At 71.0% G+C, this 111,325-nt stretch carries 104 protein-coding genes, 3 tRNA genes, 1 other RNA gene, 2 pseudogenes and 1 riboswitch (1 of these 111 running past the window's edge); of the genes and pseudogenes, 39 read left to right on the top strand and 71 right to left on the bottom strand.

Going from position 1 to position 111,325, the window contains the following annotated elements:
* The 4 genes from J7E88_RS17390 to J7E88_RS17375 form a co-directional block, all read right to left on the bottom strand.
* A protein-coding gene (locus J7E88_RS17390) for a phospholipase (protein WP_215181998.1) crosses the window boundary here: on the bottom strand, positions 1 to 393 show its 5' portion. Its footprint begins 90 nt before the window's first position; the window shows 393 of its 483 coding nt (coding positions 1-393); it begins with the start codon at positions 391 to 393; its stop codon lies beyond the left edge, outside the window.
* A 494-nt stretch (positions 394 to 887) separates the two neighbouring features.
* On the bottom strand, positions 888 to 1,475 hold the full coding sequence (locus tag J7E88_RS17385; protein ID WP_215181996.1) for a lytic polysaccharide monooxygenase: 588 nt from the start codon (positions 1,473 to 1,475) through the stop codon (positions 888 to 890).
* A 120-nt stretch (positions 1,476 to 1,595) separates the two neighbouring features.
* A complete protein-coding gene (locus tag J7E88_RS17380; RefSeq protein ID WP_215181994.1) occupies positions 1,596 to 2,798 on the bottom strand; it encodes an SPFH domain-containing protein in 1,203 nt (400 codons plus the stop codon).
* 78 nt (positions 2,799 to 2,876) lie between these two features.
* Positions 2,877 to 4,169: a peptidoglycan-binding protein gene (locus tag J7E88_RS17375; protein ID WP_215182180.1), complete on the bottom strand. Its 1,293-nt coding sequence runs from the start codon at positions 4,167 to 4,169 to the stop codon at positions 2,877 to 2,879.
* A gap of 202 nt (positions 4,170 to 4,371) precedes the next feature.
* On the opposite strand from J7E88_RS17375, the gene J7E88_RS17370 reads away from it, so the two are divergent.
* The 3 genes from J7E88_RS17370 to J7E88_RS17360 all read left to right on the top strand — a co-directional run bounded on the left by J7E88_RS17370 (position 4,372) and on the right by J7E88_RS17360 (position 8,193).
* Positions 4,372 to 4,445: transfer RNA gene (locus tag J7E88_RS17370), tRNA-Lys, on the top strand.
* A gap of 299 nt (positions 4,446 to 4,744) precedes the next feature.
* Positions 4,745 to 7,627, top strand: a complete 2,883-nt coding sequence (locus J7E88_RS17365) for a DNRLRE domain-containing protein (RefSeq protein WP_215181992.1) — start codon at positions 4,745 to 4,747, stop codon at positions 7,625 to 7,627.
* 20 nt (positions 7,628 to 7,647) lie between these two features.
* Positions 7,648 to 8,193, top strand: coding sequence for a hypothetical protein (locus tag J7E88_RS17360; protein WP_215181990.1), 546 nt, complete (start codon positions 7,648 to 7,650; stop codon positions 8,191 to 8,193).
* A gap of 80 nt (positions 8,194 to 8,273) precedes the next feature.
* Here the strand turns inward: J7E88_RS17360 and J7E88_RS17355 are convergent, their stop codons facing one another.
* The 6 genes and pseudogenes from J7E88_RS17355 to J7E88_RS17335 all read right to left on the bottom strand — a co-directional run bounded on the left by J7E88_RS17355 (position 8,274) and on the right by J7E88_RS17335 (position 13,736).
* Entirely contained in the window at positions 8,274 to 9,005 is a 732-nt protein-coding gene (locus tag J7E88_RS17355) for a class F sortase (protein ID WP_215181988.1), read from the bottom strand.
* A gap of 1 nt (position 9,006) precedes the next feature.
* Complete coding sequence (locus J7E88_RS17350) at positions 9,007 to 9,582, bottom strand: hypothetical protein (protein WP_215181986.1); 576 nt, start codon at positions 9,580 to 9,582, stop codon at positions 9,007 to 9,009.
* A gap of 274 nt (positions 9,583 to 9,856) precedes the next feature.
* A complete protein-coding gene (locus J7E88_RS17345) occupies positions 9,857 to 10,636 on the bottom strand; it encodes an HAD-IIA family hydrolase (RefSeq protein ID WP_215181984.1) in 780 nt (259 codons plus the stop codon).
* Positions 10,637 to 10,822: 186 nt separating this feature from the next.
* Positions 10,823 to 11,040: pseudogene (locus J7E88_RS37440) on the bottom strand (GntR family transcriptional regulator); the annotation flags it as partial.
* Positions 11,037 to 12,386: a hypothetical protein gene (locus J7E88_RS35940; protein WP_251022763.1), complete on the bottom strand. Its 1,350-nt coding sequence runs from the start codon at positions 12,384 to 12,386 to the stop codon at positions 11,037 to 11,039. The pseudogene J7E88_RS37440 and the gene J7E88_RS35940, both read right to left, overlap by 4 nt.
* Positions 12,387 to 12,530: 144 nt before the next feature.
* Positions 12,531 to 13,736, bottom strand: a complete 1,206-nt coding sequence (locus J7E88_RS17335) for an ROK family transcriptional regulator (protein WP_215182176.1) — start codon at positions 13,734 to 13,736, stop codon at positions 12,531 to 12,533.
* Positions 13,737 to 13,812: 76 nt separating this feature from the next.
* Here J7E88_RS17335 and J7E88_RS17330 point away from each other — a divergent pair, with 76 nt between their 5' ends.
* Positions 13,813 to 14,901, top strand: coding sequence for a Gfo/Idh/MocA family oxidoreductase (locus tag J7E88_RS17330; RefSeq protein ID WP_215181982.1), 1,089 nt, complete (start codon positions 13,813 to 13,815; stop codon positions 14,899 to 14,901).
* Positions 14,898 to 15,416, top strand: a complete 519-nt coding sequence (locus J7E88_RS17325; RefSeq protein ID WP_215181980.1) for a heme-degrading domain-containing protein — start codon at positions 14,898 to 14,900, stop codon at positions 15,414 to 15,416. Before J7E88_RS17330 ends, J7E88_RS17325 begins: the two co-directional genes overlap by 4 nt.
* 54 nt (positions 15,417 to 15,470) lie before the next feature.
* Here the strand turns inward: J7E88_RS17325 and J7E88_RS17320 are convergent, their stop codons facing one another.
* The 3 genes from J7E88_RS17320 to J7E88_RS17310 form a co-directional block, all read right to left on the bottom strand.
* The gene (locus tag J7E88_RS17320) at positions 15,471 to 16,331 is read right to left on the bottom strand and encodes a fumarylacetoacetate hydrolase family protein (protein WP_215181978.1); all 861 of its coding nucleotides are present in this window, start codon (positions 16,329 to 16,331) and stop codon (positions 15,471 to 15,473) included.
* A gap of 190 nt (positions 16,332 to 16,521) precedes the next feature.
* Positions 16,522 to 17,280: a membrane protein insertase YidC gene (locus J7E88_RS17315; protein WP_215181976.1), complete on the bottom strand. Its 759-nt coding sequence runs from the start codon at positions 17,278 to 17,280 to the stop codon at positions 16,522 to 16,524.
* Positions 17,281 to 17,363: 83 nt separating this feature from the next.
* On the bottom strand, positions 17,364 to 17,696 hold the full coding sequence (locus tag J7E88_RS17310) for a DUF6412 domain-containing protein (RefSeq protein WP_308307523.1): 333 nt from the start codon (positions 17,694 to 17,696) through the stop codon (positions 17,364 to 17,366).
* A gap of 290 nt (positions 17,697 to 17,986) precedes the next feature.
* Between J7E88_RS17310 and J7E88_RS17305 the strand changes: the two genes are divergently transcribed.
* On the top strand, positions 17,987 to 19,075 hold the full coding sequence (locus J7E88_RS17305) for a sugar ABC transporter substrate-binding protein (RefSeq protein ID WP_215181974.1): 1,089 nt from the start codon (positions 17,987 to 17,989) through the stop codon (positions 19,073 to 19,075).
* A gap of 190 nt (positions 19,076 to 19,265) precedes the next feature.
* Here J7E88_RS17305 and J7E88_RS17300 read toward each other — a convergent pair whose 3' ends face one another.
* Positions 19,266 to 20,024, bottom strand: a complete 759-nt coding sequence (locus J7E88_RS17300; protein ID WP_215181972.1) for a class E sortase — start codon at positions 20,022 to 20,024, stop codon at positions 19,266 to 19,268.
* A 112-nt stretch (positions 20,025 to 20,136) separates the two neighbouring features.
* Here J7E88_RS17300 and J7E88_RS17295 point away from each other — a divergent pair, with 112 nt between their 5' ends.
* Positions 20,137 to 21,153: a YecA family protein gene (locus tag J7E88_RS17295; protein ID WP_215181970.1), complete on the top strand. Its 1,017-nt coding sequence runs from the start codon at positions 20,137 to 20,139 to the stop codon at positions 21,151 to 21,153.
* Between the two features lie 87 nt (positions 21,154 to 21,240).
* Here J7E88_RS17295 and J7E88_RS17290 read toward each other — a convergent pair whose 3' ends face one another.
* On the bottom strand, positions 21,241 to 22,344 hold the full coding sequence (locus J7E88_RS17290; RefSeq protein WP_215181968.1) for an MrcB family domain-containing protein: 1,104 nt from the start codon (positions 22,342 to 22,344) through the stop codon (positions 21,241 to 21,243).
* 72 nt (positions 22,345 to 22,416) lie between these two features.
* Complete coding sequence (locus J7E88_RS17285; RefSeq protein WP_215181966.1) at positions 22,417 to 23,058, bottom strand: ATP-binding protein; 642 nt, start codon at positions 23,056 to 23,058, stop codon at positions 22,417 to 22,419.
* A gap of 158 nt (positions 23,059 to 23,216) precedes the next feature.
* Here J7E88_RS17285 and J7E88_RS17280 point away from each other — a divergent pair, with 158 nt between their 5' ends.
* The 9 genes from J7E88_RS17280 to J7E88_RS17240 all read left to right on the top strand — a co-directional run bounded on the left by J7E88_RS17280 (position 23,217) and on the right by J7E88_RS17240 (position 29,478).
* Positions 23,217 to 24,065: a helix-turn-helix transcriptional regulator gene (locus tag J7E88_RS17280; RefSeq protein WP_215181964.1), complete on the top strand. Its 849-nt coding sequence runs from the start codon at positions 23,217 to 23,219 to the stop codon at positions 24,063 to 24,065.
* Positions 24,062 to 24,268, top strand: coding sequence for a DUF397 domain-containing protein (locus tag J7E88_RS17275; protein WP_215181962.1), 207 nt, complete (start codon positions 24,062 to 24,064; stop codon positions 24,266 to 24,268). Before J7E88_RS17280 ends, J7E88_RS17275 begins: the two co-directional genes overlap by 4 nt.
* A 312-nt stretch (positions 24,269 to 24,580) precedes the next feature.
* The gene (locus J7E88_RS37070) at positions 24,581 to 24,790 is read left to right on the top strand and encodes a hypothetical protein (RefSeq protein WP_215181960.1); all 210 of its coding nucleotides are present in this window, start codon (positions 24,581 to 24,583) and stop codon (positions 24,788 to 24,790) included.
* A gap of 5 nt (positions 24,791 to 24,795) precedes the next feature.
* Entirely contained in the window at positions 24,796 to 25,308 is a 513-nt protein-coding gene (locus tag J7E88_RS17265; protein ID WP_215181958.1) for a DUF6879 family protein, read from the top strand.
* 10 nt (positions 25,309 to 25,318) lie between these two features.
* Positions 25,319 to 26,161: a helix-turn-helix transcriptional regulator gene (locus J7E88_RS17260; protein ID WP_215181956.1), complete on the top strand. Its 843-nt coding sequence runs from the start codon at positions 25,319 to 25,321 to the stop codon at positions 26,159 to 26,161.
* A gap of 825 nt (positions 26,162 to 26,986) precedes the next feature.
* Entirely contained in the window at positions 26,987 to 27,430 is a 444-nt protein-coding gene (locus tag J7E88_RS17255) for a hypothetical protein (protein ID WP_251022762.1), read from the top strand.
* Positions 27,431 to 27,493: 63 nt separating this feature from the next.
* Positions 27,494 to 27,871 (top strand): hypothetical protein, encoded by a 378-nt coding sequence (locus J7E88_RS17250; RefSeq protein WP_215181954.1) that lies wholly within the window; start codon positions 27,494 to 27,496, stop codon positions 27,869 to 27,871.
* Positions 27,872 to 27,939: 68 nt separating this feature from the next.
* Positions 27,940 to 28,167 carry a hypothetical protein gene (locus J7E88_RS17245; RefSeq protein ID WP_251022761.1) on the top strand — a complete coding sequence of 76 codons (228 nt, stop codon included), beginning with the start codon at positions 27,940 to 27,942 and terminating at the stop codon, positions 28,165 to 28,167.
* 87 nt (positions 28,168 to 28,254) lie between these two features.
* Positions 28,255 to 29,478: an alpha/beta fold hydrolase gene (locus tag J7E88_RS17240; RefSeq protein WP_215181952.1), complete on the top strand. Its 1,224-nt coding sequence runs from the start codon at positions 28,255 to 28,257 to the stop codon at positions 29,476 to 29,478.
* Between the two features lie 18 nt (positions 29,479 to 29,496).
* Here the strand turns inward: J7E88_RS17240 and J7E88_RS17235 are convergent, their stop codons facing one another.
* A complete protein-coding gene (locus tag J7E88_RS17235) occupies positions 29,497 to 30,600 on the bottom strand; it encodes a pentapeptide repeat-containing protein (RefSeq protein ID WP_215181950.1) in 1,104 nt (367 codons plus the stop codon).
* Between the two features lie 274 nt (positions 30,601 to 30,874).
* On the opposite strand from J7E88_RS17235, the gene J7E88_RS17230 reads away from it, so the two are divergent.
* The gene (locus J7E88_RS17230) at positions 30,875 to 31,663 is read left to right on the top strand and encodes an excalibur calcium-binding domain-containing protein (protein ID WP_308307522.1); all 789 of its coding nucleotides are present in this window, start codon (positions 30,875 to 30,877) and stop codon (positions 31,661 to 31,663) included.
* A 35-nt stretch (positions 31,664 to 31,698) separates the two neighbouring features.
* Here the strand turns inward: J7E88_RS17230 and J7E88_RS17225 are convergent, their stop codons facing one another.
* A complete protein-coding gene (locus tag J7E88_RS17225; RefSeq protein WP_215181946.1) occupies positions 31,699 to 32,343 on the bottom strand; it encodes a hypothetical protein in 645 nt (214 codons plus the stop codon).
* A gap of 181 nt (positions 32,344 to 32,524) precedes the next feature.
* On the opposite strand from J7E88_RS17225, the gene J7E88_RS17220 reads away from it, so the two are divergent.
* Positions 32,525 to 33,514 (top strand): CHRD domain-containing protein, encoded by a 990-nt coding sequence (locus J7E88_RS17220; RefSeq protein ID WP_215181944.1) that lies wholly within the window; start codon positions 32,525 to 32,527, stop codon positions 33,512 to 33,514.
* Between the two features lie 184 nt (positions 33,515 to 33,698).
* The gene (locus J7E88_RS17215) at positions 33,699 to 34,001 is read left to right on the top strand and encodes a hypothetical protein (RefSeq protein WP_215181942.1); all 303 of its coding nucleotides are present in this window, start codon (positions 33,699 to 33,701) and stop codon (positions 33,999 to 34,001) included.
* 204 nt (positions 34,002 to 34,205) lie between these two features.
* Here J7E88_RS17215 and J7E88_RS17210 read toward each other — a convergent pair whose 3' ends face one another.
* A complete protein-coding gene (locus tag J7E88_RS17210; protein WP_215181940.1) occupies positions 34,206 to 35,693 on the bottom strand; it encodes a DUF445 domain-containing protein in 1,488 nt (495 codons plus the stop codon).
* A gap of 102 nt (positions 35,694 to 35,795) precedes the next feature.
* Between J7E88_RS17210 and J7E88_RS17205 the strand changes: the two genes are divergently transcribed.
* On the top strand, positions 35,796 to 37,040 hold the full coding sequence (locus J7E88_RS17205) for an SGNH/GDSL hydrolase family protein (RefSeq protein ID WP_215181938.1): 1,245 nt from the start codon (positions 35,796 to 35,798) through the stop codon (positions 37,038 to 37,040).
* Positions 37,041 to 37,317: 277 nt separating this feature from the next.
* Here J7E88_RS17205 and J7E88_RS17200 read toward each other — a convergent pair whose 3' ends face one another.
* Genes J7E88_RS17200 through J7E88_RS17185 form a run of 4 tightly spaced genes read right to left on the bottom strand, consistent with a single transcriptional unit; the run spans position 37,318 to position 40,622 of the window.
* On the bottom strand, positions 37,318 to 38,019 hold the full coding sequence (locus tag J7E88_RS17200) for a DUF1707 domain-containing protein (RefSeq protein ID WP_215182170.1): 702 nt from the start codon (positions 38,017 to 38,019) through the stop codon (positions 37,318 to 37,320).
* 34 nt (positions 38,020 to 38,053) lie between these two features.
* Entirely contained in the window at positions 38,054 to 39,010 is a 957-nt protein-coding gene (locus tag J7E88_RS17195) for an ATP-binding cassette domain-containing protein (RefSeq protein WP_215181936.1), read from the bottom strand.
* Positions 39,011 to 39,025: 15 nt separating this feature from the next.
* Entirely contained in the window at positions 39,026 to 39,829 is an 804-nt protein-coding gene (locus J7E88_RS17190) for an ABC transporter permease (protein ID WP_308307521.1), read from the bottom strand.
* Complete coding sequence (locus J7E88_RS17185) at positions 39,822 to 40,622, bottom strand: ABC-2 family transporter protein (RefSeq protein ID WP_215181934.1); 801 nt, start codon at positions 40,620 to 40,622, stop codon at positions 39,822 to 39,824. Before J7E88_RS17185 ends, J7E88_RS17190 begins: the two co-directional genes overlap by 8 nt.
* A 153-nt stretch (positions 40,623 to 40,775) precedes the next feature.
* On the opposite strand from J7E88_RS17185, the gene J7E88_RS17180 reads away from it, so the two are divergent.
* Positions 40,776 to 43,286, top strand: coding sequence for a transglycosylase domain-containing protein (locus J7E88_RS17180; protein WP_215181932.1), 2,511 nt, complete (start codon positions 40,776 to 40,778; stop codon positions 43,284 to 43,286).
* Positions 43,287 to 43,323: 37 nt separating this feature from the next.
* Here the strand turns inward: J7E88_RS17180 and J7E88_RS17175 are convergent, their stop codons facing one another.
* From J7E88_RS17175 to J7E88_RS17165, 3 genes are all read right to left on the bottom strand, one after another.
* The gene (locus tag J7E88_RS17175) at positions 43,324 to 43,644 is read right to left on the bottom strand and encodes a multidrug efflux SMR transporter (protein WP_215181930.1); all 321 of its coding nucleotides are present in this window, start codon (positions 43,642 to 43,644) and stop codon (positions 43,324 to 43,326) included.
* Positions 43,645 to 43,674: 30 nt separating this feature from the next.
* Positions 43,675 to 43,740, bottom strand: a riboswitch (guanidine-III (ykkC-III) riboswitch).
* A 76-nt stretch (positions 43,741 to 43,816) separates the two neighbouring features.
* Entirely contained in the window at positions 43,817 to 44,173 is a 357-nt protein-coding gene (locus tag J7E88_RS17170) for a co-chaperone GroES (protein WP_215181928.1), read from the bottom strand.
* 43 nt (positions 44,174 to 44,216) lie between these two features.
* Positions 44,217 to 44,537 carry a DUF3618 domain-containing protein gene (locus J7E88_RS17165; RefSeq protein ID WP_215181926.1) on the bottom strand — a complete coding sequence of 107 codons (321 nt, stop codon included), beginning with the start codon at positions 44,535 to 44,537 and terminating at the stop codon, positions 44,217 to 44,219.
* Between the two features lie 125 nt (positions 44,538 to 44,662).
* Between J7E88_RS17165 and bcp the strand changes: the two genes are divergently transcribed.
* Both bcp and J7E88_RS17155 read left to right on the top strand, forming a co-directional pair.
* On the top strand, positions 44,663 to 45,130 hold the full coding sequence (bcp, locus tag J7E88_RS17160) for a thioredoxin-dependent thiol peroxidase (protein ID WP_215181924.1): 468 nt from the start codon (positions 44,663 to 44,665) through the stop codon (positions 45,128 to 45,130).
* A gap of 36 nt (positions 45,131 to 45,166) precedes the next feature.
* A tRNA-Leu gene (locus tag J7E88_RS17155) sits at positions 45,167 to 45,253 on the top strand.
* A gap of 13 nt (positions 45,254 to 45,266) precedes the next feature.
* Here J7E88_RS17155 and rdgB read toward each other — a convergent pair.
* The 4 genes from rdgB to J7E88_RS17135 all read right to left on the bottom strand — a co-directional run bounded on the left by rdgB (position 45,267) and on the right by J7E88_RS17135 (position 47,592).
* Entirely contained in the window at positions 45,267 to 45,869 is a 603-nt protein-coding gene (gene rdgB / locus J7E88_RS17150) for an RdgB/HAM1 family non-canonical purine NTP pyrophosphatase (RefSeq protein WP_215181922.1), read from the bottom strand.
* Between the two features lie 11 nt (positions 45,870 to 45,880).
* Positions 45,881 to 46,264, bottom strand: coding sequence for a hypothetical protein (locus J7E88_RS17145; RefSeq protein ID WP_215181920.1), 384 nt, complete (start codon positions 46,262 to 46,264; stop codon positions 45,881 to 45,883).
* A gap of 129 nt (positions 46,265 to 46,393) precedes the next feature.
* On the bottom strand, positions 46,394 to 47,131 hold the full coding sequence (gene rph / locus J7E88_RS17140) for a ribonuclease PH (protein WP_215181918.1): 738 nt from the start codon (positions 47,129 to 47,131) through the stop codon (positions 46,394 to 46,396).
* A 227-nt stretch (positions 47,132 to 47,358) separates the two neighbouring features.
* Entirely contained in the window at positions 47,359 to 47,592 is a 234-nt protein-coding gene (locus J7E88_RS17135; protein ID WP_177152560.1) for a glucose PTS transporter subunit EIIB, read from the bottom strand.
* A 240-nt stretch (positions 47,593 to 47,832) separates the two neighbouring features.
* Between J7E88_RS17135 and J7E88_RS17130 the strand changes: the two are divergent.
* Both J7E88_RS17130 and J7E88_RS17125 read left to right on the top strand, forming a co-directional pair.
* Positions 47,833 to 49,127: pseudogene (locus tag J7E88_RS17130) on the top strand (PTS transporter subunit EIIC).
* Between the two features lie 264 nt (positions 49,128 to 49,391).
* Entirely contained in the window at positions 49,392 to 50,660 is a 1,269-nt protein-coding gene (locus J7E88_RS17125) for a PTS transporter subunit EIIC (protein WP_215181916.1), read from the top strand.
* A gap of 58 nt (positions 50,661 to 50,718) precedes the next feature.
* On the opposite strand, the gene J7E88_RS17120 is transcribed toward J7E88_RS17125, so the two are convergent.
* Positions 50,719 to 51,471, bottom strand: a complete 753-nt coding sequence (locus J7E88_RS17120; protein WP_215181914.1) for an MBL fold metallo-hydrolase — start codon at positions 51,469 to 51,471, stop codon at positions 50,719 to 50,721.
* A gap of 197 nt (positions 51,472 to 51,668) precedes the next feature.
* On the opposite strand from J7E88_RS17120, the gene J7E88_RS17115 reads away from it, so the two are divergent.
* Positions 51,669 to 52,136, top strand: a complete 468-nt coding sequence (locus tag J7E88_RS17115; RefSeq protein WP_215181912.1) for a type II toxin-antitoxin system PemK/MazF family toxin — start codon at positions 51,669 to 51,671, stop codon at positions 52,134 to 52,136.
* A gap of 241 nt (positions 52,137 to 52,377) precedes the next feature.
* Here J7E88_RS17115 and J7E88_RS17110 read toward each other — a convergent pair whose 3' ends face one another.
* The 7 genes from J7E88_RS17110 to clpS all read right to left on the bottom strand — a co-directional run bounded on the left by J7E88_RS17110 (position 52,378) and on the right by clpS (position 57,215).
* Positions 52,378 to 53,328 carry a PLP-dependent cysteine synthase family protein gene (locus J7E88_RS17110; protein ID WP_215181910.1) on the bottom strand — a complete coding sequence of 317 codons (951 nt, stop codon included), beginning with the start codon at positions 53,326 to 53,328 and terminating at the stop codon, positions 52,378 to 52,380.
* Positions 53,329 to 53,333: 5 nt separating this feature from the next.
* A complete protein-coding gene (locus J7E88_RS17105; RefSeq protein WP_215181908.1) occupies positions 53,334 to 53,612 on the bottom strand; it encodes a MoaD family protein in 279 nt (92 codons plus the stop codon).
* Between the two features lie 88 nt (positions 53,613 to 53,700).
* A complete protein-coding gene (locus tag J7E88_RS37435; RefSeq protein WP_374196289.1) occupies positions 53,701 to 53,817 on the bottom strand; it encodes a putative leader peptide in 117 nt (38 codons plus the stop codon).
* A 133-nt stretch (positions 53,818 to 53,950) separates the two neighbouring features.
* The gene (locus J7E88_RS17100) at positions 53,951 to 54,373 is read right to left on the bottom strand and encodes a Mov34/MPN/PAD-1 family protein (RefSeq protein WP_215181906.1); all 423 of its coding nucleotides are present in this window, start codon (positions 54,371 to 54,373) and stop codon (positions 53,951 to 53,953) included.
* Between the two features lie 82 nt (positions 54,374 to 54,455).
* Entirely contained in the window at positions 54,456 to 55,904 is a 1,449-nt protein-coding gene (locus J7E88_RS17095) for an amino acid permease (RefSeq protein ID WP_215181904.1), read from the bottom strand.
* A gap of 406 nt (positions 55,905 to 56,310) precedes the next feature.
* Positions 56,311 to 56,904, bottom strand: a complete 594-nt coding sequence (locus tag J7E88_RS17090; protein ID WP_215181901.1) for a DUF2017 domain-containing protein — start codon at positions 56,902 to 56,904, stop codon at positions 56,311 to 56,313.
* Positions 56,904 to 57,215 carry an ATP-dependent Clp protease adapter ClpS gene (clpS, locus tag J7E88_RS17085; protein WP_215181899.1) on the bottom strand — a complete coding sequence of 104 codons (312 nt, stop codon included), beginning with the start codon at positions 57,213 to 57,215 and terminating at the stop codon, positions 56,904 to 56,906. Before clpS ends, J7E88_RS17090 begins: the two co-directional genes overlap by 1 nt.
* 92 nt (positions 57,216 to 57,307) lie before the next feature.
* Here clpS and J7E88_RS17080 point away from each other — a divergent pair, with 92 nt between their 5' ends.
* Together J7E88_RS17080 and J7E88_RS17075 are read left to right on the top strand one after the other, a co-directional pair.
* Positions 57,308 to 58,735 (top strand): nicotinate phosphoribosyltransferase, encoded by a 1,428-nt coding sequence (locus J7E88_RS17080; protein WP_215181897.1) that lies wholly within the window; start codon positions 57,308 to 57,310, stop codon positions 58,733 to 58,735.
* A gap of 195 nt (positions 58,736 to 58,930) precedes the next feature.
* Positions 58,931 to 59,518, top strand: a complete 588-nt coding sequence (locus J7E88_RS17075) for an isochorismatase family protein (protein ID WP_215181895.1) — start codon at positions 58,931 to 58,933, stop codon at positions 59,516 to 59,518.
* A 73-nt stretch (positions 59,519 to 59,591) separates the two neighbouring features.
* Here J7E88_RS17075 and J7E88_RS17070 read toward each other — a convergent pair whose 3' ends face one another.
* Positions 59,592 to 59,906, bottom strand: a complete 315-nt coding sequence (locus tag J7E88_RS17070) for a hypothetical protein (protein WP_215181893.1) — start codon at positions 59,904 to 59,906, stop codon at positions 59,592 to 59,594.
* 121 nt (positions 59,907 to 60,027) lie between these two features.
* Positions 60,028 to 62,445 (bottom strand): immune inhibitor A domain-containing protein, encoded by a 2,418-nt coding sequence (locus J7E88_RS17065; protein ID WP_215181891.1) that lies wholly within the window; start codon positions 62,443 to 62,445, stop codon positions 60,028 to 60,030.
* Positions 62,446 to 62,823: 378 nt separating this feature from the next.
* Between J7E88_RS17065 and J7E88_RS17060 the strand changes: the two genes are divergently transcribed.
* The gene (locus J7E88_RS17060; RefSeq protein ID WP_215181889.1) at positions 62,824 to 63,156 is read left to right on the top strand and encodes a hypothetical protein; all 333 of its coding nucleotides are present in this window, start codon (positions 62,824 to 62,826) and stop codon (positions 63,154 to 63,156) included.
* Here the strand turns inward: J7E88_RS17060 and J7E88_RS17055 are convergent.
* Positions 63,145 to 63,936 carry an RDD family protein gene (locus tag J7E88_RS17055; protein ID WP_215181887.1) on the bottom strand — a complete coding sequence of 264 codons (792 nt, stop codon included), beginning with the start codon at positions 63,934 to 63,936 and terminating at the stop codon, positions 63,145 to 63,147. The two genes, J7E88_RS17060 and J7E88_RS17055, sit on opposite strands and share 12 nt — an antisense overlap.
* 85 nt (positions 63,937 to 64,021) lie before the next feature.
* On the bottom strand, positions 64,022 to 65,587 hold the full coding sequence (locus J7E88_RS17050) for an RDD family protein (protein WP_215181885.1): 1,566 nt from the start codon (positions 65,585 to 65,587) through the stop codon (positions 64,022 to 64,024).
* A 229-nt stretch (positions 65,588 to 65,816) separates the two neighbouring features.
* Between J7E88_RS17050 and J7E88_RS17045 the strand changes: the two genes are divergently transcribed.
* Positions 65,817 to 66,248, top strand: a complete 432-nt coding sequence (locus J7E88_RS17045; protein WP_215181883.1) for an SsgA family sporulation/cell division regulator — start codon at positions 65,817 to 65,819, stop codon at positions 66,246 to 66,248.
* Positions 66,249 to 66,266: 18 nt separating this feature from the next.
* On the opposite strand, the gene J7E88_RS17040 is transcribed toward J7E88_RS17045, so the two are convergent.
* A complete protein-coding gene (locus tag J7E88_RS17040) occupies positions 66,267 to 67,634 on the bottom strand; it encodes an FAD-binding oxidoreductase (RefSeq protein ID WP_215181881.1) in 1,368 nt (455 codons plus the stop codon).
* 108 nt (positions 67,635 to 67,742) lie between these two features.
* Between J7E88_RS17040 and J7E88_RS17035 the strand changes: the two genes are divergently transcribed.
* Positions 67,743 to 69,344 (top strand): lipopolysaccharide assembly protein LapB, encoded by a 1,602-nt coding sequence (locus J7E88_RS17035; protein WP_215181879.1) that lies wholly within the window; start codon positions 67,743 to 67,745, stop codon positions 69,342 to 69,344.
* 437 nt (positions 69,345 to 69,781) lie between these two features.
* Here the strand turns inward: J7E88_RS17035 and hppD are convergent, their stop codons facing one another.
* Positions 69,782 to 70,927, bottom strand: a complete 1,146-nt coding sequence (gene hppD, locus J7E88_RS17030) for a 4-hydroxyphenylpyruvate dioxygenase (protein ID WP_215181877.1) — start codon at positions 70,925 to 70,927, stop codon at positions 69,782 to 69,784.
* Between the two features lie 121 nt (positions 70,928 to 71,048).
* Between hppD and J7E88_RS17025 the strand changes: the two genes are divergently transcribed.
* The 4 genes from J7E88_RS17025 to J7E88_RS17010 all read left to right on the top strand — a co-directional run bounded on the left by J7E88_RS17025 (position 71,049) and on the right by J7E88_RS17010 (position 73,850).
* Positions 71,049 to 71,531 carry an Lrp/AsnC family transcriptional regulator gene (locus tag J7E88_RS17025; protein ID WP_215181875.1) on the top strand — a complete coding sequence of 161 codons (483 nt, stop codon included), beginning with the start codon at positions 71,049 to 71,051 and terminating at the stop codon, positions 71,529 to 71,531.
* 103 nt (positions 71,532 to 71,634) lie between these two features.
* The gene (locus tag J7E88_RS17020; RefSeq protein ID WP_215181873.1) at positions 71,635 to 72,219 is read left to right on the top strand and encodes a transcriptional regulator; all 585 of its coding nucleotides are present in this window, start codon (positions 71,635 to 71,637) and stop codon (positions 72,217 to 72,219) included.
* A gap of 12 nt (positions 72,220 to 72,231) precedes the next feature.
* Positions 72,232 to 72,417 carry a hypothetical protein gene (locus tag J7E88_RS17015; RefSeq protein WP_215181871.1) on the top strand — a complete coding sequence of 62 codons (186 nt, stop codon included), beginning with the start codon at positions 72,232 to 72,234 and terminating at the stop codon, positions 72,415 to 72,417.
* The gene (locus tag J7E88_RS17010; protein WP_215181869.1) at positions 72,414 to 73,850 is read left to right on the top strand and encodes an MFS transporter; all 1,437 of its coding nucleotides are present in this window, start codon (positions 72,414 to 72,416) and stop codon (positions 73,848 to 73,850) included. Before J7E88_RS17015 ends, J7E88_RS17010 begins: the two co-directional genes overlap by 4 nt.
* On the opposite strand, the gene J7E88_RS17005 is transcribed toward J7E88_RS17010, so the two are convergent.
* From J7E88_RS17005 to J7E88_RS16990, 4 genes are all read right to left on the bottom strand, one after another.
* Entirely contained in the window at positions 73,789 to 74,577 is a 789-nt protein-coding gene (locus J7E88_RS17005) for a S16 family serine protease (protein ID WP_215181867.1), read from the bottom strand. The two genes, J7E88_RS17010 and J7E88_RS17005, sit on opposite strands and share 62 nt — an antisense overlap.
* Positions 74,578 to 74,642: 65 nt before the next feature.
* Positions 74,643 to 75,284: an IclR family transcriptional regulator gene (locus J7E88_RS17000; protein WP_215181865.1), complete on the bottom strand. Its 642-nt coding sequence runs from the start codon at positions 75,282 to 75,284 to the stop codon at positions 74,643 to 74,645.
* A gap of 373 nt (positions 75,285 to 75,657) precedes the next feature.
* On the bottom strand, positions 75,658 to 77,442 hold the full coding sequence (locus J7E88_RS16995; protein ID WP_215181863.1) for a DEAD/DEAH box helicase: 1,785 nt from the start codon (positions 77,440 to 77,442) through the stop codon (positions 75,658 to 75,660).
* 281 nt (positions 77,443 to 77,723) lie between these two features.
* Positions 77,724 to 79,193: an MFS transporter gene (locus J7E88_RS16990; RefSeq protein WP_215181861.1), complete on the bottom strand. Its 1,470-nt coding sequence runs from the start codon at positions 79,191 to 79,193 to the stop codon at positions 77,724 to 77,726.
* Between the two features lie 213 nt (positions 79,194 to 79,406).
* Here J7E88_RS16990 and J7E88_RS16985 point away from each other — a divergent pair.
* Both J7E88_RS16985 and J7E88_RS16980 read left to right on the top strand, forming a co-directional pair.
* Positions 79,407 to 79,478 (top strand) — tRNA-Cys (locus J7E88_RS16985).
* Positions 79,479 to 79,626: 148 nt separating this feature from the next.
* Positions 79,627 to 80,169 carry a GNAT family protein gene (locus tag J7E88_RS16980; RefSeq protein WP_308307520.1) on the top strand — a complete coding sequence of 181 codons (543 nt, stop codon included), beginning with the start codon at positions 79,627 to 79,629 and terminating at the stop codon, positions 80,167 to 80,169.
* Positions 80,170 to 80,481: 312 nt separating this feature from the next.
* On the opposite strand, the gene J7E88_RS16975 is transcribed toward J7E88_RS16980, so the two are convergent.
* The 9 genes from J7E88_RS16975 to J7E88_RS16935 all read right to left on the bottom strand — a co-directional run bounded on the left by J7E88_RS16975 (position 80,482) and on the right by J7E88_RS16935 (position 91,918).
* Complete coding sequence (locus tag J7E88_RS16975; protein WP_215181859.1) at positions 80,482 to 82,797, bottom strand: xanthine dehydrogenase family protein molybdopterin-binding subunit; 2,316 nt, start codon at positions 82,795 to 82,797, stop codon at positions 80,482 to 80,484.
* Entirely contained in the window at positions 82,794 to 84,533 is a 1,740-nt protein-coding gene (locus tag J7E88_RS16970; RefSeq protein WP_308307519.1) for a 2Fe-2S iron-sulfur cluster-binding protein, read from the bottom strand. Before J7E88_RS16970 ends, J7E88_RS16975 begins: the two co-directional genes overlap by 4 nt.
* On the bottom strand, positions 84,530 to 85,426 hold the full coding sequence (locus J7E88_RS16965; protein WP_215181857.1) for a xanthine dehydrogenase family protein subunit M: 897 nt from the start codon (positions 85,424 to 85,426) through the stop codon (positions 84,530 to 84,532). The genes J7E88_RS16970 and J7E88_RS16965 overlap by 4 nt, the downstream gene beginning before the upstream one ends.
* Positions 85,427 to 85,758: 332 nt before the next feature.
* Positions 85,759 to 87,390, bottom strand: a complete 1,632-nt coding sequence (locus tag J7E88_RS16960; RefSeq protein WP_215181855.1) for a beta-N-acetylhexosaminidase — start codon at positions 87,388 to 87,390, stop codon at positions 85,759 to 85,761.
* Positions 87,391 to 87,482: 92 nt separating this feature from the next.
* Positions 87,483 to 88,346, bottom strand: a complete 864-nt coding sequence (locus tag J7E88_RS16955) for a carbohydrate ABC transporter permease (RefSeq protein ID WP_215181853.1) — start codon at positions 88,344 to 88,346, stop codon at positions 87,483 to 87,485.
* Complete coding sequence (locus J7E88_RS16950) at positions 88,343 to 89,431, bottom strand: carbohydrate ABC transporter permease (protein ID WP_251022758.1); 1,089 nt, start codon at positions 89,429 to 89,431, stop codon at positions 88,343 to 88,345. The genes J7E88_RS16955 and J7E88_RS16950 overlap by 4 nt, the downstream gene beginning before the upstream one ends.
* 5 nt (positions 89,432 to 89,436) lie before the next feature.
* Positions 89,437 to 90,741: an extracellular solute-binding protein gene (locus J7E88_RS16945; protein WP_215181851.1), complete on the bottom strand. Its 1,305-nt coding sequence runs from the start codon at positions 90,739 to 90,741 to the stop codon at positions 89,437 to 89,439.
* Positions 90,742 to 91,000: 259 nt separating this feature from the next.
* Positions 91,001 to 91,285, bottom strand: coding sequence for a DUF3039 domain-containing protein (locus tag J7E88_RS16940; RefSeq protein ID WP_215181849.1), 285 nt, complete (start codon positions 91,283 to 91,285; stop codon positions 91,001 to 91,003).
* Positions 91,286 to 91,357: 72 nt separating this feature from the next.
* Positions 91,358 to 91,918 (bottom strand): YqgE/AlgH family protein, encoded by a 561-nt coding sequence (locus J7E88_RS16935; protein ID WP_215181847.1) that lies wholly within the window; start codon positions 91,916 to 91,918, stop codon positions 91,358 to 91,360.
* Between the two features lie 289 nt (positions 91,919 to 92,207).
* On the opposite strand from J7E88_RS16935, the gene murA reads away from it, so the two are divergent.
* Positions 92,208 to 93,548 (top strand): UDP-N-acetylglucosamine 1-carboxyvinyltransferase, encoded by a 1,341-nt coding sequence (gene murA / locus J7E88_RS16930; RefSeq protein ID WP_215181845.1) that lies wholly within the window; start codon positions 92,208 to 92,210, stop codon positions 93,546 to 93,548.
* 245 nt (positions 93,549 to 93,793) lie between these two features.
* Here the strand turns inward: murA and J7E88_RS16925 are convergent, their stop codons facing one another.
* From J7E88_RS16925 to J7E88_RS16885, 9 genes are all read right to left on the bottom strand, one after another.
* A complete protein-coding gene (locus J7E88_RS16925) occupies positions 93,794 to 94,075 on the bottom strand; it encodes an HU family DNA-binding protein (protein WP_004571953.1) in 282 nt (93 codons plus the stop codon).
* A 353-nt stretch (positions 94,076 to 94,428) separates the two neighbouring features.
* Positions 94,429 to 95,862, bottom strand: a complete 1,434-nt coding sequence (locus J7E88_RS16920) for an NAD-dependent malic enzyme (RefSeq protein ID WP_215181843.1) — start codon at positions 95,860 to 95,862, stop codon at positions 94,429 to 94,431.
* A 373-nt stretch (positions 95,863 to 96,235) separates the two neighbouring features.
* Positions 96,236 to 98,584: a UvrD-helicase domain-containing protein gene (locus J7E88_RS16915; RefSeq protein WP_215181841.1), complete on the bottom strand. Its 2,349-nt coding sequence runs from the start codon at positions 98,582 to 98,584 to the stop codon at positions 96,236 to 96,238.
* A 218-nt stretch (positions 98,585 to 98,802) separates the two neighbouring features.
* The gene (locus J7E88_RS16910; protein ID WP_215181839.1) at positions 98,803 to 99,618 is read right to left on the bottom strand and encodes an anti-sigma factor; all 816 of its coding nucleotides are present in this window, start codon (positions 99,616 to 99,618) and stop codon (positions 98,803 to 98,805) included.
* Positions 99,615 to 100,202, bottom strand: a complete 588-nt coding sequence (locus tag J7E88_RS16905) for a sigma-70 family RNA polymerase sigma factor (RefSeq protein WP_215181837.1) — start codon at positions 100,200 to 100,202, stop codon at positions 99,615 to 99,617. Before J7E88_RS16905 ends, J7E88_RS16910 begins: the two co-directional genes overlap by 4 nt.
* A 133-nt stretch (positions 100,203 to 100,335) precedes the next feature.
* Positions 100,336 to 100,935 (bottom strand): ABATE domain-containing protein, encoded by a 600-nt coding sequence (locus J7E88_RS16900; protein ID WP_215181835.1) that lies wholly within the window; start codon positions 100,933 to 100,935, stop codon positions 100,336 to 100,338.
* Positions 100,936 to 102,019: 1,084 nt separating this feature from the next.
* On the bottom strand, positions 102,020 to 103,165 hold the full coding sequence (locus J7E88_RS16895) for a uroporphyrinogen-III synthase (protein ID WP_215181833.1): 1,146 nt from the start codon (positions 103,163 to 103,165) through the stop codon (positions 102,020 to 102,022).
* Between the two features lie 130 nt (positions 103,166 to 103,295).
* Complete coding sequence (locus tag J7E88_RS16890) at positions 103,296 to 104,648, bottom strand: NarK/NasA family nitrate transporter (protein ID WP_215181831.1); 1,353 nt, start codon at positions 104,646 to 104,648, stop codon at positions 103,296 to 103,298.
* A 212-nt stretch (positions 104,649 to 104,860) separates the two neighbouring features.
* A complete protein-coding gene (locus tag J7E88_RS16885) occupies positions 104,861 to 105,832 on the bottom strand; it encodes a LysR family transcriptional regulator (RefSeq protein ID WP_308307518.1) in 972 nt (323 codons plus the stop codon).
* A 94-nt stretch (positions 105,833 to 105,926) separates the two neighbouring features.
* Between J7E88_RS16885 and J7E88_RS16880 the strand changes: the two genes are divergently transcribed.
* Entirely contained in the window at positions 105,927 to 107,216 is a 1,290-nt protein-coding gene (locus J7E88_RS16880; protein ID WP_251022757.1) for an MFS transporter, read from the top strand.
* Between the two features lie 63 nt (positions 107,217 to 107,279).
* On the opposite strand, the gene ssrA is transcribed toward J7E88_RS16880, so the two are convergent.
* From ssrA to ftsE, 5 genes are all read right to left on the bottom strand, one after another.
* Positions 107,280 to 107,666, bottom strand: a transfer-messenger RNA (tmRNA) gene (gene ssrA, locus J7E88_RS16875).
* Positions 107,667 to 107,821: 155 nt separating this feature from the next.
* The gene (smpB, locus tag J7E88_RS16870) at positions 107,822 to 108,301 is read right to left on the bottom strand and encodes an SsrA-binding protein SmpB (RefSeq protein ID WP_215181827.1); all 480 of its coding nucleotides are present in this window, start codon (positions 108,299 to 108,301) and stop codon (positions 107,822 to 107,824) included.
* Positions 108,302 to 108,319: 18 nt separating this feature from the next.
* The gene (locus J7E88_RS16865) at positions 108,320 to 109,474 is read right to left on the bottom strand and encodes a S41 family peptidase (RefSeq protein ID WP_215181825.1); all 1,155 of its coding nucleotides are present in this window, start codon (positions 109,472 to 109,474) and stop codon (positions 108,320 to 108,322) included.
* Between the two features lie 67 nt (positions 109,475 to 109,541).
* Complete coding sequence (ftsX, locus tag J7E88_RS16860; RefSeq protein ID WP_215181823.1) at positions 109,542 to 110,459, bottom strand: permease-like cell division protein FtsX; 918 nt, start codon at positions 110,457 to 110,459, stop codon at positions 109,542 to 109,544.
* Between the two features lie 32 nt (positions 110,460 to 110,491).
* Complete coding sequence (ftsE, locus tag J7E88_RS16855) at positions 110,492 to 111,181, bottom strand: cell division ATP-binding protein FtsE (protein WP_147986701.1); 690 nt, start codon at positions 111,179 to 111,181, stop codon at positions 110,492 to 110,494.
* Positions 111,182 to 111,325 lie beyond the last annotated feature (144 nt).

The raw sequence follows: 111,325 nt of genomic DNA, 5'->3' as shown, positions 1-111,325 counted from the left end.
CATCCCGCGCGAGTACCGGGCGCACACCCGTTTCATGTCCTCGTGGAACGCCGAGTCCAACCGCGACTTGTTGGCGGCGAACGTGCCGGCCGCCTTGTAATTGCGGTAGCCGAAGTCGTGCCGGGCGCAGGGCATCTTGAACGGGAAGCCGAACGGATTGTCCGGGGACGAGGAGCAGTAGTCCGTGGACCAGTCGAATCCGTACGCACTCCAGGCACTCCGGTTGGTGCGGGCGGTCGCCCAGGCATGGTGACTGGTGGCGCCGGTCTGCGTCCAGGAGCTGAGGACCTGGGGCTTGTCGGCGGGCGCGGCCGACGCGACGCCGGCGAACACCAGGACGGCGGGCACCGCGAGAGTGGCGGCCGCGAGAGAGGGGGCAAGTCGGCGACGCATGCAGAACCTCCAGGCTTCGAGCGGGGAGTTGGTGCACGCACGTGGGCCTGTCCACGGCGGCTCCAGAATCCCGCTCGACGCGCGTCCCGCAGAGCGTTTGCGCGCCGATCGGAGGGTGAACTTTCCCCGACGGCCCGTCGTTCGAGGACTGTTCGACGGATGCGTGCCGACTGGGCCAAGGTCTCGGCGGAGATGCGCGAGCGCGGCGGGCACCCGGCGGTGGGTGTCCTCGGCCGAAGGCAGGTCGAGCTGAGCGAGGATGTTGCCGAGAGGCGGCCCGCCGGGGCCGTCCGCTTCCCCGGAAGCCCGGCCGGGCGAGGGCCTGCCAGGGGTTTCGCACGCCCTCCATGGCGCACACGGCAGGCGCGGCACCGGCCATGTGCCCACGGGTGTACGGGGGCAGGGCGGGCCCTACCCCCGTGAACGACCGCCGTTGTGGTCCCGGCCCGCGGCGGACGAGCCGGAGAGAACCGCGCCTGGGGGATCCGCGAACGTCAGAACTGGACGTCGGAGCAGGCGTAGAACGCGTTGGCCGTGTCGTGGACGGTCCACACCGCCAGGATCAGATGGCGTCCGGACCGCTGCGGCAGGTTGCCGGAGTGCGAGAGAGTCGCAGGCGGCTGCTGGCCGCCGTACGGGACGGTCAGGAAGGGCTGCGACTCCAGCGCGGCCCTGGTCAGCGGCTGGCTTGGGTTCCAACCAGCTCTGGTGATGAAGTACTTGAAGTCGGTGGTGCGGTGCCGGGCGGTGAACTGCCACCGGAAGGTGTAGTTCTGGCCGGAGCCGACCCTGGTCGTGGGCCAGGCGCCGCCTCGCGGGTCGTCGAGCTGGGCGAACTGCGACAGTCCTGCCGAGCAGATCCTGCCGTCCGCGGGACCGGCGGCGGGGAAGCCCTTGGGGCCCTCGACGCTCTGCGGTTCCCACTGGATGGGGCCGCAGTTGCTCACGGTGCCGTTGGCGCAGAGCTTCTGGCGGCTGATGGGCGAGTCGGTGTAGCCGTGGCTGCTGGCGCTGCCGGTGGCGAGCAGGGTGGCGCCCGTCACGGCGAGGCCGACCACGGCCGCACCTATCTTCTTTCGCATGCTGGCTCCAGGAAGAACGTGGGGGAGTTCCGTGGGATGTGCTGCACGCGTGCGGTAGTGCCTATTCCGGTCTAGACCAAGTTCCAATGTATTGACGCGAGTTCATCATGTCCAGACCAATCACGAGGAGCGGTTCCCCGTGTCCACGCCGCCGGCACGGCCCGTGTAGAACGCAACCGTCAGATCCTTCACCAGCGCCTTGCGCTCGTAGTCGTCCGGCTCGATCAGCCCACGGTCCGTCAGCCGGCTCACCGTGTCGTCCACCGCGTCGACCACGGAGGTGAGGACGCTGTCGCGATGGCGCGCGTCGATGGCCGCGATCCGCCGAAGCTGCATGGCCTCCGCCACCTCGGGCGCGTAGTCCAGTGCCGTCGGCTGGGCGGTGAAGATCTCGATGCCCGCCGCGGCGCACTCGGCGGCCAGCGTCTTCGTCAGCATGGCGCCGACCGTCTCGGTGTCGCGCAGCGTGGGGAGCGACTCCCCGACGGGGATCCCACCGTCGACGACGGAGGGAGCGTCGGCGGGCAGTTGAGAGAACACCCGGGCCGTGGCCGCCTCGACCTGCTCGCCCAGGTACGCCTCGTGGTCCTCGACACCGAGCACGGCCCGCGCGGTGTCCCTGACCCGCCACACCACGAGCACGACCACCCGCAGCGCCGTCCCCTCGGCGTCGTGGACGGGCATCGGCTTGCTGCGCCAGTGCCGCAGGCGTACGTCCACCCGGCGGCGCAGCACCAGCGGGCTCATCCACACCAGTCCCGTACGCCGCACGCTGCCGTGGTAGTCGCCGCACAGGGTGAGGACCCAGGCGTGGCCGACGGTTCCGCGGCCGAGTCCGCCGAGTCCGAACAGGGCGAGCAGGACGCCCAGCGCGAGCAGACACCACAGTCCGATGCCGATGCCGTGGTACGGCGGCGGGGTCACCCGGAACAGGGCCGCGACCATGTCCGGAACGGCCCCCGTCCCCCACACCAGGGCACCGATCCCGGCCAGCGAGCAGGACCCGGCGACGAGCCCGGTCCAGCCGGGGAGCACGGGCGCCGGACGTTCGAACAGATCGGGGTCGACGGGCGACGCCGGCCGCGCGGAGGCGGCGGGCGCCGGCGGCGCGGCGGAGGGGCCGATCCTCGGCTGCTCCCCCGTGCCCTGCCGCCGGGAGACGACGGTGGGCCGCAGGGCCGGGGGCGGCGCGAGCGGCCCGTTGTCGTCCCGGAAGAGCAGGTGCACCGGGATCTCGGCCGTCGTCTCGCTCGCGATCACGGCGTTGCGCCGCTGGGTGTCGGAGGGCCCGCTGCCCTCCGGCTCCGACATCGTGGTGTTCATGCCGCCTCGTCTTTCGCTCGTTGCTCGTGTCGGCTCGTACTCGTGACGCGATGCGGGGCGGGCCGCCGGCCCGCCCGGTCAGCGGGCGGCGAAGAGCCGCCGCCAGGTCTCGGGGCCCGGGTAGCCGTCCGCCGCGCGGCCCCGCCAGCCCTGTGCGCGCTGGAACGCCTGGACGGCCAGCCGGTCCTCCTCGCTCCAGCGCGCCGAAAGGGCCGAGCGGGCCGAGGTGTAGTACCTGCCGTAGCCGCGCTCGACCAGCTGCCTGCCGAGCCGGGTGATGTGGTCGCCGGCCCGGCCGGGGCGGAAATGGTCGCGCCCGGGGAAGCCGGGCGGCTGCGCCGTGGAACCGCCGGTCACCGCGGCCGGGATGTCCTTGCCCTTGCCCTTCACCAGCAGCTGCCAGGTGTCGGGCCCGGGCAGCCCGTCGGCCTCCGCGCTGCGCCAGCCCTGAGCCAGCTGGAAAGCCCTGGTGGCGCGCCGGTCGGCGTCGGACCAGCGCGGTCCGGCGCCCTTGGCGTAGAAGCGTTTGCCGCCGCGCGCCATCAGCAGCTCGCCTAGCCGGGTGACGTGCTTGTTGGCGGCTCCCGGCCCGAACAACGCGGTCCCCGGGTAGCGCGTGACGCTGCTCTCGCCGCGTCTGCCTGCCGAGGTGACGACGCCCTTGTAGCGGTAGGCGACATAGCGCGCGGAGTGGTTCCAGTAGGCCATGGGCGTGGCCTGCATGCGGGTGTGCGGCTTGGTCTGCTCGTACGCGACGTAGGAGGTGTGGGTGTAGTCGGTCCAGCCGCCGAAGATCGTGACGTGCGAGCCCTTGGTGGGGTCGGCGGGGTTGTGGAAGAGCAGGATGTCGCCGGGCCGCAGGTCCTCGCGGGGGATCCGGTCGCCGAACTCGGCGAGGCTGCCGGTCCACTCGTTGGTCGCCAGGTTCCACGCCATCGACACATAGCCGGAGCAGTCCTGCCGGTAGCCGTCGGTCCAGTACTTCGACATGCTGTACGGCACCTCCGCGCGGACCCACTTCTTCGCGCGCTTGATGATCTGCGCCCGGGTCGACCTCCGCAGGGCGGACTGGTCGATGTCGGGTTGCCCCGAGGGGCCGTGGAGCGGACCGGCGGCACCCTGCTCGGTCGACGGCTCGGGATCCAGGACCGGCGCGGCCCGTTCGGTCCCGGGCACGGAGCCGGCAGCCGCCGCCGTTCCCGCTCCGCCGCCGCCGAACATCACGCCGGCGGCGGTGACCAGCACCAGCGCCCGGCGGCAGCCGTGTGCGGACGGGTGAGGTCGGGCGGCGAGCCCTCGGCGCTGCTGCGCGCATCCGGCGCAGTCGCAGTCACCGGCGGGCTCGTACTCCTCGAAGACCGGCACGTCCATACGCGTCCCCTCCGCAGGACCACTCGGGAAGATCTTCTGACGCTGTTTCACGGGCGTCAGTTTCTCAACTGTCGGCACATTGCGCATTTTGACCGATCTGCAGGCAAAAACGATGATCTGGTGACCCTGGCGCGGCGGCGGACGAACACAGGCCCGGCACGGAGCACCCTCCCGGATCCGGTAAAGTTCTCCAGGTCAGCAGGCGCCGCTAGCTCAGTTGGTTAGAGCAGCTGACTCTTAATCAGCGGGTCCGGGGTTCGAGTCCCTGGCGGCGCACAGACACACGCGAGGCCCCTCGTCCGACGGACGAGGGGCCTCGCGCATTACACCCTTCCGGGCGCGCGGCACGGGCCCGCGACCCCGGGGCGCAGCCCGGCTCCGGCACACCATCGCCGACAAGTGCGATCCACTCTCAACTGCCGCACTCCCCTCCGGAGTTCCACATTCTGTCCATGATCACCATCACGTGCCCAACTCGTGAAAGATCTTGGACGCGGTGCGTTGTCGACTGTCACGATTCGCATGCCAGTTCTAAGGCAGTTCTCACGCAGCAACTGTTCTGGAGGCTGAACCACGTGCACAGATCGACCCACCTGCCCCACGGCAGATCAGGCCGGCGAGCGGGCTCGCCCTCGCGACGCGGACGGTTCGCCGTCCCGCTGTCCCTGCTCCTGGTCGCCGAGGCGGGGCTGATCGCCACGACCGTCTCTCCTGCCGGGGCCGCCGCACCCCGGACACCGTCCGCGGCCGCCACAGCCGCGGAGAAGAGCGCACGGATCACCGAAGAGGCCGCGGCACGGCTCACCGCGGCGGCCCAGGACCGCCGGACGGAGGTGATCGGCGCCCGCACCGAGAACACCACGCTGTGGGCCAACCCCGACGGCACCATGTCGCTGGAGACCCACTCCGGACCCGTCCGCTTCCGCAAGGAAGGCGCCTGGGTCGCGGTGGACACCACACTCGTCAGGAACGCCGACGGCTCGGTCGGCCCGAAGGCCCACCCGCGCGGGCTCCGGCTCGCGGGCGGCGCGGGCGCGAAGGGCGGCACCCTGATCACCCTCGGCGGCTCGGACCGCTCCGTCGCCCTCGGGTGGCAGGGCGCTCTCCCCCGCCCGGTGCTCAAGGGCAACAAGGCCACCTATGTCGACGCACTGCCCGGCACCGACCTCGTGGTCGAGGCCACGAGGACCGGGTTCGAGCAGTTCCTGGTGGTCAAGACCCGAGCGGCGGCCCAGCGCGCCGCGGACGTCAGCATGCCGCTTAGGGCCGAGGGCCTGAAGGCGGTGAAGGGCGCCGACACGACGGTCACCTTCACGGACACGGCCACGAACCGGACCGTGGGCAAGCTGCCGACGCCCGTGATGTGGGACGCCTCGCGCGACCCGCGCGGCCTGGCCGGCACCAACCGGGCGCCGGTCGGCCTCGACGTCACCGCGGACAAGGGCGGGTACACGCTCGACGTCTCCGCCGACCGCGGCTTCCTGGCCGACAAGGACACGAAGTACCCGGTCACCATCGACCCCGCGATCTACTTCGGCACGAACTTCGACACGACCGTCGTCAACGGCGGAACGGCCGACCTGTCGGGCGACGTCGGGCTGCGCGTCGGCCGTGAATGGCAGAAGAACGAGGCGCGCTCGTTCATCCAGTTCCCGCTCGACGCAGCGGTCACCGGCCAGGACGTCCTCAACGCGGAACTGAACCTCTACGCCACCTGGTCCGACTCCTGTGAGCCCCGCGCCTGGGAGGTCTGGGACACCGGGACCGTCTCCGCGGCGACCCGCTGGAGCAGCCAGCCCGCCTGGCGCACCAGGGCGGCGACCTCGACGGCGACGCACGGCCACACCGACTGCGGGCCGCGCTGGATCTCGCAGGACATCACCTCGATCGTCAAGCAGTGGGCCCAGGTGGACAGGGCGGTGGACACCGTCGGCCTGCGCGCCACGGACGAGGCCGACTACAAGGCGTTCAAGATCTTCGCCTCGGCCGACGACTCCGCCCACGCACCGTCGATCCTGGTCACGTACGAGACCCCGGCCGACCCGGTCAAGGACCACGTCGTGTACTGGAACGACGTCCTCCAACAGACCTTCCGGGAGGTCGGCGGCGCCCCCGGTCCGCTGGCCCGGGCCGGTGCCATGATGCACGGCGCGATCTACGACGCGGCCAACTCCGCCAAGTGCGCCGAGGGTGCGGTCAAGTGCCTCGGCGCCCCGTACCTGGTCAAGGCGACCGCGAGCAACGGCGCCGTACCCGACGTCAACAGCGCCATCGACCACGCGGCCTTCGACGTGCTGCGCAACGTCTTCCCCGGGGCGAACTTCGACGACGAGATCGCCACGGCACGCTCCACCATCCCCGCCGCGGTGACCGCGGAGCAGCGCGCGGCCGGCACGTCTGTCGGACAGCAGGCCGCCGCCGCCATGATCAGCGCCCGGCAGGGTGACGGGGCGGCGTCGACAACCCAGTACACCGGCAGCCAGACGCCCGGCTACTGGCGTCCGACGGACGGCAAGCCCGGGGCCACGCCCGACTGGGGCCTGGTGAAGCCGTTCGCCCTGACCTCGGGTACGCAGTTCCGCCCGGCCGGGCCTGCCGGGCACACCGTCATGGACAGCCTGCTGAAGAGCTCGGCGTACGCCACGCAGGTCAAGGACGTGAAGGACCTCGGCAAGAGCGACTCCACGGTCCGCACCACCGACCAGCGCGAGGCGGCGCTGTTCTGGGCCAACGACCTCGACGGCACCTACAAGCCGCCGGGCCAGCTCTTCGAACTGACCCAGATCCTCTCGCGGGACCAGCGTCTGACCGTGGGGGGCAACGCCAAGCTGTTCGCGCTCAGCGCCTTCGCGATGTCCGATGCCGGTGTCACCGCCTGGGACGCCAAGTACCGGACCGACATCGACCTGTGGCGGCCCGAGTCCGCGGTCAGGGTCGACGGGGACGGCAACGCGGCGACGACGGCCGACCCCAACTGGCAGCCCCTCTCCCAGGACCGCACCGGCACCCACTTCTCCCCCAACTTCCCGGCCTACGTCTCCGGTCACGCCACGTTCGGCGCCGCCTGGGCGAAGGCCATGGAGAAGTGGTTCGGCACGGACAGCATGACCTTCACCGCGACGACGGAGGACCCGCACGCCCTCGGTGTGACGCGTACCTTCACCAGCTTCTCCGCAGCCGCCGAGGAGAACGCGGTCGGCCGTGTCTGGCTCGGTGTCCACTACCGGTGGGACGGCACGGACGGCGTCAGTGCCGGCCGGCAGGTCGGCGAGCACGTCGCGGCGACGAAGCTCAAGCCCAACTCGGCCGGGGACTGGGTGAAGTTCGAGGAGCTGCACAACCTCGGCGGCTGTGACGCGGTCGGCAAGCGGCTCGTGGCCGAGCACCGCTGGAACGCGTACCAGTGTGTGGCGGTCTCGCCCGCCACCAGCCCCGACCACGTGCTCTACGTCAAGTAGCCGAGGAGGAGACGGAAGCGATGCGTCTGTTCAACACAGGGTCCGGTCTGCGGCCCACCCGGCTCGTCACGGCGGTCGTGGCGGCGCTGGCCGCCGCCGCGGTCGCGGCGCCCCTGTCGATGGCCGACCCGAACCCGGAGCCGCGGGCCACCACCGCGGCCGCCGAGGCCGGTACGCCCGACACCCTGCTGGGCACTCCCGACAACCCGCGCATATCCGACGGCCCGTACGCGGGCTTCCAGTTCTGCGGCGCGCCGCAGCCGCCGCTCGTCGCCTCTGGCTCCGCGACGCTCGCCGCGACGCTGGAGTCGGTGTCGCCGCCGGGGACCGTCGAGAAGCCCGGCCAGTCGGCCCCCGGCCGGAAGGTCGTCTTCGAGGTCGAGGAGGCAGGCGGAAAGCAGGTGCTGCGCAAGCAGACCGTCAGCGAGACCAGCCAGAACGCCGCCCTCCAGCTGCCCGAGAACCAGCTCGCCGACGGTGACTACCGCTGGCGGGTACGGGTCCAGGACGGTGCCGCGGTCTCGGAGTGGACGGCATGGTGCGACTTCACCGTCCGCACGGCGTGACCGCATGACCGCGTGAACGCGTGACCGAGTGACCGCATGACCGCAGGCCCCCGGCGTGTGCCGCCGGGGGCCTGTCGCGCTCAGGGAGTGACCGGCTTCGATCCGCCGGGCGCCCCCTGGTGCATGCCCGTCAGATACGCGGAGACGACGACGTTCGCCGTGTGGCTTCCGCTCGCCCGGTCGAAGGCTCCGCCGCAGGTGATCAGGCGCAGCTCGGCACGCCCATCCTCGCGGGGCCCGTAGACATCGCGCGCGTCGAACCGCTCGCGGCCGAAGACACGCACGTCGTCCACGGTGAACTCGGCGACCCTGCCGTCCGCCCCGGTCACCGTGATCCGCCGGCCGGGCCTGGCGGTGCTCAGGTCGTGGAAGACGGCGGGCCGCGTCTCGGTGTCCGCATGGCCGACGAGCAGCGCAACGCCCGGCTCGCCGGGCCGGGCGCCCCCGCCGTACCAGCCGACGGCGTCCGGCGTCTCGAAGGGGGGCGGGGCGACGGCGCCCCGCTCGTCGAGCCCGCGCACGACGACGGGAGCGGCCAGGCCCAGGCCGGCCATCTCGACACGGCGCGGTTCAGAGGCGTCGAACGGGGCGTGCGCGGCGGGCATCGGGACGCCGGGCGGACGGCCGACCGCCGCCATGTCGCCGGTGGTGAGCGCCGACCTGCCGGCCGCTCCGCCGGGAGCGCCGCCACCCCACAGCCACAGGACGATGACGAGGAACGCCCACAGCACGCCGACGACCGCACGGCCGGTGCCGGGGACGGGCGTGACGGGTCGTGTGCGCTGCCGGACGCGCTGTCGTATGCCGGGCATCTCAGTCGGAGCCGGCTCGGCGGCGGCGTGCGCTGCGGACGGCGACCGCGACGGCCGCGGCCCCGGCGAGCACCAGACCGACGACGGTCTGGGTGGTGCTGGGACCGGCGTCCGCGGGGTCGACGGCCGCGACGGGGGCGGCGATCGCCACCGTTCCGCCGCCGCCCGCGCGGACGGGCGCCAAGGGGGGCTCGAGTGCCGGGCCGGTGAGCCGGAGCTGATTCGGCTCGCGCACCACCTCGAGGTGGCCGGAGCGGGAGTGTTCCCGGCCGTCGCACCGGACGCGTACGTCGTACGTGCCGGGCAGGACGTCGGACCGCACGCTCGCCTCACCGGTCAGACCGCGGGAACCGCGCCGTGCCGTCAGCTCGGCGTCGGCCAGGAAGGCGTCGGATCTCGCGGTGGCGATCGAGGCCATGCAGCCGGTGGCGCTGATCCCGACATCGTCGCCGGGTGCGGCAGTGGAGGGGGCGAGGACCGCTTTGGCGGAGTCGTCCGCGGCAGCTGCCGTGGCGGGAGCCAGGATCAGTACGGCGGCCACTCCTGCGGAACGGAAAGCAATCGAACCTGCACGCATCGTGAACCTCCTGATACGCCAGAGTCACGCGCGTAGGCCGATTCCGCATCCGCAGAGGTGCCCGCCAAGGCCTCGAAGGGGCCGCTGAGCTGCCCGGAACCTTTCGTCGGGAATCAGGCCGGATCAGTGAGTCCCCCACGCCCGCAGGACGTCAAGGGGTCTGGTGACAGGGGCCCCGCCCGTGCCCGTCAGGACTACGGGGTGGGCCCCACACCGGACGCTGTGGGGAAGCGTGCCAGGGCACGCGAGTTCGGCCGGATCCGAACGAGAGATCTCAAATGCGTTCCACGAGATCGGCGATCGAGTCGACGACCGTGGACGGCCGGAACGGGTAGCGGTCGACGTCGGGCGGCGTGGTGAGACCGGTGAGCACCAAGAAGGTCTCCATACCGGCCTCCAGCCCCGCGAGCACGTCCGTGTCCATGCGGTCGCCGATCATGGCGCTGGTCTCGGAGTGGGCGCCGATCGCGTTCAGCCCGGTGCGCATCATCAGCGGGTTGGGCTTGCCCGCGAAGTACGGGTCCTTGCCGGTCGCCTTGGTGATCAGCGCGGCGACGGAGCCGGTCGCGGGCAGCGGGCCCTCGGCGGAGGGGCCGGTCTCGTCCGGATTGGTGCAGATGAACCGGGCGCCCGCGTTGATCAGCCGGATCGCCTTGGTCAGCGCCTCGAAGCTGTAGGTGCGCGTCTCGCCGAGCACGACGTAGTCCGGGGCGTGGTCGGTGAGCACATAGCCGATGTCGTGCAGCGCCGTCGTCAGACCGGCCTCGCCGATGACGTACGCGGTGCCGCCAGGCCGCTGGTCGTCGAGGAACTGCGCGGTCGCCAGCGCCGAGGTCCAGATGTTCTCCACCGGCACGTCGAGCCCCATACGGGCGAGACGGGCGTGCAGGTCGCGGGCCGTGTAGATGGAATTGTTGGTGAGCACCAGGAACGGCCGCCCGGTCTCCCGCAGCTTCTTGATGAAGGCGTCCGCGCCGGGGATCGGCACTCCCTCGTGGATGAGGACACCGTCCATGTCGGTGAGCCAGGATTCGATCGGCTTGCGCTCTGCCATGTGGCGGACTCCTGCCATGCATACGTGCGTGCTGGGGCGCCGCGACAGCACTGTGGCGACGCTCCAAGACTAATCAGGAAGCCTGGATCTCGACCCCGTCGATGCCCCAGTACCAGTTGCAGCGGACTCCGGCAGGGATGCCGGTCTCGTCGACCCTCTGCGAAAGCGAGGACCGGAGCGTGTCGTTGAGACCTCGTGGCGCACGGCGAGATCGCGTTCACCGGGCAGCAGCCCGCCCTCGCCCAACTCGTCCGTCGCCTGCGAGATGCGGGCCTTGACGGCGCGGTGCTTGGGATGCGGCCGTGGATGCGGCCGTGCTCCGGGATGCCGGAGCGTGCGGGGCGCCGGGCCTGGTCGTTCGGGTAGTCCGCCGGAGGTTGATTGCGGACGTGGGTGAACGTCAGCGTCTGCGGGCTCCAATACGGCGGGACATCAGCACCAGCAGCCCGGTCCCGACCGCGATCACTGCCCCCGCGGCGGCGAGGCGGGCCACGGTCCCGGTGCCGGTGGTGGCGAGTTGGTCGAGGGAACGGGCGATGACCGAGTCCTCAGGTGCCTCGGTGACCTCGAAGCGGTAGTCGCCGGACGCGCCGACCCAGTCGCCGTCGTTGCCCTTGCGCTGGACGACGGCGGCGTTGACGGTGACGGTGTTGGGCGCGGTCCCGGCGGCGAGCGCGAGCCGTACCTTGACGGTGACGGTCTTGCCGGCCGGTACGACGAAGCCGCGGAAGCCGTCGTCGAAGGCGCCGACGATCTCGTCCTCGCTGGTCCGCTCCAGCGAGACGGGCCGCCAGCGTCCGGCGTCCCCGTCGCGGAACTCGACGGTCACCTTGTCGGCGGCGAGCCCGGGGCGGCCGGTGAGGATGACCACGGGGTGGATGCGGTGGCACAACTCCTCGGTGGTGTTGGTGAGATCGAGACCGACGCTCTGGAAGCCGGCCCCGGGATGAACGGTGCGCGGCCCGCCGTGCATCCGGGTACGGATGGGAAAGTCGGGATCGGCGGCGTTGCCACAGGTCGGCTGCTGATCGGCCGGCACCTCCTCGACCCGCTCCTCGGGCCGATCGTCCACGCGGGGGGTGCTGCGCGCGAACGGGTCGCCGGGGACGCCGAGCACGGACTGACCTGCAACGCCGGGACCACCATGCGCGGACCGGTCGACCGCGCCGGGACCGCCGCGCGCTCCGGCGATGGGCGGGTTCCCGGCCGCGGCCCCCGGCGCGACCGACTGCACGGCGCCCGCACGGGGGACGCCGCCCGCGGACAGGGCGGACGGACCATGCGCCTGGGCGAGGGAAGGGGGGCCGTCCAGGGCCCACGGCGCCGCGGACCGCACGGCGTCACCGCCGGCGACGCCGCCCGCGGACGCGGCGGACGGACCATGCGCCGCGAGCAGCGGGGCGACGGAGCCCGGCGCGGCGAGCGGCGACTCGGCGAAGGCCGCCGCGCCGGGCGGCAGCGCGCCCAGTGCATCCGGTCCAAGCGGCCGCGCGGCAAAGGCTGGTGCGGCGAAAGCCGCCGGTTCCGCGAGGCCCGGAGCGGCAAGTGCGGCATGTGCGGCAGGTGCGGCAGGAGCAACGGCCGCCGCGGCACGGGGCCGCGCGGCAGAGACCTGCGCGGCGAAATCCGGCGCGGCCACGGCCGCCGCCGCCGCGAAGTCCGGCGCGGCGAGCGCCGCCGGGGTCATGGCAGGCGCGGTCGTCAGTGCCGCCGTCGTGGCTGTCAGGGCGAGGGCATTGCGCAGTCGCATGAGTGGCCTTTGCTTGCTCGCGTACCGCCGGAGGGACGCCCGGGCCGTGGCCGCGGGATCCTGTCATCGTTTCCCACGACGCCCGACGGCGTACGGTCGCGTACCGCCGAACAGCGGCGCACCACCCCTCCCGTCAGCGCGTTCTCATTCACCCCGGTCGGCGGCGAAGGCCGCCCGCGCACGGCCGAACAGCGGAGCCAGCACCAACTGCGCCGCCCCCTCGGCGACCGCGTGCGCCCCGCCCCCGGCCGTCGCCACCGGCACCCGGCTGCGCGCCGCGAGCACCGCCACCACTCCGCGTACGAAGTCCTCCTCCGCCGCAGCCACCACCCGCCCCCCGAGCAGGACGCGGTCGATGTCGAGCAGCTCGACCAGGTTGGCTGCGCCGACGCCGAGCACCCGGGCCGCGCCCGCGATGTCGCCGCGGGCGACGGCGGCCAGGCACAGCGCCTCGATGCAGCCGCGGTTCCCGCAGCCGCACACGGGCCCGTCGAGCTGGACGACCTGGTGCCCGAACTCCCCCGCCCCCGTGCGCGCGCCGCGGTAGAGCTCGCCGCCGAGGACGAGTCCGGCGCCGAGTCCCGTACCGAGGTGGAGGTAGGCGAAGGAGTCGCCGGGTCCGCGCAGCGCCAGGCCCAGTGCGGCGGCGTTGGTGTCCTTGTCGAGGACCACGGGAAGCCGCAGCCGCGCGGCGAGCGCATCGCGCAGCGGGTAGCCGTCCCATTCGGGGAATCCGGTGACGCGGTGCGGCACACCGGTGACGTGGTCGAGTGGCCCGGGCATGGCCACGCCGACGCCCAGTACCCGGGGTCCCGCGCCGTCGGCCCCGGCCACGGCCACGAGTTCCTGCACCTCCCCCGCCGCCCCCGCGAGCACCGCGTCAGCGCCTGCGCCGAGGTCCAGCGGGGCGGTACGGGTCGCGATGCGCGCGCCCGACAGATCGAGCAGGACCGCTGTCAGCTCGTCGCGGTCCAGGTGCAGGCCCACCGCGTGGCCCGCCGACGACAGGATCCGCAGCACGGTGCGCGGCTTGCCGCCCGTGGAGGCTCGCCGGCCGGCCTCCGCCGCGAGGCCCTCCTCGCGCAGCCGTCCGACGATCTTGCTGACGGCCTGCGGTGTCAGGCCAGTGCCCTCGGCGAGCTCGATACGGCTGATGCCGGCTTCCCCCGCCGTACGCAGCAGGTCGAGGACCAGCGCCGCGTTGTGGCTGCGCAGGGCGGGGAGGTTCGCACCGGCCGCGGCACCGGTGCCGGTCGCGGCACCGGCGGCGGAACCGACCCCGGCCCCGGCGCCGGTCGAGAGGCCGCCCCCGACTCCGGTCCCGCCCGTACCCGCGCCGCCCTGGTTCATGCCCGCCCTCACTGTCGTCACCCTCCCATTCTCCGCAGCGGTTGCACTTTGGCAACAGCGTTGCTTAAGTGGAGCCATGACTGGTTCCGGCTCCCCCCTCCGCGTCGGACTCGTCGGCTACGGCCTGGCGGGCTCCGTCTTCCACGCCCCGCTGATCGCCACGACCGAGGGCCTCGTCATCGACACGGTCGTCACCTCGAGCGAGGAGCGCCGGGCCCAGGCGCGGGCCGACCTCGGCGACGGCGTGCGCTTCGCGGCGGCCCCGGAGGAGCTGTGGCAGCGGGCGGACGAGCTCGACCTGATCGTCGTCGCCTCGCCGAACAGGACGCACGTCCCGATCGCCACCGCAGCCCTCGAAGCCGGTCTCGCCGTGGTCGTGGACAAGCCGGTCGCCGGCACCGCCGCCGAGGCGCGCGCCCTCGCGGCCCTCGCCGACGAGCGCGGCCTGATGCTCTCCGTCTTCCAGAACCGCCGCTGGGACAACGACTTCCTCACCCTCCGCCGGCTCGTCGCGGACGGCGAGCTGGGAGACGTGCAGCGGTTCGAGTCCCGCTTCGAGCGCTGGCGTCCCCAGCTCAAGGGCGGCTGGCGCGAATCGGGCGACCCTGCGGAGTTCGGCGGCCTGCTGTACGACCTCGGCAGCCATGTCGTCGACCAGGCGCTGACCGTGTTCGGCCCCGCCGTGCGGGTGTACGCGGAGTCCGACGTACGCCGCCCCGGCGCCGCGGCCGACGACGACACGTTCATCGCCCTCACGCACGCGAGCGGTGTCCGCTCGCACCTGTACATGAGCGCGACCACCGCCCAGCTCGGCCCCCGTTTCCGGGTTCTCGGCTCGAAGGCCGGGTACGTGAAGTACGGGCTGGACCCGCAGGAGGCGGACCTGCGCGACGGCCGGCGCCCGGCAGTGGGCGAGCCGTGGGGCGTGGAGCCCGAGGCGCTGTGGGGTCGTATCGGCTCCGGAGAGTCCCCGGCCACCGGCGGGGGCACCCCGGTCGAGACCCTGCCGGGCGACTACCCCGCGTACTACGCGGCGGTGGCCGCGGCCGTCCGCGGCAAGAGCAGCCCGCCGGTGACCGCGCTGGAGGCGGCCGCCGCCCTGGACGTCCTGGAAGCCGCCCGCCGCTCCGCCCGCGACGGCGTCACCGTGGAGATCACCGCATGAGCGAGCGCACCACCCCCAAGCACCTCACCGTCGACGAGATCGTCGAGCAGGAGCGGCGGCTGACCCTGCACCGCTTCTCGCACGACGACGCATGGAAGCTGGGCAGCCTGCTCGTCGAGATGGCGCATCTGCGCGACGCGCCCGTCGCGATCGACATCCGCCGCGGTGCCCAGCAGCTGTTCCACTGCGCCCTGCCGGGCTCCAGCGCCGACAACGACGCGTGGATCGACCGCAAGCGACGGGTCGTCGAGCGGTACGGCGAGAGCTCGTACCTCGTCGGCGCGCGGCACCGCGCCAAGGGCACGACGTTCGAGGAGTCCTCGCGGCTGGACCCGGACGTCTACGCGGCCCACGGCGGCTCCTTCCCGATCATCATCGAGGGAGTCGGTGTGGTCGGCTCCGTGACGGTCTCGGGCCTGCCGCAGGCCGAGGACCACGCGATGGTGGTCGAGGCGCTGGAGCGGTTCGCCGCGCACGCGGACGGTTCGAGCGGTACGGCCGGGCCGCCTTCCTGACCCGCCGTACCCCCAAAGCGTCGTGCAGTCTGCCGCGGTCGCCGGCCCCCGCCGCTACGCGTCCTTGAGCTCCTGGCGCTGCCGCCCGAGGCCCTCGATCTCCAGCTCGACCACGTCCCCGGCGCGCAGGAACGGCTTCGGTTCCGGCCGGCCCATCGCGACGCCCGCCGGCGTACCGGTGTTGATGACGTCGCCCGGGTACAAGGTCATGAACCGGCTGAGGTAGCGGACGACGTGGGCCACCGGGAAGATCTGGTCGGCCGTGCTGCCGTCCTGCTTGAGATCGCCGTTGACCCACAGCCGCAGCCGCAGCGCCTGCGGATCGGCCACCTCGTCGGCGGTCACGAGCCAGGGGCCGAGCGGGTTGAACGTCTCGCAGTTCTTGCCCTTGTCCCAGGTGCCGCCACGCTCGATCTGGAATTCGCGCTCGGAGACGTCGTGGGCGACCGCGTACCCGGCGACGTACGACAGCGGGTCCTCGTCCTCGGCGATGTAGCGCGCCGTGCGTCCGATCACCACCGCGAGCTCGACCTCCCAGTCGGTCTTGCGGCTGCCGCGCGGCACGAGCACGGTGTCGTCCGGGCCGACGACCGTGTCCGAAGCCTTGAGGAAGACGACGGGCTCGGCCGGAGGCTCGGCACCGGTCTCGGCGGCGTGGTCGTGGTAGTTCAGCCCGATGCACACGACCTTGCCGACCCGGGCGAGCGGCGGCCCGATGCGGAGCCCGGCGGCGTCCAGGACAGGCAGGTCACCGGCGTCGACCGCGGCGCGGATCCGGCCGAGGGCGGTGGCGTCCGCGAGCAGCGGGCCATCGATGTCCCCGACGAGACCGGACAGGTCACGCAGGGTCACCCCGTCTCCGTCGAGCAGAGCGGGGCGCTCGGCCCCTGTCGTACCGACACGCAGCAGCTTCATGTTTCTCTCCCCTGGTCGAGTGGCTCGAGTGCGGACCCGGCCCGACAGGTGCGGCCGTCGGAGGATCGGAGGGTTGGCTGATCCTCCAAGACGGCCGACCACCCTGCAAGACCCTGTTCACCACCTGGACCTTTACGTGGCGGTAGCAAGCGCCCCGCGGCCGGCCTCACCGGAGTCGTGGCCGACCGGGTCAGGGGGCGTCTGTGGTTGCTCCCCGCGCTGGATTGCCACGGGGCTCGACCGGCAGGTCCCGGTGGAGGAGCACGCGCTCGACCGCGGACCAGGTGGTGCTCGTGACGACGTACAGCGCGGCCGCGAGCGGCACGACGGCAACGGTGACCAGCGTCGCGAACGACATCAGCGGCATGACCTTGAGCACGGCGCCCATGCCCGGCACCTGCTCGCCCACCGTGGGCACGGCCGCCATCTGCTGCTTGGTGCGCCGGTAGGTGAACGTCGCCACGGCGGCGACGACCGCGAAGAGGGCCAGATAGACGAGCCCGGCACCGCCGAGCACGCCGCCGTCGGACAGGGCGTCGGTCCAGCGCCCGCCGAGCGGCGCGCCGAAGAGAGCGTGGTCGAGCAGTCCGTTGGGCTCGCCGCCGATCCGCGCGCTGGAGAACAGGTGGTACATGAGGAAGAACGCGGGCAGCTGGAGCAGGGACGGCAGGCAGCCGGACAACGGCGACACCTTCTGCTGCGCGTACAGCTCCATCGTGGCCTTCTGCAGCCGTTCCCGGTCCTCGCCGTGCTTCTCGCGCAGCTCGGCGAGCTGCGGCGCGAGCCGGGCGCGGGCCCGCTGACCGCCGGCGGCCGCGCGGGAGAGGGGATGGACGGCGAGGCGTACGAGCGCGGTGAAGACCACGATGGCGGCGGCGGTGGCCGAGGCGGCGAACAGCGGCTGGAGCAGGTCGGCCAGCTGCGCGACCAGATCAGCGAAGACGGACATGGGTGAGCCCTTCAGGGGTCTCGTCGTGCCGGAATCAAGGACATGGCGGCATGACGGCCCTTCAGGAGGGACCGGCGGGGTCCCTACGTGGCCGTCGGAAGGGGACGGCCGGGGGCTCGGGGGCGCGTGCGGCCCCGGGCGTCGGGGTCGCGCTGCGGGAGGAAAGCGGTTCGCTTCTCACGGTCGCGCATCGCGGTCCGCACACGCGTCCGCGGCACGACCGGCGCACAGCGCGCGCTGATCACAGCGCACACGACGAGCGCGGAACCGGCGGCGGCGGTGGCGGTCGCGGCGAGGGCCACGGCGGCGGTCAGACCGGCGCCGTCGACGAGGACGGCCTCGATGAGCAGGACCTCGACGAGGAGGACGAGCAGGAGCACGGCGGGACGGAGCAGGCGACTCACTCGACCGGGCACATGCCCCTCCCCTCTCCTGCGTATCTGCGCTTCTGCGCATCTGCGTCCGGCGCTTCGTTCTCGTACACGAGCGGCGGAGTCCAAAGGTTCCCCGGCCGGCGGACCGGTTCCCCCGCGGGCACTCGGGCCGACACTCGGGCCGTGGACAGCGCTTTCACCATTTGTTCAATGGGCAACACCGTTGCCATCACGTTAAGAGGCAAGGTCTTGACGCTCCGCTCACAGCAGAGTTGGATTTGCGCCACCTCGGCCGAAAATGATGCGGCCCCCAGGGAGGTTGAGTTCCACAAATGAACACACTTCTGCGTAGCGCGACCGGTGCCGCTTCCGCCTGTGTACTGAGCATCTCGCTGACCGGCTGCGGCGGCGAGGAGAACTCAGGGGTGATCAGCAACGAGATCGTCGTCGGTCTGCTGCTCCCGGAGAGGCAGGCAGCCCGCTACGAGAAGTTCGACCGGCCCGTCATCGTGGACAAGGTCGACCGCCTGACCATCGGCGAGGGCAGGGTCGTGTACGCCAACGCCAACCAGGACGCCGCGCTGCAGGCCCGGCAGCTCGAGAACATGATCGAGGACGAGGTCGACGTCCTGATCGTGGACGCGGTCGACTCCAAGGCCATCGCGAGCAGCATCGAGAAGGCGAAGGAGGCGGACATACCCGTGGTCGCCTTCGACCGCCTCGCCGAGGGCCCGATCGACGCCTACACCTCGTTCGACAACGAGGAGGTCGGCCGCGTACAGGGCAAGGCCCTGCTGAAGGCGCTGGGCGACCAGGCCGGGGACAGCCGGATCGTCATGATGAACGGCGCCATCACGGACCCGAACGCGGCGATGTTCAAGCGGGGCGCGCACGCCGAGCTCGACGGCAAGGTGGACATCGCCAAGGAGTACGACACCGAGGACTGGAAGCCGGAGAACGCCAAGGCCAACATGCAGGCCGCGATCACCGCCCTCAACTCGGACAGGATCGCGGGCGTCTACTCCGCGAACGACGGCATGGCGGGCGGAGTCATCGCCGCGCTCAAGGCCGCGGGCGTCACACCGCTGCCGCCGGTGACCGGTCAGGACGCCGAGCTCGACGCCGTGCAGCGCATCGTCGCGGGCGAGCAGTACATGAGCGTCTACAAGCCGTACGCGCCGGAGGCCGCCGCCGCGGCGGAGATGGCGGTCCAGCTCGCCAAGGGGATGTCGCTCCACACCGTGGCCCAGACGGCCGTCGACAGTCCGACGGCCAAGGACATCCCGGCGGTCCTGGTCCCGGTCATCCCGCTGACCAAGGGCAACATCAAGGAGACGGTCGTCAACGACGGCATCTTCACGGTCGCGGAGATCTGCACCCCGAAGTACGCGGCGGCGTGCGCGAAGATCGGCCTCACCTGACGCGACGGGTCCTGGCGCAGGGCCGGCCCGGCAGCGCGAACGGGTCGGTCCGAACCAACCGGCAGCGCGAACGGGTCGGTCCGAACCAACCGGCAGCACGAACGGACCGGTCCCGAACGGTCGCTCTACGATCGCTTGACGACTCCGCCGGCCGTACGGTCGTCGACCAGCCCCCGTCCCGACCCGCCCCTCAGCGGGGCTGCACCGACGCCAGCCTCGCCCAGACCACCAGCCGGTAACGGGAGCTGAACTCGGGGGTGCAGGTCGTCATGGTCAGGTACCGGCCGGGCTCGCCGTACCCGGCGGTGGGCCACACCAGGCTGCGCGGCACCGGCGCGATGACCCCGGTGTCGCGGGGAGTCGTCTGCGTCAGCGTCTTGTCCACCGCGTAGACGAAGATCTCCTCACGGGTCTCGATCCGGACGGTGTCGCCGGAGCGCAGGCGGTTGATGTACCGGAACGGCTCGCCGCGGGTGTTGCGGTGCCCGGCGACAGGGAAGTTCCCGGCCTGCCCGGGCTGTGCCGTCCCCGGGTAGTGCCCGATGTACCCCTTGTCGAGTACGCCGCGCCTACCGATGCCCTGCGCGACGGGGGCGACGACGCCGAGGCGGGGGATACGGAGGACCGCGTAGGCCTGGTCCCAGCGGGGCGGCACGGGCCGGGGCGCGGCGGGCGCCACTGTCCGTTCGCCCCTTTCATCCGGTATGCCCGGTGTCACGTCATCCGCTGCCATACGCTCCGTCCCCCATGTCCGCTCCAGGGCGTGGACCGTGCGCTCGGCGCCTTCCCTCGCCTGCCGGTTCGTCCACCACAGCTGGTGGACGACGAGAAGGAGGACGATCACCCCGAGGGTGACGGTGACCTCGGCGGCGGCCCACAGCCCACGGGCGAGCGCCGCCCGCGCCCGCCCGCGCCGTGTCCGGTGCCCGTTCCGCTGCCCGCTGCGCACGGGCGCAGGGTAGGACCCGGCGCCTCAACTCACCAGTACCGGAAGCGACTCCGTACGGTTGCCGGGATACGGCCTGCCCGCACGTACCCCCTGCCGCAGTACGGTGTGGTGCATGCGCCCCGACACGCCTGCCGACCACACCGCCGAAGCCGAGCGCCTGCTGCGCACCGCAGCGCAGTATCCGGAGGACGACGAACAGCTGCTGCTGCAGGCAGCGGCCCATCTGGAACTGGCCGGCGACCGCGGCCGCGCGTCCGGGCTCTACGACCGCCTGCTGGCAGCCGAGCCGGACCACCCGCAGCTGATCAAGGCGCTGCAGGCGGCCAACCTGTGGGAGTACGGCCACGAGGCGGAGGCACGCGCCCTGATCGCGGGCATCCGCATCGCGGCCCCGGCACAGGCCGCGCCGTGGGAGATCATCGCCGAGACGCTGGAGGCCCACGACGAGCTGGAGGCTTCCCTCGAGTGCTTCACCGAGGCGCTGGACCTGCTGCTGCCGGAGGACGACGACGTCCCGTACGCGACCCGGTCCCTCCTCACGGGCCGCCACCGCGTACGCCGCCTGCTGGGCCTTTCCCATGACGACCGCGACGCCCTCGCCGACCGGGTCCACGCGGCCCACACGCCGGACGTGAGCCTCGACGAGCTCCACAACCCGAACCGCCTGTGGGCGCTGGGCTCGGACAACCCGGCGGAACTCAGGGCCGAGATCACCCGCCTCCGCTCGGAACTGGGCTCGTTCCGCTCGGCCCTGTCGCGCCCGTTCCCGGTGGCAGTCCTGCACTGGCCGGAACGGGAGCTCGCCGAACTCCTGGAGGCCTACCCCGAGCTGGCCGCCGAGTACCCGGGCCACAAGGAGCACCTGGCGTCCATCGAGTCGTCGCTGCGCGACCTGGCGGCGACGGGCACGGAGAACCTGGGCATCGTGACGGCGACGGTCCCGTCCTACGAGGCCTTCGCAGCCTCGGAAGCGTCCTCCCCGTCGAACGCGAACCTGCTCCCCCAGTACGCGACAACCCTGGCGGCCCGGGGCCGGGCGGCGGCGTGGCCGCCGGCGCGGGGGGCGGCGTGCTGGTGCGGGTCGGGGCGGGTGTACAGGGAGTGTCACGGGGCCTCGGCAACCTCATAGATGCGCATCAGTGAGTTCCCTGGAACCTCCGGACCTCCGCGACTGCCTTGGCGTAGCGTCACATTTACCACCACTCTGAGGTTGGGGCTACGCCAAGGTCATGCCCCACTCCTGTGCCATGGATGAGCCGCCCCATCCGGCCCCGTGCTGCCAGATCGAGGCGATTCCTCGCTCCTCCAGGTATGGGGCGTAGACGCCGATCTCCTCGGAGAACAGCCCTATGAGGAAGGGCTCACACTGCTGCTGGTAAAGGAAGTGGCGGTACTCGTAGAGCTGTCCGACTGCCTCACGGACCGCCGTGGTCGGGTTTCCGTTACGAACGACCTTCGCTTCAATCAACCACTCTTCGCCAATCTCCGCCTCGGCGCCGGGACGCCGCAGCACCAAGTCCTTGGGGTGCTGCCCTCGCGTGATGGGGGCGTATCCGCACTCCGCGACATAGATGCCAAAGTCCTCGATCAGCTTCTCGTGGCTTCGTTGCTTGACCTGCTGCCGGGCCGTGATCTGCGCCACATACTCGCTGCTGCTCTTCGGCTGGAAGCCGGCGAGCGGGTCGGCGACCGGGTGGGCGTGGCCGCCAGGCTCGTAAGACATCTCAAGGGCGTCTGCGTCGTCGCTCATCCACCAGACACGGTCCGCCTCTTCCGCTCGCCGTAGTGACTCGATGGCGACCAGGAGGTCCTCCATCAACGTGACATCACTCGGCAGGACGGCCGTGTCGTAGGACTTGGCGATGACACTGGCTGCCTGGTAGGCCCGGGGTCGCGCCGCCTTGTCGCGAAGCTCCGGCTCGTCTACCCACCCCTGCCGCTTCACGGCCCGGCGGAGCCGGGCCGCGTGACGGCGAAGATGCGCCTCGCGCGCGATGCCCCTGCCCAATCGCTCTTCCAGCCAGGTAATCCCTTGCTGCAAGGTTAGAGTCACGTTCTTCAGATCGGCGCTGAAGATATATGCGAGGTACAGACCCTTCTTCGGATCGCTCTCGCGACGCTCATCGAAGATGCCGATCCAGGGGGTTGCCGCCGGAGTCGTCTGTCCCCCATGCCCTTTGGCGCTGAAGCCTGGCGGAAGGGCGAGATCGGTACGGCTTGCGACCGCACGCAGTACCTGCTGTCCCTTCACGTCGCGCGTCGAACCGGCGGTGCGGTCGTATGTGCTCGCGACTTCGATGAGCATGTCTCGAATCCCCATGCGGAGAATCTAGATCAGGTAAGCGCACCGCACACTGGTCTCACCTCACCCCGGTCAAGTCACCCGTGCGCATCACAAGCCGGACTCAAATCGCGCCTGAGCCATGTCCAGCACATCATCAGCGTCGAAGCCGTGGACAACCATCCAGTGGAGCAAATCCACGATCACATCGATCGCGGTGTCCTTGGCCACGGCCACGCTCAGCCGACTCGCGTTCACCGCGCGAGGGGATGCCACCGCACCGTAAATGGAGATCATCGCCTCCGCCCGTGTGACGCGGACGCCTCCGGCGTGTCCGTTCGGCGTGGACAGATCGGTCGCGATCTCGCACCAGGTCACCTTGTGATCAGAACCGAGCAGAACACCCCAGCGGTCAGCCATCGCGTCCACCAGCGCCATGCCACGTCCCGACTCAGAGTCAGGGCCAACCGCGACCAATGTCGGCAGCGCCCGGGAGTCGGGATCGCGCACTTCAACGCGCAGGTACGTGCCGCTCATGGAGAGACGGAGGGCTGTCGGCGTCCCCGCGCCCACGTGCCGGATGACGTTGGCGACGATTTCACTGACACAGAGCTGAGCTACTTCCGTCTGCCGTGGCAAGCCCCACGCCTTCAAGTGGAGCCTCAGGATGCGTCGAAGTACGGCCACTTCCTTCGGCTCAGCCAGGAAGGGAAGCTCCCACGACTTCCGAATCATGCACCCGTCCTCATTCATGCCAACCCACTCACCTCATGGCGGACGCTACGACTCACCAGCATTGCGTTGCGCATCCCTTCATGCAATATGCACCAAGGGATTCCCACCATCGAGTGATTGGCAAGCACGCTCACTGGTGCGGAGACTGAACACCCGCTACGGAAAAGAGGGTTGGAATGGCCGGCTCACCAACGGCGCGACGTCGACGTTTGTCGATCGAGCTGAAAAGGCTGCGCGAGACAAACGGCTTCACCTGCGCGCAGGTGGGAGAGGCACTGGACTGGAGTGGGTCCAAGGTCAATCGCATGGAGACTGGCACCGGACGCGTACAACCCTCAGATGTTGAGGCGCTGTGCCGCTTCTACGGGACAGACGACGAGCTCCGGGAGTTCCTCAAGTCGCTGGCACGGCAGGCTAAGACACGAGGTTGGTGGCAGGCACACGGCAGTGGGGTTCCGTCTTGGTTCTCGATCTACATCGGGCTGGAGCAGGACATCTCAACCTTCCAGCAGTACCAGTGCGAGTTCCTACCAGGGCTGATGCAGACGCCTGCTTACGCCACCGCCCTGCACCGCGCCACCAACCAGATGACCGCTGAGGACGTTGCGCAGGCAGTCCATGTACGGATGGAACGTCAGGCAATGCTCACCCGAGAGGACGCTCCAGACGCCTGGTTCGTCGTACATGAGAGCACCCTGCGAAACGTTATCGGTGATCGGGCATTGATGCGTGAGCAGCTCGAACGCATCCTGGACGCGGTTGAACTTCCCGCTGTCACGCTGCAGGTGCTGCCGTTCGATGCCGGTCCTTACCCTGCGACGGGCTCGTTCACACTGATGGGCTTCCCTGACCTCGAGGACCCGGACATCGTGTACCGGGATGGCATCACCGACGCCATCTACTTGGAGGGGGCGGACGATGTGCGTGAGTACACGCGAGCCTTCGACAATCTGAGGGCCGCGGCCGCGAGCCCTCATCGCTCGGTCCAACTGATCAAGTCGTTGCTGAAGGACTACGTACGATGACCAACCCAAATCCGATCTCTTCCAGGGACCCTCAGTGGTTCAAGTCCTCCCGCAGCAATGGGTCAGGCGGTGAGTGCGTGGAGTGTGCGCACGCTGGCACTGGCATCTTGATACGCGACTCGAAGCGGCCGACGGGGCCGGTGGTCGCCGTGGCGACCGATGCCTGGCAAACCTTCGTTGAAGGAGTCACTCTCCGGCTTTGAGCTCGTGCCGCCTTGCCTCGGGCGCGCGTCATGGTCGGTTGTTCGCTGCCGACCATGACCGTCCGATCCTTCGCGGCTACGCGCCAAGGCCACCGCGGCAAGTAGGGACCGGCCGAGGGTCTCCAGCCCTCGGACGATGCCTTCGACGCGCTCGTGTGCCACCGGGTGGTGCTGGACTCGCCTCGCCACCAGTCCCTGTGCGATCACGCCCCCTGTGCCCCTATGGCCGGGACGGGACCACCTTTCGTGTTTCTAGATCACCGCACTACCGTGCACCTCCCGGCATTCCGCCGGCCACGAGAGGGGACACCCATGCCTCGCAAGCTGCGCATGCTCGGCACGAACAGCAAGACCGGCGAGTGCCCGACGCTGTACGAGGACGTCGACAGTGGGGAGATCCTGGTGCAGGGCTGCACCGTGACGGACCCCGAGGTGCTGGCCCAGATGCAGAACGTCCTCGACGGTGAGTCGCTGGTCGTCGTCGACCGCGCGCTGCTTATCAACTTCGCCCCGAAGGAGTGACGTTGATGGACGTCGTGCCCGCGCACCGAATCCTCGACTTCTTCAAGGGGGGCTTCGAGCACACGGCTTGGCGACTGGAGACCCGCCGGGAGTACGCGGCGGACCAGGCCACCGAGGAGTATCAAGACTTTGTCCGAGGCGTCGCGCCGCTACGTGACGAGGGGGGCCCGTGGTTCGTGAACGCCCGCGAGCAGACCGCGCGAGGGAAGCGGATCGAGCGGGTGCGCCTCGTCGACGAGCCGCCCAGCACCGGACAGCGGTACCTGCTGGCGACGACGCCGGACAATCTCGCCGCAGGCGAGGACATCCGATTCCTGCTACGTGCCGACGCCGAACGCCTCGGCCTGCCGGACTTCGACTTCTGGCTGTTCGACTCGCGGGTCCTGGCCCGCTTCAACTGGACTGATCCGGCCCGTCGCATGGAGCTGACGACCGACCCAGCCGCGATCGTCGCTGTCTGCCAGGCCCGCGATGCCGCATGGCACCACGCCCTCACGTACGAGGATTTCACCGGGTAGCGTCCCCGGTGTGAGCACGGACTATCAGCAGGCCAGGGTTGCCCTCGGTGCGCGGCTGCGCGAGCTGCGCACCGAGGCCGGCCTGACCGTGCGAGGTCTGGCCGCAGCGTGCGAGTGGGCACCATCGAAGGTGTCCAAACTGGAGAACGGGAAGCAGACAGCGACCGGCGCCGACCTCGATACGTGGGCCGTGGGTGTCGGGCAGCCGCACGCGGCCGCGGAGTTGCGCGGCCGGCTAGCAGGACTGGAGTCCACGTACAGGTCCTGGCGCCGGCAGCTTGCGGGCGGGCACCGAGCGGTGCAGGACGCGCTCGGGGCGCAGCACGAGAGGACCGCTACGTTCCGTGGGTTCAGCGCATCCGTGGTGCCAGGAGTGTTCCAGACGCCGGAGTACGCACGTGCTGTCCTCGGTCGGTATGCAATGCTGCACGGCGTCGACCGGGACATAGAGGCGGGTGTCGCGTCCCGGCTGCGGCGGCAGGAGGGCTTGTACCGGCCGGGCAAGCGGTACCGGGTCCTGATCGGTGAGGCTGCGCTCCACACCCGGATCTGCTCTCCCGCTGTGCTCGCCGACCAGCTCGACCGGCTGATGTCCGTGAACGGCCTCTCCACGGTGGAGCTCGGCATCATCCCCCTGGCTGCCGATGTGCGGGTGGCGGCCGGTGACGACTTCTGGATTCACGACGACCGGCTGGTCATCGCCGAGTCGTGGCATGCCGAGATGTGGTTGGACTCGGCCGAGGACGTCGCTCTGTACGGGAAGGTATGGGATGCGCTCGCCGACGGCGCCGTCACCGGCCGGGCCGCGCACCGCCTGATAACACGGGCGCGGAGCGCTCTCCTGCCCTCTTGAGCAACATCCGGAAACGAGCCGGGCCCTGTGAGAAACAACGAGAAACATGGCCGATCCTGAGAAACCCCGGCGCTTACGGTGCTGGTCATGGACGCACACGCCCGCCCTGCGGGGATTGCCGACAAGGGACGGTCCGGCTGGTGCCGCTGGCACGACGGCCCGTTGTCTACCGCCGCCTATGTGCGCTCTGCTGAGCGCCAGTCCGATCCGCCGCTACCGCTGTACGCGTGCGCCCCTTGCCGCGAGCAGCGCGACCTCACCCCCGCGCCCGGGCGGGTGGAGGTATGAGCCCGATCCACCACGAGGATCCGGTACTCACCTCCCACGCCATGCGTCCAATCGGCGTCGCCCTGTGCTGGTCCCCGAAGCCTGACGCACCGGGCCGCTGCTCCACCCTTCCGCCCCACCATGCCGGCCACCACTTCCACGAGTACTCGGGTGCGTCCTGGCGACAGGGACGGAAGTGAACACCGTTTCCGCGCCACCCCGCTGCGGCGAGGTTCCGATCCCGTCGGCTGCTGCGCTGTCCTGGGAGGCCTACGCGGGCCGCGCCTGTTATGCCTGCGGCAGACAGCTCACCCGAGGTGCCGTCCTTGTCGGCCGCGCCGCCGGGCAACAAGGAGCCCACGTCCTGGACACCGACGTCTACGCCTGCCCATGAGACGTACGCGAGTACCGCCGATCACTCGCGGTCCCCAGCCCCGCCCCGGACCGAATGCCCTGGCAGGACCGGTCCGGGACGGATACCGGCTCCCCGAAGAAGCCCGACTCGCACCACGGCGCCCGGGTAGGCCGCGCGCCGAGCATGTACCGAAGGAGCATCGCATGACCGCTCTCGCAACAGAACTGGCCCGTGGCCGAGGCCTCGTCGAGCCGGAGCTTTTCGACCGGCTCGTCCGCTTCGTCGTCCAGGAGGAGAAGGTCACCCGTGAACGCGCCGAGCGCGTGATGGATCAGGCGCTCGCGTTCCTCCACATGTCCGCCCACCACAACGAGGGCCTGTCCCCGTCCCAGTCGGTCGACCCCGGCTGGCACGCCTTCATGCTCCACACCCGCGAGTACGCCGCCTGGTGCCAGGAGCAGTTCGGCCGGTTCATCCACCACAACCCGTTCCCCGCACCGCAGCTCTTCGACGGCGCTCAGATGCGGGCCACGGTGGCCGCAATCGAGGAGGCCGGGTTCGTCGTCGACCACGAGCTGTGGGGCACGGCCGCCGAGTGCAACCCGCCGGCCTGCTGCGGCGACGGAGGCGGCTGCAGCGGCAAGTAACCGTCCCGCTCAACGCGCGGCCGCCGGTCCGGTGGTCGCGCGTGCTCTCGGATCGGAGCCGCCATGCCCGCCGTCCAGGTCACCGCTGTCAGTCGGCTCACCGTCTTTCCGCTGCACGGCCTGCTGATCGCATACACCACCCAGTCCAGCGACCAGCGCGGCGTGGGCGACATCGCCATCGTCTGCGTCGTCAGCGCAGACGGCGCGTCCGGAGACCGGTTGTGGCGCCTCGCAGCGAGCATGTACTCCAACACACCCACCGGCCAGACCCAGGCCCGCTGGATCCTCACCCAGTGCACCCGCGCCCGCATGTGCCGCGCCCCCTCCTACCGCGACCTCCCGGAAGCGAAATGGACTGCGGAACTGACCCACACCATGCATCTCGACGGGCTGTTCGCCAATCACGACATCCTCCGCACCGGCACCCTGGCGATCGAATAACGTTTCACGCGCCGTAAGGACCATCCGGTCGGGGCACCGATCCGGCTGTGCTCCAGGATGCTCTTGTGATGGACCGCATCAGCGTGCTCATTTCGGCCTTCGGCGTTCTCGCCGGCTCGGTGCTGCTCATCAGCGCCGTCCGTGAGTACCAGGCGGGCTCGTCCGTCCTGTGGGCGGTGGGCCGGGGGCTGGGTCTGCCTCGCCGCGTGCCTCGCTCTCGTGCGGGACGCACGGCGTCTGCGGGCCTCCAGAGGCAGTCGTCGGGACGCGGCATGACGGCCGAGGGCTCGTCGTGACCGCCCGCCCGGGGCGTCGTCGCGCGGCCCGGTCGGCGGTCGATCCGGGCCGGTTCGCTGTCAGTGGGCTGCGGCATGCTGAAGAGCATGACTCCGCATACGCTGACCGACCTCGAGGGCGCCCTGCGCGCCAGTTGGGCCGCCGACACGTGTTCGCCCGATGACGTGGCGCGTGCCGCCTGGTCCGGGGATAACCCGGCCTGGGGGCACTGCGACATCACCGCGCTGGTCGTGCACGACGTGCTCGGTGGCGACCTTGCCGTCGGGGAGGTGCGGCTCGGGGCTGAGCAGCGCGGCTACCACTGGTGGAACGTCCTGCCGAGCGGCGTCGAGATAGACCTCACCCGTGAGCAGTTCCGCGTCGGGGAGGTGGTGACCGGACGGCGGATCGTTCCACGTCCGGTCGGACGCCCGCTGCGGCGGGCGGAGGAGTACGGGCTGCTGCGCGGCCGGGTCGAGGCGCGGCTCGGCACGCTGCCCGCGTCGCGCGTCGGTGGGTCGTCGGTCGCTGGTCTGCCGGCCGGAGAGCCCGCCGGCGAGGAACCGACGCGCAGCGCGTTCGACGCGGGCGGGCACCGGCTGTCGTACCTGGACTTCGGCGGGCCGGGGCGGCCCCTGCTCGCGTTGCACGGGCACTTCGGCGAGGGACGTACGTTCGCGGCGACGGCTCGTGACCTCGCCCCCGAGTGGCGGGTGATCGCCCTCGACCAGCGCGGCCATGGGCGTTCCGACCGCCCCGGGGACTTCTCGCGCGAGGGGTACATACGGGACGCGGCAGCACTGCTCGACCACCTCGAGCTCAGCGGCGTCGTGGTCCTCGGGCACTCGCTCGGCGGTGTCAACGCCTACCAGCTCGCCGCGCGCCGCCCCGAGTTGGTGAGCGCCCTCGTGGTCGAGGACATCGGCGCCGAGGTCGACGACGACCTGTCGTTCTGCCTGTCGTGGCCACGGCGGGCCCCGACGCGCGCGGCGCTGATCGAGGGGCTGGGCGAGTCGGCGCGCCATCTCGGGGACGCGATACGCGAGCACAGCGACGGCTGGGGGCCGGTGTTCGACCCGAAGGACATGGTGGTCTCACAGCAGTGTCTCAACGGAGACCACTGGGAGGACTGGCTGGCGAGCGATTGCCCGGCGCTGCTGGTCCATGGCACCCGCAGCGATGTCCTCAGCGAGGGACACGCCGCGGACATCGTGGCCCGACGCCCCGGAACCAGGCTCGCCCGGCTCCCGACCGGGCACACGGTGCACGAGTCGGACCCGGCGGGGTTCAGCGCGGTAGTACGGGAGTTCCTGCAGTCCGTGGGGCCATGAAGCGGCCGTGTGCGTGGCTCAGGGATACGACCGCAGCTCCGGCAGGTCCGTACGGAGCGTGAAGCCCGAGACGGTCGCGGAGGTGGGCCCGTCCTCCTCCGGGCCCTCCCGCGACGTCACTCCCCGGGCCGTGGGGTCGAAACCCGCCGGCCAGCGCGTCGCCGCATTCGCGTGAGCCCCCTCCAACAGGGTCTCGAACAGGTCCGCGGTGCTCAGGTCCGCGTTCCGCAGGTTCGTCATGCGCAGATCCGCACGGCGGAAGACCGTGCCGGCCGCCCAGGCCCCGGACAGGTCTGCCTCCCGCAGGTCAGCGTCCGTGAAGTCGGCCTCCGCCAGGTCGGTTTCGACGAGCCGGGCGCCGCGCAGATCCGCGTCCACGCAGCGGGCGGCGCGGAGGATCGATGTCGCCAGCTCGGCCTGGCGCAGGATCGCTCCCGCCAGGGAGGCGCGGGTCAGGTCGACGCGGAAGACGCTTGCCGCCGCCATACAGGCGCGGTCGAGGATGACTCCTTGTAGGTGAAGGCCGTCGCAGTCGGCCCGCCGGAGGTCGGTGGCGATGAGGTTGAGCCATTCCGGGCGGCGGCCCTCACCCAGGACGCCGAGGCAGGTCAACGCGACCTGGGCGTCGGGGGCCCTGGTCTCCAGGGGTGGTACGGAGTTGATGGGCGCGTCGGCGGCAGGCGCGTCCGGCGACGAGGGCGGCCACGGCAGGTGGATCCGTAGGAACGCCGCCATGATGGCGATGACCGCCTCCCGGTCCCGGTGGGAGTGTTCCGCCACCCGCCACAGGGAGTAGAGGCCGCCGATCCGAACGTCGAGCTTGTCGCTCCCGGTCTGGTCGACCGCCTGGCCGAAGCGGTCGGTGATCTGCCCCTCGCGCGTGGCGTGCAGACCCTCCTGCCCGACCCGCATCTGGCGCCAGGCGACGTACGCACCGGCGAAGATGGCGAGTCCGCCCACGGCCTGCAACAGCGTGGCACGGACGTTGTTGACCGCGCTCAGCCGCTCCTTCGGCTCCACGTTCGCCCCCGCGAGGTCGTGGTCCACGACCACGCCCGGCAGGAACCACACGATCGCGGCGAGCAGAGCGAGCGCCACAGCGAAGGCCGCGGTCACCGTCACGGCACGCAGCAGCCGAGGCGGCCGAGCCGGTGCGTTCCCGTGCCTGCGCACAACTCCCCCTGAGTCCAGGATCTGATCCTACGGGGGTCGATTCCGGGACGAGCACGGCCCGGACCCACCCGGTCGGCAGGCGCGTGCCTCCACGCACGCACTCATCACTGTTGCGCGATCCCCTCACATTTCCTTCACCTCGGTGCCATGCTCGGTACCTGCGGTTCCGCTTCATCGGTCTTGGGGGGCACATATGTCCATACGAAGAGCGCGCGGTCGGGTCGTGGCCACTGTCGCGGTCCTGGGTGCGGTTCTCGCGGGGTGCGGCGGGGGCAGCGACGACGCGAAGCCCGTCGCAGCCACGTCCAGCGCCGCAACGCAGGAAACGCCCGCTCCCTCCCCGACTCCCCCACCCGTCCTCGACCTCGTCGACGACGAGGAGAGCGCGGACGCGGGCGAGGAGATCGTCGTGGCAGTCCTGGAGAACGACACCCTCACGCAGGAAGGTGCCATCGCCGAAGGCCTCGAAAGCGCCCTCGGGACCGATGGGTTCACCGTGACCGTGGACACCGCTCCGTCACACGGCACGGCGACGGTCGACGGCACCGACATCGTCTACACGTCCACGCCCGGCTACGCAGGCGAGGACGAGTTCACGTACCGCGTGGAGGTGAAGGGCGACGCCTCGCTCAGTGGCACCGCCGTCGTACGGATCACCGTTGCCAAGCCCACGCCGACGCCGAAGCCGACCGAGGTGCCTGCCGCGCCGAAGGTGTCGTACGCGAACTGCGATGCCGCGCGAGCGGCGGGAGCCGCACCGGTTCACGAAGGTGACCCCGGCTACGCACGCCACCTGGACCGGGACGGCGACGGCGTCGGCTGCGAGCCGTACAGCGGGGGCAGCGGTGGCAGTGGGGGCAATGGAGGCAGCTCTGGGGGCACTTCCGGAGGTAGCACGTACTACGCCAACTGCTCCGCGGTACGCGCCGCCGGTGCCGCTCCCATCCACGCCGGTGACCCCGGATACGGGCGCCACCTGGACCGGGACGGCGACGGCGTCGCCTGCGAGTGACGGACGAACGAGGAGGTTGAGGCAGCGCAGGAGCCTCAGACCACCGTCTCCGCCTCCTTCTTGATCAGCTTGCCGTCCGCTGCGATCACGAACCACTCGCCGTCCAAACCCTGGCCGTTGACGTCCCCGGGCACCACATCGCCCACGTAGTAGTACAGCGGCCAGTCCCCGTAGACCGCCTGCTCCGCGCCCGCGCCGAACTTCGCCTCCTTCAGCAGCCCGGCCTGCGCGCCCGGCCCCGCCTTCACGTCGTTCACGGTGGTGAGGGCCGGCCAGACGGCGATGCAGTCGGCGTCGCAGTTGGCCTGGCCCGGCTTGTCCTTGGTGAAGCCGTAGAGCGTACGGCCCTTGCCGTCGACGAGGATCGTGCCGAGCTCGGACTCCGCCGTCGCGACGGTGACGGTCGCGGGCGTGGCAGCGGGCTCCGGGTCGGCGTCCCCGACCGGCGCATCCGCATCGGCGGGGGGCTCAGCCTCCGGCTGCTTCGGTTGCCCCGCTGCGGGTTGCTCGGCGCTCGGGGAGGCCGCCCCCGCGCCGTATCCGGAGCCGGAACCGCCGGAGTCCGCGCACGACGTCACCGTGAGCAGCGCCAGCGCGATCAGCGGGGCCGCGAGGAGGCTTCTGGTCCGGGCTGTGGTCGCCGTGGTCGCTGTGGTCGCTGCGGTGCGGGTGCCGCGCATGGTGAGATCCCCTCGGATTCCGGTCTGGCGGGAAGCAACGTACGGCGGGATGTACGGGTCCGACTGACCGGTCGTTCAACTGGATTCGCGGAAATCTCCTTTGAACGGGGCGACGGGAGGGCCCGTACTTGACGCCGACCGGCCACGACCGGGTCGGCCCCCAATGGGAGGTTCATCCGCCATGCACAAGCGCCACGTCTCGCGTCACGTCTCCGTGCGTCGCCACGTCTCCGTGCGTCACGTCTCCGTGTCGGCCGCCATCGTGCTCGCCGCCACGGCGGGCGCGGTTCCCGCGTCCGCGAACGACAGCCACGGAGGGGGCCACACCACGGCGGCGAGCGGCGGCGCGACGACGTTCACCAAACCGGCCCACGGCCACGCCGTCACCTTCGCCGCCGTCCTCACCGGCGCGCACGAGGTCGCCGAGGAAGGCGGGCCCGCCGTCAACGACCCCGACGGCAAGGCCGTGGCCCTCGTCAAGGTGAAGGGCGACCGGGTCGTCTTCGCGATGCAGTGGAAGGGGTTCGTGCCGAGCCAGGGACACATCCACCAGGGTGCCGCGGGACAGAACGGCGACGTGAAGGTCCCGCTGTTCGGCACCGAGATGCCCGACACCATCCACTCGGCGGCCGGGCACACGGAACTCACCGATGCCAAGCTCGCCGACAGCATCCGCGAGCATCCGTCCGGTTTCTATCTGAACCTGCACAGCAAGGAGTTCCCGGGCGGCGCCGTACGCGGGCAACTGAAACGTCTGAAGAAGAACATCAACCCGCTGCACATCATCAAGGGCGGCAAGCTGCGGGCGTTGTCGAGCGGCGCGCAGGAAGTCCCGGTCACCGACGCGCACAAGGTGGGGGACGACGACGGGTACGCGGTGACCTTCCTGCACCCCGCCGGCCGCAACGTCGACTTCTCGCTCGCCTGGGTCAACATCCAGGCCCCCCAGGCCGCCCACATCCACAAGGGCGGGTTCGGAAAGAACGGCGACGTTGTGCTGGGGCTTCTCAACAAGCCCGTACCGGAGGGTCTCTTCGCCGTTTCGGGGCGGTTGGAGCACCAGCACAAGGGGCTGCTGGAGGAGATCCAACACAACCCGTGGGGGTTCTACTCGAACATCCACACCAAGAAGTTCCCCGACGGCGCGGTGCGCGGTCAGCTCTTCCACTGAGCGCGCCGAGGGCACTGAGGGCACTGAGGGAACCGAGAGCACTGAGAGCGCTGAGGGACGGGAGCGTGGGGCGCGGGCTGAGGCAGCTCACCGGCGCTCTAGGCTCGTTACGGGGCTCGTTACGGGCGTTACGGCTCATTACGGCTCACCAGGTCGACGTTCGACAGTGAAAGGCGGCAGCACCATGGCCAAGGTTCCCGCGGCAGCGGTGGCGGCAGGCGGACTCGTGGGCGGGTACTCCGTCGCCCGCTTCACCAAGAAGCGCCCCCTCGGCGGGATCGCCCTCGCCGCGGCCGGCGCCGTCGCCGCACGTCAGTGGCACCGGGACGCCGGGCCGAAGGCCGCCGCCGGGCTGAGCGCCGCGTACGTCGCCGCCTTCGCCGGGTCCCATCCCCTGGCCAGGAAGGTGGGCGCGTGGCCGGCCGTCCTCACGGTGGCGGCCGGCGTCGCCCTGGCGTCCGTCGCGGTCACCCGCCGGAGCCGCTGAGCTCGTCCGCTCAGTGGCGGGTAACCGCCTCGGGCATCCTCCGGTGGGCGCTGAACACTCCGGGTCCGCCGTACGTATTCCATGACACCTCCCCTAGAGGCGCTGGGCGCGTGACCGTCGGCAGGGACCGGTTACGCGCCCAGCGCACGTCCCGCCTCGGCCGCCGCCGTCACGCCCGGCGTACACCCTGGCCGGCGGGGCCTTTCACGCCCCCAGCGCATGCGCGACGGTGTAGATCAGCAGACCGGCCAGAGCGCCGACGACCGTGCCGTTGATCCTGATGAACTGCAGGTCACGGCCGATGTGCGCCTCGATCTTGCGCGAGGTGTGCTCCGCGTCCCAGCTCGCGACCGTGTCCGAGATCAGCGAGGTGATCTCGGTGCGGTACGTGGTGACCACGTACACCGCCGCGTCCTCGACCCAACCCTCCACCTTCGCCTGCAGCCTGCTGTCCGTCGCCAGCCGGGCGCCCAGCGACAGCAGCGAGGCCCGGGCGCGCAGTCGCAGCTCGCTGCGGTCGTCCTCCGCGGCCGAGATGATCATGCCGCGTACGGAGGACCAGGCCGACGCGATGACGTCCTGCACCTCCGAGCGCGAGAGCCACTCCGACTTCATCCGCTCGACGCGCTCGCGCGTCTGGCTGTCCGACTGCAGGTCGGCCGCGAAGTCCCCCAGAAAGCGGTCGATCGCGCTGCGCGCCGGGTGGCCGGGCATGTCGCGCATTTCGGTGACGAAGCGCAGCAGCTCGCGATAGACGCGGTCGCCGACCTTGCGGTCCACGAACCGCGGCGTCCAGCCGGGCGCACCGCCCTCGATCGCGTCCATGACCGAGTCCGAGTGCAGGATCAGCCAGTCGTGGGCGCGGGCGCAGATCAGGTCGACAGCCCGGTGGTGTGCGCCGTCCGCGACGATCTTCTGCAGCGTCTTGCCCACACCGGGCGCGATCTCGGCGGCGTCCGCGCGGCGCGTGATGGCCTCACCGACGACCGCCTGGACGTCGGAGTCGCGCAGCACGGTCAGCGCGCCGCGCAGGGCGGTGGACAGTTCGGCGGTGACGCGGTCGGCGTGGGCGGGCTCGGCGAGCCAGGCGCCGAGGCGGCCGCCGATACCGAGGGCGTGCAGGCGTGCGCGTACGACGCCCTGGGAGAGGAAGTTCTCGCCGACGAAGGAGCCGAGTGAGGTGCCGAGCTGGTCCTTCTTGTTCGGGATGATCGCGGTGTGCGGGATGGGCAGGCCGAGGGGGTGGCGGAAGAGCGCGGTGACGGCGAACCAGTCGGCGAGCGCGCCGACCATGCCGGCCTCGGCCGCGGCGGCGACGTATCCGGACCAGGCACCCAGGCCCGCGTTCTTCGCCCAGGTGGCGAGGACGAAGATCACCGCGACCAGCAGGAGCAGGCCGGTGGCGGTGGTCTTCATGCGCCGTACGCCCTGGCGCTTCTCCTCGTCGGCCTCGGTGTACGCGAACCCGGGCAGCGCGGCACCGGGCAGCGCGGCACCGGGCAGCGCGGCACCGGGGAGGGCGCGCCCCGGGGCCGCCCCGCCCGCCGTGACCGCCGCTCCGGTGCTCCCGCCGACGGCCCTGCCCCCGCCGGTGCCGCCGACCTCGCCGGTGTCCGCGCGGCCGCCGGTGCCCGCGGTGCCGGACGCCGTCCCCGAGGGCAGGTCCGGCTCATCCGGTTCTGTGCGTTCCATCCCGCTCCACCCGTCCGCGCATGCGTACCGTACGCATTGTCCCTACCTCGTGTACTCCTGGGCGGCACGTCGAGTTCCCGCGGCATGCCCGATGATGTGTCCATGAGCAAGCGTCAGGGGTATGCAGGTCTCGCTGCCCTCATGGCCGCGGTCGTTCTGATCTGCGGCGGTATCTATCTCGGTGTCGGCGCCGTCAAGGACAAGCCGGCCCTTCGCACACCCCCGGCAGCCGCCCCCGTGTGGATCGGCACCTGGTCGGCGAGCCCCGTCGGCGTCGTGCCGCCGGCCACCGCCAACAGGGCGCACGGTGGCCGGGACGGCCGTTCCGTACGCAACGTCGTGCACACCAGCATCGGGGGCACAGCCGCCCGCGTCACCGTCTCCAACCTCTACGGAACCCTGCCGCTGCGCATATCCGCCGTCTCCCTCGCCGTGCGCGCGGGAGACGGCCCGGAGGCCGTGCGGGGAACGCTGCGCCAGGTCACCTTCGGCAGGGCGCCGGGCGCCACCGTCGCCCCCGGCGGGCAGTTGGTCAGCGACCCGGTCGTGCTCCGCATCCCGTACGACGGCGATCTGCTCGTCACCGTCCACACGCCCGCTTCCGGCGGCGCCGTGACCACGCACACCCAGGCCCGCCAGACCTCCTACCTCGCCGACGGCGACCGCACGCGCGACGAGGCGGGGGACGCGTACACCGCGCAGATCCGCTCCTGGCACCACGTCACCGCCGTCGACGTGCTCACCTCGGAGGCGCGCGGCGCGGTCGTCGCCGTCGGGGACTCGATCACCGACGGGATCTCCTCCACCCCGGACGCCAACCGCCGCTGGCCCGACGTCCTCGCCGACCGGCTCGCCGGCCGTTACGGCGTGCTCAACGAGGGCATCAGCGGCAACCGGCTCCTCAGCCACGACCGCGGCCCCAGCACGCTGGATCGCATCGACCGCGACGTGCTCGGGCGCTCCGGCGCCAGAACCGTGATCGTCGCCATCGGCATCAACGACCTGCTGCGCGCGCCGTACGCCACCACCGGCGAAAGCGTCGTCACCGGCCTGACGGAACTGAGCCGCCGGGCCCGTGCGCACGGACTGCGCGTGGTCGGCGCGACGCTCCTGCCGTGCGGCGGGCATCTGCGCTGCACTCCGGCCGTGGAGGCGGAGCGCATCGAGGTGAACGAGGCGATCCGCTCGGGCGGGATCTTCGACGCGGTCGTCGACTTCGACCGGGCGCTGCGCGACCCGTACGCACCCCAGCGGCTGCGTACGGTGTACGACTCCGGGGACCATCTGCACCCGAGCGACGCGGGCTACGCCCGGATGGGCGCGTCGGTCGACACAAAGGCGCTCTGAGCGCGCGGGCGGCCGTGCCGCCCGCGCGAGGTTGGCGCACCGCACCGTCCCGTCCGCGCCTCGCAGCAGCACGCAGCCCAGGCCGCCACCGCTCCATGTCCCGGCCCCGCCACCCGGCACCTCCCGCCCCCTGCCCGGCGGCCTGCCATCGCCCCAACCGGCCTGGCCGCCAACCCGGACCCGTCCCAGCCGGCCGACGGCGCAACCTGCCCCGGGAGCCCGACAACAACCCCGCCAACCCGGCTCGCCAACCGCCCGCGGCCTGGCCCCCGGTCCCTCAGCCCAGCTCCTTGCGGCCGTCGCCGTCGTTCCTCCCCGAGCGCTCCCGCTTCTCCAGCCGCGCCCGCTCCGCATTCTCCGCCTTCTCGGCCTTCAGGCGCTGCCTCTCGGCCCTCGTGCGCTTGCGCTCCACCCCGACGCCGCCCATCAGGGCCACGCCGTTGACGATCACGCGCGGTGCAGAGGGGTCCGGTTCGCCGTCGACACTGCCGTGCTCGCCGAAGCCGCCCATCAGGCCGATGCCCCTGACCTCGACGTTCAGGTCGGGCGGTACGACGACCTGCACGCCGCCCATGACGGCGACGCAGGTGATCACCGTCTCGCGGTCCTCGAAGCGCGCCTCGCGGAGATCGATCTCCCCGCCGCCCATCAGGGTGAAGGCGGTGAACCGGCGGCCGATAGTCCAGGTCCCTTTGCGCCCGAACCCGCCCCAGAAGGCGAACGCCCCCTTCGACGTCGCCGGCCTGCCGATGCGTTCCGCCCAGCGGCCCGAGGCCGGGGCGGGAGCGGGGGCACCGACCGGCGCGATCGTCCCGCTCGGCGGCAGGTCACGCACCAGCGGTGCCAGTTCGCCGTGCGTGCGCGCGGTGTACGCGGCCTCCAGGCGCTGCTCGAACTCCTCCATGTCCAGCCGCCCCTCGGCCACGGCTTCGCGCAGCCGCTCGGCCACGCGCTCCCGTTCGGAGTCGGACGCTCGCATCTCGGGGAGCTCGTCGGTCATACCGCCAGCGTAGTCAGGCCGACCGGTCCGCGTACATCTTTGCGATCACGGCCTCGATGTCCGGCTCCCGTACCGACAGGTCGACCAGCGGATACCTATCCGCCAGCGCCGCGACCAGCGGAGCCGCCGACATGGCGGCGGGGAACGCCAGCCACTGCCTGGGGCCTTCGACCTTCACCGTCCGGGCTGCGTCCAGGGCGATGGGCGGGATCTCCCGCTCCAGGTCGACGATCAGCGTCCGCTCGCTCTCCCCCACCTCGTGCAGTCCGGCGAGCGCGCCGTCGTACATCAGCTTCCCGTGGTCGATGACCATGACGCGCTTGCACAGCTGCTCGATGTCGGTGAGGTCGTGCGTGGTCAGCAGCACCGTCGTGCCGCGCTCGGCGTTCAGATCGCGCAGGAACTCGCGCACCTTCGCCTTGGAGATCACGTCCAGCCCGATGGTCGGCTCGTCGAGGTAGAGGACCTCGGGGTCGTGCAGCAGGGCCGCCGCGATGTCGCCGCGCATCCGCTGTCCGAGGGACAGTTGGCGTACCGGCACGTCCAGCAGCTCGGCCAGGTCGAGCAGTTCGACGCAGCGCTCCAGGTTCTCCCGGAAGACGGGGTCCGGTACGCGGTACATACGGTGCATCAGCCGGTAGGAGTCGCGCAGCGGGAGGTCCCACCACAAGGTCGTGCGCTGCCCGAAGACCACACCGATGCGCTGCGCAAGCCGGGTCCGCTCGCGCGACGGGTCGATGCCCGCGACCCGCAGCCGGCCGCCGCTCGGGGTGAGGATCCCGGTCAGCATCTTGATCGTGGTGGACTTCCCCGCGCCGTTCGGGCCGATGTAGCCGACCATCTCGCCGCGCGGCACGGTGAAGCTGATGCCGTCCACGGCCCGTACCTGATGCCGCTCACGGCGCAGCCGCCCGGTCCTGCGGCGTACGTCGAAGACTTTCTCGACCCCGTCGAGTTCGATGAAATCCATGTCCTGACCAGCCCCTCAGTTTCCCGTGCTGCGGTACGAACGAAGGCCGACCCGCCACGCCAGTCCCGCGAGGGCACAACACCCCGCGGCCACCACGGGCGGCAGGAACGCCAGCCAGCCCGGCAGCCCGAGGGGATCCTCACGGCCCAGCACGTACAGCGAAGGAACCCAGTTGACGAAGGCCAGCGGCACGACGAACGTCACCCCGCGCACCAGGTCCTTCGCGAAGATCGACGGCGGGTACTGGAGCAGGGTGTTCCCGCCGTACGTGAAGGAGTTCTGCACCTCGGAGGCGTCCTGTGCGAAGAACTGGAACGCCCCGCCCGCCACGAACACGGACGCGAAGATGGCCCCGCCGCTGAGCACCATCAGCGGCACCATCACCACCTTCACGGCCGTCCATTCGACGTCCAGGGCGGCGAGCCCGTAGCTCAGCACCAGCAGCCCCTGGGTGACGCGGCCGAGCCGGCGCAGCGCGAACCGGTCCGCGGCGACCTGGGCGAGCACGGGGACGGGCCGTACGAGCAGGGTGTCCAGCGTGCCGTCGCGCACCCGCCGCCCGAGCCGGTCCATGGACCCCATGACGAGGTCGGCGAGGCCGAAGGCCGTGCTGGTGGTCCCGTACAGGAACGCGACCTCGGGCAGCGAGTAGCCGCCCAGCGCGTCGATGTGCGAGAACATCAGCAGGATCGTCACGAAGTCGAAGCCGGTGGCGGCGAAGTTGCCGAACGCCGTCATGGCGAACGACGCCCGGTAGGTCATGGTGGAGCGGATCCACATCGCGACGATCAGCCCGTACGCCCGCAGAGCGTCAGCCACCCTGGACCACCACCCGCCGGGTCGCGACCGACTGCAGCAGGCGGCCGACGGCGAGCAGCGCGAGCGCCCAGCCGCCCTGGAAGGCGTAGACGCCCAGCAGGTCCCAGCCGGCGTGTTTGCCGAGGAGGATGTCGGCGGGGACCTGGAGGAGCGACGACCAGGGCAGGGCCCGCGCCACTTCACCGAGGACGCCCGGGAAGAGGTTGAGCGGCAGCATCATCCCGGAGAAGAACAGCGTCGCCAGCCAGCAGATCTGCATGACTCCGGCGCCGTCCATCAGCCAGAACGCGGACAGTGCCACGAGAAAGCGCACCGCGAAGCTGACGATCACGCCGAGCGTGACCGCGAGGAGAAAGGCGAGCCAGGTGAGCGGGGATGCGGGCATCGCCAGGTCGAAGGCGAGCGAGCCGAGCACCATCGGCACGATGCCCCGCCCGAGCAGGTGGAAGGCGGCCCGGCCCACATCGCCCGCCAGCCACCACAGTTGCAGGTCGACGGGGCGGTAGAGGTCGATGGCGATGTCGCCGGTGCGGATGCGTTCGATCAGTTCGTCCTCGAAACCGCCGCCCATCATGGCGCACGTCATCATCAGCGCCTGGCCGAGCCACACATAGGTGAGGGCCTGGGAGAGGTCGTATCCGCCGAGCTGCGGACGCTCGTCCCACAGGGCGATATAGGTGTACGCCACGATGAAGCCGAAGACGGTGTTGGTGAACACCCCGGCCGCCGTCGCCACCCGGTACGTCGCATAGCGCCGGAACCCACCCGCCGCGACGACCGCGTACAGCCGCACAACAGCTCCTTCCCACGCGGACGTTGACTCCGGCCGGGACCGGGGACCAAAGCGCCCGACCCTAGCGGACCGCGATGCCGGGTCGCGAGCGTATTTCCGGACGGAGGTATCGGGATGCAAGGGTTATGAGGTCGCAAAGTGCACTATGGGGACATGAGCGACGATTCGCAGCAGGGCTGGACACCCCGCGACGCGACAGTTCCGACGCCGGCCACGAGCGCGGTTCCGGCGTCGGCCACGACCGCGGTTCCGGCGTCGGCGGCACCCGCCGAAGAGGGGAGGAAGGACGGCAAGGGCCGCCGCAGGCGCACCGGCTGGCGCCGCGTCATCCCCACGTGGCGCATGACGCTGGGTGCCGCACTGATCGGCGCGCTCGTCCTCATCGGCGGGTTTCTCACGGGCTATCTGCTCGTCGACATCCCCCCGGCCAACGCCTCCGCGATCGCCCAGAGCAACGTCTACCTCTACAAGGACGGCACGCCGATCGCCCGCGACGGCGAAATCAACCGGGAGAACGTCTCCCTCTCCCGGATCCCGCTCGGCGTGCAGCGCGCGGTCCTCGCCGCCGAGGACCGCGACTTCTACTCCAAGCCCGCGATCGACCCCCAGGCGATGCTCCGCGGCGCCTGGAACACCGTCACCGGCAAGGGCAAGCAGTCCGGCTCCACCATCACCCAGCAGTACGTCAAGAACTACTACCTGGGCCAGGAACAGACACTCACCCGCAAGGTGAAGGAGTTCTTCATCGCGGTGAAGCTCGGCCGCGAGGTGAGCAAGAGCCGGATCCTCGAGGGCTATCTCAACACCAGCTACTTCGGCCGCAACGCATACGGCATCCAGGCCGCGGCGCAGGCGTACTACGGCAAGGACGTCACCGATCTCGACACCGCCGAGGGCGCGTACCTCGCCTCGCTGCTCAAGGCCCCCGGCGCGTACGACGTCGCCGGTCACCCGGACAACCGGGACGCGGCGCAGGGCCGGTTCACCTACGTGCTCGACGGCATGGTCAAGGAGAGGTGGCTGACCCCGGCCGAGCGCGCCGCCATGGAGTTCCCCGCGCCGCAGCCCGCCAGGGCCGCGGGTGGCCTGTCCGGCCAGCGCGGCTACATCGTCCAGGCGGTCGAGGAGTACCTCGCCGCCAACGGGATCGTCGACGAGGACACCCTCGCCGCCGGCGGTTACCGGATCACCACCACCCTGGAGCCTGGAAAGCAGGACGCGTTGACCGAAGCCGTCGACGAGCAGGTCACCTCACGGCTCGACGCCACCCGCAAGGTCGACCGCAACGTCCGTGTCGGCGGCGTCTCCATCGATCCGGCCACGGGCAAGGTCCTCGCCATGTACGGCGGCGTCGACTACACCCGGCAGTACGTCAACAACGCCACCCGGCGCGACTACCAGGTCGGTTCGTCCTTCAAGCCGTTCGTCTTCACCGCGGCCGTCGAGCACGGCTCCACCACCCAGGACGGGAGCCCCATCACCCCGAACACCGTCTACGACGGCACCAGCGAGCGTCGCGTCGAGGGCTGGAGCGGCGCGCCGTACGCGCCCGCGAACGAGGACGACGTCTCCTACGGTCCCATCAGCGTCAGCCGGGCCACCGACGAGTCCGTCAACGCCGTCTACGCGCAGATGGCCGTGGACGTCGGTCCGGGCAAGGTGCGGCAGACCGCGGTCGCCCTCGGCCTGCCCGAGAAGACCCCGGACCTCACGGCCTCGCCGTCCATCGCGCTCGGCACGGCCACCGCCAGCGTCCTCGACATGGCGCAGGCATACGCCACCCTCGCCAACCACGGTCGGCACGGCACGTACACGCTGGTCGAACAGGTCACCAGGAACGGCACGGAGATCGCGCTGCCCGCGCAGCGGATGCGCCGTGTCGTCTCCCGCGAGGCCGCCGACACCACGACCGCCGTTCTGCGCAGCGTGGTCGACGGCGGCACGGGGGCCGCCGCGAGTGCGGCCGGCCGGCCCGCGGCCGGCAAGACCGGCACGGCCGAGGAGGACCGGGCCGCCTGGTTCGCGGGCTACACGCCCGACCTGGTGACCGTCGTCGCCGTCATGGGCCAGAACCCGGGCACCGGCGCGCAGACCCCGCTGTACGGGGCGATGGGGCAGGCCCGGATCAACGGCGGCGGCGCGCCCGCCGAGGTCTGGGCCCGGTACACGGCGGCTGCGCTGAAGGGCAGCCCGGTGAAGGACTTCGACCTCTCGGTGGTGGAGGACATCGACGAGAGCCGGTTCCCGTTCGACCCGCGGGAGTTCGGGGACCCGACGGGGCCCCAGGACCGCGGCGACCCCGGCCGCACGGGCGGCCGGAGCCAGGGCGGCACCGGAGAACCGCAAGGACCGGGAGGACAGGGCGGGCCGGGCGGGCCGCAAGGCCCCGGACCCGCACCCTCGGTGGGCGGCCCCGGCACGGGCGGACCCGTCACCACGTCGCCCACCGCCACGCACAGCGGAGGAACGGGTGGAACGGGTGGAACCGGAGGAACGGGCGGAACGGGCGGAACGGTTGGCGGGGCGGGTACCGCAGGGACGGTGCAGGGGACGACAGGCGGCACCACGGGCACCACGGGCGGCCCCGGCGGGGCGCCGAGCGGTACGCCCGGTCCCGCCGCCACGCCGCCCGCGTCGGCATCGGCCGCCGGCGTTCCTCAGTGACCTCAGTGACCTCAGTGACTCAGGTGATTTCAGTGACTCAGTGACCCGACGTCGCCTTCAGGCCCACCACGGCCACCAGCAGCAGACACACGAAGAAGATCCGGGCCGCCGTGACCGGCTCGTTCAGCACCAGCATGCCCACCACCGCCGCGCCCGCGGCACCGATGCCCACCCAGACGCCGTACGCCGTGCCGATGGGCAGCGTCTTCGCGGCATGCGACAGCAGCATCATGCTGGCGACGATCCCGAGACCGGTGAACACGCTCGACCAGAGCCTGGTGAACCCGTCGGTGAACTTCATCCCGATCGACCAGCCGACCTCGAGCAGACCGGCGACAACAAGCAGAACCCAGGCCATGACGGCACCTCCGAGACGCGGAACAACACGGGTGCGTCGTCTTTGCGTATCCCGGTACGGCGCGTCTCGTCGGGTGTCTCCAACGTAGCAAACAGCACGCAAAAGGGCCGGTGACTTCTGCCACCAGCCCTGCAGCCCGTCCAGGGCCGCTGCGAACTCCTCCAGGCGACGCCTACAGGTACAGGCCCGTGGAGTCCTCGGACCCCTGGAACCGGTCCGCCGCAACCGCGTGCAGATCGCGCTCGCGCATCAGTACGTACGCCACGCCCCGCACCTCGACCTCGGCCCGGTCCTCGGGGTCGTACAGGACCCGGTCGCCCGGCTCCACCGTGCGCACGTTCTGTCCCACCGCGACAACTTCGGCCCAGGCCAGCCGCCGGCCCACCGCAGCGGTCGCCGGAATCACGATGCCGCCGCTGGAGCGCCGCTCGCCCTCCGGGATGTCCGTCCTGACCAGCACGCGGTCGTGCAGCATCCGGATCGGTAGCTTGTCGTGCTGGGTGCTGTGCTGATGACTTCTGGTGCTCACGCGACGAACCTACCTGCCCCTCAGCCCTGCCCGCGCCGCCGGGTCACGCCCGTCGCCTGCGTGCCGAGACGGCCAACAGCCCCACCAGCCCCACGGCCACCAACGCCACCGGAACGACCCGCTCCAGCCGTGGCGCGCCGTCTTCCGACACGAACTGTGCCTTCACGTCCGAGACCGTGCGGTTCACGGCGACGAAGGCACGGCCCACCGTCTGGTCCACGCTGGAGGCCACTTTCGCCTTCGCGTCGCCGATGACCGTCTTGGGGTGCATACGCACACCGATCTCGTCGAGCATCTCGGCGAGCATCTCGCGTCGGCGGACGATGTCCGCCTCGATCTGCGCTGGGGTCCTGGTGTCCGACACCGCGCCGCCTCCGTCGTCGTGTCCGGTAATCCTTCATCGACAGTCTGTCAGCTCGGCCGCGCCCGCACCCCACGGCACCCCTATTACGCTCGACGGCGTACACCCACGTGCCTTGGAGGAGAACCATGAGCGAGCGACTGCAGCCCGGCGACACCGCCCCCGCCTTCACCCTGCCCGACGCCGACGGCAACGAGGTGTCGCTCGCCGACCACAAGGGCCGCAAGGTGATCGTGTACTTCTACCCGGCGGCGCTCACGCCCGGCTGCACCAAGCAGGCCTGCGACTTCACCGACAACCTGGAGGTGCTGGCGGGCGCGGGCTACGACGTGATCGGCGTGTCGCCCGACAAGCCGGAGAAGCTCGCAAAGTTCCGCGAGAAGGAGGCCCTCAAGGTCACGCTGGTCGGCGACCCCTCCAAGGAGGTCCTTCAGGCGTACGGCGCGTTCGGCGAGAAGAAGCTCTACGGCAAGACGGTGACGGGCGTCATCCGCTCCACGGTCGTCGTCGACGAGGACGGCAAGGTCGAGCGTGCGCTCTACAACGTCAAGGCCACCGGCCACGTCGCGAAGATCATCAAGGACCTCGGCATCTGAGCCCCGCGCCCGGCCAGTACCATGGCCGGGCGACTCGCGGTCGTGGTGGAACTGGCAGTCACGCTGGGTTTAGGTCCCAGTGGGGTAACTCCCGTGAGGGTTCGAGTCCCTCCGACCGCACCATCGACTCCCGGCGTCAGCCCAGGAGTTCACGCACCACCGGCACCAGCGCCCGGAAGGCCTTGCCGCGGTGGCTGATCGCGTTCTTCTCCTGCGGGGTCAGCTCCGCGCAGGTCCGCATCTCGCCCTCGGGCTGGAGGATCGGGTCGTAGCCGAAGCCGTTCGTCCCTTCCGGGGAGCGGCGCAGGGTGCCGCGGAGCCGGCCTTCGACGACGCGTTCCGTGCCGTCCGGGAGGGCGAGCGCCGCCGCGCAGGCGAAGTGGGCGCCGCGGTGGGCGGTGTCGATGTCCTTGAGCTGGGCGAGCAGCAGTTCCAGGTTGGCCTTGTCGTCGCCGTGGGTGCCGGCCCAGCGGGCGGAGAAGATGCCGGGCGCGCCGCCGAGGACGTCGACACAGAGGCCGGAGTCGTCGGCGACGGCGGGCAGACCGGTGGCACGGGCGAGCGCGTGGGCCTTGAGGAGGGCGTTCTCGGCGAAGGTGACGCCGGTCTCCTTCACATCGGGGACGTCGGGGAAGGCTTCGGCTCCGACGAGCTCATGGGTGATACCGGCCTCGGCGAGGATGGCCTTGAGTTCGTTGATCTTCCCGGCGTTGCGGGTGGCAAGGATCAGGCGCGTCATGGCCCCAGTATCTACGGCGTGCAGACCTTGCCGATCTCGCCGGCCGCGTCGGTGACGGGCTTGAGGTCGGGGGTGGTGTCGCCGCCGTCGACGGACTTGCGGACGTTGTCGACGCCGCTGGCGAGGTCGTCGACGGCCTTGCTGAGGTCGGCGTTGTCGGTCTTGTCGCCGAGGTTCTTCAGCTCGCGGTCGATCTCGTCAAGGGCCTCGCGCGCCTGGGTGGGGTCGTCGGCGGCGGTGGAGACGGCCTGCTGCAGCTTGTCGACGCTGGTGGCGATGGCGTCGGCGGTTTCGACGCAGTCCAGCGCCTTGTCGAGTGCGGCGCAGCCGGTGACTGCGGGCACCAGCAGGGCGGCTGCGGCGATGGTGAGGGCTATGCGGCGGCGCGCAGACATGGAAGGTCCTTCCGGGGTACGGACGGGCGCACGGTTCGGCCCGTGCGCCCGTGAGGGTAACGACGCCCTGCGGGCGCCTGTGGTTGCTGCGCGGCCTCAGGGGTGTTCGGCCCTGGTCCGCGAACATCCCTAAGCGGGCAGTGCGGTTCCGAGTGCCTCGGTCTGGAGCGCGGCGAGGTCGGCGCAGCCTCCGGTGGCGAGGTCGAGGAGGGCGTTGAGCTCCTTGCGGTCGAAGGGCTCGGCCTCGGCGGTGCCCTGGACCTCGACGAAGCGGCCGTCGCCGGTGCAGACGACGTTCATGTCGGTCTCGGCGCGGACGTCCTCCTCGTAGCAGAGGTCGAGGAGAGGGGTGCCGTCGACGATGCCGACGCTGACGGCGGCGACGGTCCCGGTGAGCGGCTTGCGGCCGGGCTTGATCAGCTTCTTGCCCTGTGCCCAGGCGACGGCGTCGGCGAGGGCGACGTAGGCGCCGGTGATGGCGGCGGTACGGGTGCCGCCGTCGGCCTGGAGCACGTCGCAGTCGAGGACGACGGTGTTCTCGCCGAGGGCCTTGTAGTCGATGACGGCGCGCAGGGAGCGGCCGATGAGCCGACTGATCTCGTGGGTGCGTCCGCCGATCTTGCCGCGTACGGATTCGCGGTCGCCGCGCGTGTTGGTGGACCGCGGGAGCATCGAGTACTCGGAGGTGACCCAGCCTTCGCCGCTGCCCTTGCGCCAGCGGGGCACGCCTTCGGTGAAGGAGGCGGTGCAGAAGACCTTGGTGTCGCCGAAGGAGATGAGGACGGAGCCCTCGGCGTGCTTGCTCCAGCCGCGTTCGATGGTGACGGGGCGGAGCTGTTCGGGGGTTCGGCCGTCGATGCGTGACATGGGAACGAGCCTATCGGCAGATGGGTGAGGGGCCCGTTCCGGTGGTACGGATCAGGCCCCTCGGGGGTCGGCGGCGGGGGCCGGGAGCAGCTCACATCGTCGTCGGCACCCGCGGCCCGGCGGCCTCGCGCGCGTCGCTCACAGCATTTCCGGTCCGCTTCTCCGCCCACTCGGCGAAACCACGGCCACCACCCGCACCCGCGCCCCGGCGGCCTCGCGCGCGTCGCTCACATCATGTCTTCGATGTCGGCAGCGATGGGGTCTGCGTCGGTGCCGATGACGACCTGGATCGCGGTGCCCATCTTCACGACGCCGTGCGCACCGGCGGCCTTGAGCGCGGCCTCATCGACCAGGCTGGGGTCGGCGACCTCGGTGCGGAGGCGGGTGATGCAGCCCTCGATCTCTTCGATGTTGTCGATCCCGCCGAGCCCGGCGACGATCTTCTCAGCCTTGCTGGCCATGTGATTCTCCCTGCGTTCAAGCGCGCTGGGCGCTGCCTCGGCCCACCATTGATCCGAGTTGGTCCGGTTTGTCACGGTAACGCACGGTTGGCCCATCTTCACGGGCGAGTAACCGTCTCGTACCGAATGATGATGATCACCGGTGCCCTGCCGTGCGACGGGGCGCCGGAACCGTATCGCAACTGGTCTACACCAGTCTGCGGCAGCTGCCAAACAGGGCCTGTTTTCGGAGGCATGCCGATGAGCACCGAGAGTGCGCCCGCGCCGCGACCGAAGTGGTGGACCGGCGCGTTCCAGGGGCTCCAGAAGATGGGACGCAGCCTCCAGCTCCCCATCGCCGTCCTGCCCGCTGCCGGCATCCTCAACCGGCTCGGCCAGCCGGACGTCTTCGGGGCGGAGGGGCTCGGCTGGGAGGGCGTCGCCAAGGTCATCGCGGGCGCGGGCGGCGCACTGCTCGACGCCAACATCGGCCTGCCGCTGCTGTTCTGCGTCGGCGTCGCCATCGGCATGGCCAAGAAGTCGGACGGCTCGACGGCTCTCGCGGCGGTGGCCGGATTCCTCGTCTACTACAACGTGCTGCTTCAGTTCCCGAAGGACTGCATCGAGGGCGGCACGGCGGTCACGACCGGCTGCCAGGCGCCCGACGGGACCGTCACGGCCTTCACGTACCAGAATCCCGGCGTCTTCGGCGGCATCGTGATGGGCCTGCTGACCGCCTACTTCTGGCAGCGGTTCCACCGCACCAAGCTCGTGGACTGGCTGGGCTTCTTCAACGGCCGCCGACTGGTGCCGATCATCATGTCGTTCATCGCGATCGGCGTCGCCGCGCTGTGTCTGTGGGTGTGGCCGCCGATCGGTGACGCGCTGGAGAGTTTCAGCGACTGGCTGGTGGGCCTGGGCGCCTGGGGCGCGGGCATCTTCGGTGTGGCGAACCGGGCGCTACTGGTCATCGGACTGCACCAGTTCCTCAACGTGCCCATCTGGTTCCAGTTCGGCAGCTACACCAAACCCGACGGCACGGTGGTGCACGGTGACATCACCATGTTCCTCGCGGGCGACCCGAACGCGGGCCAGTTCACCACCGGCTTCTTCCCGATCATGATGTTCGCCCTGCCGGCCGCGGCCCTCGCGATCACCCACTGCGCGAAACCGGACCGCCGCAAGGAGGTGGGCGGCCTGATGCTGTCGGTGGCACTGACGTCGTTCGTCACCGGCATCACGGAACCGATCGAGTACTCGTTCCTCTTCGTCGCACCCCTGCTGTACGCGATCCACGCCGTGCTCACGGGAGTGTCGATGGCCGTGACGTGGGCGCTCGGCGCCAAGGACGGCTTCAGCTTCTCCGCCGGACTGATCGACTACGTCATCAACTGGAGCCTGGCGACGAAGCCATGGCTGATCATCCCGATCGGACTGGCCTTCGCGGCTCTGTACTACGTGATCTTCCGTTTCGCGATCACGAAGTTCAACATCCCCACGCCGGCCGGGAGCCGGACGAGGTCGGGGAAGAGATGCGCCGCGACGTCACCAAGTAGCGCGGACCGCACCGAGTAGTAGCTGCGGACCCCCGGACGACCCCGGGGCTCTGCCGCACCCCGGGGCGTTGGTCTGCATTCATCGGATCGTTACCGGGCCCGAGAATTTCGCAGGTTCCTTATCCAACCCTCACCGTGCTACAACAGGTCTACACCACTGAGTGGTGTAGACCATGCGGTCCAGACCACCTGCCGCATCCCCTTGAGACGCCGCCCTCCCCCGTGTTCTTTCCCTTGCGGCGCCTTGTCCCCTGGAGGAAGTTGATGTCCACGGCCAGTGCCGCCCCCGCGGCGGACAAGAAGAAGACGGGCGCCGGTGCGATGGCTGTCTTGCAGCGCATCGGCCGCAGCCTGATGCTGCCGGTCGCGGTGCTGCCGGCTGCCGCGCTGCTGGTGCGTTTCGGCCAGCCCGACATGCTCGCGAGGGAATCGTTCCCGACCTTCGTCACCAAGATCGCCGGATACATGGCGGCCGGTGGCGGCGCCCTCCTGGAGAACATGGCCCTGCTGTTCGCCGTCGGCATCGCGATCGGCTTCGCCAAGAAGTCCGACGGCTCGACGGCTCTCGCCGCGGTCGCCGGTTACCTGGTCTTCAAGAACGTGCTCGCCACGTTCACGGACAGCAGCCTGCCCAAGAAGGAAGCCATAGTCGACGGCAAGATCGTCATGGTGGAGCAGGCGGTCGACGCCAAGGTCCTCGGCGGCGTCGTCATGGGTCTCATCGTGGCGCTGCTCTACCAGCGCTTCTACCGCACCAAGCTGCCCGACTGGGCGGGCTTCTTCGGCGGTCGCCGTCTTGTCCCGATCCTGTCGGCCTTCGCCGGTCTCCTCGCCGGCATCGTCTTCGGCCTGATCTGGCCGTGGCTCGGCTCGGGTCTGCACTGGTTCGGCGAGAGCCTCGTCAACTCCGGCGCCGTCGGCGCGGGCATCTTCGGTGTCGCCAACCGTGCGCTGATCCCGGTCGGCATGCACCACCTGCTGAACTCCTTCCCGTGGTTCCAGGCGGGCGAGTACAACGGCAAGAGCGGTGACATCGCCAGGTTCCTCGAGGGCGACCCGACCGCCGGACAGTTCATGACCGGCTTCTTCCCGATCATGATGTTCGCCCTCCCCGCGGCCTGCCTCGCGATCGTCCACTGCGCCCGGCCCGAGCGCCGCAAGGTCGTCGGCGGCATGATGTTCTCGCTCGCGCTGACCTCCTTCGTCACCGGAGTCACCGAGCCGATCGAGTTCACGTTCATGTTCATCGCGCCCGTCCTCTACGCGATCCACGCGGTGCTCACCGGTGTCTCGATGGCCCTCACCTGGTCGCTCGGCATGAAGGACGGCTTCGGCTTCTCCGCCGGCGCGGTCGACTTCGGCCTCAACCTGGGCATCGCCTCCAACCCGTGGGGCCTGGCTCTGGTCGGACTCTGCTTCGCGGCGGTCTACTACGTGGTCTTCCGCTTCGCGATCACCAAGTTCAACCTTCCGACGCCGGGCCGCGAGTCCGACGAGGAGCTCGCCGAGCTGCAGAAGGCCGAGGCCAAGTAGGCCCCGCCACACCGAAGCCCCCGCCCTTGTCAGGGCGGGGGCTTTGTCGTGCACCGGCTCAGAGCTCGTAGACCGCGCCCGGTACCGCGATCTCCGACGGCCCCTCGTACACCGCGCGCGCGTCCGCGAGGTTCTGCGCGCCGTCCGTCCACGGCGGGATGTGGGTCAGCACCAGCCGCCCCACGTCGGCCCGCCGCGCGCACGCGCCCGCCTCACGGCCGTTGAGGTGGAGGTCCGGAATGTCCTCCTTGCCGTGCACGAACGACGCCTCGCACAGAAAGAGGTCCGTGCCGGCGGCGAGTTCGTCCAGCGCGTCGCACACGCCCGTGTCTCCCGAGTATGTGAGCGATTTCCCGCCGTGCTCCACCCGGATGCCGTACGTCTCGACCGGATGGGCCACCCGTTCCGTGCGCACGGAGAACGGGCCGATCTCGAAGGCGCCGGGCTTCAGCGTGTGGAAGTCGAACACCTCGCTCATCGACGTCGGCGAGGGCGTGTCCGCGTAGGCCGTCGTCAGCCGCTGCTCGGTGCCCTCGGGGCCGTAGACCGGGATGGGCGCGCAGCGGCCGCCGTCGTGGCGGTAGTAACGGGCCACGAAGTATCCGCACATGTCGATGCAGTGGTCCGCGTGCAGGTGGCTGAGGAAGATGGCGTCGAGGTCGTAGAGACCGCAGTGTCGCTGCAACTCGCCCAGGGCTCCGTTGCCCATGTCGAGGAGCAGCCGGAAGCCGTCGGCCTCTACGAGGTAGCTCGAACAGGCCGAATCCGCGGAAGGGAACGACCCCGAGCAACCGACGACGGTGAGCTTCATTGAGCGGGAACCTCCGAGGACGAAGGAGGGCTGGGGGAAGGTCGTGCGGTCCGTCGAGCGTAAGGCGCGAAAGGGCAGGTCGCTCCACAGCAGCGGTGTGTTGTGGGAGAACTCACCCTGCCGCGGCGGGGAGCGGGCCGCTGGGGGACGTCGTCCGGCTGCGCGGCGGCAGAGGAGGCGGAGGTAACGTCTGCGCTATGGACACGTCCTGGTGGCTCGCTGTGATAGCCGTCGTCGCACTCGCCCTCGTCGCCGCGGTCTCCGACGGCCTCGGCCGGGGCCTGCGGCGGCCCGGCGGGCGCAGGCGGCCACCGGCGCGGCCGGGGGAGCGCGGGCGCGGAGGCGGGCCGCAGCGGCTGCCGTCGCCGGGCGAGATCTGGTGGGCCGATGTGCCCTACGAGGACGGGCCGGGCTCGAAGGACCGCCCGTGCCTGGTGCTGGCCGTACGGGGCCGGACGGCCCTCGTCGCGAAAATCACCAGCCGGTACCACGACGAGCGCCCCGGGGTGATCGCGCTGCCGCCGGGCGCCGTGGGCGACGCACAGGGGCGCCCGAGCTTCCTGGAGACGGACGAGCTGCGGGACGTACGGGTGGGCGAGTTCCGCCGGAGGGTGGGCACGGTGGACCCGACGGTCTGGGACCAGGTCCGGCACCTCGCTGCCTGACCGGAGTCGGCTTACGGGGCCACCCCACCCCATGCGGCCAACCCCGAGGAAACCCACCACCGTCACCAACCGTCAACGGCCCCTGCCCGGGTGAACCACGGCCCGGGCTGCACAAGGCACCTGCCCGGGTGAACCACGGCCCGGGCTGCACAAGGCACCTGCCCGGGTGAACCACGGCCCGGGCTGTACAAGCCGCCGGGCCCGGCATGCACAAGGCGCCTCTCCGGGTACACGGCCCGGGTCAGGCCCAGAGCTGGCCCTGCAGCGTCTCGATCGCCTCTTCCGTCGTCTGCGCCGTATAGACGCCCGTCGAGAGGTACTTCCACCCGCCGTCGGCCACCACGAACACGATGTCGGCCTGCTCCCCGGCCTTCACCGCCTTCTTCCCGACACCGATCGCGGCGTGCAGTGCCGCGCCCGTGGAGACGCCCGCGAAGATGCCCTCCTGCTGGAGGAGTTCACGGGTGCGGGTGACCGCGTCCGCGGAGCCCACCGAGAAGCGGGTCGTCAGGACCGATGCGTCGTAGAGCTCGGGGACGAAGCCCTCGTCGAGGTTGCGCAGGCCGTATACGAGGTCGTCGTAGCGCGGCTCGGCGGCGACGATCTTGATGTCCGGCTTCTGCTCGCGCAGGTAGCGGCCGACGCCCATCAGCGTGCCGGTGGTGCCGAGGCCCGCCACGAAGTGGGTGACGGACGGCAGGTCGGCGAGGATCTCGGGCCCGGTGGTGGCGTAGTGCGCGCCCGCGTTGTCCGGGTTGCCGTACTGATAGAGCATCACCCACGACGGGTTCTGCGCGGCAAGCTCCTTCGCCACGCGCACCGCCGTGTTGGAGCCGCCCGCCGCCGGGGACGAGATGATCTCGGCGCCCCACATGGCGAGCAGGTCGCGGCGCTCCTGGGAGGTGTTCTCCGGCATGACGCAGACGATGCGGTAGCCCTTGAGCTTGGCCGCCATCGCCAGCGAGATGCCGGTGTTGCCGCTGGTGGGCTCCAGGATGGTGCAGCCGGGGGTGAGCCGGCCGTCCTTCTCCGCCTGCTCGACCATGTGGAGCGCGGGGCGGTCCTTGATCGAGCCGGTCGGGTTGCGGTCCTCCAGCTTGGCCCAGATGCGGACGTCCTCGGAGGGGGACAGCCGCGGGAGCCGGACCAGCGGCGTGTTGCCGACGGCCGCGAGCGGGGAGTCGTAGCGCATGGGGATCAGACCATGCCGCCGGCCACGGCCGGCAGGATCGTCACGTTGTCGCCGTCGGACAGCTTGGTGGAGATGCCGTCCAGAAAGCGGACGTCCTCGTCGTTCAGGTAGACGTTGACGAAGCGGCGCAGCTGGTCGCCTTCGACGATGCGCTCCTTGATGCCGTTGTGCCGGGTCTCGAGGTCGGCGAACAGCTCGGCGAGGGTGTCTCCGTTGCCTTCGACGGCCTTGGCTCCGCCGGTGTAGGTGCGGAGGATGGTCGGGATGCGGACCTCGATGGCCATGACGTGGGCTCCTGTCGGAAGGTGGCGTAGGGGCGCGCGGCTGTGGCCCCCGCGCGAGGGGGTGCTGCTGGCGTGGTGCGCTCGTGCGTCAGAACGCGGCGCGGGCCGTACACATCGCGCTGGCGAGGCGGCACAGGTCGACGTGCAGCCGCGCAACGAGCAGCAGGGTGCTCGGCGTCTTGTCGCTCACGTCGTGGAGAACCATGCGGTCATCGTATCGATTCCCGGTCCGGATCCCTGAGTGTGATCTCGCATGATGGACGAATTCCGCTCGGAATGCGGGCACGGGCCGACGGCGGCGCCGCGGGAGGGCCCGCCGCGCCCAGGGCGGCCCGGCGTCAGTACGCCTCGACGACCTTGACCTCTTCCTCGGTGATCTCGCCCTCGACGATGCGGAACGAGCGGAACTGGAAGGGGCCCGCGTCGTCGGTGTCGGCGGTGGAGACGAGGACGTAGTGCGCGCCCGGCTCGTTCGCGTAGCTGATGTCGGTGCGCGAGGGATACGCCTCTGTCGCGGTGTGCGAGTGGTAGATGATCACCGGCTCCTCGTCGTTGTCGTCCAGCTCGCGGTAGAGCTTGAGGAGGTCGGCCGAGTCGAACTCGTAGAACGTGGGTGACCGGGCGGCGTTCAGCATCGGGATGAAGCGCTCGGGACGGCCGGAGCCCTCCGGTCCGGCGACGACGCCGCAGGCCTCGTCGGGGTGGTCCTCACGGGCGTGGGCGACGATCTGGTCGAAGAGGTCCCGGGTGATGGTCAGCATGGGCCACAGGATAGGCAGACGGCCTCCGGATCCGAGATCCGGAGGCCATCAAGTGAGACGGGTGGTGGACACCACCGCCGCGTCAGTCGGACTTCGTCGCGTACTCCCGCTGCGTGTGCTCGGCGATCCGCGGGTTGCTCCGCTTCAGCACCTGCCAGCCGACGGCCAGGCCGACGGCCCAGACGGCCGCCACGTACAGCGAGATCCGGCCCGCCTCGTCGAGCGCGACCATGCCGGTCACACCGACGAGGAAGAGCAGGGCGACCCAGCTGAAGAGCGCGCCGCCCGGCGCCGGGAAGGACGAGGCACGCAGCCGTCCCGCGTCCACCGCGGAGCGGTAGCGGATGTGGCTGACGAGGATCATCATCCAGGTCCAGATGCCGGCCGCGGTGGCCACGGACACGACGTAGCCGAAGGCCTTCTCCGGGACGATGTAGTTGAGGACCACGCCGATGCCCATCAGGGTCACGGAGACGGCGATGCCGAGGGCCGGGGTGCGGCGGGCGTTGAGCTTGCCGAGGGCCTGGGGGGCCTCGCCGTTGGAGGCGAGGTCGCGCAGCATCCGGCCGGTGGAGTACATGCCGGAGTTGCAGGAGGACAGGGCCGCGGTGAGCACCACGAAGTTGACGATGCCCGCGGCGAGCGGGATGCCGATCTTCGCGAAGGCGTGCACGAAGGGGCTCTCGCCCGCGGAGAACTCCGTCCACTTGACGACAGAGAGGATCACGACCAGGGCGCCGACGTAGAAGATGATGATGCGCCAGGGCAGCGTGTTGATCGCCTTGGGCAGGGTCTTCTCGGGGTTCTCGGACTCGCCGGCCGTGACACCGACGAGCTCCACGGCGAGGTAGGCGAACATGACGCCCTGGAGGGTCATCAGGCTCGAGCCGATGCCGTTGGGGAAGATCCCGTCGTAGGACCAGAGGTTGGAGACCGAGGCGGTGTCACCGGCGTCGGAGAAGCCGAGGGTGAGGACGCCGAGACCGATCACGATCATGCCGATGATCGCGGTGACCTTGATCATCGAGAACCAGAACTCGACCTCGCCGAAGATCTTCACCGAGATCAGGTTGACGCCGAAGAGCACCACCAGGAAGACCAGGGCGCTGACCCATTGCGGGATCTCGGGGAACCAGAAGTGGATGTAGATGGCCGCGGCGGTCAGCTCGGCCATGCCGGTGACGATCCACATCAGCCAGTACGTCCAGCCGGTGACGAAGCCGAAGAACGGGCCGAGGAACTCACGTGCGTACTCGGCGAAGGAACCGGAGACCGGACGATAGAGGAGCAGCTCCCCGAGCGCGCGCATGATGAAGAAGATGACGACGCCCGCGAGGGCGTACATCAGGATGATGCTGGGACCGGCCTTGGCGATGTTCGCGCCGGCCCCCATGAAGAGTCCGACGCCGATGGCTCCGCCGATGGCGATCATCTGGACCTGCCGGCTGCCGAGCCCGCGCTCGTAGCCTTCCTGCGAAGTGTTGCCCCCGGCCTCGTCGCCGGTGTGCTTGTCGACCTGCACCGAGGTCATGGTGATGCGCCCTTTCTCCATACTGATCCGCCGCGACCGCTGCGCGGTAACGGATCAGGTCCTGATCCCCCCGGATGTGGATGGAGTGCTACCGGCGGTCTGCCGGTTCAAGCGCCCTCGGGGACAGGGGTGGCGTCCCCGAGCGGTCGTGAAGATTTATCACGGCCGCAGCAATGATCTACTGAGGCGAGAGTGACGCGCGACACAGGAAGAAGCGGACAAAGTGCGCGCGAAACAGCAAAGGGGCGCAGCGTGGTGACGTGATCGTTATCCGGATTTGAGCGTCCGTTGAGCGAACAACTGACCGGGGCGTATGCCCTGTCCCGGGACGAAGCGGCACGGAGGGAGGGTGCACCCCTCAGGACATCGGGGCGTCAGGACGTCAGGGCCTCAGGGCCTCAGGGCCTCAGGGCCTCAACGTCTCGATGAGCGTCTCCTGAAGGGCTCCGAGCCAGAGGTAGGCCATCACCATGGGCTTGCGCGGGTCGGAGTCCGGCAGCCGGTACAGGTCGTCGTTGTCGTCCGCCTCGGTGACCTCCAGCCGGGTGCCGATGGTCAGCCGCAGGTCGTTGAGCGCGCCGAGCCAGTGCAGGCACTCCTCGGGGTCGAGCTCCAGCACGGCGCCGCCGTCGCCGGCGACGGTCAGCGAGTCCAGGCTTCGGACGACCGCGAGGGCGTCGTCCCGCTTACGGGTGCGCAGGTCGTTCTCGGTGAAGCGCCGGAACTCGGCGGAGGCCGCGCGCAGCTCCTCACCCTCGGAGCCGCCCTCGGGGTCGGCGTACGCCTCGGGGAACAGGCGCGCGAGAGCCGGGTCGGTGGGCGGCTCGCTCGGCCCCTCGGCGAACAGGGCGGCAAGCGGGTCCTCGCCCTGGGCCGGCTCGTCACCGGGCCCGATGAGCTCCAGCATCTGCACGGCGAGGGAGCGCAGGATGGAGACCTCGACCTCGTCCAGCGCCACGGCGGCGCCGCCGCCCTTCAGCGGCTCGAAGTGAGAGCTCATCAGCCACGGTCCTGGGTGAGCGTGGCCCACAGTCCGTATCCGTGCATCGCCTGCACGTCCCGTTCCATCTCCTCGCGGCTGCCGCTGGAGACGACGGCGCGTCCCTTGTGATGGACGTCGAGCATCAGCTTGTGCGCCTTGTCCTTGGAGTAACCGAAGTATGCCTGGAAGACGTAGGTGACATAGCTCATCAGGTTGACCGGGTCGTTGTGCACCAGGGTCACCCAGGGCACATCGGGCTCGGGGACGGCCGCAGTCTCCTCGGCCGACTCGGTCTGCTCGATCTCCAGTGGCACAGTCACTCCACCCATGCTGCCACTTGAGCCCCCCCGTCGCACAAACGCCCCCGCCCGGAATCGAGACATCTCGTCAGACTGACGAAATGTGCGCTAGCATCGCCGTCATGAACACTGCAGACCTTGGACTGCCGAATGAGAAGGGGCGCGAAGCTCCGCAGAAGGGTGACGGTGGGCTGGGGGCACCTCCCAGCGGTAGCTGGGGGAGGGTGGGCGTGCCGTCGACCGCGCTCTTCACCGATCAGTACGAGTTCACGATGCTCCAGGCGGCGCTCAAGGCCGGGACCGCCGAGCGGCGCTCGGTCTTCGAGGTCTTCACCCGCCGGCTGCCCGAGGGCCGCCGCTACGGAGTCGTCGCGGGCGTCGGCCGGGTGCTGGACGCCGTGGAGAACTTCCGGTTCGACGCGGGCGTGCTCGGCTTCCTGCGGGAGCGGCACATCGTCGACGAACCCACCCTCCAATGGCTCGCCGGCTATCGCTTCCGCGGCGACATCTGGGGCTACCCGGAGGGCGAGGTGTACTTCTCAGGCTCGCCGATCCTGCGCGTCGAGGGCTCCTTCGCCGAGTGCGTGCTCCTCGAGACCGTGATCCTTTCGATCCTCAACCACGACTCGGCGATCGCCGCCGCCGCCTCGCGCATGTCCACGGCCGCCGACGGGCGCGGCCTGATCGAGATGGGGGCCCGCCGCACGCACGAGCTGTCCGCCGTCGCCGCCGCCCGCGCCGCCTACGTCGGCGGCTTCGACTCCACCTCCGACCTGGCGGCCGGCTTCCGCTACGCCATCCCCACCGTCGGCACCAGTGCCCACGCCTTCACCCTGCTGCACGACAGCGAGCGCGACGCCTTCCAGGCGCAGGTCGACTCGCTGGGCCACGGCACGACCCTGCTGGTCGACACCTTCGACGTGGCCGAGGCCGTGCGCACGGCGGTCGACATCGCGGGGCCGGAGCTCGGATCCGTACGGATCGACTCGGGCGACCTGCTGCTGGTCGCGCACCGGGTGCGCAAGCAACTGGACGAGCTCGGCGCGGTGAACACCAGGATCGTGGTCACCTCCGACCTCGACGAATACGCCATCGCGTCGCTCGCCGCGGCCCCGGTGGACGCGTACGGCGTGGGCACCCGGCTGGTCACGGGCAGCGGGCAACCCACCTGCTCGATGGTCTACAAGCTGGTCGCGCGGGCCCGTTCGACGGACCCCACGGCGCCGCTTGAGCCGGTGGCCAAGAAGTCGCTGGGCGGGAAGCTGTCGATCGGCGGCCGCAAGTGGGCGGCGCGCCGGCTGGACGAGCACGGCGTCGCCGAGGCGGAGGTCGTCGGGATCGGCGACGTACCGCCCGAGCTGGCCGACCGGCAGCTGCTGGTGCAGCTCGTCAGGGGCGGCGAGATCGTGGCCCGTGAGCCGCTCGACGCGGCGCGCGAGCGGCACATCGCGGCGCGTGGTGCGCTGCCGATGTCGGCGATCCAGCTCTCGCGCGGCGAGCCCGTGATCCCGACCGAGTACGTGGGACCCGATACGGCCGCATACGCGTGACCCCACACGGAAGGGGAACGCGTCCCCTGCACGAGGGGGATCGGGACCTGCGCTTTCCGGGGTCCACTCCCGCAGGGCGCGGGAAGTCTCTACGCTCGGTAGTCGAGCCCTGAACAGTCGTCCGGCCCCGTCCGGCCGGGTCGGTCCGCCGGTCCCACGCCGACCCGTCGCCCCCTCCACCGAAGGACACCCGCCATGCACCGCGCCTTGATCGTCGTGGACGTTCAGAACGACTTCTGCGAGGGGGGCAGCCTCGCGGTGGCGGGAGGTGCCGACGTCGCAGCCGCCATCACCGAACTGATCGGCCAGGCCCAGCCGGGCTACCGTCATGTGGTGGCCACACGCGACCACCACATCGACCCGGGCGGCCACTTCTCCGACCACCCCGACTTCGTCGAGTCCTGGCCGCGGCACTGCGTCGCGGGCACGGAGGGTGTCGGATTCCACCCGAACTTCGCGCCGGCCGTCACCTCCGGCGCCGTCGCCGCGGTCTTCGACAAGGGCGCATACGCGGCGGCGTACAGCGGCTTCGAGGGCACCGACGAGAACGGCTCGACGCTGGCCGAGTGGCTGCGGGCCCGCGGTGTCACCGAGGTCGACGTGGTCGGCATCGCGACCGACCACTGCGTGCGTGCCACCGCGCTGGACGCGGCACGCGTGGGCTTCACGACCCGTGTGCTGCTGGAGCTGACCGCGGGCGTCGCGAAGGAGACGACCGAGCGTGCTCTCGAGGAGCTGCGCGCGTCGGGTGTGGAGCTGAGCGGCAAGCCGGTGGTGGTCTGACGCGTCACCGGCCTGGTGCCACGATCGGCCGTGGTGCCCGGCAGGGACACCCGCGTCGGTGGCGCCCGGCCGGTCAGGCGGTACGGGCGGAACTGAGCAGGGCCCGTATCGGGTGCCAGAGCTCCGGGGCCGCGCCCGGGTCCCCCCGCCACAGCAGGCCGTCCGGATGGTGCAGCACTGCGGTGATCTCGTCCGGCGTGGGCGGCTCGGCGTTGCCCCGCAGGTACACCGCACGCAGGCCCAGATTGCGCAGCCTGGTCAGCGCCCTGGCCCGGTTCGCGGCATGCACCAGGAACCTCACGGAGGTCCCGTCGCCGACCGGGCTGGGCAGGCTGAGCGCGACGACCACGCTGCCGCTGGGCAGCTTGCAAAAACCTCCGCCGGGCATGCGGAACCACTCCCCCGTCAGTCGCCGTCAATAAGAACCTCAACCCCCGCACCTAAACACGATCGGCCGCCGCCCGCTAGAGGGCGACGGCCGATCATGCTCTGACCTGCTGTTTTTCAAACTACTTGGTCGACGGAGCCACCTGGAGCGTGATCGTCTGGCCGCTGCGCGGCTCCTTGACGATCGAGATCTTGGTGTTGGTGTCAGTTACCTGAACACCAGCCGTCGGGTTCTCGGCGTACCAGTAGACACCCTTGCGGTCGTCGAAGACCGAGACGCCCCGCTGCGAGCCGATCCGCTGCGCCACGTCCTGCTTGTGCAGGGTGAACCCGTCGGTCCGGTACAGGCTGAACGTCGAGTCGTACGACTGGATCCTGTTGCGCATCAGCGTGCCGTCGGCCCACTTCAGCGGCTTGGCGTGGGCGTCGATCGGAAGGAGGAGACCCTGGCCCGGGTGGGCGCTGGTGTTGTTGTCCTTCTGGGAGGTGTCCCACTGCCAGATCAGCAGGCCGTTCTGGTACGGGTAGTGCTCCACCCAGCCGTCCTTCGGCGCCTTGAAGCCGAAGTTGTACGGGCCGACCTTGAGGGTCTTGTCGTACGAGACGTACTGGCGGTTCTCCGCGATGTAGTACTGCTCGTACTCCTTGGTGAAGCCCTCACCGATGCGGGAGAAGCCCGTCGCGGTCCAGCCCGCGGCCTCGCTCTCGGCGTTGTCCGAGAACAGCGGGGCGCCGTCGGCGTTGATCACGAGGGAGTCGGCGGTGAAGCCCTTGCCCGCCACGCCGCCGTCCGTCTGGTAGCGGAAGCGGACGTCGACCTTCTTGCCCGCGTAGGCGTCCAGCGCGTAGACGACCTTCTTGTGCCCGCCGGAGACACCGGTCAGCGCCGGCTTGTCACCCGCGTCGCGAGTGATGGCCTTGCCGTCGGCGCTGCCGTCCACCGGCGTCCAGTTGGCGCCGCCGTCCGTCGACACCTCGGCGTAGAGGTAGTCGTAGTCGGCCTCGATGTCCCACCAGCCGGTGAGCTCCAGTGAAGCCTTGGACTTGCCAGTCAGATCGACCGTGCGGGACAGGGTGTTCTTGAGGTCGTCACCCATGTCGCTCCACCACTGCATGGAGCCCTCAGCAGGCTTCACGACGGACGTGGTGACCTTCTTCTTCGGCAGCTCGACGAGGAGCGCCTGCGGCCTCTTGGTGTTGTACTCCGCCACGCCCAGCGTGTGGGTGGACTTCGTCGCCGCCTTGGCCTTGGTGTAGTTGAGCCAGCCCAGCTGCAGCTTGTCCCAGGCGGTCATGTCGCCGGGGAGGTCGCCGATGGAGTCCTTGCCGGTGCCGAGCCAGGAGCCGCCCGACATCAGGGTCCAGTAGCCGGTCGAGTTCTCGCCCTTGCCCGAGGTGTCGTAGTGGTCGGGCAGACCGAGGTCGTGGCCGTACTCGTGGGCGAAGACGCCGAGGCCGCCGTTCTCGGGCTGCACGGTGTAGTCGCCGACCCAGATGCCGGTGTCGCCGATCTGGGCGCCGCCGGCCTTGTTGTTGGACGGGCCGGTCCTGCCCGCGTCGGTGCCGTAGGCGTACCAGCGGTGGGCCCACAGGGCGTCGCCGCCCTGGGCGCCGCCGCCGGCGGACTCGTCCTCGCCCGCGTGGACGATCTGGAAGTGGTCGATGTAGCCGTCGGCCTCGTTGAAGTTGCCGTCGGCGTCGAAGTCGTAGCGGTCCCACTGGTCGTACTCGGCCAGCTGCCCCTTGATCTCGGCGTCGCTCCTGCCCTTGGCCTTCTGGTCGGCCGCCCAGGCGTTCACACCGTCGCGGACCGTGTCCCAGACGTTGGCGCAGTTGGACTGGCCGCAGTAGTTGGAGCCGTAACGGGCCTCGTTGTACTCGACCTTCACCCAGTCGGAGACCATGCCGTCGACCGAGTAGCGGCCGGATGAGGTCTTCTCGTAGTAGGTCTTCAGCGACTCCTTCTTCCGGCCGTCCTCGTCCTTGCCGGTGCCGAAGTACAGGTCCTCGAAGTGCTTCTGATTGTAGTCCGCCTGCCAGGCGGTCGAGTTGTCGTTCGACCGGTCGGGCTCGGCGATCCGGTTGTGCAGCGGGCCGGGCGTGCCACCGTACTTCTTGACCGGGGGCTTGGGCCCGTCCGCGCCGTCCGGGTCGAACATCGTCGCGTCGTCGACCTTGTCGCCGAACTCCACGAGGATGGTGAAGATCTTGTCGGTCTTCTCACGGGCGAGCTCGACGTACTTCTTGTCGTCGAGCTTGACGACCTTGGAACCACCGCGGGTCTGCACGGTGGCGTCGCCGGATATCAGCTGCTCCATGGCAGCCGCGCGCTGCGCCTCCTGCTGCTTGCTGAAGGGGCCTTCGAGGTCGTGGTCGACCGGGCCCTTGTGAGGCGCCGGGTCGTGCCGCTCGATGGCCGCCGGGTCCGACGACTTCTGGTTGTCGGCCTGGGCAAAGGTGAACGCCGAGGCCGTCGCGGTCGTCGCGGCGAGAGCCACGACAACCGCGGACGCTCTGAACGTCCGTCGCTTGCTGGTCACTTGATGGTGTCCTCCCCCGCGTTCCGTCGCCGCTGCGGACCGGAGTGTGGGGTCGTCCGCGCGCGCGGTATACGCGTCTCAAGTGACGACATTTGACCGGAGTTGAAGAAGAAAAGACAGTCCTTGACTTGGGCAAGCCAACTGCACTACGCAGGAGCGGAGTTCCGGAATCCGGACGATGTCGAATACGGACAACAGACGCAGAATTCCGGCCAAACGGCTGAGGGAATGACTCCATGCGCCCCCCATGCACCGGCACCATGGGTTAGGTCACGCTTACTGCCGGTTCCTCGCGGGCATGGAGACTCGTAGAGTCTTGGGGCAGTGCGCCCACTGGCCCAAGCCTTCCCCGCCCCTGTCCCGAGGACGGATACCGTGATGCCGCGTCCGACTGCCGCACAGTACGCCTACGGTTCGGCCACCGTCGTCTTCTCGACCGTCGCCCTGCTGCTGCTGACCCGCACGACGGGCGGCATCGCCATCGCCGCGATCGGTGTCCTCGCCCTGGCACTCGGCCTCGCGGTCGCACTCGCCCTGCCCGTGCGCCGCTCCACCGCCCACGGGCAGCCCGCCGCCCGCGAGGCGGACCGCGCCGCGGCCAACCATGCATCCGCCCCTGCCACTTCGGCGGCAGCCCACGACGGTCTCACCACCCGGGTGCCGGCGCCCCGCGCCCGGGCCGGAGTCGCCGGGCACTCGCTACGCCGCTGAGACGACGACCGTCTTTCCCGCCTTGTCGTGCAGGCCCTGCTTGTAGGGCTTGTCGGTCAGCACGGTGATGAGGATGACCAGCCACCAGACGCAGTAGCAGCACACCAGCGCGGGCACCCACAGCACGACGGCACGCATCAGCGCGGAGCTCGTGTCGGGCGTCCGGCCGTCGTTGAGCATCGCGACCCGCAGCTTCATCAGCCGCTTGCCGACGGTCTGGCCGTTCCTCTTCGTCATGATCGTGTCGTAACCGATGTACGCGACCAGGGAGATGAGCGTCACCAGCCACTGGCGGCCCGTGTTCACCTGGTCGGTGATCTCCTCCCAGTCGTCGCCGTCCGTGGTGAGGTCCCAGCCGCCGATCAGCAGCGAGATCCCCGCGAGAGGGATCGCGATGATCAGAATGTCGACGAGCCGTGCGACGAACCGCTTGCCGAACTCGGCCAGCGGCGGCATTCCGGCGAGCGGATCGGCACCACCGTAGGCACCCCCGAAGGCATTCGGACCGTACGGAGGAGGCGTGCCGCCACCGTACGGGCCGCCACCGCCGTACGGGCCGCTCGGCGCGCCGGCGCCGCCGCCGGGGGTGTCGTAGGGGGAACCGCCACCGGGCGGCGGCCCGCCCGGGCCACCTGGCCCGCCTGGCCCGCCGTAAGGAGAGCCGGGCGGCGGGCCCTGCCCCGCGCCGCCTCCGTCACCGCCGGGCCTGGGCTCCTGCGGCCTCTTGCGGAACGGGTCGTCATCGGGCGGCGGACCGGGCGGCGGCTGATCGTTGCTCATGGGGGCAGTGCATACCGCCGCAAAGGGGCCCGCAACGCCTCGCGCGCGTTCGGGGGAACGCGCGCGAGGCGGAGTACGGCAGGGGTCAGCCGGTCACGAACGTGTGCGCCGCCTTGTCGTGCCAGCACTGCCGCCACGGGCGGTCGAACAGGCACCACAGCACATTGAGCACACCGACGACGAGGATGCCCAGCACGCTGTAGACCAGCCAGCGGCGCAGCGCGGCGCCGAACGCCGGCGGTTCGTGCGACTCGATGTCGAGCACCTTCACACCGCACAACTTCTTGCCCGCCGTGCGGCCCCACTTGGCCGTCGGCAGGGCCTCGTACAGCACGCCGAGGACGAGGAGCGCGCCGAGGACGATGCCCAGCTGGCCCGCGGTGGTGCCGTCGATCAGCCAGACCGTCACCGTTTCGCCGGACAGCTTCGCCGCATCGATCTTGTCGTTGACGTGGGCGACGGCGCTGGTGACCACCGGGACGGCGACGGCGCCGACGAGCGCGCCGAGCACCAGGGTGTCGATGAGCCGGGCGGCGAACCGCCTGCCGAGGGAGGCAGGGCGGGCGTTCGCCTGGGCCTGGGCAACAGCCAGGAACGGGTCGTCGACCGGGGGCTTCCACGGCAGGACCGGCTGCTCGCCGTCGGTGGACGCCGAGCCGGACTGGGCGAGCTGGTGCACCTGCTGCGCCCAGGACGTGGCGCCGCCGCCGGGGCCGTTGGTGACGGGCGTCTGCGGCGCGGCGCTCTGGGCGGCCGGTGTCTGCGGCTGCATCGACTGCTGCTGGGGCGACTGCGGCTGCATCGAGTGCTGCTGCGGGGCAGGCGACGGGGCCGGGGGCTGCTGCCGGGACTGCGTGGGAACGGCCGGCTGCGGCTGCTTCGGGGGTGCGGCGGCGTCGGCTCCGAGCGCGCGGATCGTCATGGTGCCTTCGGGCTGCTCCCCGGCTGCCGCGCCGCCGGGGCGCTGCGTGCGCATCGCGACCGTGTGATCGGCCGGCGGGCGGCCCGCGGGGCCGTCACCACCCGACGGAGCGCCGGACTCGCCGCCACCGGCGCCGGGGCGCAGGGCCCGGATGGCGACCGTGCCGTCGGTGAGGGGTCCGTCGGCGGCGGACGGCGCGACCGGGCGGACGTCGCCGGGGGCGTCGCCGCGGTCGGTGCCGCTCCGCGGGGCGACCGAGCGCATGCCGGGCAGCCGGCCGCCGCTCGGGTCGACCGAGCCATCGGGCTCGGCCGGCCGGCGCGGGTCGGCGCCGGCGTCGGGGCGGTCGGCGGTACGCGGGTCCTGGGCGCCGCCCCAGGAGACGCGGTTGTCCAGCTCGCCGCCGAAGCCCGACTGGCGGGAGGTGTCGGCGTGCCAGGCGGACGCGGGTTCGGGGCGCGACGGTGCGGCGTCGGGCTCCTCGTCGAGGAAGACCGGCCCGGTCTCCTCCACGGCCGCCGGAGCGGGCGCAGGCGCAGCAGGGGCCGGCACGGAGGCCGCCGCCGCGGGCGGCGTGGGCATCTCCTCGTCCGGCTGAGGGGCCGGCCTGCTCGTACCGGGCACCCAGGCGACGCCGTTCCAGTACCGGACATATCCGGGAATGGAGGGGTCCGGGTAGTAGCCGGGGGCGGGGCTGCTGTCGCCGGTGGCCGGGGTTGGGGCGCTCATCACCGTGGTCCCGTATCTCTTCGAGGCCTCAATTCAAGGCTCCACATCTATCAGACCCTCGTGCACACCTGGGCCGGTCCTTCGGTAACGACCCCTTTCCGGTGAGGGCACGGCAACGGAAAGTTATCACCGGAAGTCGCGTAAGAGCCGTGGGGGAAGCCGCTCTCTTCCTGTGAGGTCCGCTGCGGGCGGGCCTGTCGCCGACAGAGAAGAGATGAGGAACACGACGATGAAGAACACCGTGGTGGAGCGCGAGCTGGAGCTGAAGCTGGTGCTGTCGTCGGAGCGCAGCATCCCCGTGCCGGCCCGGCTGACGTACCGGACCGACGACCCCTACGCCGTGCACATCACCTTCCACATCGGCTCGGACCACCCCGTCGACTGGACATTCGCCCGCGAGTTGCTCGTCGAGGGGGTGCTCCGGTCGTGCGGCAGCGGTGACGTGCGGGTGTGGCCGTCGAAGTCCGAAGGCCGCAGCGTCATCATGATGGCGCTGAGTTCACCCGAGGGTGACGCCCTGCTGGAGGCGTCCTCCCCGGTGGTGTACGCCTGGCTCGAGCGGACGCTGCGCGTGGTCCCGCCAGGCACCGAGGCGGAGCAGCTCGGCATCGACGACGGCCTGGCCGAACTGCTCGCCCCCACCAGGACGGAGGACGCGTGACGGAGGGAGGGTGAGGGCTCAGAACAGCTTGCCGGGGTTGAGAATCCCGAGCGGGTCGAAGGTCCGGCGAATACCGCGCTGCAACTCCAGGCCCACCGGACCCAGTTCGCGTGCCAGCCAGTCCTTCTTCAGCACGCCGACGCCGTGTTCGCCGGTGATGGTTCCGCCCAGCTCCAGACCGAGCGCCATGATCTCGTCGAAGGACTCGCGGGCCCGCCGCGACTCGTCGGGGTCGAGGTGGTCGAAGCAGACGACGGGATGGGTGTTGCCGTCACCGGCGTGCGCACAGACGCCGATGGTGAGGCCGTACTTGTCGGCGATCGCGGCCGTCCCGTCGATCATCTCGCCCAGCCGGGAGCGCGGTACGCACACGTCGTCGATCATCGTCGCCGACTTGACGGTCTCCAGCGCCGTCAGGGACAACCGGCGGGCCTGGAGCAGCAATTCGGACTCGGCGGCGGAGTCGGCGGGCACGACCTCGCTCGCCCCCGCGGCCTCGCAGAGCGCTGCCACGGCAGTGAGGTCGGCGGCCGGGTCGGCGGTGTCGAAGGCACAGAGGAGCAGCGCCTCGGTGCTCTCCGGAAGACCCATGTTCGCCAGCTTGTTGACCGCCCGGACAGTGGTGCGGTCCATGATCTCCAGCAGCGACGGTGTGTGGCCGCGCTCCATGATCGCGCAGACGGCGTCGCAGGCACTCGTCGCGGAGGGGAACTCGGCGGCCAGCACGAGCTGGGCGGGCGGCTGCGGCTTGAGCGCCAGGACCGCTTCGACAACGATGCCGAGGCTGCCCTCGGAGCCGACGAACAGCCGGGTGAGGTCGTAGCCCGCGACGCCCTTGGCGGTGCGCCGGCCCGTGGTCAGCAGCCTGCCGTCGGCGAGGACGACCTTCAGGCCCAGCACGTATTCGGCGGTCACCCCGTACTTGACGCAGCACAGGCCGCCGGACGCGGTGCCGATGTTGCCGCCGATGGTGCACATCTCCCAGCTGGAGGGGTCCGGCGGGTAGTACAGACCGTGCTCGTTCACCGCCCGGGACAGCACAGCGTTGACGACCCCGGGCTCGACGACGGCGATCCGGTCGACCGGGTTGATCTCCAGGATCCGGTCCATCTTGGTCAGCGACAGCACGATGCACCCGTCTGAGGCGTTGGCCGCGCCCGACAGCCCCGTGCGGGCGCCCTGCGGGACCACCGGCACGCGCAGTGCGGTCGCGGTGCGCATCACATGCTGGACCTGCTCGACGGTGCGAGGCAGGACCACGACGGCGGGACGGCCCGCGTCGCAGAAGCTCGCCATGTCGTGTCCGTACGAGGTGGTCACGTCCGGGTCGGTGATCAGGGCCTCGGCCGGCAGGCCGGTACGCAGCCGTTCCAGGAGATCGTCCATGATCCCAGCGTCGCACCAGGGGCCATCGGTGTGAACCCGTCCGCCTTCCGCTTCGCACAGCCGAGTGTGTTCTTCGTATGGGCTGTCCGCTGACGCACAGTGAGCGCCATGAAGAGCGAAACCCTGAAGAACGCCGCTGTCAGCACGCTGGCCGGCGCGACGCTGGTCACCGGGGTGATCCTGCTCGCGCCCGGATGGGGGGAGGAGGAGAGTCCGCGGCCCGTGGCCCGCGCGATGGCCGCGGCGGGGGCGGGCGCGCCGGCCGCCCCCGCGGATCTGAAGGCGCTGATCGACGACCGTGAGGCATGGCTGCGCGGCCATTCGCGTGACGCAGGGTCATGGGCGGTGCTCGGCGCGGCGTACGTGGAGCGGGGCACGCGCATGGCTCGGCCGGCGGACTTCCCGAAGGCGGAGCGTGCGCTGAGACGCTCGCTGGCCCTAGGGGCGGCCCGGGACGGGGACGTCCGCGCGCTGGTGGGGATGGCGGCACTGGCCAACGCCCGGCACGACCATGTCGCCGCAAGCGTGTGGGGCGAGCGCGCGCGCAGACAGCAACCCAAGGCGTGGACGGTCTACCCGGTCCTTGCCGACGCCTACAACGGGCTCGGGAACCACAAGCTCGCCGCCCGGGCGACGGACACGCTGCAGAAGCTGCATTCGGGTCCCCAGGTGCAGGGCCGTGAGGCGCAGCTCTACCGGGACAAGGGCTATCGCGAGGACGCGGAGGCCCTCGCGTACGACGCGACGGTGACCGCTGGCACGTCCCCGGAGAAGGCCGCCGGGCTGCTCCGCCAGGGCGACCTGGCCTGGGAACGGGGCGAGGCCGCCGAGGCGGTGGGCCACTACGACGCGGCGCTGGAGGAGGACCCGGAGGCCCACCGGGCGCTGGCCGGCCGGGCCCGTGCCCTGGTGGCGCTGGGCCCTGTGGACGCGGCGCAACGCGACTACGAGGAGGCACTGGAGAAGGCACCGCAGCCGGAGTACGCCCTGGAGGCGGGCGAGCTGGCCGAGTCGCTCGGCCAGGACGGGGACGCCGCGACCCACTACGCCCGCGTGCGGGCGCTGGTCGAGGAGGCGCGTGCCCACGGGGTCGACAACGATCTGGTGCTGGCGCGGTACGAGGCGGACCACGGCGACCCGGCGACGGCGGTACGCCGGCTCCAGGGCGAATGGCGGCGCGGCCACCGCAGCGTGTACGTCGCGGACGCGATGGGCTGGGCGCTGTACCGGGCGGGCCGGGCCGAGGACGCGCTGCCGTTCGCGAAGCTCGCCACCGGCCAGGGGCAGCGCAGCGCGCTGTTCGCGTACCACCGGGGCGCGATCGAGCGGGAGCTGGGCGCGTACGGCCCGGCGCGGCGGCACATCGAGGAGGCGCTGCAGACGAACCCCCAGTTCTCGCCACTGCACGCACCGATGGCTCGCGAGGCGCTGGACGCACTCGGCGAACCGCCGCCGGGCGGCCCGGTGGACATGGACGGGGACGGCCCGGACGCGACGGAGGAGGCGGCGGCGTCCGACGAGGCGGGGCCTGCGTCCGACGAGGCGGAGGCGGAGGCGGGGCCGTCGACCGCCGAGGCGGAGGCTTCGGTGGTGCCGCAGCAGCCGGTGGCGCAGCCGTCGGCGTCGGCTTCACCTGCCGCTGCCACAGCTCCTGCCGCGCCGGGGGCGGTGTCGGTGGGGCCGACGGCGCAGGCCGCCGGGGGGAGTTGATCTCCCCCACCCCGCCCTCCCCCTGCGGCCTGGCGGCCGCGGGAGGTGCCCCGTCCCGAAACGGGGGCTCCGCCCCTGCCCCGGTGTGGCCTAGGGCCATGGACCCGGACGGGGTGGGCCGCCGCTGCACGGCGACCACCCCGTCATCGGATCAGGCCCGACTGGGCCACTCCGCCCGGCTGGCCATTTCCGGCCCCACCGACGATGGAGGCGCACCGCTCGGGCGGAGCCCCGACAAGAGCCCGGCGCACACCGAACCCCACCGCAAACGCAGGCACAAGAGCACAAGAAGGCCAGCCCCGAACCGGCCCCGCCGACGATGGAGGCGCACCGCTCGGGCGGAGCCCCGACAAGAGCCCGGCGCACACCGAACCCCGCCGCGACCCACGCGCAAGAGCACGGGGGCAGCGCACCCGGACGCGGCGCGGGGTCGGGCCCTACAGGTTGCCGCGCTTCGCCTGCTCGCGTTCGATCGCCTCGAAGAGCGCCTTGAAGTTGCCCTTGCCGAAGCCCATCGAGCCGTGCCGTTCGATCATCTCGAAGAAGACGGTCGGGCGGTCCTGGACCGGCTTGGTGAAGATCTGCAGCAGGTAGCCGTCCTCGTCGCGGTCGACGAGAATCTTCAGCTCCCGCAGCGTCTCGACCGGCACCCGGGTCTCGCCGGCCCACTCGCCAAGGGTGTCGTAGTACGAGTCGGGGGTGTCGAGGAACTGGACACCGGCGGCCCGCATGGTGCGCACGGTGGCGACGATGTCGTTCGTGGCGAGCGCGATGTGCTGCACACCCGCGCCGCCGTAGAACTCCAGGTACTCGTCGATCTGCGACTTCTTCTTCGCGATCGCCGGCTCGTTGATCGGGAACTTCACCTTCAGCGTGCCGTCGGCGACGACCTTCGACATCAGTGCGGAGTACTCGGTGGCGATGTCGTCGCCCACGAACTCCTTCATATTGGTGAAGCCCATGACCTTGTTGTAGAAGCCGACCCACTCGTTCATCCGGCCGAGCTCGACGTTGCCCACGCAGTGGTCGATGGCCTGGAACGTGCGCTTGGCCGGCGGCTCGACGATCGGGTCGGCGGAGACGAAGCCGGGCAGGTACGGGCCGTCGTAGCCGCTGCGCTCCACGAGCGTGTGGCGGGTGCTGCCGTACGTGGCGATGGAGGCGAGCACCACGGTGCCGTTCTCGTCCTTGACGTCGTGCGGCTCGACGATGCCGGTGGCACCGTGCTCGACGGCGTATGCGTAGGCGGCGCGCGCGTCCGGCACCTCGATGGCGAGGTCGACGACCCCGTCGCCGTGGGCGGCGACGTGGTCCGCGAGGAAGTGGCCCCAGTCGGTGGACGCCTTGATCACGGAGGTGAGGACGAAGCGGGCGGCGCCGTTGGTGAGGACGTAACTCGCGGTCTCGCGGCTGCCGTTCTCCGGTCCGGAGTAGGCGACGAGCTTCATGCCGAAGGCCGTGGAGTAGTAGTGAGCGGCCTGCTTGGCGTTGCCGACGGCGAAGACGACCGCGTCCATTCCCTTCACCGGGAAGGAGTCGGCCTCACGCGCGGTGTCCGGGGTGTGATGCGTGGTCTCAGTCATGGCAGCAGGCTCCCCCTGCTCCGCAAGGTGCGCAATAGTTGGCTTGTCGACTGGACAATGTGCTCAGCCGGACCGGCGGGTCGCCGGACGTTGTGTACAGGATGACCATTGGGGAGGGGCCATGGCGATCGATCATCTGGACGGGCGGCTCATCGTGCTGCTCGCCCGCGAACCGAGGATCGGGGTGCTGGAGGCGTCCCGGCGGCTGGGGGTCGCGCGCGGCACCGTACAGGCACGCATGGACCGGCTCCAGGCGAACGGCGTGATCAGGGGCTTCGGGCCGGACGTCGATCCGGCGGCGCTGGGCTACCCGGTGACCGCGTTCGCGACTCTGGAGATCAAGCAGGGACAGGGTTCCGACGTGCGGGCGCACCTGGCGACGGTGCCGGAGGTGCTGGAGCTGCACACGACCACGGGCCACGGTGACATGCTCTGCCGGCTCGTCGCGCGTTCCAACGCCGATCTGCAGCGGGTGATCGACCTGGTCGTCGGCTTCGAGGGGATCGTGCGGGCGTCGACGGCGATCGTGATGGAGAACCCGGTGCCACTGCGGATCATCCCGCTGGTGGAGCAGGCGGCAAGGGACTCGACGGCCGACCGCTGAGCGAGGCGGGACGCACAGACGCGCCGCACCAGGAACGCCGTTGCAAAGAAGGTTGTGCAAAAAAGTCGTTGCAAAGGATCCTTTGCAACGCTACCTTTGCGTCATGACCGAGGACGAGACGCCGAAGGTTCGCACGCTCGACCCGCACTCGCTGCGCGGTCTGGCCCATCCCCTGCGCATGCGCCTCCTGTCGGTGCTGCGGCACGATGGGCCCGCCACGGCGTCCGGGCTGGCGGAGAAACTGGGCGAGTCGAGCGGCGCCACCAGTTACCACCTGCGCCAGCTCGCCGCCCACGGCTTCGTCGAGGACGACCCCGAGCGCGGCAAGGGCCGGGAGCGGTGGTGGAAGGCGTCGGCGCACGGCACCCGCTTCGACGACACCCTGCTCAGCAACCCGGACCCGGCGGTGCGCGGCGCCGCGGACCTCTTCATCCACGAGATCGCGACCACGCACACCCAGGAAGTCGCGACCTGGCTCGGCACCATGGACGACTGGCCCGAGGAGTGGCGGCGCAGCGCCGACCTCAGCGACTTCACGCTGCGACTGACCGCCGCGCAGGCCTGCGAACTCAGGGACAAGCTCCACGAGCTCATCGAGAGCTACCGGAACCTCGCGCCCGCCCCCGGCACCGAGGGCGTCGCCCAGGTCCGTCTGCACACGCACGCATTCCCGCGCACCACCGGCTGAGGGGACACGGACATGCACGCCGACATACACCTGCGGCTGCACGAACTGCGCGCCGACGAGCTGCGCGCGGAAGCCGCCGACCACGTGCCGCGCGAGCGGCTGCGTACGCAACTGGGCTGGACCTTAGTCGAATTGGGCCTCCGACTCCTGGAGCAGCCCCATCGCGGACCGGCCCGGCGCGCGATCCGTACGGCATGAGCGGGCCGGGGGGACCGAAAGGCGCGGCCCGCGCCGGCGGCCGCCGACCGCTCGCCGCCGTCCTGGCGGCCAACTCGGTGTCCATCAGCGGCAATTCACTCACGCTCATCGGCGTCCCGTGGTTCGCCCTGGAGACCACGGGCAGTCCCGCGAAGGCCGGCCTTGTCGCCTTCTGTGCGACCCTGCCGGTGGTGGTCTCGGCGATCATCGGCGGCCCGGTCATCGACCGGGTCGGCCGCCGCCGGGTCAGCGTCGCCACCGACCTGGTCTGCGCCGCCGCCCTCGCCGCGATCCCGCTCCTGCACCACGCGGGCGCGCTGCGGTTCTGGATGCTGTGCGCGCTGATGGCTGTCATGGGCCTGTTCCACGCACCCGGCGAGACCGCCCGCCACGTCCTGGTGCCCGACCTCGCCGAGCGGGCCGGTACGAGTCTGGCCCGCGCCGCGAGCCTGTTCGACGCGGTCTCGCGCGGCGCGCGTATGACCGGGGCGGCGCTGGCCGGCGTACTGATCGCGCTGATCGGCGCGGAAGCCGTCCTGCTCGTGGACGCGGCCACGTTCTGCGGCTCGGCGCTGCTGGTCTCCGTCGGCCTGCGCGGCGTGCGCGCCGCCGAGCCCGAGCGGGACGCGCCCCGCATCTCCCTCGCCGCCTATCGGGGCGAACTGCGGGAGGGGTACGCCTTCCTGCTGCGCAGCAGGCTGCTGCTCGGCGCCGTTCTGATGGTGATGCTCACCAACGGCCTCGACCAGGGCTGGAGTTCGGTGCTGCTGCCCGTGCACGCACGCGAGAACCTGGGCGGCGCACGCGACCTCGGCCTGCTCGCCGCCGTCTTCGGCGGCTGCGCGCTGCTCGGCGCACTGCTGTACGCAGCAGTCGGGCACCGCTTTCCCCGGCGGGTGCTGTTCACGGTCGCGTTCATCCTGTGCGGGCTGCCGCGGTTCGTGGTGGCCGCGCTGGTGGACGGGACCGCGCCGCTCGCCGCCACGATGGCGGTCGGCGGGCTGGGGGCGGGCATGCTCAACCCGATCCTGACGACCATGATGTACGAGCGCATCCCGGACGGGCTGCGCAGCCGCGTCGCGAGCACGACGACGGCCGGGGTGCTGATGACGACACCGCTCGGCGGCCTGGCGGCGGGCTATCTGATCGAGCGGTCGGGCCTCGTGGCGGCGCTGCTGGTGCTGGGCGGGCTGTATTTCCTGGCGACACTGGCACCGGCGGTGTTCCCGTCGTGGCGGGAACTGGACGCGGGGGCGGACGGGTCACAGGAGTCGCGTACGGACTCGGACGGACCGCCCGGAAAGGTGAACGTCACCGGGCCGGGAGAGGTCAACGGCACCGGTAAGGACACCGGGCAGGACGCCGTCGGTGTCAGCAGCTCGGGACCTTCCCGCCCCGCTCCAGCGCCCGCAGCGAATCGACCGCGCCCTTGAGCGTGGTGACCGGAATCAGCCGCATCCCCGCAGGCAGTTCCGCCTCGGCGTCCGCGCACTCGTCCTTCGGGACCAGGAACACCGTCGCGCCGTCCCGCTTGGCCGCCAGGGTCTTCAGCGACACGCCCCCGACCGGGCCCACCTCGCCGTCGGCGGTGATCGTGCCCGTACCGGCGATGTCACGACCGCCGGTGAGGTCGCCGCCCGCGCCGTCGCCGTCGAGTTTGTCGACGATGCCCAGGGAGAACAGGAGGCCGGCACTGGGGCCGCCGACGTCGGCCAGATGCAGCGAGACCTTCACCTTCGCGGGGTCCACGCCGAGATGGTCGAGGGCGGCGCGGGTGGCGACGTCCTGCGACCGCTCCATGTCGCGGACGTTGTGCCGCTCGATCTCCTTGTCGGACTTGCCCGCCGGGTAGACGGCATCGCGGGGCAGCACCGCGCGGTCCGTACGGAACCACCCGTCGACGACATCACCGAGGTCGACCTCGGCGGACGGTCCGCTCGCCACGATAGTCGTCATGCGCAGGGAGCCCTCCGTCCTGCGCGTCGGAGCCCCGGAGATCGTGATGATCTGCCGCCCCTGGTCCTTGCCGAGCACGTCCGCGGTCATCCCGGGCTGCGCGACGACGTACGGCAGCGGCGCGAGCCCGGCGACGGCGAGCAGCGCGACGACGGGCAGGGCGCACAGGGCGAGGGCGCGGGGGCGCGTGAGACTGGAGAGCACGGGTGCCAATCTATCCGCCCGCGCTCCCCGTGCTCCGGGGGGCGTGATCCCCCGGAGCCGACCGGTCAGCGCAGGGCGTCCGCGACCTCGCGAGCCGCGTCCAGTACGCGCGGGCCGACCCGCTCCGGAACCGCGTCCGCCAGCATGACGACACCGACGCTGCCCTCTATCCCGGTCACGCCCACGAGCGCCGCGGCCGCGCCGCACGCGCCCGCCTCCAGCTCGCCGTGCGTGAGGGTGTAGCCGGGCTCCGCGGCCCCGTTCTGGCGCGCGGCGAGGATCGCCTTGCCGGCCGCCCCCCGGTCCAGCGGGTGCCGGAAGCCCGCCCGGTAGGCGACGTGGTAGTCGGTCCAGGTCGGTTCGACGACGGCGACCGCGAGGGCCTCCGCGCCGTCGACCAGGGTGAGGTGGGCCGTTGCCCCTATGTCCTCGGCGAGCGAGCGCAGGGCGGGCATGGCCGCTTCCCGCACGAGCGGGTGCACCTGCCGGCCGAGCCGGAGCACACCGAGGCCGACCCTGGCCCGGCCGCCGAGGTCACGTCGGACCAGGGCGTGCTGCTCGAGGGTGGCGAGCAGACGGTAGACGACGGTCCGGTTGACGCCGAGCTTGTTGGACAACTCGGTGACGGTCAGCCCGTGGTCGGTATCGGCGAGCAGCTTGAGGACACGTAGTCCCCTGTCGAGCGTCTGGGAGGTTTCCGCGGTCACGACGCCCTCTCCTTCGGAGTGAGTGACGGCGGTCCTCGTAGAGATGTCGCGACACCGGTCCCATCGGCGACGCACCCAGAGGCCGCCGGCAGGCCATGGCACACCGACTGCGCTCCGCGGCGGCGCTGCCACGGGGCGTTTGTATTGCGGGGACAGTAGCGACCGGCACCGCTCAGCGGAAGGCCTCGTCCAGAATCCGGGCGATCTTCGGCCGACGACGGGTTATCGGTTCCCAAAGGGACCGGTCCGGGGGGAGGCGAGCCGGCCGGCGCGCAGGCGGACGGACGGCGGGCGGGCGAGCAGGCGAACCGGCAGACGGCGGACGGCGGACGGCGGACGGCGGACGAGTGGGCGAGTGGGCGAGTGGACGCGGTCAGCGCATCCGCGTCGCCCACTCCTGCACCTTCTTGATCCGCTCGCGGATCTGCCCGGCCGTCGCCTCCGCGCTCGGCGGACCGCCGCACACCCTGCGCAGCTCGGTGTGGATGACGCCGTGCGGCTTGCCGCTCTGGTGGACGTACGCGCCGACCATGGTGTTCAGCTGCTTGCGGAGCTCCAGGAGCTCCTTGTGGGAGACGACGGGACGCCGCTCGGCCGGAAGCTCCAGGAGGTCGGCCTCCTCGTCGGGCTTCTTGCGGCTGTGGGCGATCTGCCGCGCCTGCCGCTTCTGGAGCAGCAGCTGCACCTGGTCGGGTTCGAGCAGGCCGGGGATGCCGAGGTAGTCCTGCTCCTCCTCGCTGCCCGGGTGGGCCTGCATGCCGAACTCGGCGCCGTCGTACAGCACCCGGTCGAAGACGGCGTCTGACTCGAGCGCCTCGAAGGGCAGCATGTCCTGTTCGCCGGTGTCCTCGTCCTGCTGCTTCTCGGCCTCCGCCATCTCCTTCTCGGATTCCGCGTACGGGTCCTCGTCGCCGTCCTTCTTCGGCTTGTCGAGCGCGTGGTCGCGTTCGACCTCCATCTCGGACGCGAAGCCGAGGAGGTTCGGGATGGTCGGCAGGAAGACGGACGCGGTCTCGCCGCGCCGCCTGGACCGTACGAAACGGCCCACGGCCTGCGCGAAGAACAGCGGCGTCGAGATGGTGGTCGCGTACACGCCGACGGCGAGGCGCGGCACGTCGACGCCTTCGGACACCATGCGGACGGCCACCATCCAGCGGGACCCGTCCTCGCTGAACTCCTCGATGCGCTTGGACGCCGCGGCCTCGTCGGAGAGCACGACGGTGGCCCTGGTGCCGGTGATCTCGCGGATCAGCTTGGCGTACGCGCGGGCCGAGTCCTGGTCGGAGGCGATGACGAGCCCGCCCGCGTCGGGGATGCCCTTCCTGACCTCGGTCAGCCGCTGGTCGGCGGCGCGCAGCACATTCGGCATCCAGTCGCCGCGCGGGTCGAGCGCCGTACGCCACGCCTGCGAGACGGCGTCCTTGGTCATCGGCTCGCCGAGCCGGGCGGCGACCTCGTCGCCGGCCTTGGTGCGCCAGCGCATGTTGCCGCTGTAGCTCAGGAAGATCACGGGCCGGACGACGCCGTCGCCGAGCGCGTTGCCGTAGCCGTACGTGTAGTCGGCGGAAGAGCGCCGGATCCCGTCGTTGCCTTCCTCGTACGTCACGAAGGGAATGGGATTGGTGTCGGACCGGAACGGCGTGCCGGTGAGCGCGAGCCGCCGGGTCGCGGGCTCGAACGCCTCAAGGCAGGCCTCGCCCCAGGACTTGGAGTCACCGGCGTGGTGGATCTCGTCGAGGATGACGAGGGTCTTGCGCTGTTCGCAGCGGTTGCGGTGCAACATGGGCCGTACGCCGACACCGGCGTAGGTGACGGCGACCCCGTGGTACTCCTTGCTGAGCGGTCCCGCGCTGTAGTCGGGGTCCAGCTTGATCCCTATCCGCGCCGCTGCGGCCGCCCACTGCTTCTTCAGGTGCTCCGTCGGCGCCACGACCGTCACCTGCTGCACGACGTGGTGGTGCAGCAGCCAGGAGGCGAGGGTGAGCGCGAAGGTCGTCTTGCCGGCGCCGGGCGTGGCGACGGCGAGGAAGTCGCGCGGTTGCTCCTGGAGGTACTTCTCCATCGCCCCCTGCTGCCAGGCACGCAGCTTGCTGGCCGTACCCCAGGGGGCGCGGCCGGGAAAGGCGGGTGAGAGGTGGTGGGAGGCGGTAGTAGTCACGGTCTCCGGTTCGGATGCTCTCGGCGCGGGCTCGGTACGACAACCGGGCCACCCTACCGGTGACCCGGTTGCCGTCCGGCGAACCGGTGCCGTGACCACGGCGGGTGCGACTCAGCTCACAACGCCCGCAGCACGCGGCCCGCCTCCGCCGGGTCCGTTTCACCTCACCGGCCGCGACAGAGACGAGCAGGTCGTACACGCGGTCCTGGTCCTGGTGCTGGTCCTGGTGCTGGTCCTCGTCCGCCGCCACCGCCGCCGCCGCCGCGAGATCGATCCCGAACTCAGCCGGATGTCACCCGCAGCCGCGTCGCCACCCACGCCCCCACCAGCGCCACCCCCGCCATCGGCAGGAACACCGCCGCGAACGCCACCGGGTGCGAGCCCGTTCCATCCGCCACCGCGTGGGCAGCCCCCACCGCCCCGCCGCCGAGCGCGGCGAACGCCGCACCGCCCGCGGCCAGCAGCAGCACGTTCGACAGCGCGTCCGAGATCTGCAGCGCTGCCGAGTTGGCGCCGGCCGCCTCGGGGGCCGACAGCTTGAACAGCAGCACGCTCGTCGACCCGATCACGAGCCCCATGCCGAAGCACCCGAAACCCCACGCCACCCCCACGATCCACACGGGCACCGCGTCGATCAGCACGGTCGGTGCGGTGGCGATCGCCGCCGCGACGAGCAGCATGCCGAGGACGACCAGCGGTTCGCGGTACGGCTCGGCCCGCGGCCGGGACTGTGCGTACGAGCCCAGGGCCCAGGTCGCGCCGCCGACGGCGAGCGAGAGGCCGGCCAGGGTCGGGGACAGCCCGCGCTGGGTGACGAGCATCAGCGGGACGAACGACTCGGCGGCGATGAACGACCCCGCCGCGATGCCGCGCAGCAGGACGACGGAGGGCAGCCCCCGGGCCGCGCGGTAGGTTCCCTCCGGCAGGATGCCCAGCACACACGGCACGAGCAGCACCGCGCCAACCGCCGCGGGCAGCACGGACAGTGGGCGCAGGTCCTGCCCGGCGTACTGGAGCAGTCCCGCACCGAGCGAGATCCCGAGGGCGAGCCGGATCCGGCGCCGGTCGAACGCCGGCACGGGCGCGCCCGGGTCCGCCGGCCCGGAGGCCCGCAGCCGGATGGCGGGCAGTGCGAGGGCGAGCGGTACGACGACGAGCGCCGGGATGCCGAGGAAGACCCAGCGCCAGCCCAGCTGTTCGGCGACCGTGCCGGAGGCGAGCGGGCCGATCACGGACGGAATCACCCAGCTCGCCGCGAAGGCCGCCATGATGGCGGGCTGGAGCCGGGAGGGATAGGCGCGGCTGACGACGACGTACAGCGCGACGATGACCAGCCCGCCGCCCAGGCCCTGGACGGCGCGCCCCACGACGAACACCCACATCGCGCCCGCGGTCCCCGACAGCAGCAGCCCGGCGGCCCAGGCGCTCATCCCACCGGCGAGCGCGCCCAGCGGTCCCCTGCGGTCGGCCCACTGCCCGGCGACGACCATGCCGAAGAGACTGGTGGTGAAGTACGCGGAGAAGGCGAACGCGTAGAGCGGGATGCCGTGCAGCTCGCGCGCGGCCACCGGCATCGCTGTGCCGACGGCGGTCGCCTCGAAGGCGATCAGGAAGACGACGGAGACGATGCCGACGCTGAGCGCACGGTACGCCGCGCCGAGAACGCCCCCACCGTCCGTTTCCTCGGGGGTGGGGGCTGTGCCGGCGGGCGGCTGCGCGACGTCGGTGTCACGCGGTTCGGGGTCGGTCATGGCCTCAGAGTAAGGGGCATGGCGCACTGTGGGCCCTGTCTTTCGGCGGGGCCGTGCTGGTCCCTTCGTCGTACGACCGCGCGCGATCGTGAACGGCACATGGCAGTCGCGTTGCAGCCCCGGCCGGACGCTTGAGCGGCCCGCCTACGCCCGCCTACGGTCGAGGAGTTGGACCGCACGGATCGGGCACCGAGCACCCGGACCGAGCGACACGGCCGTGTGCCCGAGTGGCTCAGGGGCTCGCCTGCAAAGCGAGTTACGCCGGTTCGAATCCGGTCACGGCCTCCGCTGCCTGACCAGGCAAAACAGCAGGGCGGCACCCCGATAGGGTGTCGCCCTGCTGCTCGTCCGTCTCAGTCGGCTCGGTCTCACGGCGGTGGCGGGCTACCGAAGTCCGGGGCTCGTGCCCCTACGAACCTGGCAAGATCCGCTTGTGAGCCAATCCATGGTGACTTTGCGCAAGCTCGCGCTCAACGACTGGCAAGCAGTGCACTCCTGGGCCAGCATTGAGGAGGCTTCTCGCTACCAGCCTTGGGGGCCGAACACCGAGGACCAGACGCGCGCGTTCGTCCAAACCGCCGTCGAAGCCTGGTCGCACGCCCATCAGCAGAGATTCGTCTACATTGCTCGCTTCGAGAACGAACTCGTCGGCATGGGTGAGCTGCACATTCGTAGCCGTCGCCATCGTCAGGGCGAAATCGCCTACATCGTGCACCCGAGGGCCTGGGGGCGTGGCGTGGGCACGGCGATCGGACAAGAGCTTCTGTCGCGCGGGTTCGGGGAATTGGGACTCCACCGGATCTACGCGACCTGTGACCCCCGCAATCTCGCGTCGTCTCGGTTGCTGGGCAAGCTCGGCATGACGTACGAGGGGCGGCATCGGCACACCGCGTTGATCCGGGACGGCTGGCGGGACTCCGAGGTGTTCAGCATCCTCGAAGCGGAATGGAGGCCGAGCCCCGGCGATAGATTGTGATCTTGCTGGTGGGGGGCCTGTTCGGGCAAGGGTGCGGCCACCGTTGATCATCGGTGCGTGGGTTGAATGACCCCGGATCAAGCCCTGACCAGCCAATACAAACCTGCAAAGCGAGTTACGCCGGTTCGAATCCGGTCACGGCCTCTGGACGCCTTGACGAGGCGAAACGAAAGGGCGGCACCCCAGGAGGGGTGCCGCCCTTTTACTCATCCGCCTCAGTTGGATGGTCGCGATCACGACAGAGATCCCCACGCAATGCGCACCCCGCGCACGGGCCCACAAAAGTGGGCACCCTCCATGTGCGTCACGCCATTACGAGTTGAGGGCGGCCACTGCCGCCTGCGGCCGGATCGGGAGCCTGTTGATCGGGCGGCCTGTGGCCGCGCGGACCGCCGAGGCCACTGCCGCCGGGGATGTGACCACCGGAACCGCGCTCGCCGACTTCGCGCCGAAGGGGGCCACCACGTCGCGTTCCTCGACCAGTTTCACGATCCGAATGTCCGGCGCGTCCAGGGATGTCGGGAGTGCGTACCCTGTGAGGTCCGGGTGGCGGATCACGCCGCGGGCCGTGCGGAGGTTCTCCGTGAGGGCCGCGCCGATGCCCTGGGTGACGCCCGCCTCGATCCGGGTCTCCAGTTGGGCCGGGTTGAGGACGCGGCCCACGTCCTGGGCCACGGCCATCTCGACCACGCGGATCGAGCCGAGTTCGATGTCGACGTCGACCACCGCGCGGATCGCGCAGAACGCCAGGCCCACGAAGGCGTCGCCCTGGCCGTACTCGTCCAGCGGCTCGGTCGGGTGGGGGCGGCACTGGGCCGTGGCCCACAGTTCCTTGCCGTCCATCGCCTCCGTGACCGTCGTCGACAGCACGCCGTCATACGACGTGATCTTGCCGTCCGTGATCTGGAGCAGCTCCGTTGACATGCCGAACTTGTGCGCCAGCGGCTGCAGGAGCTGGGTGCGGACCATCTTGGCCGCGCGCTCGACCGCGCCGCCCGAGACCCAGGTGTGGCGGCCGTGCGCCGCCGGGCCCGCCGGGGGCTGGTCCGTGTCGACCGCGGCCACGTGGACCTCTTCGATGCCCAGTGTCTCCTGCACGATCTGGCGGGCCAGGGTGGAGAAACCGGAACCGGTCTCCACCGCCGCGCAGATGACTGTCGCGATGCCGTCGTGGACCTTGACCGTCGCCGTGGAGACCTCGTCCGCACCCTCCGCGCCGAGCATGTGCACCATGCCGAGCGCGTAGCCGACGCCCCGGCGCACCGCGCCCGGTTCGCCGGCGCCTTCCGGGCCGCCCGGGAGGAGCCAGTCGTCCTCGGGGGTGTCCTTGGGCAGGGAAGGCAGCGGGAAGTCCCGTACGGCCTGGAGCAGTTCGGCGACCGGTGCCGGGCAGGTGACCGTCTGGCCGGTGGGGAGGATGTCGCCGGTGGCCAGCACGTTGCGCAGGCGGATCTCGGTCTGATCGAGGCCCAGTTTGGCCGCGAGCTTGTCCATCTGCGCCTCGTACGCCGCGCAGACCTGCATCGCTCCCTCGCCGCGAACATGGCCCGACGGCGGGTTGTTGGTGCGCACCGCCCAGCCCTCGATGAAGGCGTGCGGGACGACGTAGGGACCGCAGGCGAAGGCGACTGCCGCGGCCAGGGATTCGGAGGAGGCGTCGGCGTAGGCACCTGCGTCCAGCAGGAGTTGGGCCTCGACCTTGACCAAGTGGCCCTCGGCGTCCGCGTGGTGGCGGTAGCGCAGCAGCGTCGGGTGGCGGTGGGCGTGGCCGAGGAAGGACTCCTCGCGGGTGGCGGTGAGTTTGACCGGGCAGCCGGTCCGCAGCGCCAACAGGCCGAGAGAGAGCTGGAAGCCGGGGTCCTCGCGGTCGCCCGTCGCGCCGGGGACGCCGGTGACGACGACTTTGACCCGTTCCTGCTCCAGGCCGAAGCAGGCGGCGGCGAGCGCGCGGTCGATGTGCGGGTCGGTGGAGGCCATGTACAGCTCGACGCCGCCGTCGGGACGCGGTACGGCGAGCCCCGCCTCGGCACCGATCGGCGCCGGGTCCTGGCGGCCGATGCGGTACAGACCTTCGACGATCACCTCGCCGGTCACGTCCGGGTCGCCGTAGCGCAGCGGGATGTGGCGGATCAGATTGCCGTCGGGGTGCAGCGGTTCGGCGGCGAACGCCTTCTCCGGGTCGGTCACCGGGTCGAGGAGTTCGTACTCGACGGTGATCGCCGCCGCGGCGAGGCGTGCGGTGTCCGGGTGGTCGGCGGCCACGGCGGCGATCGCCTCGCCGTGGTGGCGGACGATCTCGGACGCGAACACCGGCCTGTCGGCGATGCGCCTGCCGTACGCCGCGTCACCCGGGATGTCCTCGTGGGTGATCACCGCTCGTACGCCGGGCATGTCGCGCGCGGCGGATGTGTCGATGGAGACGATGCGCGCGTGCGGGTGCGGTGAGCGCAGCAGCGCTCCCCACAGCAGGCCCTCGGCCCACAGGTCGGAGGCGTAGGGGAACGTGCCCTCCGTCTTGGCGCGGCTGTCCGAAGCGGGGAGGGAGGCGCCGAGGCCGTGCGCCGGCGGCTCCGTCCGGGGGGCGTCGACGGCCTGGGAAGTCGTCGTGGTGGCCGCGTCGTTGCTCACGCCATGCCTCCGTCGTGCGGGTGGGCCTGCACCCTACCGGCGCCGGGGGGCGCCTGGTGCGGGATGCGGGCTTCCTGCGCTTCCCGGTACGGCTCCTCGTACGCCTCCGAGTGCGCCTCCTCGGCCGCCGTGGCGGCGCTCGCCGCGCGTTCGGCGACGACTTCGCGTACGGCCCGGAGCACGCCCCGGTAGCCCGAGCAGCGGCACAGGTTGCCGCACAGGGCCTGGCGGGTCTCCAGGTCGGTGGGGGCGTGGTTGCCCTCCAGGAGGTCGTGCACGGTCATGGCCATGCCGGGGATGCAGAAGCCGCACTGGACGGCGCCGCAGTTGGCCAGCGCCCGCTGCACGTCGGACGGTTCGCCGTCGCCGGCGAGCCCTTCGACCGTACGGACCTCCGAGCCTGCGGCCGTCGCCGCGGGAACGAGGCAGGACGCGACGAGCCTGCCGTCCACCTGGACGTTGCAGGCGCCGCATTCGCCCTGGGAGCAGCCGTCCTTGGCGCCGGCGAGGCCGAGGCGCTCGCGCAGGACGTACAGGAGGGACTCGCCTATCCAGGCGTCGGTGACCGGGCGGTCGGTGCCGTTGACCCGCAGGACGTACGAGGTGGGCGGGTGCTCGTCGTTGGGCGGGAGCGGGTCGGCGCCGGGTGTTCCGCTGAGGTCGGCGGTGCCGGCGGTGCCGGTGGCGTCGGTGCCCGGCGTTTCCGCGGAGGGCTGAGGGGCTCCCGAGGCCTCCTGGCTCTCCGGGACCTCCGGCTCCTGAGCGGGCTCCGGCATGGGCTCCCGCTCGTGAGCGGACTCCGGGCTCGCGGCGTCCGCGACGGCGTCAACCGGCTCCGCGGGTTCCTCGGCAGGCTCCTGCACGGCCTGGGGCGCGGTCTCGGGCGCCTCGGCGGGCGTCGTGTCCGGCTCCTCGGCCACCGGCTCGGCCCATGGCGCGGGCGCGCCGCCGGGCAGCGTCGCCCAGGGGGCCGGCGCACCGCCGGGAAGCGTCGCCGGGGGCTCACCGGCGGCCCAGGGCGTCTCGGCCGCCGGCGGAGCGGAGCGCAGGAACTCGCCCGACTCCTCCGGAAGATCACCTTCGGCGATCGGGATCGACCACTGTCCGGTCATCTCGTGACCGGTGGCCTGCGCGGGTACAGGGGCGTGCTCCTCGGGATACGTCCACTGCCCGGTCGCCTGGGGATCGGCGTGCTGCTGCGCGCCCGCCTCCGGCCACTGCACGGGCTCGGGCACGGCGGCGGACGGCTCGGTCCCCGGGTCGGCGGTCTGCGGCTGCTGCTGCGCCGCCCAACCGCCCGGCACCGCCGGGTCGGTGCCCGCCTCGGGGGCGAGCGGTGTCAGCGGCATGATCATCGGCGGTACGTAGCCGTGTCCGGGAGCCTCCAGAGGGGCGGCGTCCAGTGAACCGTCGGGCGGCAGCTGGAAGAAACCCGTCGCCTCGCCGTCGTAGTCGGAGCCCGGGGCCGTCGGCTGCCAGCCGCCGTACTCGCCCGGGAAGCCCTGGCCGTGGTCCTGGCCGTGGTCCTGGTAGCCCTGAGGGTCCTGGTAGCCCTGGTAGTCCTGCGCCCCCTCGGCGTACCCCTGCACCCTGCTCTGCGGGTACTCGTGCGGCCCGTCCTGCACGAAGGCGTCCGGCAGGTCCAGGCGCTCCTGGCCGCCGCCGGTGCGGCCCTCGTGGTCCCGCGGGTCCGACGGCTCCGGGAAACGCCCCTGCTGGTGGTCCTCGTTGCTCACGACAGCGCCCTCCCCAGTGCCCGTCGGGCCAGCGCGGCGACCGTGCGCCGCAAATGCAGTACGGCAGGCGGCAGCACCTGCTGCTCCTCGCCCGGCGCCGCCGGGGCCGGGTCCGGGATGCACGCGGCTGCCACGTACTCGCCGAAGGCCGTCAGCGCCTCGCCCGCGAGTCCCCGCTCGCCGTCCCAGTCGATCAGCGACGCGATCCAGCGCTCCGCCTCCAGGGGGCGCAGCGGCATTGGCGCGATCGCGCCGACCGCACAGCGCACGCCCCGCCGCGCCGGGTCGAGTACGACGGCGACGGAGACGGTGGCGCGGCCGGGGCCGGTGCGCCCGGTGGCCTTGAGGTACACCTGCGGGGCGTGCAGGAGGGGCACCCGTACGAAGCCGATGAGTTCGGCGGGGCCGAGCATCTCCCGGCCGGCGAGCAGGTGGGAGACCGGGATCTCGCGGCGAGCGCCGTCGGGGCCCGCCACGACCAGGTCCGCCTCCAGCGCGGCCAGCACGGGCAGGGTGTCGCCGGTGGGCGCGGCGGTGACGATGTTGCCGCCGAGCGTGCCCGCGTTACGGATCTGGGGCGGGCCCGCCGCGCGTGCGGAGGCCGCGAGGGCTGGGATGAGGGCCGCGAAGTCGGGCCGTCCCATCCTGGCGTGGGTGAGTCCGGCGCCGAGCAGCGCGTGACCGTCCTGGTAGCGCCAGCCGCGGATCTCGCTGATGCGGCCGAGTCCGACGAGCCCGGCGGGGCGGAGCTGTCCCCTGTTGACGGCGGCCATGAGGTCCGTGCCCCCGGCGACGGGCACGGCGGCAGGCATGGCGGTGAGAGCCGCCACGGCCTCGTCGAGCGAGCCCGGCAGCGTCACCGACTGCGCCGTCTGCGGTGCGTGCGTGGTCACCCAGTGCCCCTTCCCGGTGTCCCGGCTGTCCCGCCTGTGTGCCGTACCGTACGTGCTCCCAGGCCGGACGTGGCAACTCTGGCACATCTTCCGAGCCGACCGTCGCGAGGGTCCGCGAAGGGTGCGTCCGACCCGTAAGTCCGCTTCCGTGCACGATGGTCCGGTTTCGCGGGCGGTCGTCCGGCCGCGACGAGCGTGGGTGCCCGGGTCCCGGGACCACCGCCCTGACCGGGACGGGAGCCCGGGGTGGGAGTCCCGCGGACCGGGCACGCCCCGGGACGAAGGACGCCGCCCCGGGGACCGACGCCTGACAGGGCGCGCCGGGAACCGGCTCACACGTTCGGGGGCGTCCCCTCGATCGGGCGTCCGAGGACGCCCGGGCGGCGCTGCCAGGGCCGCGGGCCGCCGGGCGGCCGGTAGTCGACACCGAGCGCGTCGAGGCGCGCGTAGTGGGTCGCCATGCGCCGCTCGAATCCGGCGAAATCCCTTTCTGCGGGGGCCGGCAGGGCGGACCAGGCGACCTCGGCGAAGGCGGCGAGCCGCGGGAAGAGCTGGTAGTCGACGCGGGAGCGGTCCTGCATGACCTCGGTCCAGACGTTGGCCTGCGTGCCGAGCACACGTGCGGCCGCCTCGGGGCCGAGCGAGGGCGGCACGGGCTCGAACCGGTAGACGTCCTCCAGGGTCCGGACGTATCCGATGGGCATCGGCTCGTCGTCACCGGCGGCCTGACGGTGGTCCAGATACACCTGCTGCTGGGGGCACATGACGACGTCGTGCCCGGCCTCGGCGGCGGCGATGCCACCCTGGTAGCCGCGCCAGGAGGACACGGCGGCGCCGGGGGCGAGTCCGCCCCCGAGGATCTCGTCCCAGCCGATGAGGCGGCGGCCGCGGTCGGCGAGCCACCGGTCGAAGTGCCGGATGAACCAGGACTGGAGCTCGTCCTCGCCGGCCAGCCCCAGCTCCTCGATACGGGCCTGTGCGGCCCGTGACTTCTTCCACTGGTCCTTGGGGCACTCGTCGCCGCCGATGTGGACGAACTCGGACGGGAACAGGTCGAGAACCTCCTCCAGGACGCCCTCATAGAAGCGGAGGGTGCTGTCGGTGGGGGCGAGTACGTTGGGGCTCACGCCCCAGTTGTCCCAGACCGTCAGGGACGTGGTGTCGACGACGTCGGTGTTGCCCAGTTCGGGATATGCGGCGATGGCCGCCTGCGAGTGCCCGGGGATGTCGATCTCGGGGACGACGGTGATGTGCCGCTCGGTGGCGTAGGCGACGATCTCGCGGATGTCGTCGTGCGTGTAGTAACCGCCGTGCGGGGTGTCGTCCCACAGCGGGGAGGCGCGGTGCCCGTGCTTGGTGCGGGAGCGCCATGCGCCGACCTCGGTGAGCCTCGGGTGGCGTTCGATCTCGATGCGCCAGCCCTGGTCGTCGGTGAGGTGGAGGTGCAGGACGTTGAGCTTGTGGGCGGCGAGCAGGTCGAGCCGGCGCAGGACGTCGTCCTTGGGCATGAAGTGCCGTGAGACGTCGAGCATGAGGCCGCGCCAGGCGAATCGGGGTGCGTCCTCGATGAAGGTGTCCGCCACCACCCAGCGGGTATCCCGCCGCACGGGTGCCCGGCGGTAGGCAGCCGGGCCGAGGAGTTGACGAAGCGTCTGCACGCCCCAGAAGACGCCCGCGGCGCCGCCACCGTGGACGGCGATGCCGTCGACGCTTGCGTACAGCTTGTAGCCCTCGGGTCCGAGGTGTCCGGCATCGGCGGGATCGATGCGCAGCCGGATGGTCTCGCCGTCGGCGCCGGAGCCGGGCGGCAGGGGCAATCCGGTCGCCGCGCCCAGGTCCGCCCAAAGGAAGCGGGCGGCGCCCTCGGTGCCGGGGCCTGCGTCGACGACGGTGGTCTCGTCGAGGACGAACGCGTCGAGTGACTCGATCGTGCTGCCGCTGCGCGGGGCGGGGATGACATCCATCGGGTCAGCCTTCCGTTTGTGTCTGCCCAGTTGTCTCTGCGGAGTCTGTTGCGGAATCCGTCCGCGGGGGCGGGCGCCCCGGTGGGTCGGTGTCAGTCCTTCACCGCGCCTCCCAGACCGGAGACCAGGCGTCGCTGTACGAGGACGAAGAAGAGGAGCACCGGCACGGTCATCACCGTGGACGCGGCCATGATCCCGCCCCAGTCGTTCTCGTCCGGCTTGAAGAAGACCAGCAGCGCCATCGGCAGCGTCGACTGCGAAGTGTCGCTGATGATGAACGACTTGGCGAAGAGGAAATCGTTCCAGGTGGAGATGAACGAGAACACGCTCGTCGCCACCAGCCCGGGGAAGACCAGCGGAAGGAGGATCTGCCACAGGAACCGCCCGCGGCTCGCGCCGTCGAGGTACGCGGCCTCCTCCAGGGCCTCGGGCACCGCCTTGACGAAGCCGCGCAGCATCCAGATCGCGAACGGCAGCGAGAAGGCGATGTGCGGCAGGATCAGCGAGCCGAGGGTGTTCAACTGGCCGAAGTCCCGCATCAGGAAGAACAGCGGAATGGTCAGCGCCTCGATCGGCACCATCTGCGCGACGAGGAACATGACGAGCAGCGTCGTCCGGAAGCGGAAGCGGAACCGGGTGACCGCCGTGGCTGCCAGGAACGCGATCAGCGCCGAGGCGACGACGACCGACCCTGCCACGACGAGACTGTTGACGAAAAAGCGGCCGAATTCCTGCTGTTCGAAGACGCGGCGGAAGGAGTCCAGCGAGGGCGCGAGCGTCCAGGGGCGCGCTTCGGTGGACTGGATCTCACCGGCCGGTTTGAAGGCGGACAGAACCATCCAGTACAGCGGGAAGGCGACGACGAGTGCGATGACCAGCGCCGCCGCCTCGGCGGCGAGCCGTCCGGGACGCCGCACGCGCAGGGACAGGGGCAGGGGCAGGCGGGCGAGGCTCATATCTCTTCTCCCTGGCGTCTCAGCAGCCGCAGGTACACGAGCGTGACCACGAGCAGAATCAGCAGCATGACCACGCCGATCGCCGATCCCAGGCTGTACTGGGAGGCGGCGAACGCCTTCTGATAGGCGTACACATTGAGCACGAGGTTCTGTCCGGCGATGCCTCCGCCGTTCGTCATCACATAGATCTGCGTGAAGACCTTGAAGTCCCAGATGATCGACTGAATGGTGACGACGACCAGGACGGGCCGCAGCATCGGGGCCATGACGGAACGCCAGATGCGCCACTGCGACGCCCCGTCCAGCGAGGCCGCCTCCAGCACTTCCCCGGGGATCGCCCTGATGCCCGCGTACACCGTCACCATCACAAACGGGAACGAGCACCACACGACCTCGAAGAGGACCAGCGAGAAGGCGCTCCAGCGGCCGTAGGTCCACGAGAAGTCGCCCAGCCCGAGCGCTCTGTTCACCGGGCCGTAGTCAGGGTCGAACAGGAAGACCCACACGGTGGAGCCGGTGATCGCCGGGGTGGCCCAGGCGCCGAGGGCGGCCAGCATCAGAGCCAGTCGCGGCAGTGCCCGTACGCGGGTGAGCAGGACCGCGAGCGCGCAGCCGACGGCGAGCGTGACGAGGACGCAGGCGGCGGCGAAGAGCACGGTCGCGAGCAGCACCTGCCAGAACTGGCTGTCGGCTAGGAGCGTGCGGTAGTTGCCGAGTCCCTGGAAGCTGGTCGGTTCGCCGCCGCTGACCTGGGCCTGGGTGTATTCGAGGAAGGAGATCAGGCCGAGCTGGTAGATCGGGTAGACCAGCAGCGCGCCGAGCACGGCCAGGGCGGGGGCGAGATAGAGCCACGGGGTCGGGCCGCCGTGCCGCTGCCGGTGCGGCCCCCGGGGCCGGCGGGCCCGCGGCCCGGCCGGCGCCGCGGCCCCGGCCGTCCTGGGTGCCGGGGCGCCGTGCCCGCCGGAGCGGACCGGACCCCTCGCGCCGGCGGACCCGGCGGCGGACCCTGTGGACCCGGCGGCCGAAGCGGCCGGGACCTTGTGGGCCTCCGCCTTCGCGGCCGTGCCGTTCGCACGGTGCGTCATCGGCGTCAGCCCGCGGACGCGAAGGCGGCGTCCATCTTCTTCGCCGCGTCCTCGGATGCGGCTGCCACGTCCTTCTTGCCGCTGACGATCTCCTGGAACATCGTGGGCAGGACGAGCGAGGCGTCGATCTGGCCCCAGGCCGGGGAGGCCGGCACGAACTTGGCGCCGCCGCCGAGCGTCTTGATGAAGGGTTCGACGAACGGCTCCTTCTTCGCGGCCTCGGCACGCACATCGGTGTAGGTCGGCAGGAAGCCCATCGCGTCGAACAGCTTCGCCTGGGTCTCCTTGCCCGCGAACCGCTTCATCAGGTCCACCGCCAGCGTGCGGTGGGAACTGCTCCTGAGGACACCGACGTTGTTGCCGCCGGCGAAGGCCGGGGCGATCTCGCCGGCCTTGAGGCCGGGCAGCGGCACGACGGCGTACGCGCCCTTGACCGAGCCCGCCTGAACGGCCTGGTGGCTGAAGTCGCCGCCGATGGCCATGGCCGCCTTGCCGGATGCGAACGCGGTGACGGTGGCGTTGCCGCCCATGGAGGCGCACTTGGCGGCGGGGCAGTTGTCGTCGCCGAAGAGGGACGTGTAGGTCTTGATGCCCTTCCGGGCGGCGGCGCTGTCGATCGCGGACGTGTAGTGGCCGCCGTTCTCCTCGGCGATCTCGCCACCGGCCGCCCAGATGAAGGGCATCGCGCCGTACGTGTAGGCGCCGCCGACCGCGAGCCCGTACAGCGCGGGCTTCTGCTTGCGGATCTTCTTCGCGGTGGCGATCAGCTCGTCCTGGGTCCTGGGCGGCTCGAGGCCGAGCTCCTTGAAGACGTCGGTGCGGTAGTAGAGCGCGCGTGCTCCGACGAAGAGGGGCGCGCCGTAGACCTTCCCGTCGACGGTGACGGACTCGCGGGCGGTGGGATCGGTGTCCTCGGCCTCGTCCCAGGCGTCGAACTCGGCGGTCACATCGGCGAGTCCGCCGTCCTTGACGTAGCCGGCGGTGTCGGTGTTGCCGTACTCGATCACGTCGGGGGCGCTCGCCGGATCGTTGAACGCGGCTTTGATGCGCTGGGCGCGGGTCTCGACGGGGATGTACTCGACCTCCACCTCGGTGCCTCCGTGTGCCTTCTCGAAGGCGGCGACCGCCGCGTCGACGACCTTCTCCTTGGGCTTGTTGTTGACCTCCCGGAAGAGCCAGACCCACAGGGTGCCGCTCCTGTCGTCCCCCTTGGCGCCGGTGTCGGAGGTCTGGGGGGCACAGGCGGTGGCGGTGAGGCCCGCCAGAGCGAGTGCCGCCACGGGGGCGGCGAGTTTGGCGATGAGCTTCATGCGGGAACCCCTACACATCGCGCGTTGCACAATATGCAACGACCGTTTCGTACTGCACAACACGCAGGAGGCTAGAGGCGCCCGCCGGGCCCGACAAGTGGTCTCAACCACTCTGTGACCAGTGACCGCACACCGTGCAACGCCGGGACGGCCGACGGACTACGCGAAACGGCTCGGAACGCACGAAGACGGCCCCCGGGGCACGCGAAACGCGTGCCCCGGGGGCCGTACGGGGACCGAGCCGTCGAGCGGCGGCGGACTACTTCTTGTCGCCGTCCTTGCCCTTGTCGCCACCGGAGCCCATGGACTCGTAGATCTCCTTGCACATCGGGCAGACCGGGTACTTCTTCGGGTCGCGCCCCGGCACCCAGACCTTTCCGCACAGTGCCACCACGGGAGTGCCGTCGAGAGCACTCGCCATGATCTTGTCCTTCTGGACGTAATGGGCGAAGCGCTCGTGGTCGCCGTCGCCGTGCGACACCTGCGGCGTCGGCTCTACCAGGGTCCCGGTGCCTGTCCCGCGCTCGGGCTCAAGAGTGCTCATGAGCTCCAAGGGTACCCACGCGCGCGCCGGTACGGGAGCGAGGACCCCCGCGGCGCGGCGATCCGGATCCGGTCAATTGAGACTCGGGTCGTCCGGATACGTCGCGAACATGGCCAGTTCGTTGCGCTGGCGGCGCAGCACCGCACGCCACAGCTTCTCCGGCCTGGGTGAGGAGACATCACCCGGCTCCGACTCCACGACGTACCAGGCCCCCTCCCGCAGCTCGGTCTCCAGCTGGCCGGGGCCCCAGCCCGCGTACCCCGCGAAGATCCGCAGCGAACCGAGCGCCGAGCCGAGCAGCTCGGGCGGCGCCTCCAGGTCCACCAGGCCGATCGCCCCGTAGACGCGCCGCCAGCCGAGTGGACCCTCGTCGCCGGGGATCACCGCGACGCCGAGAGCCGCGTCGAGCGAGACGGGTCCGCCCTGGAAGACGACGCCCGGCTCGCCGGCCAGAGCGGCCCAGGGCTCGAGGACGTCGCCGACGCCGACGGGCGTGGGTCTGTTGAGGACGACGCCGAGGGAGCCTTCGTCGTCATGATCGAGCAGCAGGACCACCGCGCGGTCGAAGTTCGGGTCCGCGAGGGCGGGTGTGGCGACGAGCAGCCGCCCTGTGAGCGAGGACACCTCGGTCATGCGACACATGATCCCGCATCCGGGCCCTCCGCGGGGCCCGAGGGGGCACAGTGCCGCGCCGAGGCCGCAGGAGGACGGGAGGGACGCAGGTAGGAGTGCACCGCGCGGGAAGGGACCCCGGGCGATGACGTCCGGGAGAGCCGGTGACGGTGCGCGAGAGGCGGCAAACGGAGCGTGTTGTACCCAATTCATTACGTCCCAAGGTGCCCCTCGCCCATACAAGGCAGGGCCTTCGGCCCCTTACCCTTTTCCCTGGCCCCCTGACCGACCTCTCCGGAACGCGAGATTCATGACCGGCACAGACGATGTACTGCTTGTCCACGGCGGAACCCCGCTCGAGGGCGAGATCCGCGTCCGCGGCGCGAAGAACCTCGTGCCCAAGGCGATGGTCGCCGCCCTGCTCGGCAGCGAGCCGAGCCGGCTGCGCAATGTGCCCGACATCCGCGATGTGAGAGTCGTCCGCGGACTGCTCCAGCTGCACGGTGTGACGGTCCGCCCCGGCGATGAGCCCGGCGAGCTGGTCCTCGACCCCACGCACGTCGAGAGCGCGAACGTCGCCGACATCGATGCCCACGCCGGCTCGTCGCGCATCCCGATCCTGTTCTGCGGCCCGCTGCTGCACCGGCTCGGCCACGCGTTCATCCCCGGGCTGGGCGGCTGTGACATCGGCGGCCGGCCGATCGACTTCCACTTCGACGTGCTGCGCCAGTTCGGCGCGACGATCGAGAAGCGTGCGGACGGCCAGTACCTGGAGGCCCCGCAGCGGCTGCGCGGCACCAAGATCCGTCTGCCCTACCCGTCGGTCGGCTCGACCGAGCAGGTGCTGCTGACCGCGGTCCTGGCGGAGGGTGTCACCGAGCTGACCAACGCGGCGGTCGAGCCGGAGATCGAGGACCTGATCTGCGTCCTGCAGAAAATGGGCGCGATCATCTCCATGGACACGGACCGGACGATCCGGATCACCGGTGTCGACAAGCTCGGCGGCTACACCCACCGTCCGATCCCGGACCGCCTGGAGGCGGCGTCCTGGGCGTCGGCGGCGCTGGCCACCGAGGGCAACATCTATGTCCGCGGCGCTCAGCAGCGCTCGATGATGACGTTCCTGAACACGTACCGGAAGGTCGGCGGCGCCTTCGAGATCGACGACGAGGGCATCCGCTTCTGGCACCCGGGCGGGCGGCTGAAGTCCATCGCGCTGGAGACGGACGTCCACCCGGGCTTCCAGACCGACTGGCAGCAGCCGCTGGTCGTGGCCCTGACGCAGGCCACCGGCCTGTCGATCGTCCACGAGACGGTGTACGAGTCCCGGCTCGGCTTCACGTCCGCGCTGAACCAGATGGGCGCGCACATCCAGCTGTACCGCGAGTGCCTGGGCGGCTCCCACTGCCGCTTCGGCCAGCGCAACTTCCTCCACTCGGCGGTCGTGTCCGGCCCGACGAAGCTCCAGGGCGCGGACCTGGTCATCCCGGACCTGCGCGGCGGTTTCTCCTACCTGATCGCGGCGCTGGCCGCGCAGGGGACGAGCCGGGTGCACGGAATCGACCTGATCAACCGCGGCTACGAGAACTTCATGGAGAAACTGGAGAAGCTCGGGGCGAAGGTGGAGCTGCCCGGCGGCCCGATCGTCTGACGCGCGGTCACGCAGCGACGGCCCTCGCGGGGTTCCCGCGGGGGCCGTCGGCGTCGTGGGGGCCGTGGGGCCGCTTCCCGGGTGCTCGCCCCCGGAACCCCCCGCCTCGAACTCCCCTACGGCCTGGGGGCCCTGGGCGGGGGTGCCGGGTGGAGAACGCCCCCGTGCCTCGGCCTGACAGGCCGCAGGCGCGCAGAAGGGCGGTCACCCGGAGCCGGGTGACCGCCCTCACGCTGCCGAAGGTCTTACTTGCCCTTGGCGGCTTCCTTGAGCTTCGAGCCCGCGGAGACCTTGACGCTGTAGCCCGCCGGGATCTGGATCGGGTCGCCGGTCTGCGGGTTACGAGCGGTGCGAGCGGCACGGTGGGTGCGCTCGAAGGTCAGGAAGCCGGGGATGGTGACCTTCTCGTCGCCCTTGGCGACGACCTCGCCGACGGTCTCGGCGAGAGCGGCCAGAACGGCGTCGGCGTCCTTGCGGGTCACCTCGGCGCGGTCGGCCAGCGCGGCCACCAGCTCACTGCGGTTCATTTCGTTACTCCCGTGTTCTTCTTGCCTGTGAGGCGTGGATCGAAGCCGATGCTGCCAGGGCCCTCGGACAGTCCCCGGACCCGGGTCTGCTGTCAGACCCCTCCGCGCCCGCGGGGGTCCCCCCAGGACGCAGGTCCTCGAGGAAGCATCCTGCCCCCACCAGCGGCGGGAAAGCCAATCCGGCACCCTCCGGAGTCACACGAAAAGCGCCAGCGCCTCGTCGTGGTGACGTTCCGTCGACTCCCTTGAGACTCATTGGAGCGGCCCGACCGCGGCCGGAGTGCGGCCGCGGGCTCATGGTCCGCCACCCTAAAGGGGGGTTTGGGGCCCCGCGACCCGCGACGCGCCGTATGTCAGGCAGACGTGGGGCCCGTCACAGCCGCGACCGCCGCTTTCGCCGCGTCGCGTACGGCGCCTGCGACGGCGCCGGCGACCTTGTCGTTGAAGACGGACGGGATGATGTAGTTGGGGTTGAGCTCGTCCTCGGTGACGACGTCCGCGAGGGCGGTGGCGGCGGCGAGCATCATCTCGGTGTTGACGGTGTGGGACTGGGCGTCCAGCAGGCCGCGGAACACACCGGGGAAGACCAGGACGTTGTTGATCTGGTTGGGGAAGTCGGAGCGGCCGGTGGCCACAACTGCCGCTGTCTGGCGGGCGATTGCGGGGTCGACCTCGGGGTCGGGGTTCGCGAGCGCGAAGACGATGGCGCCGTCGGCCATGGCCGCGACGTCCTGGGCGCCGAGCAGGTTGGGGGCGGAGACGCCGATGAAGACGTCGGCGCCGACGACCGCTTCCTTGAGGGTGCCGGTGACGCCCTCGGGGTTGGTGTTGTCGGCGATCCAGCGCAGCGGGGAGTCGGACGTGGCGTCCACCAGGTCCTCGCGGCCCGCGTGCACGACACCGTGGATGTCGGCCACGACGGCGTGCTTGACGCCCGCCGCGATCAGCAGTTTGAGGATGGCCGTGCCGGCGGCGCCCGCACCGGACATGACGACCCGCACGTCGCCGACGGACTTGCCCACCACGCGCAGGGCGTTGGTCAGGGCGGCGAGGACGACGATGGCGGTGCCGTGCTGGTCGTCGTGGAAGACGGGGATGTCCAGGGCCTCGCGCAGCCGAGCCTCGATCTCGAAGCAGCGGGGGGCGGAGATGTCCTCCAGGTTGATGCCGGCGAAGCCGGGGGCGATCGCCTTGACGATCTCGACGATCGCGTCGCTGTCCTGGGTGTCCAGGCAGATCGGCCAGGCGTCGATGCCGGCGAACCGCTTGAACAGCGCCGCCTTGCCCTCCATCACCGGCAGCGCGGCCTTGGGGCCGATGTTGCCGAGGCCGAGGACGGCGGAGCCGTCGGTCACGACCGCAACGGAGTTGCGCTTGATGGTCAGGCGGCGGGCGTCCTCGGGGTTCTCCGCGATGGCCATGCACACGCGGGCCACCCCGGGCGTGTAGATCATCGAGAGGTCGTCACGGTTGCGGATGGGATGCTTGGACGCCATCTCGATCTTGCCGCCGAGGTGCATCAGGAACGTACGGTCGGAGACCTTGCCGAGGACGACACCCTCGATCTTGCGCAGTTCCTCGACGATCTCGTCGGCGTGGGCGGTGGAGGTGGCGGCGATCGTGACGTCGATCCGCAGCTTCTCGTGGCCGGAGGCGGTCACGTCCAGGCCGGTCACGGAGCCGCCGGAGGATTCCACGGCCGTGGTGAGCTGGGAGACCGCGGTTCCGCTCGCGGGCACCTCCAGCCGGACCGTCATCGAGTACGAGACGCTGGGCGCCGTTGCCATGACCGGGTTCCTCTGCTTTCCCTAGCTTCGATGCTGCGCGGCAGCGGGGCCGAGGCCCGGCAGCGCCCTCCGATGGTGACACCTACCTGCCGGTAGCAGGTAATGCGGTCATTTAGTTTTCGGAAACTCTTTTCCACCATACGAGAAGCGGTTCGGAAACAGAAGAGGCCCGGAGCACCGATACGGTGCTCCGGGCCTCTTCCATGCCGTTCCCATGTCGTTCAAGTGGCACCGACCCGCCATGCTCGCCTCGCGGCAAGTGGTCGCTCGTAGCGACGAAGGTTGGGCCCGGGGGCTTGGATCGAGCCGGTGCCACAACCAGGCTAACGCACCACCCGGGCAAGTGATTCCCCTACCGCGTGTTGACTCGCCGTCAGTCCCGCAGCAGGTCCGGCACACCCTTCCCGTCCGGCTTGTCACGGCGGTCCGAGACGACCGTGAGCTGCTGCGTCGCACGGGTCAGGGCCACGTACAGCACCCGCAGTCCGGCCGGGGACTCCTCCCCCGGGCCTTCGTCCCGGGAGGGGGCCCCGACGATCTCCGCAGGCGAGACCAACACCGTCGCGTCGTACTCCAGTCCCTTGGCCTCCAGCGAGCCCAGGGCCACCACGCGTTCCCCGAGGCCCGCGAGCCAGCGGGCCGCCTGCTCGCGGCGGTTCATGGCGACGACCACGCCGACCGTGCCCTCCACCTGCGCCAGCAGTCGCTCGGCCTCGGCCCGCACGGTCGTGGCCAGGTCGCCGCCGTCGGGGACGACGGCGAACCGCGGCCGGACGCCCGTCGAGCGGACCGCCGCGGGAGACCGCATGCCGGGCATCGCCAGGGCGAGCACCTTGGCCGCGACCTCGGCGATCTCGGCCGGGTTGCGATAGTTCACGGTCAGCTCGAAGCTGCGCCGCGGGCGGCTGCCCAGCGCCTCGTCACGGGCCTCGGCCGCCTCGTCCGGGGACGACCAGGACGACTGGGCCGGGTCGCCGACGACCGTCCAGGTCGCGTGCCTGCCGCGGCGGCCGACCATCCGCCACTGCATGGGCGTGAGGTCCTGCGCCTCGTCGACGATCACGTGCGCGTACTCGGTCCGCTCGGCAGCCAGCCGCTCCGCCCGCTCGCGCTGCGACTCCTCGCGCTGCGGCATCAGCTCCTCCAGCCCGGTGAGCTGGTCCAGCGGGTCGAGCTCGCGCTTCCTGCGGGGCCGGGCGGGCGTGCCGAGCAGGGTGCCGAGCTCGTCCAGGAGCGCCACGTCGTGCACGGACAGGGCGTCGCGGCGCAGGGAACGGGCGAGCCTGCGCACCTCCCCCGGTGTGAGCACCCGGCGGGCCCAGCGCCCGAGCCGCCTCTCGTCCGCCATCGCCGCCAGCACCCCGCGCGGGGTCAGCTCCGGCCACCAGGCGTCCAGGAACGCGATGAAGCTGTCCTCGCCGGCGACGTCCTCGTCGAAGGACGAGCGCAGCTCGGCCGCCAGCTCCGGGTCGTCGTGCCGGGAGGCGCTGCCGGACTTGGCGTACAGGGCGTCCAGCAGCAGCCGGCGTGCGCGGGGGCGCAGCAGGTTGACGGGGGTGGTGCCGCCGAGCGCGTTGTTGCGGATGCGCTGGAGCTCGTCGGCCTCCAGCTCCAGGCGCCGCCCGAAGGCGACGACCCGCAGCCGGGTGGGCGTCCCGCTCTCCTCGCCGAAGGCGAGCTGACCTCCCCGGGGCGCCGGAGGCTGCTCCAGGGCGCCGCGTGCGGCCTTGCGCAGCACCTTCAGCATCCGGGAGGAGCCCTTGACGCGCGCCACGGCGGGTTCGTCGTACGCCGTCGCCTCCACGCCGTCCACGAGCGAGCCGAGGGCGCGGATGGCGACCTGCCCCTCCTCGCCCAGCGAGGGCAGCACGCCCTCGGTGTAGGCGACCAGCAGCGGGGTCGGGGAGACGATCAGGATGCCGCCCGCGTAGCGGCGCCGGTCCTGGTAGAGCAGATACGCGGCCCGGTGCAGGGCCACCGCCGTCTTGCCCGTGCCCGGACCGCCCTCGACGTAGGTGACGGAGGCGGCGGGCGCGCGGATCACCAGGTCCTGTTCGGCCTGGATGGAGGCGACGATGTCGCGCATGGTGTGGCTGCGGGCCTGCCCGAGGGCGGCCATCAGCGCGCCGTCGCCGACGACGGGCAGCGTCTCGCCGCCGAGGGTGGCGGTCAGCTCGGGGCGCATCAGGTCGTCCTCGACGCCGAGGACCTTGCGCCCCTTGGAGCGGATGACCCGCCGGCGCACCACACGGCCCGGGTCGACGGGCGTGGAGCGGTAGAAGGGCGCGGCGGCGGGGGCGCGCCAGTCGATGACCAGCGGGGCGTAGTCGGAGTCGAGGACGCCCATGCGGCCGATGTGGAGCGTCTCGCCGATGTCGGCCGTGTTGTCGGGCCGTACGGCGTCGTCGGCGGGCTCGACGGAGGTGTACGCACCGTCGGGGCCCTTCTGGCCGTCCTTGCCGTTCAACAGGTCGATCCGGCCGAAGAGGAAGTCCTCGAACTCGTTGTTGAGCCGGTTCAGGTGCACGCCGGCGCGGAAGACCTGGGCGTCCCGTTCGGCGAGCGCGCCGGGGGTGCCGACCTGGCCCCGCTTCGCGGCGTCGTTCATCAGGAACTCCGCCTCGTGGATCTTCTCCTCGAGACGGCGGTACACCCGGTCGAGGTGGACCTGCTCGATCGCGATCTCACGGTCCCGCACCGAGTCGGCTGCGGAGCCGATCACGGGGTCGACAACGGAATCGACGCGATCGACGGAATCAACCGATTCAGCGGCATCCTGCGCGGCCACCGAGGCCCCCTATCTGACGTGCACTGGGCAGCCGTCAACCGTACGCCAAGGGGGGCGGACATTGCACCTGTCCGGGCCGTGCCCGGGACAGCGGTATGTCCCGGGCGTCCGCCGGGCGGGCCAGGGGGTCGGTGGATCAGAGCAGGACACCCCTAGGCATCGACCTCGACCAGGCGCCTGCCGTCGAAGGTGCGCACCTCGAAGTGGTCGATGTCGTTGCGGTCCATCGACGCCCCGCCGTGCACGTACAGCGGGTTCTTGGCCGCCTTGTCCGGGCTGTCGGGGATGCCGTAGCCCCACTTCGGGACGGCCCAGGACGTCACGACCTCCTGCTCGCCGGTCTTGGAGACGGCGATCAGGTTGCACTTCAGAGGGCCCTTGACGTTCTTCAACTCCAGGACGGTGTGGGTGCCCCAGCCCTTGCGCTCCATGCCGACGACCGCGCTGACCTTGGTCGTCGCATCCGTGGCCTGCACCTTCTCCTGCATGTGGTTGAAGAAGGCGTCCTCGGCGGGGCTGGTCGGGTGCGGTTCGACGGCCTGGTTCCCGGTGGTGTCGTCGGCCGTGACGACGACCGCGACGGCCGGACCGCCGATGATCAGCGCGGCGGCTGCCGCGAGGAGGTACATCCCGCGCCGGCGCTTGGCGGCGCGGCCGGCCGCCACCTCGTTGAGCAGCCCGTCGAGCACGCGGGGGCTCGGTGAGGTGGGCACGACGGGGACGGGCCGCGGCGGCGGGAAGCCGGTGCGGCCCGGCATGCCGGGCAAGCTGTGCACGTTCTGCGGCGCGGGCGCCTCGGCCAGCATGGCCAGCATCGGCTCCATCCCCGAGAACTCCTCGAGGCGGGCGGCGCAGATGTCGCAGCCGGCCAGATGCGCCTCGAAGGCGGAGGCGTCCGCGTCGTCGAGCACGCCGAGCACGTACGCGCCGACGGCGTCGTGTACGGACTCCTTCTCGTACCTGGTCATGCCGAGACCCCCCTCTCCTCCAGAGCGAGCTTCATGGAACGGAGCGCGTAGAACACTCGGGACCGCACGGTCCCACTGGGTATGCCGAGCGTTTCGGCCGCCTCATTGACCGTACGCCCCTTGAAATACGTCTCGACAAGGACTTCCCTGTGGGCGGGCGTCAAATCGTCGAGCGCATCCGAGAGCGTCATCAGCCACAACGCCTTGTCGATCTCGTCCTCCGCGGGCATGACCTCCAGCGGCGACGGATCGACCTCCTGCGGCCGGGCCTGCCGGCTGCGGTGACCGTCGATGACGATGCGCCGGGCGACCGTCACCAGCCAGGGTCGGACAGAGCCGGTCGCCCGGTTGAGCTGGCCGGCGTTCTTCCAGGCACGGATGAGCGTCTCCTGCACGACATCCTCGGCGCGCTGGCGGTCGCCGGCGACGAGACGCAGTACATAGGCGAGCAACGGTCCTGCGTGGTCGCGGTAGAGGGCCCGCATCAACTCCTCGTCGGGGACGGAGGCGTCGATGCGTGGTTTCTCGCTGCGATGGCGGGCCCGTTGCGGACGGTCATCGGCCACGGCGGCATCCTTGCGCACCTGAACCTCCCGGTCGAGACCCTGTTTTTCACGGCTGCTGCCAGGCGGACCTCGCGGACGCGACCTGGTCCCCCTTCACTACGGGGGCCGCGGAAGGATCACTCAACACGCGGAGAAAAAAATTCAAGATCTTTTATGAATGGGCCGCTGCCCTTCGCCGATGCCGCGCCACCCGCTCCCGGTTGCCGCACACCTCGCTGGAGCACCAGCGCCGCCGCCGGCCGCGGGAGGTGTCCAGATAGACGCGGGCGCAGCTGTCGCCCTCGCAGCGGCGAAGCCGGGAGCGGGCCACGGGGTCGGTGAGCAGATCGACGGCGTCGCGGGCGACGGCGGCGAGCAGCGCGTCGCGCGCCGGCGCGGTGCTCAACGCCCGTACGAGCGTGCCGTTCTCGTCCCGTACGGCCCGTATGCCGGGCGGCGGCCCTTCGGCGAGGTCGTTGAGCGTCTCCAACTCCGGTCCCGCGGCCCGCCCTTCCAGGGCGGCAGCCACCAACTGGGCAATGGACTGGCGCAGTTCGACGAACCCGGCGACCCATACGGCGTCGACGGCGCCCAGCCGCGTCCCGGCGGGCACGAGCCCGGCGCCCACCAGCCAGCAGGCCAGCCTCCCCGGCCCGGCGAGCGGCTCACCACAGGTGCCTGCCCTGTCCGCCTGCGGTGCCGTGGCCACGAGATCCAGGCAGACGCGCCCGGAGTCGAACCGCCAATCGTACGAGCCCGTGCCCGCCACCATGTGCCTGCCACCGCCTCGGAGTCCACGACCGCCGCTCCCCACCAGAGTGCCCGCCCGCGCGACCCCCCGAAAGCCCGCGTCTCCCTCTGGAGTTGAACAGGCCGGCACGCAGGCGCTGGTACCCGGCCGGATCCGGCGCTCCCACCTGCGCGTGCCGCCGGCCCCTCGCGCCCCGTGGAGGGCCGGCCACCCAGCCCGCACGCCGGCGACGGCTCCAGCCCCGCCGGCGTTCGAGGCGTGGGGTGAGGGGCGGAGCCCCGCAGGCCGAGCCGATCGCGTCACCCCGACCGGGCTGCCCCGCGGACCGGCCGGATGCAGCGCCCCTCCCTCACCGCGCCCTGGCCGGGCAACCTCGCGGATCCGACCGGACCCAGCCCCGACGCGTGACCCCGGCACGAACTCAGCGCCGCCGGCGATCGAGGCCGGGGTTCGGGGCAGAGCCCGCGAGACCGCCGCACCCCTGATGCGACCGAAGCAAGCGCCACGCCGGGTGGAAACCGAGGGCCGGCCGCGCCGCGTGGCGGAACGGCTCCTGTCCCATGCCCGCGGGCCGGGTCTCCCCCCGCCTACGCCCGCGAGCCGACCCGGCAGCGCCCGCCGCGGACCGGCCGGATCACCGCGCTCTGTGGAGGGCCACCTGCCCGCAACCCGCCGCCTCCACGCGCCCCCGACCGGCTCAGGCCTCGTCGGCGATCGAGGCGTGAGGTGAGGGGCGGAGCCCCGCGGCCCGAGCCGATCGCCTCGCCCCGGCCAGCCGGATCACCGCGCCCTGGCCGGGCAACCTCGCGGATCCGACCGGATCCGGCCCCACGACGCGCGGGCCCGGGACACGAGTCAGCCCCGCCGGCGACCGGGGCACTGGATCAGGAACGCAGAGCCGCGAGACCCGCTCCCCGTCTGCCCACGCCCGCGGGCCGGGTCTCCCCCCGCCTACGCCCGCGAGCCGACCCGGCAGCGCCCGCCGCGGACCGGCCGGATCACCGCGCGCCGGGCGGCACAGCGCGCCCCGGGCCCACCGGCCCCGCCGGCGATCGAGGCGCTGGGTCCGGGGCGGAGCCCCGCGAGACCGCCGCGCCCCCTGGCCTCACGTGTCCGCGTACTTCGTGTCCGCCGACGGGTCCAGGGCCAGGCGGTAGCCACGCTTGACCACCGTCTGGATGAGTTTGGGTGCGCCGAGTGCCGTGCGCAGGCGTGCCATTGCCGTCTCGACGGCATGTTCGTCCTTGCCCGTGCCCGGCAGCACCCGCAGCAGGTCGGCCCGGGAGACGACCCAGCCGGGCCGCACCGTGAGCGCGCGCAGCAGTGCCATTCCGGCGGGCGGCACGGGGCGCAGCTCCTCGTCGATCAGGACCGCGTGGCCGCGGATCTCGACGCGGCGGCCGGAGACGGGCAGCGTGCGCGCGCGGGCGGGCAGTTCGGCGCCGAGGAGCTGGACGAGCGGGCCGAGCCGGAAGCGTTCGGGCTGGACGGTGGTCACCCCGGCGGCCTGGAGCGGCAGCGCGGTGACAGGGCCCACGCACGCCGCGAGGACGTCGTGGTCGAAGGCCTCCAGCAGCCGGCCCAGCAGTCCGCGGCTCTCCGCGCGGGAGAGCAGGGAGGCCGCGGCGGGCGCGCTGGTGAAGGTCACGGCGTCCAGGCCGCGGGCGATCGTCGCGTCGAGGAGCCGGTCGAGCGGGGCGAGGTCCTCGGGCTCCATCCATCGGTAGACGGGGACGAGCACGACGTCGGCGCCCGCGGCCCGCAGCGACTCGACGAATCCGGGCAGCGGTTCCCCGTGCAGCTGGAGTGCGATCCGGCGGCCCGCGACGCCCTCGGCCAGCAGCCGGTCGAGGACCTCCGCCATGGACTCGGACGCGGGGGACCACTCCTCGGTGAGCCCGGCAGCGCGGATCGCGCCCTTCACCTTCGGGCCACGTGCGAGCAGCTCGACGCCGCGCAGCCGGGCGAGCAGGTCCTCGCCGAAGCCCCAGCCGTCGGCGGCCTCGACCCAGCCGCGGAAGCCGATGGCGGTCGTGGCGACGACCACGTCGGGCGCCTGGTCGATGAGTTCCTTGGTGGCGGCGAGCAGCTCCGCGTCGTCGGCGAGCGGAACGATGCGCAGCGCCGGGGCGTGCACGACGGCCGCGCCCCGCCGTCGCAGCAGGGCGCCGAGCTCGTCGGCGCGGCGTGCGGCGGTGACGCCGACGGTGAAGCCCGCGAGCGGGCCGGGAGGTTGGCCGTGGTCGTGCATCTCGGTCGTCCCTACTGGATGTGCCCCTGGATGTACCCCATTGGACTGCTGAACTGGCGGCCGAGCCTGTCAAAGGCGCGTGACAGGCCCGGATCGCTCAGATTTCGTGGTTGTTACACCCGTGGCCGGTTCACACCTTGGCGTAGGCCGGCTCGGCCTCCGTCTCCGTCGCCGCGGTGCGCGCGGGGACGACGACGGGCCGGCGAAGGTATACCGCCCAGGTCACGGCGAGGCACACCGCGTAGAAGGCGAGGAAGGCGACGAAGGCGCCGGTGCCGGTGCCCGCGGTCTGGAAGGACTGGCGGAAGGCGAGGTTGATGGCGAGGCCGCCGAGCGCGCCCACGGCTCCGATGAGCCCCATGGAGGCGCCGGACAGCCGGCGCCCGTAGGCGGCCGCGGCCTCGCCGGTCATGCCCATCGCCAGCGCCTTGTTCTGGAAGATGCCGGGGATCATCTTGTACGTCGAGCCGTTGCCGAGGCCGCTCAGGACGAACAGGGCGATGAAACCGACGAGGAAGACCTCCAGGGACTCCTGGACGGACGCGGCGACCACGGCACCGGTCGCGGCGGCCATGCCGGCGAAGTTCCACAGGGTGATGCGGGCACCGCCGAAGCGGTCGGCGAGCGCTCCGCCGACGGGCCGGATGAGCGAGCCGAGGAGCGGGCCGATGAAGGTGAGCGACGCGGCCTGCAGCGGGGTCCGCCCGAACTGGGTCTGGAGCACGAGCCCGAAGGCGAAGCTGTAGCCGATGAACGAGCCGAAGGTGCCGATGTAGAGGAAGGCCATGATCCAGGTGTGCGGGTCCTTGGCGGCGTCCTTCGCGGCCCCGGTGTCGTTCTTGACCGGTGCCAGGTTGTCCATCCACAGGGCCGCGCAGACGGCGGCGACCACGATGAACGGCAGGTAGATGCCGAGCACGAGGCGGGGGTGGGCCGCGCCCGCGGTGCCGATGATCAGCAGCGAGACGAGCTGGATGACGGGGACACCGATGTTGCCGCCGCCCGCGTTGAGACCCAGCGCCCACCCCTTCTTCCGCAGCGGGAAGAAGGCGTTGATGTTGGTCATCGACGAGGCGAAGTTGCCGCCGCCGACGCCGGTGAGGGCGGCGACCGCGATGAACGTGCCGTACGAGGTGCCGGGCTCCATCACCATGTAGGCCGCGCCCGTCGGCAGGAGCAGCAGCAGTGCGCTGAAGATCGTCCAGTTGCGTCCGCCGAACCGGGCGACGGCAAAGGTGTACGGCACCCGGATCACGGCCCCGACGACCGTCGCGGTGGCGATCAGGAAGAACTTCCCGGCCGGGTCGACGCCGTATTCGGGTCCCATGAACAGGACCATCACGGACCACAGGCTCCAAATGGAGAACCCGATGTGTTCACTGAGTACGGAGAAGAGGAGATTGCGCCGAGCGATCCGCTCCCCCTTCGTCTGCCAGAAGGTCTCGTCCTCGGGGTCCCACTGTTCGATCCACCGGCCTGCCATCGCGTGCCTCCACCTGGGTCTGGTCCTGGACCAGACGTTATGGACGGCGCGTTTCAGGCCGGTGCCGCGAGGTGACCGGTGCGAAACCTTGCTCTCACGTCCGCCGGCCCGGCTCGGTGAGGCCGCCGCCGTGGCCCGAGGGCTGCGGTGGGCACGGCGTCGCCGGACGGCCGGCTCCGGAGCCGGTGGTCCCGGCACGCCGGACGGCGGGCTCAGGAGGCCGCACCCATCAGGGACGCGTCCCGCTCGGGCAGCCAGGCGGCGGGATCCCGCTCCAGCCAGCCCCCCTGCGCGGCGAGCTCTGCCGCGGCCCGGCGCAGCGCGTCCAGACCGGGGTGGTGCAGCCCCTTGCGCCACACCAGGGAGAGCGGCGACAGCGGTACGGGATCGGCGAGCGGCCGCCGTACGGTGCCGGGCAGCGCGGCGAAGTCGACGACGACGAGCACCGGGTTGCCGAACTTCTCCATCACCCGCCGGAACTCCTCCTCGCCCACAGCCAGCGGCGCGGGCGGCGCGACGGTGATGCCCCGCCCGGCGAACAGCCGGCGCGCCAGGTCGGTCCACTCCGGTGTCCGGGGGTTGCCGTCACCGGCGTAGACGGTCTCGCCGGCCAGCGCGCTCAGCGGGACGCGCTCCAGCGCGGTGAGCGGATGGCGCTCGGGCAGCAGGACCGCCATAGGCTCCAGCCGTACGGGCTGCTGGGCCAGCTGCGCCCGTACGGAGGGCTCGAGTCCGGCGTAGCGCCCGAAGGACACGTCGAGCCGGCCGGCCACGATCTCCGCCGCGGCGTGGGTGAGTCCGCTCTCGTAGCGGGCCATCAGCTCGCAGTCCGGTGCGAGCTCGCGGGCGCGGGCGAGGACGCGTGCGGAGGTCATGGTGGGGCCCGGGCTGTTGAGATCGACCAGCAGCGGGCGGGCGGCTCCGGTGGCGGCGGCGAGCAGCTCGTCCTGGGCGGCGAGCACCCGCCGGGCGTACGGCAGCAGACGCTCGCCGTCCAGGGTGAGCGTCACCTGGCGGGTGGTCCGTACGAAGAGCTCGGTGCCCAGTTCCCGTTCGAGTCGCCGGACGTCACGGCTGAGCGCCTGCTGGGCGATGTAGAGCCGGGCGGCGGCGCGGGTGAAGTGGAGCTCTTGGGCGACGGCGGCGAAGGCGCGCAGCAGGCGGGGTTCCAGGTCTCGGGACACGCTGCATTGAACAACACTTTCCACAACACAGGTGCGTGAATAGCCGTCGATCAGGTGTTGGACGGGCCACGACACCGGCCGTGAGGGTGGAGGCATGCCGCAGTCCTCCCGGCCGTACCAGGCCGTTCGCCCTTCCCTGCCCGCTTCCCCGCCCGCGATCACGCCCGGGGCGCCCGCGTTCGTGCCCCGGTTCGACGACGGTCCCGGGCGCGTCCGGCGACGCAGACCGCCGGGGCCCTACCGGCGGCTGTTCGCCACCCCGGGCGCTCGCGCCTTCACGGCCGGAACCCTGATCGCCCGGCTGCCCATGGGCATGTTCAGCGTCAGCGCCGTCATCATGATCGCCGGCTCGCGCGGGTCGTACGCCCTCGCCGGCGCCGTCACCGCGACCGGGCTCGCCGCCACCGCGCTGGTCGCGCCGTGGACTGCGCGGCTCGTCGACCGGTACGGGCAAGCCCGTGTCGCCGTGCCCGCCACCGCGCTCGCCGTGCTCGGCTCGCTCGCCCTGCTGCTGTGCGTACGCCTCGACGCCCCCGACTGGACGCTCTTCGCCGCCTACGCGGCGACCGCCACCACGCCCAACACCGGGGGCATGTCCCGGGCCCGGTGGGCGCACCTGCACCGTGGCGACGCGGCCGCCCTGCACACGGCGAACTCCTTCGAGCAGGCGGCCGACGAGCTCTGCTTCATGCTCGGCCCCGTCCTCGCGGCGTTCCTGTGCGCGGCGCTTTTCCCGGAGGCGGGCACGCTGATCGGCGCGATCCTGCTGCTCGGCGGCGTCCTCGTCTTCGTCGCCCAGCGTTCCACCGAGCCGCCCGCCGCCCCGCGCGCCTTCGCGGTCTCGCCGCTGCGCGCCGCCGGCATGCCCGCCCTCCTCGCCGTCTTCCTGGTCACGGGTGCGGTCTTCGGCGCCATGGAGGTCGTCACGCTCGCCTTCGTCGACGGTCCGGCCGCCGGGGCGGTGCTCGCTCTCCAGGCCGGGGGCTCGTGCGCCGCCGGCCTGGTGTACGGCCGGGTCGGGCGGAGCGCCGGGCTGGTGACCACGCTCACCGCGATGACCGTCCTGATGTCCCTCCCGCTGCTGGCCGCCGCGGGCACCGGCTCCGTCCTCGCCGTGGCGGGCGCCCTCCTGCTCGCCGGCATGGCGACGGCGCCGACGATGGTGACTGGGATGACCACGGTCCAGCGTCTGACCCCGCCGGGCCAGAGCAACGAGGGCATGACCCTGGCCGTCACCGCGCTGCTCGGGGGCATCGCGGCGGGCGCGGCGAGCGGCGGCTGGGTGGTGGAGCACATGAGCCCGGCGACCGGGTACGCCGTCCCGGTGTGCGCGGCGGCGGCGGCACTGGCGGTGGCGGGCATGACGAAGGCCCGGCAGCCGTAGCTGCCGGGCCTTGTCCACATGGGATGCGGGGATCCGGAGGCGTCACACCTCCGGGATCTCCATCGGTGGAGATGGCGGGAATCGAACCCGCGTCCAACGGTGCAGAACCAGGGCTTCTCCGAGTGCAGTTCGCTGCGTTTTTCTCGGCCCCGGAGATCACGCGAACAAGTCTCCGACGGGCTCAGTCACTGTTTGATTTCCCTCCGTACCCCGTGACCGGGTTCAGAGGTTTAGTTCCCTAGTCGATGCCAGGATCCGGGTCGGGAACAGCCCCGGGCTGACACTCCGCAGAGTCTTCGCTAGCTGCTAATTAGGCAGCGAGGGCGAAGGCGGAGGAATCGCGCTTAGAAGTGGCGATTATTGTTTGCGACATATGGTTTACGAGATCATTGCCGCTTCCTCGACTCGCTTCCCCTGCTTCGACATCCGCTGTCGAAACCGATCATCCCCATGTTGATTTATCAAGGTGGCGCACACCCCGTCTCCGGGGTGCAGGTGCCATCGTACGTGAACAGCGCACGAGGGTGCCAGCCTATTCCCGCCGGTCGCCCGGTGGCCTGTCGCCGGTCGCCCGGCAGCCGGTCGGGGCGGTCGGATGCGGCGGGTCAGGCCCGCTGGCGCCGCTTCGCCGCCGAGACCGCCCGGTCCGTCTCGCGCCGGTCCTGCTTCTCCCGCAGCGTCTGCCGCTTGTCGTACTCCTTCTTGCCCTTCGCCAGCGCGATCTCGACCTTGGCCCGGCCGTCCTTGAAGTACAGGACGAGGGGCACGATCGTGTGACCCGTCTCCTGGGACTTCGACTCCAGCTTGTCGATCTCCGCCCGGTGCATCAGCAGCTTGCGCTTGCGCCGCGCGCTGTGGTTGGTCCACGTGCCCTGGCTGTACTCGGGGACGTGCACATTGTGCAGCCAGGCCTCGTGCCCGTCGATCTGGACGAAGCCGTCCACCAGCGAGGCCCGCCCCTGGCGCAGCGACTTCACCTCGGTCCCCATCAGCACGAGACCGCACTCGTAGGTGTCGAGGATGTGGTAGTCGTGCCGCGCCTTCTTGTTCTGCGCGATCAGCTTGCGCCCTTTTTCCTTTGCCATAGTGCAGTCATTTTCGCACTACGAGGCCCCCCTGAGGCCACTCAATACCGACTGCGCACGCTGCTCGGCCCCCTCACTGGCCGTGAGGTCGGGCGTGATGCCCCGGCCGTCGACGCTGTGACCCGCCGGAGTGCGGTAATGGCCCACCGTGAGCTCGGCCACCGAGCCGTCGGGAAGCCGGCTCGGCATCTGCACCGACCCCTTGCCGAAGGTGCGCGAGCCGACGGTGATCGCCCTGCCGCGGTCCTTCAGCGCGCCCGTGACCAGCTCCGCGGCGCTCATCGTGCCCGCGTCGACCAGCGCGACGAGGGGCCGGTCGGTGTCGCCGCCGCCCTCCGCGTAGAGCGCCTGCTGCTCGCCGCGCACGTCGTACGTGGCGACCAGGCCACCGTCGAGGAAGGCGGACGCGGCCGTGACGGCCTCGGAGACCAGGCCGCCCGCATTGCCCCGCAGGTCCAGGAGGACGCCCGCGCCCTCGGGGGCTCGGCGCACCGCGTCCCGCACCCGCGCGCCCGAGCCCTTGGTGAACGAGGCCACCTTGATCACTACGGTGCCCTCGCCGAGGTGGCGGACGGTGACGGTCTCGGTGGTCAGCAGGGTGCGGGTCAGGGTCTCGGTCCAGCGCCGGCCGCCCCGCTCCAGTCCGAGGACGACGTCCGTGCCGTCAGCCCCGCGCAGCAGTGCCACGACGTCGGTGACCGGACGCCGGGCCACCTCCTGCCCGTCCACGGTCCGCAGCCGGTCGCCGGGCCGGATTCCGGCCCGGTCCGCGGGGCCGCCCTTCTGGACCTCGGCGACCTCCGTGCGGCCGCCGCTGCGCCGGGTCCGCAGGCCCACGCCGGTGTACTCGCCGTCGAGGGCGTTCTCGAACTCCTCGTACTCCTCGCTGTCGTACACCGCGCTCCAGCGGTCGCCGCTGCGGCTGACGAACTGCTCCGCCGCCTCGGTACCCGACTTGCCGTCCGCTATCGCCTCGGCGGCGGCCCGGGCGACCGCGTCGCGGTCCACGGCCTGGGCCACCGCACGGACGGAGAGTCTGCGCGACGTCTCGTGCTCCTCGCTCGGCAGACCGCCGGTGGCGGCGGCGGTGGCAAGGACGGCTCCGAAGACCAAGGTCAGGGCTGCCCCGCGGCGGATGCCGTGGGGCCGGGGACTGAACTCGGGGTCCGACATGGCGTCGAGTCTAGGACAAGCGAAAGGCGCCGTACGGCTGTTGACCGTACGGCGCCCAGGGCGCTTGTCACACCTTGAGATACTTGCGCAATGCGATGAAAGCCGCCACGGCGGGCATCAGCAGACCGATCACCAGGATCAGGGGCAGCATGGCGAACACCGAGTCCCAGCCGATGAAGTTGACCAACTGCATCTTGTCGGCGAGCGCCAGACCGTTGTCGATCAGAAAGTAACGGCCGACGAGCAGCATCACGCAGGCGACCGCGCCGCCCAGTGCACCGGCGACCGCGGCCTCCATGATGAACGGCGTCTGGATGTAGAAGCTGGAGGCTCCCACCAGGCGCATGATGCCGGTTTCACGCCGACGGCTGAACGCGGAGACACGCACGGTGTTGACGATCAGCATCATCGCGATCACCAGCATGAGGCCCATCACGCACAGCGCGGCGATACGCATGCCGTTCATCAGGTCGAAGAGGTTCTGCAGGATGTTGCGCTGGTCCTGGACGGACTGCACCCCGTCCCGCCCCGCGAAGGCGGTCGCGACCACCTTGTACTTCTCGGGGTCGTGCAGCTTGACCCGGAACGACTCCTGCATCTGGTCCGGAGTGATCGTGGAGGCGATGGGAGTGTCGCCGTACTGCTCCTTGTAGTGCTTGTACGCCTGCTCCGCCGTCTCGTGGTCGACGGTGTCGACGACGTCCATCTTCTTCAGATCGGACTGGATCTGTTCCTTCTGCGCACTGGTGACGGCGCCCTTGGCGCACTGCGGTGAGGTGGCCGCGTCGTTCTTGTTGCACAGGAAGATGGAGACGTTGACCTTGTCGTACCAGAAGTCCTTCATGGTGTTGACCTGTTCGCGCATGAGCAGCGCGCCGCCGAACAGGGCGAGGGACAGGGCGACGGAGACGATGACGGCGAACGTCATCGTGAGGTTGCGACGGAGACCGACACCGATCTCCGACATGACGAACTGGGCGCGCATGGCGTGCTTTCAGCCTTTCAGTCTGTCCGGGCTCAGTGCTGGTAGCCGTAGACGCCGCGTGCCTGGTCGCGTACGAGACGGCCCTTCTCGAGCTCGATGACGCGCTTGCGCATCTGGTCGACGATGTTCTGGTCGTGTGTCGCCATCACCACGGTCGTACCGGTGCGGTTGATCCGGTCGAGCAGCTTCATGATGCCGACCGACGTCTGCGGGTCGAGGTTTCCGGTCGGCTCGTCGGCGATCAGCAGCATCGGGCGGTTGACGAAGGCACGGGCGATCGCCACGCGCTGCTGCTCACCACCGGAGAGCTCACCGGGCATCCGGTCCTCCTTGCCGCCGAGTCCGACGAGGTCGAGGACCTGAGGCACGGCCTTGCGGATCTCACCGCGCGGCTTTCCGATGACCTCCTGGGCGAACGCCACGTTCTCCGCGACGGTCTTGTTGGGCAGGAGGCGGAAGTCCTGGAAGACGGTGCCCAGCTGGCGCCGCATGTGCGGCACTTTCCAGTTGGACAGGCGCGCCAGGTCCTTGCCGAGGACATGGACCATGCCCTGGCTGGCGCGCTCCTCTCGAAGGAGGAGCCGCAGGAACGTGGACTTGCCGGAACCGGACGACCCCACGAGGAAGACGAACTCGCCCTTCTCGATTTCGAGGGAGACGTCGCGCAGGGCAGGTCGGTTCTGCTTGGGATAGCTCTTGGAGACGTTGTCGAATCGGATCACGGGTGCACCACGGTCGGCCGGGAGTAGGTGAGCGCGACCTTACGCGAACCGGCCCGGCCCGCGCAGTCACCGCCCTGACATGTCTGTTATGTCGGGTTACGGATCGGGTGTAATCCGGCGGGGCGCGCCGAAAAGCGCGCGAGC

Source organism: Streptomyces sp. ISL-10, assembly GCF_018614575.1.
In the GTDB taxonomy this organism is placed as follows: domain Bacteria; phylum Actinomycetota; class Actinomycetes; order Streptomycetales; family Streptomycetaceae; genus Streptomyces.
The sequence above is the reverse complement of the archived record's forward strand: the minus strand, read 5'-3'. Positions and strand labels throughout refer to the sequence as shown.

Excerpts from the sequence above, each read along its gene's own strand:
- J7E88_RS17350 (WP_215181986.1), bottom strand. The coding sequence starts at position 9,582 with ATGCGTGCAGGTTCGATTGCTTTCCGTTCCGCAGGAGTGGCCGCCGTA.
- J7E88_RS35940 (WP_251022763.1), bottom strand. The coding sequence starts at position 12,386 with ATGCGACTGCGCAATGCCCTCGCCCTGACAGCCACGACGGCGGCACTG.
- J7E88_RS17355 (WP_215181988.1), bottom strand. The coding sequence starts at position 9,005 with ATGCCCGGCATACGACAGCGCGTCCGGCAGCGCACACGACCCGTCACG.
- J7E88_RS17015 (WP_215181871.1), top strand. The coding sequence starts at position 72,232 with ATGCACGCCGACATACACCTGCGGCTGCACGAACTGCGCGCCGACGAG.
- J7E88_RS17095 (WP_215181904.1), bottom strand. The coding sequence starts at position 55,904 with ATGACCTCGGTGCAGGTCGACAAGCACACCGGCGACGAGGCCGGGGGC.
- J7E88_RS17220 (WP_215181944.1), top strand. The coding sequence starts at position 32,525 with ATGCACAAGCGCCACGTCTCGCGTCACGTCTCCGTGCGTCGCCACGTC.
- J7E88_RS17115 (WP_215181912.1), top strand. The coding sequence starts at position 51,669 with ATGGACACGTCCTGGTGGCTCGCTGTGATAGCCGTCGTCGCACTCGCC.
- ftsX (WP_215181823.1), bottom strand. The coding sequence starts at position 110,459 with ATGCGCGCCCAGTTCGTCATGTCGGAGATCGGTGTCGGTCTCCGTCGC.
- J7E88_RS17040 (WP_215181881.1), bottom strand. The coding sequence starts at position 67,634 with ATGGACGATCTCCTGGAACGGCTGCGTACCGGCCTGCCGGCCGAGGCC.
- J7E88_RS17290 (WP_215181968.1), bottom strand. The coding sequence starts at position 22,344 with ATGGGGATTCGAGACATGCTCATCGAAGTCGCGAGCACATACGACCGC.
- J7E88_RS17345 (WP_215181984.1), bottom strand. The coding sequence starts at position 10,636 with ATGGCAGAGCGCAAGCCGATCGAATCCTGGCTCACCGACATGGACGGT.
- J7E88_RS16940 (WP_215181849.1), bottom strand. The coding sequence starts at position 91,285 with ATGAGCACTCTTGAGCCCGAGCGCGGGACAGGCACCGGGACCCTGGTA.
- J7E88_RS17080 (WP_215181897.1), top strand. The coding sequence starts at position 57,308 with ATGAACACTGCAGACCTTGGACTGCCGAATGAGAAGGGGCGCGAAGCT.
- J7E88_RS37435 (WP_374196289.1), bottom strand. The coding sequence starts at position 53,817 with ATGGTTCTCCACGACGTGAGCGACAAGACGCCGAGCACCCTGCTGCTC.
- clpS (WP_215181899.1), bottom strand. The coding sequence starts at position 57,215 with ATGGGTGGAGTGACTGTGCCACTGGAGATCGAGCAGACCGAGTCGGCC.
- J7E88_RS16990 (WP_215181861.1), bottom strand. The coding sequence starts at position 79,193 with ATGACCGACCCCGAACCGCGTGACACCGACGTCGCGCAGCCGCCCGCC.
- J7E88_RS17035 (WP_215181879.1), top strand. The coding sequence starts at position 67,743 with ATGAAGAGCGAAACCCTGAAGAACGCCGCTGTCAGCACGCTGGCCGGC.
- J7E88_RS17020 (WP_215181873.1), top strand. The coding sequence starts at position 71,635 with ATGACCGAGGACGAGACGCCGAAGGTTCGCACGCTCGACCCGCACTCG.
- J7E88_RS17075 (WP_215181895.1), top strand. The coding sequence starts at position 58,931 with ATGCACCGCGCCTTGATCGTCGTGGACGTTCAGAACGACTTCTGCGAG.
- J7E88_RS17180 (WP_215181932.1), top strand. The coding sequence starts at position 40,776 with ATGAGCGACGATTCGCAGCAGGGCTGGACACCCCGCGACGCGACAGTT.
- J7E88_RS17250 (WP_215181954.1), top strand. The coding sequence starts at position 27,494 with ATGCCCGCCGTCCAGGTCACCGCTGTCAGTCGGCTCACCGTCTTTCCG.
- J7E88_RS16890 (WP_215181831.1), bottom strand. The coding sequence starts at position 104,648 with ATGGCAGGCCGGTGGATCGAACAGTGGGACCCCGAGGACGAGACCTTC.
- smpB (WP_215181827.1), bottom strand. The coding sequence starts at position 108,301 with ATGGCAAAGGAAAAAGGGCGCAAGCTGATCGCGCAGAACAAGAAGGCG.
- hppD (WP_215181877.1), bottom strand. The coding sequence starts at position 70,927 with ATGACTGAGACCACGCATCACACCCCGGACACCGCGCGTGAGGCCGAC.
- J7E88_RS17305 (WP_215181974.1), top strand. The coding sequence starts at position 17,987 with ATGAACACACTTCTGCGTAGCGCGACCGGTGCCGCTTCCGCCTGTGTA.
- J7E88_RS17110 (WP_215181910.1), bottom strand. The coding sequence starts at position 53,328 with ATGCGCTACGACTCCCCGCTCGCGGCCGTCGGCAACACGCCGCTGGTC.
- J7E88_RS17195 (WP_215181936.1), bottom strand. The coding sequence starts at position 39,010 with ATGGATTTCATCGAACTCGACGGGGTCGAGAAAGTCTTCGACGTACGC.
- J7E88_RS16920 (WP_215181843.1), bottom strand. The coding sequence starts at position 95,862 with ATGGCAACGGCGCCCAGCGTCTCGTACTCGATGACGGTCCGGCTGGAG.
- J7E88_RS17090 (WP_215181901.1), bottom strand. The coding sequence starts at position 56,904 with ATGAGCTCTCACTTCGAGCCGCTGAAGGGCGGCGGCGCCGCCGTGGCG.
- J7E88_RS17225 (WP_215181946.1), bottom strand. The coding sequence starts at position 32,343 with ATGCGCGGCACCCGCACCGCAGCGACCACAGCGACCACGGCGACCACA.
- J7E88_RS17205 (WP_215181938.1), top strand. The coding sequence starts at position 35,796 with ATGAGCAAGCGTCAGGGGTATGCAGGTCTCGCTGCCCTCATGGCCGCG.
- J7E88_RS17210 (WP_215181940.1), bottom strand. The coding sequence starts at position 35,693 with ATGGAACGCACAGAACCGGATGAGCCGGACCTGCCCTCGGGGACGGCG.
- rph (WP_215181918.1), bottom strand. The coding sequence starts at position 47,131 with ATGTCACGCATCGACGGCCGAACCCCCGAACAGCTCCGCCCCGTCACC.
- J7E88_RS17265 (WP_215181958.1), top strand. The coding sequence starts at position 24,796 with ATGGACGTCGTGCCCGCGCACCGAATCCTCGACTTCTTCAAGGGGGGC.
- J7E88_RS17175 (WP_215181930.1), bottom strand. The coding sequence starts at position 43,644 with ATGGCCTGGGTTCTGCTTGTTGTCGCCGGTCTGCTCGAGGTCGGCTGG.
- J7E88_RS17335 (WP_215182176.1), bottom strand. The coding sequence starts at position 13,736 with ATGAACCAGGGCGGCGCGGGTACGGGCGGGACCGGAGTCGGGGGCGGC.
- J7E88_RS16865 (WP_215181825.1), bottom strand. The coding sequence starts at position 109,474 with ATGTCGGACCCCGAGTTCAGTCCCCGGCCCCACGGCATCCGCCGCGGG.
- J7E88_RS17375 (WP_215182180.1), bottom strand. The coding sequence starts at position 4,169 with ATGGACGTGCCGGTCTTCGAGGAGTACGAGCCCGCCGGTGACTGCGAC.
- J7E88_RS16900 (WP_215181835.1), bottom strand. The coding sequence starts at position 100,935 with ATGGTGGCGGGCACGGGCTCGTACGATTGGCGGTTCGACTCCGGGCGC.
- J7E88_RS17315 (WP_215181976.1), bottom strand. The coding sequence starts at position 17,280 with ATGTCCGTCTTCGCTGATCTGGTCGCGCAGCTGGCCGACCTGCTCCAG.
- J7E88_RS17010 (WP_215181869.1), top strand. The coding sequence starts at position 72,414 with ATGAGCGGGCCGGGGGGACCGAAAGGCGCGGCCCGCGCCGGCGGCCGC.
- J7E88_RS16955 (WP_215181853.1), bottom strand. The coding sequence starts at position 88,346 with ATGAGCCTCGCCCGCCTGCCCCTGCCCCTGTCCCTGCGCGTGCGGCGT.
- J7E88_RS17025 (WP_215181875.1), top strand. The coding sequence starts at position 71,049 with ATGGCGATCGATCATCTGGACGGGCGGCTCATCGTGCTGCTCGCCCGC.
- rdgB (WP_215181922.1), bottom strand. The coding sequence starts at position 45,869 with ATGACGCGCCTGATCCTTGCCACCCGCAACGCCGGGAAGATCAACGAA.
- J7E88_RS17215 (WP_215181942.1), top strand. The coding sequence starts at position 33,699 with ATGGCCAAGGTTCCCGCGGCAGCGGTGGCGGCAGGCGGACTCGTGGGC.
- J7E88_RS16945 (WP_215181851.1), bottom strand. The coding sequence starts at position 90,741 with ATGAAGCTCATCGCCAAACTCGCCGCCCCCGTGGCGGCACTCGCTCTG.
- J7E88_RS17200 (WP_215182170.1), bottom strand. The coding sequence starts at position 38,019 with ATGCGAGCGTCCGACTCCGAACGGGAGCGCGTGGCCGAGCGGCTGCGC.
- J7E88_RS17045 (WP_215181883.1), top strand. The coding sequence starts at position 65,817 with ATGAAGAACACCGTGGTGGAGCGCGAGCTGGAGCTGAAGCTGGTGCTG.
- J7E88_RS17280 (WP_215181964.1), top strand. The coding sequence starts at position 23,217 with ATGGCCGGCTCACCAACGGCGCGACGTCGACGTTTGTCGATCGAGCTG.
- J7E88_RS17100 (WP_215181906.1), bottom strand. The coding sequence starts at position 54,373 with ATGCTGACCATCACCCGGGACCTCTTCGACCAGATCGTCGCCCACGCC.
- J7E88_RS17330 (WP_215181982.1), top strand. The coding sequence starts at position 13,813 with ATGACTGGTTCCGGCTCCCCCCTCCGCGTCGGACTCGTCGGCTACGGC.
- J7E88_RS17120 (WP_215181914.1), bottom strand. The coding sequence starts at position 51,471 with ATGAAGCTCACCGTCGTCGGTTGCTCGGGGTCGTTCCCTTCCGCGGAT.
- J7E88_RS17255 (WP_251022762.1), top strand. The coding sequence starts at position 26,987 with ATGACCGCTCTCGCAACAGAACTGGCCCGTGGCCGAGGCCTCGTCGAG.
- J7E88_RS17240 (WP_215181952.1), top strand. The coding sequence starts at position 28,255 with ATGACTCCGCATACGCTGACCGACCTCGAGGGCGCCCTGCGCGCCAGT.
- J7E88_RS16925 (WP_004571953.1), bottom strand. The coding sequence starts at position 94,075 with ATGAACCGCAGTGAGCTGGTGGCCGCGCTGGCCGACCGCGCCGAGGTG.
- J7E88_RS16880 (WP_251022757.1), top strand. The coding sequence starts at position 105,927 with ATGCCGCAGTCCTCCCGGCCGTACCAGGCCGTTCGCCCTTCCCTGCCC.
- J7E88_RS17325 (WP_215181980.1), top strand. The coding sequence starts at position 14,898 with ATGAGCGAGCGCACCACCCCCAAGCACCTCACCGTCGACGAGATCGTC.
- J7E88_RS17135 (WP_177152560.1), bottom strand. The coding sequence starts at position 47,592 with ATGGCCAGCAAGGCTGAGAAGATCGTCGCCGGGCTCGGCGGGATCGAC.
- J7E88_RS17105 (WP_215181908.1), bottom strand. The coding sequence starts at position 53,612 with ATGGCCATCGAGGTCCGCATCCCGACCATCCTCCGCACCTACACCGGC.
- J7E88_RS17245 (WP_251022761.1), top strand. The coding sequence starts at position 27,940 with ATGGACCGCATCAGCGTGCTCATTTCGGCCTTCGGCGTTCTCGCCGGC.
- J7E88_RS17050 (WP_215181885.1), bottom strand. The coding sequence starts at position 65,587 with ATGAGCGCCCCAACCCCGGCCACCGGCGACAGCAGCCCCGCCCCCGGC.
- J7E88_RS16960 (WP_215181855.1), bottom strand. The coding sequence starts at position 87,390 with ATGGATGTCATCCCCGCCCCGCGCAGCGGCAGCACGATCGAGTCACTC.
- J7E88_RS17060 (WP_215181889.1), top strand. The coding sequence starts at position 62,824 with ATGCCGCGTCCGACTGCCGCACAGTACGCCTACGGTTCGGCCACCGTC.
- J7E88_RS17145 (WP_215181920.1), bottom strand. The coding sequence starts at position 46,264 with ATGTCTGCGCGCCGCCGCATAGCCCTCACCATCGCCGCAGCCGCCCTG.
- J7E88_RS17055 (WP_215181887.1), bottom strand. The coding sequence starts at position 63,936 with ATGAGCAACGATCAGCCGCCGCCCGGTCCGCCGCCCGATGACGACCCG.
- J7E88_RS17125 (WP_215181916.1), top strand. The coding sequence starts at position 49,392 with ATGTCCACGGCCAGTGCCGCCCCCGCGGCGGACAAGAAGAAGACGGGC.
- J7E88_RS17385 (WP_215181996.1), bottom strand. The coding sequence starts at position 1,475 with ATGCGAAAGAAGATAGGTGCGGCCGTGGTCGGCCTCGCCGTGACGGGC.
- J7E88_RS37070 (WP_215181960.1), top strand. The coding sequence starts at position 24,581 with ATGCCTCGCAAGCTGCGCATGCTCGGCACGAACAGCAAGACCGGCGAG.
- J7E88_RS17275 (WP_215181962.1), top strand. The coding sequence starts at position 24,062 with ATGACCAACCCAAATCCGATCTCTTCCAGGGACCCTCAGTGGTTCAAG.
- J7E88_RS16910 (WP_215181839.1), bottom strand. The coding sequence starts at position 99,618 with ATGACCAGGTACGAGAAGGAGTCCGTACACGACGCCGTCGGCGCGTAC.
- bcp (WP_215181924.1), top strand. The coding sequence starts at position 44,663 with ATGAGCGAGCGACTGCAGCCCGGCGACACCGCCCCCGCCTTCACCCTG.
- J7E88_RS17380 (WP_215181994.1), bottom strand. The coding sequence starts at position 2,798 with ATGAACACCACGATGTCGGAGCCGGAGGGCAGCGGGCCCTCCGACACC.
- J7E88_RS17285 (WP_215181966.1), bottom strand. The coding sequence starts at position 23,058 with ATGAATGAGGACGGGTGCATGATTCGGAAGTCGTGGGAGCTTCCCTTC.
- murA (WP_215181845.1), top strand. The coding sequence starts at position 92,208 with ATGACCGGCACAGACGATGTACTGCTTGTCCACGGCGGAACCCCGCTC.
- J7E88_RS17360 (WP_215181990.1), top strand. The coding sequence starts at position 7,648 with ATGCGTCTGTTCAACACAGGGTCCGGTCTGCGGCCCACCCGGCTCGTC.
- J7E88_RS16935 (WP_215181847.1), bottom strand. The coding sequence starts at position 91,918 with ATGACCGAGGTGTCCTCGCTCACAGGGCGGCTGCTCGTCGCCACACCC.
- J7E88_RS16895 (WP_215181833.1), bottom strand. The coding sequence starts at position 103,165 with ATGCACGACCACGGCCAACCTCCCGGCCCGCTCGCGGGCTTCACCGTC.
- J7E88_RS17070 (WP_215181893.1), bottom strand. The coding sequence starts at position 59,906 with ATGCCCGGCGGAGGTTTTTGCAAGCTGCCCAGCGGCAGCGTGGTCGTC.
- J7E88_RS16950 (WP_251022758.1), bottom strand. The coding sequence starts at position 89,431 with ATGACGCACCGTGCGAACGGCACGGCCGCGAAGGCGGAGGCCCACAAG.
- J7E88_RS17295 (WP_215181970.1), top strand. The coding sequence starts at position 20,137 with ATGCGCCCCGACACGCCTGCCGACCACACCGCCGAAGCCGAGCGCCTG.
- J7E88_RS17320 (WP_215181978.1), bottom strand. The coding sequence starts at position 16,331 with ATGAAGCTGCTGCGTGTCGGTACGACAGGGGCCGAGCGCCCCGCTCTG.